90 protein-coding genes (1 of these 90 running past the window's edge) are annotated in these 115,343 nt (G+C 75.0%); 38 read left to right on the forward strand and 52 right to left on the reverse strand.

The features are described 5' to 3' along the window. Positions 1-211: 211 nt before the first annotated feature. The gene (locus ACWD4P_RS03760; RefSeq protein ID WP_449778445.1) at positions 212-1,525 is read right to left on the reverse strand and encodes an MFS transporter; all 1,314 of its coding nucleotides are present in this window, start codon (positions 1,523-1,525) and stop codon (positions 212-214) included. A 129-nt stretch (positions 1,526-1,654) separates the two neighbouring features. Here ACWD4P_RS03760 and ACWD4P_RS03765 point away from each other — a divergent pair, with 129 nt between their 5' ends. Both ACWD4P_RS03765 and ACWD4P_RS03770 read left to right on the forward strand, forming a co-directional pair. Then, positions 1,655-2,539 carry a winged helix-turn-helix transcriptional regulator gene (locus ACWD4P_RS03765; RefSeq protein WP_359827443.1) on the forward strand — a complete coding sequence of 295 codons (885 nt, stop codon included), beginning with the start codon at positions 1,655-1,657 and terminating at the stop codon, positions 2,537-2,539. A 318-nt stretch (positions 2,540-2,857) separates the two neighbouring features. Next, positions 2,858-3,514, forward strand: a complete 657-nt coding sequence (locus ACWD4P_RS03770) for a hypothetical protein (protein ID WP_449778446.1) — start codon at positions 2,858-2,860, stop codon at positions 3,512-3,514. Positions 3,515-3,576: 62 nt separating this feature from the next. Here the strand turns inward: ACWD4P_RS03770 and ACWD4P_RS03775 are convergent, their stop codons facing one another. From ACWD4P_RS03775 to ACWD4P_RS03785, 3 genes are all read right to left on the reverse strand, one after another. After that, complete coding sequence (locus ACWD4P_RS03775) at positions 3,577-4,446, reverse strand: NAD-dependent protein deacetylase (RefSeq protein ID WP_359827446.1); 870 nt, start codon at positions 4,444-4,446, stop codon at positions 3,577-3,579. A gap of 10 nt (positions 4,447-4,456) precedes the next feature. Next, complete coding sequence (locus ACWD4P_RS03780; protein WP_449778447.1) at positions 4,457-5,152, reverse strand: AAA family ATPase; 696 nt, start codon at positions 5,150-5,152, stop codon at positions 4,457-4,459. Between the two features lie 316 nt (positions 5,153-5,468). After that, positions 5,469-6,272, reverse strand: coding sequence for a class I SAM-dependent methyltransferase (locus ACWD4P_RS03785; RefSeq protein ID WP_449778448.1), 804 nt, complete (start codon positions 6,270-6,272; stop codon positions 5,469-5,471). 234 nt (positions 6,273-6,506) lie between these two features. On the opposite strand from ACWD4P_RS03785, the gene ACWD4P_RS03790 reads away from it, so the two are divergent. The 6 genes from ACWD4P_RS03790 to ACWD4P_RS03815 all read left to right on the forward strand — a co-directional run bounded on the left by ACWD4P_RS03790 (position 6,507) and on the right by ACWD4P_RS03815 (position 15,752). Continuing rightward, positions 6,507-7,196, forward strand: a complete 690-nt coding sequence (locus ACWD4P_RS03790) for a Tat pathway signal sequence domain protein (protein ID WP_449778449.1) — start codon at positions 6,507-6,509, stop codon at positions 7,194-7,196. 529 nt (positions 7,197-7,725) lie between these two features. After that, positions 7,726-9,747: a tetratricopeptide repeat protein gene (locus ACWD4P_RS03795; RefSeq protein WP_449778450.1), complete on the forward strand. Its 2,022-nt coding sequence runs from the start codon at positions 7,726-7,728 to the stop codon at positions 9,745-9,747. A 32-nt stretch (positions 9,748-9,779) separates the two neighbouring features. Beyond that, positions 9,780-11,006 (forward strand): glycosyltransferase, encoded by a 1,227-nt coding sequence (locus tag ACWD4P_RS03800; RefSeq protein ID WP_449778451.1) that lies wholly within the window; start codon positions 9,780-9,782, stop codon positions 11,004-11,006. A gap of 131 nt (positions 11,007-11,137) precedes the next feature. After that, positions 11,138-11,779 (forward strand): dihydrofolate reductase family protein, encoded by a 642-nt coding sequence (locus tag ACWD4P_RS03805; protein ID WP_359827455.1) that lies wholly within the window; start codon positions 11,138-11,140, stop codon positions 11,777-11,779. A 4-nt stretch (positions 11,780-11,783) separates the two neighbouring features. Then, a complete protein-coding gene (locus tag ACWD4P_RS03810; protein WP_449778452.1) occupies positions 11,784-12,626 on the forward strand; it encodes an alpha/beta fold hydrolase in 843 nt (280 codons plus the stop codon). 489 nt (positions 12,627-13,115) lie between these two features. After that, positions 13,116-15,752, forward strand: coding sequence for an ABC transporter permease (locus tag ACWD4P_RS03815; protein WP_449778453.1), 2,637 nt, complete (start codon positions 13,116-13,118; stop codon positions 15,750-15,752). Between the two features lie 166 nt (positions 15,753-15,918). Here the strand turns inward: ACWD4P_RS03815 and ACWD4P_RS03820 are convergent, their stop codons facing one another. Both ACWD4P_RS03820 and ACWD4P_RS03825 read right to left on the reverse strand, forming a co-directional pair. Further along, positions 15,919-16,257 (reverse strand): cyclic-phosphate processing receiver domain-containing protein, encoded by a 339-nt coding sequence (locus ACWD4P_RS03820; protein ID WP_359830251.1) that lies wholly within the window; start codon positions 16,255-16,257, stop codon positions 15,919-15,921. Between the two features lie 101 nt (positions 16,258-16,358). Next, on the reverse strand, positions 16,359-18,026 hold the full coding sequence (locus tag ACWD4P_RS03825) for an MFS transporter (RefSeq protein WP_449778454.1): 1,668 nt from the start codon (positions 18,024-18,026) through the stop codon (positions 16,359-16,361). A 155-nt stretch (positions 18,027-18,181) separates the two neighbouring features. Between ACWD4P_RS03825 and ACWD4P_RS03830 the strand changes: the two genes are divergently transcribed. Both ACWD4P_RS03830 and ACWD4P_RS03835 read left to right on the forward strand, forming a co-directional pair. Further along, positions 18,182-19,174 (forward strand): Lrp/AsnC family transcriptional regulator, encoded by a 993-nt coding sequence (locus ACWD4P_RS03830; RefSeq protein ID WP_449778455.1) that lies wholly within the window; start codon positions 18,182-18,184, stop codon positions 19,172-19,174. A 170-nt stretch (positions 19,175-19,344) separates the two neighbouring features. Further along, complete coding sequence (locus ACWD4P_RS03835; protein ID WP_449778456.1) at positions 19,345-20,136, forward strand: SpcZ; 792 nt, start codon at positions 19,345-19,347, stop codon at positions 20,134-20,136. Between the two features lie 42 nt (positions 20,137-20,178). Here the strand turns inward: ACWD4P_RS03835 and ACWD4P_RS03840 are convergent, their stop codons facing one another. From ACWD4P_RS03840 to ACWD4P_RS03905, 14 genes are all read right to left on the reverse strand, one after another. Next, complete coding sequence (locus ACWD4P_RS03840; protein WP_359830243.1) at positions 20,179-21,051, reverse strand: TauD/TfdA dioxygenase family protein; 873 nt, start codon at positions 21,049-21,051, stop codon at positions 20,179-20,181. 32 nt (positions 21,052-21,083) lie between these two features. Further along, the gene (locus ACWD4P_RS03845) at positions 21,084-21,779 is read right to left on the reverse strand and encodes a hypothetical protein (RefSeq protein ID WP_359830241.1); all 696 of its coding nucleotides are present in this window, start codon (positions 21,777-21,779) and stop codon (positions 21,084-21,086) included. Beyond that, on the reverse strand, positions 21,742-22,791 hold the full coding sequence (locus ACWD4P_RS03850) for a GSCFA domain-containing protein (RefSeq protein WP_449778457.1): 1,050 nt from the start codon (positions 22,789-22,791) through the stop codon (positions 21,742-21,744). Before ACWD4P_RS03850 ends, ACWD4P_RS03845 begins: the two co-directional genes overlap by 38 nt. Positions 22,792-22,933: 142 nt before the next feature. Next, positions 22,934-32,503 carry an amino acid adenylation domain-containing protein gene (locus tag ACWD4P_RS03855; RefSeq protein ID WP_449778458.1) on the reverse strand — a complete coding sequence of 3,190 codons (9,570 nt, stop codon included), beginning with the start codon at positions 32,501-32,503 and terminating at the stop codon, positions 22,934-22,936. Next, the gene (locus ACWD4P_RS03860) at positions 32,503-36,633 is read right to left on the reverse strand and encodes a non-ribosomal peptide synthetase (RefSeq protein WP_449778526.1); all 4,131 of its coding nucleotides are present in this window, start codon (positions 36,631-36,633) and stop codon (positions 32,503-32,505) included. The genes ACWD4P_RS03855 and ACWD4P_RS03860 overlap by 1 nt, the downstream gene beginning before the upstream one ends. A 407-nt stretch (positions 36,634-37,040) precedes the next feature. Beyond that, positions 37,041-37,838: a LuxR C-terminal-related transcriptional regulator gene (locus tag ACWD4P_RS03865; RefSeq protein ID WP_449778459.1), complete on the reverse strand. Its 798-nt coding sequence runs from the start codon at positions 37,836-37,838 to the stop codon at positions 37,041-37,043. A 173-nt stretch (positions 37,839-38,011) separates the two neighbouring features. Beyond that, positions 38,012-38,566: an EF-hand domain-containing protein gene (locus tag ACWD4P_RS03870; protein WP_359821711.1), complete on the reverse strand. Its 555-nt coding sequence runs from the start codon at positions 38,564-38,566 to the stop codon at positions 38,012-38,014. Between the two features lie 202 nt (positions 38,567-38,768). Then, positions 38,769-39,527, reverse strand: a complete 759-nt coding sequence (locus ACWD4P_RS03875) for a class I SAM-dependent methyltransferase (RefSeq protein WP_359821709.1) — start codon at positions 39,525-39,527, stop codon at positions 38,769-38,771. Between the two features lie 3 nt (positions 39,528-39,530). Further along, entirely contained in the window at positions 39,531-40,316 is a 786-nt protein-coding gene (locus tag ACWD4P_RS03880; RefSeq protein WP_359821706.1) for an SDR family oxidoreductase, read from the reverse strand. Continuing rightward, positions 40,313-41,176, reverse strand: coding sequence for a TauD/TfdA family dioxygenase (locus ACWD4P_RS03885; RefSeq protein WP_359821703.1), 864 nt, complete (start codon positions 41,174-41,176; stop codon positions 40,313-40,315). Before ACWD4P_RS03885 ends, ACWD4P_RS03880 begins: the two co-directional genes overlap by 4 nt. Positions 41,177-41,188: 12 nt before the next feature. Next, the gene (locus tag ACWD4P_RS03890; protein WP_449778527.1) at positions 41,189-42,445 is read right to left on the reverse strand and encodes an aspartate aminotransferase family protein; all 1,257 of its coding nucleotides are present in this window, start codon (positions 42,443-42,445) and stop codon (positions 41,189-41,191) included. A gap of 11 nt (positions 42,446-42,456) precedes the next feature. After that, the gene (locus tag ACWD4P_RS03895; RefSeq protein ID WP_449778460.1) at positions 42,457-46,929 is read right to left on the reverse strand and encodes an AMP-binding protein; all 4,473 of its coding nucleotides are present in this window, start codon (positions 46,927-46,929) and stop codon (positions 42,457-42,459) included. Beyond that, the gene (locus ACWD4P_RS03900) at positions 46,926-47,504 is read right to left on the reverse strand and encodes a DUF6309 family protein (protein WP_359821698.1); all 579 of its coding nucleotides are present in this window, start codon (positions 47,502-47,504) and stop codon (positions 46,926-46,928) included. Before ACWD4P_RS03900 ends, ACWD4P_RS03895 begins: the two co-directional genes overlap by 4 nt. A 10-nt stretch (positions 47,505-47,514) precedes the next feature. Further along, on the reverse strand, positions 47,515-48,477 hold the full coding sequence (locus tag ACWD4P_RS03905; protein ID WP_449778461.1) for a phytanoyl-CoA dioxygenase family protein: 963 nt from the start codon (positions 48,475-48,477) through the stop codon (positions 47,515-47,517). 376 nt (positions 48,478-48,853) lie between these two features. On the opposite strand from ACWD4P_RS03905, the gene ACWD4P_RS03910 reads away from it, so the two are divergent. The 3 genes from ACWD4P_RS03910 (at position 48,854) to ACWD4P_RS03920 (ending at position 50,570) form a co-directional block, all read left to right on the forward strand. Next, on the forward strand, positions 48,854-49,516 hold the full coding sequence (locus ACWD4P_RS03910; protein ID WP_449778462.1) for a TetR family transcriptional regulator: 663 nt from the start codon (positions 48,854-48,856) through the stop codon (positions 49,514-49,516). Positions 49,517-49,632: 116 nt separating this feature from the next. Further along, positions 49,633-49,827 (forward strand): DUF1918 domain-containing protein, encoded by a 195-nt coding sequence (locus ACWD4P_RS03915; RefSeq protein WP_359821690.1) that lies wholly within the window; start codon positions 49,633-49,635, stop codon positions 49,825-49,827. 44 nt (positions 49,828-49,871) lie between these two features. Further along, positions 49,872-50,570, forward strand: a complete 699-nt coding sequence (locus tag ACWD4P_RS03920) for a DedA family protein (protein ID WP_449778463.1) — start codon at positions 49,872-49,874, stop codon at positions 50,568-50,570. A gap of 5 nt (positions 50,571-50,575) precedes the next feature. On the opposite strand, the gene ACWD4P_RS03925 is transcribed toward ACWD4P_RS03920, so the two are convergent. Continuing rightward, complete coding sequence (locus ACWD4P_RS03925) at positions 50,576-51,316, reverse strand: PIG-L deacetylase family protein (protein ID WP_359821684.1); 741 nt, start codon at positions 51,314-51,316, stop codon at positions 50,576-50,578. 108 nt (positions 51,317-51,424) lie between these two features. On the opposite strand from ACWD4P_RS03925, the gene ACWD4P_RS03930 reads away from it, so the two are divergent. Beyond that, positions 51,425-51,829 (forward strand): hypothetical protein, encoded by a 405-nt coding sequence (locus ACWD4P_RS03930; RefSeq protein ID WP_449778464.1) that lies wholly within the window; start codon positions 51,425-51,427, stop codon positions 51,827-51,829. Positions 51,830-51,918: 89 nt separating this feature from the next. After that, the gene (locus ACWD4P_RS03935; RefSeq protein ID WP_449778465.1) at positions 51,919-52,044 is read left to right on the forward strand and encodes a hypothetical protein; all 126 of its coding nucleotides are present in this window, start codon (positions 51,919-51,921) and stop codon (positions 52,042-52,044) included. A 72-nt stretch (positions 52,045-52,116) separates the two neighbouring features. On the opposite strand, the gene ACWD4P_RS03940 is transcribed toward ACWD4P_RS03935, so the two are convergent. The 5 genes from ACWD4P_RS03940 to ACWD4P_RS03960 form a co-directional block, all read right to left on the reverse strand. Next, positions 52,117-53,358, reverse strand: a complete 1,242-nt coding sequence (locus tag ACWD4P_RS03940) for an MFS transporter (RefSeq protein WP_449778466.1) — start codon at positions 53,356-53,358, stop codon at positions 52,117-52,119. A gap of 5 nt (positions 53,359-53,363) precedes the next feature. Then, on the reverse strand, positions 53,364-53,939 hold the full coding sequence (locus ACWD4P_RS03945; RefSeq protein ID WP_359821676.1) for a GNAT family N-acetyltransferase: 576 nt from the start codon (positions 53,937-53,939) through the stop codon (positions 53,364-53,366). Beyond that, the gene (locus ACWD4P_RS03950; protein ID WP_449778528.1) at positions 53,936-55,153 is read right to left on the reverse strand and encodes a type III PLP-dependent enzyme; all 1,218 of its coding nucleotides are present in this window, start codon (positions 55,151-55,153) and stop codon (positions 53,936-53,938) included. The genes ACWD4P_RS03945 and ACWD4P_RS03950 overlap by 4 nt, the downstream gene beginning before the upstream one ends. Positions 55,154-55,287: 134 nt before the next feature. After that, positions 55,288-56,631: a DUF6271 family protein gene (locus ACWD4P_RS03955; protein ID WP_359821674.1), complete on the reverse strand. Its 1,344-nt coding sequence runs from the start codon at positions 56,629-56,631 to the stop codon at positions 55,288-55,290. After that, positions 56,613-57,767, reverse strand: coding sequence for a phytanoyl-CoA dioxygenase family protein (locus ACWD4P_RS03960; protein ID WP_359821671.1), 1,155 nt, complete (start codon positions 57,765-57,767; stop codon positions 56,613-56,615). The genes ACWD4P_RS03955 and ACWD4P_RS03960 overlap by 19 nt, the downstream gene beginning before the upstream one ends. Before the next feature lie 453 nt (positions 57,768-58,220). Here ACWD4P_RS03960 and ACWD4P_RS03965 point away from each other — a divergent pair, with 453 nt between their 5' ends. Then, the gene (locus tag ACWD4P_RS03965) at positions 58,221-60,164 is read left to right on the forward strand and encodes an FUSC family protein (protein WP_449778467.1); all 1,944 of its coding nucleotides are present in this window, start codon (positions 58,221-58,223) and stop codon (positions 60,162-60,164) included. 63 nt (positions 60,165-60,227) lie between these two features. Here the strand turns inward: ACWD4P_RS03965 and ACWD4P_RS03970 are convergent, their stop codons facing one another. After that, the gene (locus tag ACWD4P_RS03970) at positions 60,228-61,631 is read right to left on the reverse strand and encodes an amidase (RefSeq protein ID WP_359829355.1); all 1,404 of its coding nucleotides are present in this window, start codon (positions 61,629-61,631) and stop codon (positions 60,228-60,230) included. 331 nt (positions 61,632-61,962) lie between these two features. Here ACWD4P_RS03970 and ACWD4P_RS03975 point away from each other — a divergent pair, with 331 nt between their 5' ends. After that, positions 61,963-63,312: a cytochrome P450 gene (locus ACWD4P_RS03975; protein ID WP_359829354.1), complete on the forward strand. Its 1,350-nt coding sequence runs from the start codon at positions 61,963-61,965 to the stop codon at positions 63,310-63,312. A gap of 94 nt (positions 63,313-63,406) precedes the next feature. Continuing rightward, complete coding sequence (locus ACWD4P_RS03980; protein WP_449778468.1) at positions 63,407-64,135, forward strand: rhomboid-like protein; 729 nt, start codon at positions 63,407-63,409, stop codon at positions 64,133-64,135. Between the two features lie 62 nt (positions 64,136-64,197). Here the strand turns inward: ACWD4P_RS03980 and ACWD4P_RS03985 are convergent, their stop codons facing one another. Then, positions 64,198-64,779: a DUF421 domain-containing protein gene (locus ACWD4P_RS03985; RefSeq protein ID WP_449778469.1), complete on the reverse strand. Its 582-nt coding sequence runs from the start codon at positions 64,777-64,779 to the stop codon at positions 64,198-64,200. A 54-nt stretch (positions 64,780-64,833) separates the two neighbouring features. Continuing rightward, on the reverse strand, positions 64,834-65,664 hold the full coding sequence (locus ACWD4P_RS03990) for a LysR family transcriptional regulator substrate-binding protein (RefSeq protein WP_449778470.1): 831 nt from the start codon (positions 65,662-65,664) through the stop codon (positions 64,834-64,836). Between the two features lie 58 nt (positions 65,665-65,722). On the opposite strand from ACWD4P_RS03990, the gene ACWD4P_RS03995 reads away from it, so the two are divergent. Both ACWD4P_RS03995 and ACWD4P_RS04000 read left to right on the forward strand, forming a co-directional pair. Next, a complete protein-coding gene (locus ACWD4P_RS03995) occupies positions 65,723-66,151 on the forward strand; it encodes a DUF5997 family protein (RefSeq protein WP_359829351.1) in 429 nt (142 codons plus the stop codon). Positions 66,152-66,329: 178 nt separating this feature from the next. Then, positions 66,330-68,003 carry a DUF885 domain-containing protein gene (locus ACWD4P_RS04000; protein ID WP_449778471.1) on the forward strand — a complete coding sequence of 558 codons (1,674 nt, stop codon included), beginning with the start codon at positions 66,330-66,332 and terminating at the stop codon, positions 68,001-68,003. A 114-nt stretch (positions 68,004-68,117) separates the two neighbouring features. On the opposite strand, the gene ACWD4P_RS04005 is transcribed toward ACWD4P_RS04000, so the two are convergent. Then, positions 68,118-69,260, reverse strand: a complete 1,143-nt coding sequence (locus ACWD4P_RS04005) for a YncE family protein (RefSeq protein WP_449778472.1) — start codon at positions 69,258-69,260, stop codon at positions 68,118-68,120. Between the two features lie 320 nt (positions 69,261-69,580). Between ACWD4P_RS04005 and ACWD4P_RS04010 the strand changes: the two genes are divergently transcribed. Next, complete coding sequence (locus ACWD4P_RS04010; RefSeq protein ID WP_449778473.1) at positions 69,581-70,294, forward strand: hypothetical protein; 714 nt, start codon at positions 69,581-69,583, stop codon at positions 70,292-70,294. 299 nt (positions 70,295-70,593) lie between these two features. Here the strand turns inward: ACWD4P_RS04010 and ACWD4P_RS04015 are convergent, their stop codons facing one another. From ACWD4P_RS04015 to ftsH, 3 genes are all read right to left on the reverse strand, one after another. Next, positions 70,594-71,559, reverse strand: coding sequence for an ADP-ribosylglycohydrolase family protein (locus tag ACWD4P_RS04015; RefSeq protein ID WP_449778474.1), 966 nt, complete (start codon positions 71,557-71,559; stop codon positions 70,594-70,596). Beyond that, complete coding sequence (nadE, locus tag ACWD4P_RS04020; protein WP_359817579.1) at positions 71,556-72,395, reverse strand: ammonia-dependent NAD(+) synthetase; 840 nt, start codon at positions 72,393-72,395, stop codon at positions 71,556-71,558. The genes ACWD4P_RS04015 and nadE overlap by 4 nt, the downstream gene beginning before the upstream one ends. Positions 72,396-72,460: 65 nt before the next feature. Beyond that, positions 72,461-74,623, reverse strand: coding sequence for an ATP-dependent zinc metalloprotease FtsH (ftsH, locus tag ACWD4P_RS04025; RefSeq protein WP_449778475.1), 2,163 nt, complete (start codon positions 74,621-74,623; stop codon positions 72,461-72,463). A 266-nt stretch (positions 74,624-74,889) separates the two neighbouring features. Between ftsH and ACWD4P_RS04030 the strand changes: the two genes are divergently transcribed. Next, on the forward strand, positions 74,890-75,483 hold the full coding sequence (locus tag ACWD4P_RS04030; protein WP_449778476.1) for a DUF1707 SHOCT-like domain-containing protein: 594 nt from the start codon (positions 74,890-74,892) through the stop codon (positions 75,481-75,483). Positions 75,484-75,588: 105 nt separating this feature from the next. On the opposite strand, the gene ACWD4P_RS04035 is transcribed toward ACWD4P_RS04030, so the two are convergent. The 5 genes from ACWD4P_RS04035 to ACWD4P_RS04055 all read right to left on the reverse strand — a co-directional run bounded on the left by ACWD4P_RS04035 (position 75,589) and on the right by ACWD4P_RS04055 (position 82,503). After that, a complete protein-coding gene (locus ACWD4P_RS04035) occupies positions 75,589-76,233 on the reverse strand; it encodes a mycothiol-dependent nitroreductase Rv2466c family protein (RefSeq protein ID WP_449778529.1) in 645 nt (214 codons plus the stop codon). A 209-nt stretch (positions 76,234-76,442) separates the two neighbouring features. Beyond that, complete coding sequence (locus ACWD4P_RS04040; protein ID WP_449778477.1) at positions 76,443-78,023, reverse strand: alpha/beta hydrolase; 1,581 nt, start codon at positions 78,021-78,023, stop codon at positions 76,443-76,445. A gap of 603 nt (positions 78,024-78,626) precedes the next feature. Further along, complete coding sequence (locus ACWD4P_RS04045; RefSeq protein WP_449778478.1) at positions 78,627-79,367, reverse strand: DUF6461 domain-containing protein; 741 nt, start codon at positions 79,365-79,367, stop codon at positions 78,627-78,629. 230 nt (positions 79,368-79,597) lie between these two features. Beyond that, complete coding sequence (locus tag ACWD4P_RS04050; RefSeq protein ID WP_449778479.1) at positions 79,598-80,833, reverse strand: glycosyltransferase; 1,236 nt, start codon at positions 80,831-80,833, stop codon at positions 79,598-79,600. Between the two features lie 443 nt (positions 80,834-81,276). Next, positions 81,277-82,503, reverse strand: coding sequence for an amidohydrolase (locus tag ACWD4P_RS04055; protein WP_449778480.1), 1,227 nt, complete (start codon positions 82,501-82,503; stop codon positions 81,277-81,279). A 142-nt stretch (positions 82,504-82,645) separates the two neighbouring features. Here ACWD4P_RS04055 and ACWD4P_RS04060 point away from each other — a divergent pair, with 142 nt between their 5' ends. Together ACWD4P_RS04060 and ACWD4P_RS04065 are read left to right on the forward strand one after the other, a co-directional pair. After that, positions 82,646-83,137 carry an HPP family protein gene (locus ACWD4P_RS04060; protein ID WP_449778481.1) on the forward strand — a complete coding sequence of 164 codons (492 nt, stop codon included), beginning with the start codon at positions 82,646-82,648 and terminating at the stop codon, positions 83,135-83,137. Positions 83,138-83,433: 296 nt separating this feature from the next. Beyond that, on the forward strand, positions 83,434-84,159 hold the full coding sequence (locus ACWD4P_RS04065) for an ankyrin repeat domain-containing protein (RefSeq protein ID WP_449778482.1): 726 nt from the start codon (positions 83,434-83,436) through the stop codon (positions 84,157-84,159). A 54-nt stretch (positions 84,160-84,213) separates the two neighbouring features. On the opposite strand, the gene ACWD4P_RS04070 is transcribed toward ACWD4P_RS04065, so the two are convergent. Together ACWD4P_RS04070 and ACWD4P_RS04075 are read right to left on the reverse strand one after the other, a co-directional pair. Continuing rightward, positions 84,214-84,807, reverse strand: coding sequence for a DoxX family protein (locus tag ACWD4P_RS04070; protein WP_449778483.1), 594 nt, complete (start codon positions 84,805-84,807; stop codon positions 84,214-84,216). A 206-nt stretch (positions 84,808-85,013) separates the two neighbouring features. Continuing rightward, positions 85,014-85,934, reverse strand: coding sequence for a hypothetical protein (locus tag ACWD4P_RS04075; protein ID WP_449778484.1), 921 nt, complete (start codon positions 85,932-85,934; stop codon positions 85,014-85,016). 447 nt (positions 85,935-86,381) lie between these two features. On the opposite strand from ACWD4P_RS04075, the gene ACWD4P_RS04080 reads away from it, so the two are divergent. Beyond that, complete coding sequence (locus ACWD4P_RS04080) at positions 86,382-87,749, forward strand: NUDIX domain-containing protein (protein WP_449778485.1); 1,368 nt, start codon at positions 86,382-86,384, stop codon at positions 87,747-87,749. A 35-nt stretch (positions 87,750-87,784) separates the two neighbouring features. Further along, the gene (locus ACWD4P_RS04085) at positions 87,785-88,030 is read left to right on the forward strand and encodes a hypothetical protein (RefSeq protein WP_449778486.1); all 246 of its coding nucleotides are present in this window, start codon (positions 87,785-87,787) and stop codon (positions 88,028-88,030) included. Positions 88,031-88,114: 84 nt separating this feature from the next. On the opposite strand, the gene ACWD4P_RS04090 is transcribed toward ACWD4P_RS04085, so the two are convergent. The 3 genes from ACWD4P_RS04090 to ACWD4P_RS04100 form a co-directional block, all read right to left on the reverse strand. Then, positions 88,115-88,528: a hypothetical protein gene (locus ACWD4P_RS04090; RefSeq protein WP_359817605.1), complete on the reverse strand. Its 414-nt coding sequence runs from the start codon at positions 88,526-88,528 to the stop codon at positions 88,115-88,117. Between the two features lie 302 nt (positions 88,529-88,830). Then, a complete protein-coding gene (locus ACWD4P_RS04095) occupies positions 88,831-89,094 on the reverse strand; it encodes a hypothetical protein (protein WP_359817607.1) in 264 nt (87 codons plus the stop codon). Then, on the reverse strand, positions 89,091-90,251 hold the full coding sequence (locus ACWD4P_RS04100; RefSeq protein ID WP_359817609.1) for an inorganic phosphate transporter: 1,161 nt from the start codon (positions 90,249-90,251) through the stop codon (positions 89,091-89,093). Before ACWD4P_RS04100 ends, ACWD4P_RS04095 begins: the two co-directional genes overlap by 4 nt. Positions 90,252-90,486: 235 nt before the next feature. Here ACWD4P_RS04100 and ACWD4P_RS04105 point away from each other — a divergent pair, with 235 nt between their 5' ends. Beyond that, positions 90,487-91,218 carry a DUF7873 family protein gene (locus ACWD4P_RS04105; RefSeq protein WP_359817611.1) on the forward strand — a complete coding sequence of 244 codons (732 nt, stop codon included), beginning with the start codon at positions 90,487-90,489 and terminating at the stop codon, positions 91,216-91,218. 474 nt (positions 91,219-91,692) lie between these two features. Here ACWD4P_RS04105 and ACWD4P_RS04110 read toward each other — a convergent pair whose 3' ends face one another. Next, positions 91,693-92,250, reverse strand: coding sequence for an SRPBCC family protein (locus tag ACWD4P_RS04110; RefSeq protein WP_449778487.1), 558 nt, complete (start codon positions 92,248-92,250; stop codon positions 91,693-91,695). A 216-nt stretch (positions 92,251-92,466) separates the two neighbouring features. On the opposite strand from ACWD4P_RS04110, the gene ACWD4P_RS04115 reads away from it, so the two are divergent. Further along, positions 92,467-93,387: a LysR family transcriptional regulator gene (locus ACWD4P_RS04115; protein WP_449778488.1), complete on the forward strand. Its 921-nt coding sequence runs from the start codon at positions 92,467-92,469 to the stop codon at positions 93,385-93,387. 263 nt (positions 93,388-93,650) lie between these two features. On the opposite strand, the gene ACWD4P_RS04120 is transcribed toward ACWD4P_RS04115, so the two are convergent. Next, positions 93,651-94,421, reverse strand: coding sequence for a crotonase/enoyl-CoA hydratase family protein (locus ACWD4P_RS04120; protein ID WP_359817616.1), 771 nt, complete (start codon positions 94,419-94,421; stop codon positions 93,651-93,653). A 168-nt stretch (positions 94,422-94,589) separates the two neighbouring features. On the opposite strand from ACWD4P_RS04120, the gene ACWD4P_RS04125 reads away from it, so the two are divergent. Next, complete coding sequence (locus tag ACWD4P_RS04125; protein ID WP_449778489.1) at positions 94,590-95,924, forward strand: aminotransferase-like domain-containing protein; 1,335 nt, start codon at positions 94,590-94,592, stop codon at positions 95,922-95,924. A 49-nt stretch (positions 95,925-95,973) separates the two neighbouring features. Here ACWD4P_RS04125 and ACWD4P_RS04130 read toward each other — a convergent pair whose 3' ends face one another. After that, positions 95,974-96,936 carry a helix-turn-helix transcriptional regulator gene (locus ACWD4P_RS04130; RefSeq protein WP_449778490.1) on the reverse strand — a complete coding sequence of 321 codons (963 nt, stop codon included), beginning with the start codon at positions 96,934-96,936 and terminating at the stop codon, positions 95,974-95,976. 94 nt (positions 96,937-97,030) lie between these two features. On the opposite strand from ACWD4P_RS04130, the gene ACWD4P_RS04135 reads away from it, so the two are divergent. Next, the gene (locus tag ACWD4P_RS04135) at positions 97,031-97,573 is read left to right on the forward strand and encodes a DinB family protein (RefSeq protein ID WP_449778491.1); all 543 of its coding nucleotides are present in this window, start codon (positions 97,031-97,033) and stop codon (positions 97,571-97,573) included. 90 nt (positions 97,574-97,663) lie between these two features. On the opposite strand, the gene ACWD4P_RS04140 is transcribed toward ACWD4P_RS04135, so the two are convergent. Further along, entirely contained in the window at positions 97,664-97,879 is a 216-nt protein-coding gene (locus ACWD4P_RS04140; protein ID WP_359817622.1) for a heavy-metal-associated domain-containing protein, read from the reverse strand. Positions 97,880-98,279: 400 nt separating this feature from the next. Here ACWD4P_RS04140 and ACWD4P_RS04145 point away from each other — a divergent pair, with 400 nt between their 5' ends. Next, a complete protein-coding gene (locus ACWD4P_RS04145) occupies positions 98,280-98,981 on the forward strand; it encodes a DUF3152 domain-containing protein (RefSeq protein ID WP_449778492.1) in 702 nt (233 codons plus the stop codon). 174 nt (positions 98,982-99,155) lie between these two features. Continuing rightward, complete coding sequence (locus ACWD4P_RS04150; RefSeq protein WP_449778530.1) at positions 99,156-100,067, forward strand: glutaminase; 912 nt, start codon at positions 99,156-99,158, stop codon at positions 100,065-100,067. Between the two features lie 98 nt (positions 100,068-100,165). Here ACWD4P_RS04150 and glmS read toward each other — a convergent pair whose 3' ends face one another. Both glmS and ACWD4P_RS04160 read right to left on the reverse strand, forming a co-directional pair. After that, positions 100,166-101,992 (reverse strand): glutamine--fructose-6-phosphate transaminase (isomerizing), encoded by a 1,827-nt coding sequence (gene glmS, locus ACWD4P_RS04155; protein ID WP_359817624.1) that lies wholly within the window; start codon positions 101,990-101,992, stop codon positions 100,166-100,168. A gap of 96 nt (positions 101,993-102,088) precedes the next feature. Then, the gene (locus ACWD4P_RS04160) at positions 102,089-102,364 is read right to left on the reverse strand and encodes a hypothetical protein (protein ID WP_359817625.1); all 276 of its coding nucleotides are present in this window, start codon (positions 102,362-102,364) and stop codon (positions 102,089-102,091) included. A 216-nt stretch (positions 102,365-102,580) separates the two neighbouring features. Here ACWD4P_RS04160 and asnB point away from each other — a divergent pair, with 216 nt between their 5' ends. From asnB to ACWD4P_RS04175, 3 genes are all read left to right on the forward strand, one after another. Then, on the forward strand, positions 102,581-104,431 hold the full coding sequence (gene asnB / locus ACWD4P_RS04165; protein WP_359817627.1) for an asparagine synthase (glutamine-hydrolyzing): 1,851 nt from the start codon (positions 102,581-102,583) through the stop codon (positions 104,429-104,431). A 300-nt stretch (positions 104,432-104,731) separates the two neighbouring features. Next, positions 104,732-105,859 (forward strand): hypothetical protein, encoded by a 1,128-nt coding sequence (locus ACWD4P_RS04170; RefSeq protein ID WP_449778493.1) that lies wholly within the window; start codon positions 104,732-104,734, stop codon positions 105,857-105,859. Positions 105,860-106,024: 165 nt separating this feature from the next. After that, on the forward strand, positions 106,025-107,464 hold the full coding sequence (locus ACWD4P_RS04175; RefSeq protein WP_449778494.1) for a pyridoxal phosphate-dependent decarboxylase family protein: 1,440 nt from the start codon (positions 106,025-106,027) through the stop codon (positions 107,462-107,464). An 87-nt stretch (positions 107,465-107,551) separates the two neighbouring features. Here ACWD4P_RS04175 and ACWD4P_RS04180 read toward each other — a convergent pair whose 3' ends face one another. The 3 genes from ACWD4P_RS04180 to ACWD4P_RS04190 all read right to left on the reverse strand — a co-directional run bounded on the left by ACWD4P_RS04180 (position 107,552) and on the right by ACWD4P_RS04190 (position 112,776). Next, positions 107,552-108,223, reverse strand: a complete 672-nt coding sequence (locus tag ACWD4P_RS04180; protein ID WP_449778495.1) for a hypothetical protein — start codon at positions 108,221-108,223, stop codon at positions 107,552-107,554. A 181-nt stretch (positions 108,224-108,404) separates the two neighbouring features. Next, positions 108,405-108,641 (reverse strand): hypothetical protein, encoded by a 237-nt coding sequence (locus tag ACWD4P_RS04185; protein ID WP_449778496.1) that lies wholly within the window; start codon positions 108,639-108,641, stop codon positions 108,405-108,407. A gap of 115 nt (positions 108,642-108,756) precedes the next feature. Continuing rightward, positions 108,757-112,776, reverse strand: coding sequence for an amino acid adenylation domain-containing protein (locus ACWD4P_RS04190; RefSeq protein WP_449778497.1), 4,020 nt, complete (start codon positions 112,774-112,776; stop codon positions 108,757-108,759). A 263-nt stretch (positions 112,777-113,039) separates the two neighbouring features. Here ACWD4P_RS04190 and ACWD4P_RS04195 point away from each other — a divergent pair, with 263 nt between their 5' ends. The 3 genes from ACWD4P_RS04195 to ACWD4P_RS04205 form a co-directional block, all read left to right on the forward strand. Beyond that, complete coding sequence (locus ACWD4P_RS04195; RefSeq protein ID WP_449778498.1) at positions 113,040-113,738, forward strand: GNAT family N-acetyltransferase; 699 nt, start codon at positions 113,040-113,042, stop codon at positions 113,736-113,738. Between the two features lie 262 nt (positions 113,739-114,000). Next, positions 114,001-115,263, forward strand: coding sequence for a MurT ligase domain-containing protein (locus tag ACWD4P_RS04200; protein WP_224281748.1), 1,263 nt, complete (start codon positions 114,001-114,003; stop codon positions 115,261-115,263). A 46-nt stretch (positions 115,264-115,309) separates the two neighbouring features. After that, a protein-coding gene (locus tag ACWD4P_RS04205; protein ID WP_359817641.1) for a type 1 glutamine amidotransferase crosses the window boundary here: on the forward strand, positions 115,310-115,343 show its start. 695 nt of this gene lie beyond the right edge of the window; 34 of the gene's 729 nt are visible here — the first part of the coding sequence; it begins with the start codon at positions 115,310-115,312; the stop codon falls past the right edge of the window.

The raw sequence follows: 115,343 nt of genomic DNA on the forward strand, positions 1-115,343 counted from the left end.
ACGCCGGGGCACGCACCTCGCCGCGTTGTCGTCGGTCGCCAATGCTCCGCAGTGGCTCCCTCCTCCGCCTTGCGATGCACGCACCCCAACGCCGCGCCCTGATCCGACAAGATCCACAAGACGCGCCCTGGCCGCCGCTCCGCCGGCGCGCAGCCGGATTCGCGCGCCGCCCGCCGTCACCCGACGCCGTCCGCCGCCGCCTGCCGCCGGGTCAGGCCAGGTCGCGCAGGCGGCGGATCGATCCGACCAGGAGGATCGCCGGACTGGCCAGGCTGCACACCGCCAGCAGGAGCAGGGCCGTACGCGGCCCCCAGGCCGTGGAGGCGGCGCCGGCCAGGAGCGCGCCGATCGGGATGGCGCCCCAGGAGACGAACCGGACGGTGGCCATCACTCTGGGCAGCAGCTCCGGCGGGGTGTGGGTCTGCCGGTGGGTGCGGGTGACGATGCTGGTGACCACGACGCCCGCCGAGAAGCCCGCGTTGCCGACCGCGAAGACCAGCACCGCCCAGCCGGAACCGGCCAACGGGAGCAGGAAGGTGAAGAGCGCCGCGATCAGGGCACCCCACCGCAGGGCGCCGCCGCTGCCGATCCGGGAGACCACCCGGGGCGTGAGGGCGGCGCCGACCAGGCTGCCCAGGCCGCCGGTGGCCATCAGGGCGCCGACGGCGGCGGCGGGCGCGTCGAGGGTGTCGACCAGGAAGACCGGGGTGAGCGTCATCAGCCCGCCGGCGACGAAGTTGACCGCGGTGGCGTCGGCGGCGCACGGCCCGATCACCGGGTGCCGGGTGACGAAGTGCCAGCCCTCGCGGATCTGCTCCCGCATCCCCGCGTCGGCCGGCCGCCCGGTGGGCCGCTCGGCGCGCGGCAGGCTGCGCAGCAGCGCCGCCGAGACCAGGTAGCTGACCGCGTCCAGGACCATCGCGGCCGCGCCGCCGACGAGTTGGACCAGCACCCCGCCGAGCGAGGGGCCGGCCAGCTCGGTGGCGGCGCTGCTGCCGGACAGCAGGCTGTTGCGGGCGGTCAGCTCCTCCTTCGCGACGATCGAGGGCAGGAAGGTGGAGTTGCCGACGTCGAAGACCACGCTCGCCAGGCCGACGAGCAGGGCGACCGCCACCAGGTGCGGCAGGCCGAGCACCCCCAGGGCGGCCGCCACCGGCACCGAGGCCACCGCCAGGCCCCGCAGCAGGTCCATCACCACCTGGGTGCCGCGCAGCGGGAGCCGGTGGACCAGGACTCCGGCCGGCAGTCCGACCAGCAGCCAGGCCAGGTACCCGGCGCCGGTGATCATGCCGACCTGCCAGGCGGTCGCGTGCAGGGTGAGCACGGCGATCAACGGCAGGGCCACGACGGTCACCTGGTCCCCGAGCCGGCTGACCAGCGATCCGGTCCAGTAGCGCCAGAAGACCCCGGCCGATGCCCCGGGCCGGGCCTCGCGCCCTCCCCCGTGATCCGCCCCCTGCCCGGCTCCCCGCTCCGTTCCGCGGTCCGTTCCGTGGTCCGTCACGCCCGCCGTTCGCGTCGTCACATCCACCTTCGGGCCCACCCCTTCTGTCGCAACCGGCCCACCCGCCCGTCCGGACGGTCACGGCGCTCCGCCGCGGCCGCCCTCCACGGCGAGTGAGTTTCATTTTGGAACTCACTATAATCAGCACTCATGCGGCACACCGAAGCGGCGGACCCCGACTGCGCGATCTCCCAGGCCCTGGCCGTGGTCGGCGACACCTGGACCCTGCTCCTGATCAGGGACGTCGCCGGCGGCACCCACCAGTTCGACGCGCTGTGCGCCGGACTGGGCATCAGCCGGCGCGTCCTCACCGAACGCCTCAAGGCGCTCGTCGCCGACGGGGTGCTGGAGAAGCGGCTCTACCACCCCCACCCGCCGCGCTACGAGTACCACCTGACCCCGGCCGGGCGGGGCCTGCTGCCGCTCCTGGTCGCCCTCCAGGACTGGGGCGGCCGGTACGTCCTGGGCGACGGCTCGCTCACCGGGACCAGCACCGCCGACTCCGCCGAGACCCGCCGGGTGCACGCCCTGACCGGCCACCGGCTGCCCGAGCTGGAACTCGCCGACGCCACCGGCGGGTCGGTCGATCCCGTGGTGCCCGGCTCCGCCTGGACGGTGCTCTACTGCTACCCCGGCGCCTACGCCCCCGGCGGCCTGGACTACCCGCCCGGGTGGGGGGAGATCCCCGGCGCGGCCGGCTGCACCCTGGAGTCCGGCACCTACCGCGACCGGATGGCCGAGTTCACCGACCGGGGCGCCCGGGTCCACGGCATCAGCACCCAACGCCCGGACCAGCTGGCCGCGTTCGCGGAGCACGCCCGCATCCCCTTCCCGTTGCTCTCCGACGCCGATCTCCGGCTCGCCGCGGCGCTGCGCCTGCCCACGTTCCGCGCGGCGGGCGTCGACCGGCTCAAGCGGCTCACCCTCGTGCTGGACGCCACCCGCACCGTCCGCGGCGTCCTGTATCCGGTGATCGATCCGGCGGGATCGGTGGAGGACGCGCTCGCCCTGATCGACGGGCTCCTCGCACACTGACGGCAGGCCGACATCGACCCCGCCCCGACGCACCGGGCGTCCGCACAGCCGCCCGGGTCCTGACGCGTCCCTGCCCAACTCACCCGACGCCCACACCCCGGGAACCAAACGCGCCACGGCCGCCCCACGGCGACCGGGCCGGGCGGCACGACCGCTCGCACACCTGGCCGGATCGCGTCGTCCCCGAACCGCCCCCGCCGCGGTTCGGTCCGGAGGGCCCGGTTCCAGATTGTGACGTGACCCTGTCTAGTTCGTTCCCGTCCTGGTGTGGTGGGATGAGGCCTCACGGGGATGAACCGCTGACGGGGGTGTGTACTGGTGCGGAGCGAATGGCTGCGGGAGCTGGACGGGGACGCGGCGAGCCTGGCGGCCGTGGGACTGGTCCGGCTGGGGGCGCAGGACTGGATGAGCACGGAGGCCGGGATGCCGGCCTGGATGGGCGGACTGCGGGCCGCCTCGTTCGCCGACGCCTGGCTGGCCTTCGGCGACGGGCCCGGGTCCGGGCTGCGGGTGCCCGCGCCGGCGGCACTGCGGGCCGTGGTCACCCGGGCCGCCGAGCTGGTGCTGCGCACCTGCCGGGAGGACGGGCCGGCGGCACTGGAGTGGCTCGGACGGCGCTCGGCGGAGGCCCGCGAGCAGGCGCAGCGGGAGGGCGCGTCCCACCCGGCCGAGCCCTGCGCGCTGACCCTGGTGTGGCACGGCGTCCAGGCGATCACCACCGAGGACGGGGCGGGCCACGCCCACCGGATCGAGGAGCGCGCCGAGGCGTACGTACGGGAGCGGCACCACCGCCAGGACACCCTGGCACTGGTGCTCTGCTGCACCCGGATCGCGGCGGCCGCGCTGGTGGAACTGTGCGAGGGCGACCCCAGGCGGGTGGCCGGCAGTCTGGAGCAGGACGCGGCGCGCTGCATGCCGCGCGGCGGCCGGGTGCCCCTGTGGGTGCCGGGCCGGCCCGCCCTGCCGGCCGGCTGAGCGGACCGGAGCGGGCCGGGCCGGGCTCGGTTGGGCTCGGCCGGGCTCGGTGGCCCGGACGCTCACCCGCCGTCGAGCAACCGGGCGACCTCCGCCATGGTCCGCCCCAGCGGCAGGTCGAGCCGGAGCTCGGCCAGCTCGTCCCCACGCGTCGGCCCCTGGTTGACGATCGCGACCGGCAGCCCCGACCGGGCCGCCCGGCGCACGAACCGCAGCCCGGACAGGACCGCCAGCGAGGAGCCCAGGACGACCAACGAGCTCGCCGCGTCCACCAGTTCGTAGCAGTGCTCGACCCGGGGCGGCGGGACGTTCTCCCCGAAGAAGACCACGTCGGGCTTGAGCACCCCGCCGCAGTCCGCACAGGCGGCGACCCGGAAGGCGTCCACCGCGGGCTGCGGCAGCCGCGCGTCGCCGTCGGGGCGCAGCTCCGCCGCCCCGGCCCGCCGGAAGCCCCGGTTGAGCTCGTCCAGCCGCAGGTCCAGCTCGGCCCGGCCGCTGGTGCGACGGCAGCCGAGGCAGACCACCCGGCGCAGGCCGCCGTGCAGCTCGACCGCCTCCCGGGTGCCGGCCGCGTGGTGGAGGCCGTCCACGTTCTGGGTGATCACCGCCGTGACGCGCCCCGCCCGGCGCAGCCGTTCCACCGCGTGGTGCCCGGCGTTCGGCCGGGCACCGGCGATCGCGGGCCAGCCGGTGTGGCTGCGCGCCCAGTAGCGGCGCCGCGCGTCCGCGCTGCCGGTGAACTCCTGGTACGTCATCGGGGTGCCGCTGCGGCGCCGGCCGGTGGCGCCGCGGTAGTCGGGGATGCCGGACTCGGTGGACAGCCCCGCCCCGCTCAGCACCACCGCACCGCGCCGGTCCAGCAGCCGGACCAGGGCCTCCAGCCCCTCTCCCGGCGGGCCGGCCTGCCCGTCCGGGTGTTCGAACGCGTCCATGCCGTCGAGGTTAGACCTCCGGCCGGTGGTTCCCGGTCCGGCCGGACGGCTCCCCGCCGGCTCCGATGTCATCGGCCACACCGCCGGCGAAGGCCGTGATCCGCTCCAGGGACGGGGCCCAGCCCCTCGTGGTGTCCACGGCCAGGCAGGGGGCGTCCAGCGCGATCGGCACCCAGGACTCGATCGGCCGCTCGCCCCGTGCGATGCGGAGCAGCAGCTCGCCGTCCGCATGGACGGCACGCGAGGGCGTCTCGGCGGCCCGGCGGGCGATCCGCGCGCGGGCGGTCCCGGGGTCGACGGCACAGCGCACGATGCGCAGGTCGGCGAGGTCGGCGAGCGGCTCCAGACCGGGCCGCCACAGCCGGTCCTGGAAGGCCGCCTCGGCCACCAGGTCCGTTCCCGCGCGCAGGTGGCCCTCGACGGTGCGGAAGAACTCCGTCAGCGTCCGCCGGTCCAGCTCCTCGACCGGCGCCTCACCGGCGGCGGCCATCCGCTCCTTGATCTCGTCCCGGCAGACCAGCGGCCGGCCGAGCGCACCGGCCAGGGCGTGCGCCAGGGTGGTCTTGCCGGCGCCGGGCGGCCCGCTCACGACGAGCAGTCGCGGGCGCCGGTTCGGGGTCGGGAGTCCGGTCGGGGCCGGGAGTCCGGTCGCGGTCGGGAGTCCGGTCGGGGTCGGGTGCCGGTCCAGGGCGGGGAGTCGCGTCATGTCGGGTGAGTCTGCTCCGAGCGGCCGCCGCCCGCCACCTCCCCTGCGGGTGGCGGACGACGGACGGCGGGACCGCGCCGCCGGAACCCGTCGGAGCCGCCCTACCAGTTGACCTTCCTCCCGGGAAACCCGGCCGACGCGGAGGTGAACGACGCCGAACCGCCGGTACAGGAGCAGGTGTCGAAGCCCTCGGCCCGTCCCGCCGCCGGCGCGTTCCGCACCGCCCCCTTCGGCGGCCCCGCCACCGCCCGCGGACGGATCCCGGCGGGCACCGTGCCGGCCCCGGCGGCGCCTCCGCCGGGGCCGTTCCGGGAGGTCACGGGCGGCGTGCCCACGCGGAGATCATCGGGGCGGTGGCGAGGTCCAGCCGACCGGTGGCGACATTGGCCAGGTGGCGGTCGATCTCCTCGTCCGTCGCGAGGCCCTCCCGCACCAGCAGCCCGCGGATCTGCCGGACCGTCGCGTCCTCCAGGACCGTGCAGGCCGGCGAGGTGATCGGGAAGTACGCGTCGGCCCGGACGTCGACCAGCCCCGCCTCGCGCAGCGCCCGGGGCAGCGTGCGTCCGTACGCGAGGTCGGCGCCGCGCCCCGCCATCAGGGTGCGGAAGCCGGACCGCAGCCGGTTGGCGAGGCGTTCCTCGGGGCCGGACTCGTCGGGGCAGAGCAGCGGCTGCAGGGCCGGGTCGGCGTCCTCCAGGAGCAGTCGGCCGCCCGGGCGCAGGGCCCGCACCATCCGGCGCAGGGCCTCGGCGCGGTCGGCGACGTGCACCAGGACCAGCCGGGCGTGCACCAGGTCGAAGCCGCCGGGCGGCGGCGGGTCGGTGGCCACGTCGTGGCGCAGCACCTCGATCACGCCGCCGGCGGCGGGGGCGGTCCAGGAGACGTCGATGTCGGTGGCGACGACCCTGCCGGTCGGGCCGACGCGCTCGGCGAGCCCGAGCGCCACCGAGGGGCCGCCCGCGCCGACCTCCCAGCAGCGCATGCCGGGGCCGATCCCGAGGGCGTCGACGTGCCGGAAGGTCACCGGGTCGAACAGTTCGGCGAGGGCGCCGAACCGGATGCCCGCCTCCGTCTGCCGGTTGTCCAGGAGGTACCCGTGGTCCTTGCCGTGCTCAGCCATGCCGGAATTCTCGCAGCCGCCCGGACATCCGGGCGTGCGGGCCCGGGGAGGGCCCGGGCCGGAGCCGCCCCGCCCTTGTTGACGAAAAGTCAGCAAGTTCGGCGCACCGCCTTGACGGCATGCGGTCACGGTTGGAACGTATGAGCCCGGAAACGCCGCGCGCTCCCCGGTCCCCACCGCTCGGGAGCCGCGAGAGGACGTCTTCTCGCCCCTCACCGAGGAAGAGGTTTTCCCATGCGCTTCAGCCGCCACCTCGTCGCCACCGCCGCCGTCTGCGCGGCCGCCGCGCTCACGTCGGCCGCCGTACCCGCCGCCGCTTCGCCCGGGCCCCTGGCCGCCGGCCCGGTGCTTACCGCCGGCAGCGCGGGCGGCACCGCCGTCGCCGTCGGCGACGCCCTCGCCGCGCCGCTCGCCGCGGGCAGCAAGGCCACCTTCTACTCGACCGCGACCAGCACCACCGGGGTCACCTGCGCCACCTCCCAGCTCTCGGCCTCGGTGCTGGACAACCCGGCGGCGCCGGGCAGCGCGACCGCGTCGCTGACCGGGCTGACCTTCGGCTCCTGTACCGCCAACGTCACCGGGGTCACCTCGGTGCGCAGCCTGACGGTCGGCAACCTGCCCTACGGCGTCACCGTCTCCGACGCGGCCGGCCTGCCGGTCACCCTCAGCGGCGGGTCCGCGGGGACGATCCAGGCCACCGCCGTACTGGACACCTGGTTCGGCACCATCACCTGCTCCTACCAGCTGAGCGGCGCGTTCACCGGAAACGCCGACAACACCGCGCACAGCCTGGCCTTCCGCACCGAGCACTTCGCCAAGAGCGGCGGCTCGACGCTCTGCCCGGCCGACGGCTACTTCTCCGCGACGTACGGCCCGGTCGCCGACACCAGCCGGCCGGGCGGCCCGGCGGTCTTCGTCAACTGACCTCCCCCGTACGGCCGGCGGGACGGGCGCGGCGACCTCGCCGCGCCCGTCCACGCTTCCGTCCACGCTTCCGTCCACGCGCCGCCCACATTTCCGTCCACGTTTCCGTCCACGCGCGCGCCGCCGCCGGAACGCGCCCGGTCTCCGCCCGACCCGGTCGGCACTCGGTGCCAACCGGTAGCGGAGCCTCCAATTCCTTGACAGCTCATACGAATTATCACCACCATGGGCGGTGGTCGCCGCGGGCCCCGGCCGACCGCCCCCCACCACCCACCGAAGGAGACAGACATGCGGAAGATGACGACCCGTAAGTCCGGCACCGTCGCGCTGACCGGCAACTCCCGCCGGCTCTGGATCGAGTGGTGCTGGTAACCCCGGCGCACCACTGACACCGGTGGCGCGCCGGGGCATCCCGTGTGCTCCGGCACGCCACCGCACAGCCGGGGCCCCGGTGCGCCACCGGGCGGCCGCGGTCCCGGAACGACGGCCCGCGGCGGGCCCGTCGACACGAGGAGGGGATGGGTCGAGCATGCGACACGTCTGGCTGGAGGCGGCACTGCCCCGGGACCGGAACGCGGCGGCCGCCGGAGCCGAAGGGCTCCTGGGCTCCTTCGACTGCCGGGTCTGGCGGCGCGGGCCCTACGGCGGGGTCGGCGAGTTCGTCCGCCACCTCGTCCTCGACCAGGGCCGCTCCCCGCTGGTGGACCGCCACCAGGTCGAACTCCTCAGCGCGGTAAGGGACTTGGAGCCCTCGATGCCGTGGGCCGCCGAGGCCGTCGCGGCCCTGGACGTCGCCGACGTCCAGATCAGGTTCCACCCGGCCCGACGCACCCGCCACCTCGCCTACGGGATAGGCGAGTTCGTCGCCGCCTGGTCGGCGGGCCGACGGACACCGACCGCCGTCGTGCTCGACCGGGTGGACGAGGCGGACGCCACCACCGTCGAACTCGTCGACACCCTGCTGCGGCGCGTCGACCCGTCCCGGCTGAGGCTGTACGTCGGCGGCGCCTCGCTGCCCGACGCGCTCGCCGCGACCGTCGCCGAGTACGCCCGGCCGCTCCCCGTCACCCCGTCCCGGCCGGCCCCCGAGGACACCGCCCCTGCCCACGGCCCCGCCTGGCACGACGAGCGCGCCGACGCCCTGGCCGCGACCGGCGAGTGGTCCTGGCGACTCGGCGCGATCCCCTACCACCGCGAACGCGGCACCCGCCCGGCCACCGACGGCGTCGACGCACTGCGCACCGCGCTCGCACTGGCCCTGCGCAGCGGCTTCTACGAGCACGCCGTCCGGCTCGCCGAACGCGGCCTGCCGCTGGTCACCCCGGCGGGCGACACCCGGAACTGGTGGGCCCTCACCACCATGCTCGCCACCGCGCTGACCGCTCTGGACCGCCCGGCCGAGGCGCTCGCGCTCTACGACCGGGCCCGGCAGCTCACCGACGAGCCGAGGATCCACCTGTCCGCGGCCTACTCCACCGCCATGCTCCACGCCCGCCACCTGCCCGAGCCCGCCCGGGACCTCACCGCCGCCCGCACCTGGCTGGACCGCGCCATCGCCCTCACCGGGCAGATCGACGACCCCCGCGAACGCACCGTCACCACCGTCTTCCACCGCCAGGGCCTCGCCCTGCTGGACAGCCGGGCCGGCGACCACACGGCGGCGCTGCGCACGGTCGAGGACGGCCTCGCGCGGCTCGCCGAGACCCTGGCCCCCGGCGAACGCCCCCAGGACCGCGCCCGGTTGGTCCACAACCGGGCCCAACTGCACCTCGCGCTGGGCGATCCGGCCCGCGCACTCGCCGACCTCGACACGGTGATCGCCCAGGACCCGCAGAACGCCGAGTACTACGTCGACCGGGCCGCCCTCCACCGGGCCACCGGCCGGCCGGACGACGCGATCGCCGACTACGGCACCGCGATCCGCCTCGGCCCGCACCTGCCCGAGGCGTACTACAACCGCGCCGAGACCCACACCGACCTGGGCCGGCCGGAGGCGGCACTGGCCGACCTCGACCGGACCCTGCGGATCGACCCCGACCACCTCGACGCCCTGGTCAACCGGGCCGGCCTGTACCTGGACGAGGGCGAACTCGACCTCGCCGAACGCGACGCCCACGCGGGCCTGGAGCTGTCCCCCGGCCAACCGCACCTGCTCTGCGTGCTCGGCCTGGTCGCGTCCGAACGCGGCCGCCTCCCCGAGGCCGAGGCGCTGCTCACCCGGGCCGTCGAACACTCCCCCGCCCTGCCGACCGCCTGGGCCAACCGCGCGACGATCCGCTTCGAACGCGGCGACGTCCCCGGTGCCGTCGCCGACCTGGACCGCGCCATCGCACTGGACCCCGACCCCGTCGCCCTCTTCAACCGGGGACTCGCCCACCGCCGACTCGGCGACCCGGCCGCCGCCGTCCGGGACTTCACCCGCGCCCTCGCCACCGACCCCGGGCCCGACCCGGAACTGCGCGCCGAACTGCTCCGCGAACGGGCCGCCTGCGCCCCGGCGTCCGCGCCGCCGCAAGGCCCGCCGCTGCAAGGCCCGCCGCCCGGCCCCTGACGGGCGCCGGGCGCGCGGTGGAGAATCGCCCCATGCGCATCCTGATCGTCACCACCGGCTCCCGCGGCGACGTCGCCCCGTTCACCGGCCTGGGCCGCCGCCTGGAGGACGCCGGGCACCGGGTCGCCGTGCTCGCCCATCCGGCCTTCGCGCCGCTGGTCGAGTCCTGCGGACTGGAACACCGCCCCCTGCCGGGGGACCCGGAGGAGCTCATCCGCGCCAGGGCCCGCGCGACGTCCCCGGCGGAGACCCGCGCGCTGATGACCGCGTACGTGGACGGGCTCGCCGACGGCGTGGCGGACGCCGTCGGCGGGGGCGGAACCGACCTGCTGCTCACCGCCTTCGCCCCGTCCCCGCTGGCCCTGACGGCCGGTGACGCCCACGGCGTTCCCGTCCTCGGCACCTACCTCACGCCCGCCTTCGCCACCACGGAGTTCCCGCTGCCCGGCCCCGGCGCCGACCGGGACCTGGGGCCGGCGGGCAACCTCGCCGCCGGCCGCGAGCGGCTCCGCGGCGCGGAGCGGCTGTTCTCCGGCGCCGTGGCCCGGCTGCGCGAGCGCCTCGGCCTGCCCGGCGCGGCGGCGCCGGAACCGCTCGGCCGCATCCGTCCCGTCGTCCACGGCTACAGTCCCCTGCTCCTGCCGCGCCCGGCCGACTGGCCGGCCCCGGTCGACGTGGCGGGCTTCTGGTGGCCCGCCCGGCCGCAGGGCTGGCAGCCCCCGGCCGAACTCGTCGACTTCCTCCAGGCCGGTCCGGCACCGGTGTTCATCGGGTTCGGCAGCATGGCCCCGGGCGAGGGCGCGCGGCTCGGCGAACTGGTGACGGCGGCCGTACGGCGGGCCGGTGTGCGCGCGGTCGTCCAGGCCGGCTGGGCCGGGCCCGCGGCGACGGGCGACGACGTCCTCTCCATCGGCGACCTCCCCCACGACTGGCTGTTCCCCCGCACGGGCGCCGTCGTCCACCACGCCGGGGCGGGCACCACCGGCGCCGCACTGCGCGCCGGGGTCCCCGCCGTGACGGTGCCCGTCATGGCCGACCAGCCGTTCTGGGCGGCACGGCTGCACCGGCTGGGCGTCGCCCCGCCGCCCGTGCCGTTCGAGGAGCTCACCGCCGAACGCCTCGCCGACGCGATCACGGCCGCCCTGGCCGAACCGCTCCGCCGCCGCGCGGCCGCCGTGGCCGGGCTCATGACGGGCGAGGACGGCGCCGCCGCCGTCCTCGCCCGCATCGCCCGGATCGACGCCACGCCCGCCCGCTGAGGCCACCGCCCGCTGAGGCCCGACGGCTCCGACGGCTCCGGAGAAACCGGGTACCGGCGTGGCGATGAGTCTTCCGGCCCCCGCCGGTCTACACCTCGACGGAAACGACCGCACTCACCGGGAGCACAGCCATGGGCCTCATCCACATCGAACTGTTCGCGACCCTCGACCTCGTCGGGCAGGCGCCCGGCGGCCCCGACGAGGACCCGGTGGGGTTCCCGTTCGGCGGCTGGCAGGCACCCCTGATGAGCGAGGTCACCGGGGCGCAGATCAGCGCCGCGTACGAGGGCACGGACGCCCTCCTGCTCGGCCGCCGGACGTACGAGATCTTCGCCGCCTACTGGCCGCACCAGAAGGACGGCGAGATCGCCGAGCTCTTCAACCGCGTCCCGAAGTACGTGGCCTCCCGCGGCGAGCCCGACCTCCCGTGGGCCGGATCCACGCGGCTCGGCCCCGACCTGGCCGCCGAGGTGCGCGCGATCCGCGACCGGCACCGCGACGTGAAGGTCGTCGGAAGCCTGGACCTGGTGCAGAGCCTCCTGCGGGAGAAGCTCTTCGACCGCCTCGACCTGTGGGTGCACCCGATCATGCTCGGCGTCGGCAAGAAGGTGTTCGACGGCGGCACGGTCCCCACGAACCTCACGCTCCTCGAACCGCCGGCGGCCGCCCCGCAGGGCACCGTCCACCTCCGCTACGGGCTCGCCGACGGCACCCCCGCGACGGGCGACATGAGCGCACCCGACCGCGGCCTCGGCCACGGCGGATCCCGGTGATCCGGTGACCACCGTCCACGCCAACGGGGTCGCCCTGGGCATCGAGTCCTTCGGTGACCGCGGCGCGCCCCTGGTCCTGCTCGCCGGCGGGCCGACGATGCTCTCCTGGCCCGACGCGCTGTGCGAACGCCTCGCCGCCGGCGGGCGCCGCGCGGTGCGCTACGACCTGCGCGACAGCGGGGAGTCCACCACGGCGGACCCCCGGGCCCCCGCCTACACCCTGCGCGACCTCGCCGAGGACGCGGCGGCCCTCGCCGACGCCCTCGGCGGGGCACCCGCCCACCTCGCCGGGACCGGCGTCAGCGGGATGGTCGCCCAGGTGGCCGCGCTCGACCACCCGGGCACCTTCTCGGCCCTCACCCTGGCCGGCACCCGCCCGGTCGCCCCGGGCCCGCCCGACGACGACCTCCCCGACCACGACCGGGCGACCATGAGCCGCCTGTTCGCCCGCCCCACGCCCGACTGGGCCGACCGCGGGGCCGTCGCCGAGTTCGCCGCCACCAGCGCGGAGATCCTCGGCGACGACCCCGCCACCGCCCGCACGACCGCCGCACGCGTCTGGGACCGCACCCCCGGCACCGCGCCCCCGGTCCAGACGGCCAACCAGCTCGGCACGGTGTTCGCCGCGCTCGACTGCACACCCCGCTGGCGCGAACGCCTGCCCGACATCGAGGTCCCCACCCTCGTCGTCCACGGCCGCCACAACCGCTTCTTCCCCCTCGGCAACGCCGAGGCACTCGCCCGCGAAATCCCCGGGGCGCGGCTGCTCGTCCTCGACCACGCCGCCACCACGATCCCCACCACGGCACTCGCCGAGGTCACCGACGCGATGCTCGCCCTCGGCTGACCCACACCGGGCGGGGGCGGCACTCCCCACCCCCGCCCGCCCGCTCGGGCCAAGACACGGTGCCCGCGCGCCCGCCCCTTCGGTGGCACAGGTGGTCCGTCCGCTCGCTCCTCGGCCGATGTGCGGCTGCCCCCCTGGGCCGCGAGGGCGTTGGCCGCACGGAAGGACTCCGGAAATCCCGCGGCGCGGGAACCCGAGGGCCGAAACGGCGCATGCCGGCGTTCGGCCCGAGGCGGGGGTGGGGATAACCCCACCGCTGCTCCGCCGGGAGCCTCCATGGTCCGCCGCAGCCGCCGTTCCTAGCCTGGGTCGGGTCGATGACCAGCGACGATCCGCGAGGGAAGGCACCGCCATGGCACGCCGCCACGACCGTTCCGCGTACGGGCCGAACGGGCCCGTCGACCCGGGTCCGGCCGCGATCGGGTTACGGGCGGCGCGACCCGGTCCGGTGGCCGCCCCGTTCGCCACGCGCCGGGTGGGGGCGGCGGCGTGAGCAACGGACTCGCGCGGGCCTCGGTGCGCTTCCGGCCCGCCTCCTTCGCGGGGACGTTCATCGCCCTGCTCTTCGGCGCGGCGGTCATCATGGCCTGCGGCACCATGCTGCAGACCGGTATCACCGCCACCGTGCCGCCGGTGCGGTACGCGAACGCGCCGGTCGTCGTGGCGGCCGAGCCGGACGTCGAGATCGTCCGCAGGGTCAACAAGAAGGTGAAGACCGTCGACCGGCCGGTCTCCGACCGGGCCCGGGTGGACGCCGCCCTGGCCCGGCGGATCGCCGCGCAGCCGGGGGTGGCGGCGGCCCGCGCGGACTCCGCCTTCCCGGTCCAGCCGGGCCCGGCGACCCCGGCGCTGACGGGGCGCGGGTACGCGGCGCTCGGCATCGCGGGCGGCGCGGACACCCTGGTCGAGGGCCGTGCGCCCGGCGAAGGCGAGGTCGTCCTCGACGCCGCCACCGCGCGCGCCGCCCGCCTCGTCCCGGGCGCGAGCCTGGACCTGGTCGCGCCCGGCGGCGGTGGCACCTACCGGATCTCCGGCCTGGCCGCGCCGCAGAACGCCGGCCCCACAGCCTGGTTCGCCGACGACGCGGCCGGCCGGCTCTCCGGCCACCCCGGCCGCGTCGACGCCATCGCCGTCCAGCCCCGCGAAGGCGTCGGGGCCGAGGACCTCGCCCGGCAACTGCGCGACGCGCTGCGCGACACCGCCGGCCGGGCGGACGCCGGGGAGTCCCGGCCCGCGGCCTCCCCCACCGGGGTCAGGGTGGTCACCGGCGAAGCCCGGGGTTCCGTCGAGAAGCCGTCCCTCGGGGACGGCCGTACCCTGCTCATCGCGATCGGCGGTTCCTTCGGCGGCACCGCGACCATGACGGCGGTCTTCGTCGTGGTGTCCACGATCGCACTGGCCGTCGGCCAACGGGCCCGGGAGTTCGCCCTGTTGCGCGCGGTCGGCGCGACGCCCCGCCAGATCCGGCGCACCATCGCGACGGAGGCGGTGCTGGTGGCTCCCCTCGCCGGGGTGCTGGGCCTCGTCCCGGGTGTGGCGCTGGCCCGCTGGTGGTTCGACGGCCTGACCGAGCGCGGCGCCGTCCCCGCGGGCGTCGAGCTGGACGTCGGCCCGCTTCCCGCGCTCGTGGCCGTCGCCACCTGTCTGCTCGCCGCGCTGGCCGCCGGTCATCTCGCCGCGCGTCGGCCCTCGAACCTGCGGCCCGGCCAGGCGCTCGGCGAGGCGTCGGTGCCGCCGGGGCGCGTGGGCGTGGTGCGCACCCTGCTCGGCCTGGTGGCCGTCGTCGGCGGCGTGGTGCTGGCCGTGGTGGCGGCCGGGATGAGCGGCGAGAACGCCGCGAACACCGCGCTGGGGGTGGTCATGTGCTTCCTGGCGGCGATCGCCCTGCTCGGCCCGTGGGTGGCCCGGGTCGCCGCCGGGGTGCTCGGGCTGCCGCTGCGGGCGGGTGCGGGCGGCGCCGCCGGTGCGCTGGCCGCCGACAACGCCCGCGCCAACGCCCGCCGGCTGACCTCCGCGTTCACGCCCATCGCGATGGTGACCGCGTTCTGCGGCACGATGCTGTTCATCCAGAGCAGCGTCCAGCACGCCACCGGCGCCCAGGTGCGCGACGGGATCACCGCCGACCACGTGCTCGGCTCCACCGGCCCCGGTCTGCCCGCCGCCACCGCCGAGCAGGCCGCCCGGGTGCCCGGTGTCGACGCCGCGGTGGGGGTGCTGCGCACCGGCGCCGTCTACCGTTCCGACGGCAAGCTCCGCTCCGCCGGCGTGCTCGGTGTCTCCGGTGACCCGGCGAAGCTGTCCAGGGTCCTCGACCTGGGGGTGCGGTCCGGTTCGCTCGCCGACCTCGCACGGGGTGCCGACACCGTCGCCCTCGACACGGCGCTCGCCGGCAAGCTCGGCCTCAAGGCCGGTGACCGCGCTTCCTTCTGGCTCGGCGACGGCACCCAGGCGCAGTTGACGGTCGTCGCCACGTACGAGCGCGGCCTCGGCTTCGGCCAGTTGGTCGTGCCCCGGGCGGCCGTCGCCGCGCACGCCGCCGTGGCCTTCGACAGCCAGGTCCTGGTCGCGGACGCCCCCGGCGCGGACCGGGCCGACGTCGCCGCCCGGCTGGCGGCGCTCCCCGTCGGCACCTCCGGCACCGGAACCACCGCGCCCGGCACGACCGGCACGGTTGCCACCGCCGGCGGGCTCACGGTGGCCGACCGCGCCGGATACGTCGCGCAGACCGACCGCAGGCGTGCCGCCGGTGACTGGGCGAACTCCGTGATGGCGGGCGTGCTCGGCGGCTTCGCGGCGATCACCGCCGCCAACACCCTGGTGATGACCGTCCTGGACCGCCGCCGCGAAGTCGCCCTGCTGCGCCTCGCGGGCGCCACCCGCCGTCAGGTGCGCGGCATGATGCGCTGGGAGGCCCTGCTGGTGGCCGCGGCCGGGCTGCTGCTGGGCAGCGCGATCGCCTGGATCACCCTGGTGCCGATCGCCCGCGGCCTGGCCGGAACGGCCCCGTACGTCCCGCCGGGCACCGCCCTCTCGCTGGCCGGCGCCGCCGTGCTGCTCTGCCTCGCCGCGACGGCCCTGCCGGCCCGGGTCCTGCTGCGCACCCGACCGCTCGCGGCGGACGGCTGAGCCGCCGTCGGGGCCGCGGCGGCGGCAGGGCGGCGGCCGCCCCGGCGGGGGCTACGGGATCCTCCACCGGTGCGGATGCTCCGGCCCGGTGGGGGCGGGCGAAGACGTTCAGCTGCCCGTGGCTGCCGAGGACGGGTTCGGACACGCCGCCCCGGCGCCGGCTTCGCTAGGCCGTGGCCCGCCGGACCCGGTAGTTCCAGCGCGTGAGCGACCGGACGACGGTGGCGGCGCCGGCGGGGTTGGCGCTGTGGACGTGGACCGTGCCGATCCGGAAGGGCCGTCCGCGGAAGGCCGCCTCCTCCAGGAGGGTCACCACCGGCATGATGCTGTCGTCGCCGCCGAGGTCGTGGTCGAGCCAGAGCTCGTCGATGTACCCGTCGCGGTGTTCCCGCAGGAGCTCGACGCCCTCGCGGCTGGTGCGGGCGATCCGGGTGGCCCGGGGCAGCGGCCGGAGGTCGTCGATGCCGAGGACGACGGGCGTCGGCGCGGTCGGGGTCTCTGTCACCTGGTCATCGTCCCAGGAGCGCGGCCGCGCGTTCGGTGATTTTTCGATCGACCGTACGGCTCGGCGCGGCCGGCGTCCTGGGCGGGCGGTGGTGCCCGGTGTCACGGTGTGCGCTGCAGTCCCTGGGCGGAGGCACCGTCGGCGGCGGCGGGGACGGCGGTGGCAGAGGCGGCGGTGCGCGCCATCGGGGCCGTGGCCCCCACCGGGGCACCGCTGGCGGGACGGCCGGCGGCGGGCCGGCCGGCGGGCGCGGCCGGGCGCAGCAGGACGGCGCAGGTGAGGGCGGCCAGCAGGGCGAGCGAGGCGGACACGATCAGGCAGAGCCGGAGGCCGTCGAGGAAGGAGCCGCCGAGCGCGCTCAGGGCCGGTCCGGTGGCGGCCCCCAGGTCGAGCCCGGCCACGGCGCCGAGCCCCTGCTCCCGGGCGACTTCGAGGACGTGGCCGCCGGTCTCGGCGGGCACTCCGGCGTCGGCGAGGCGGTCGGGCAGGGCGCCGAGGGCGCGGGTGGTCAGCAGGGCGCCGAGCACGGCCGGGCCGAGGGCGCCGCCGAGCTGGCGGAAGGCGTTGTTGCCCGCGGCGGCCATGCCGGCCAGGTGGTGCGGGACGGAGGAGACGGCGGAGGCCGTCATCGGGGTGAGGACGGCGCCGATGCCCAGGCCGAGCAGGACCAGGCGCCAGGCGAGCGACCCGTAGGAGGTGCCGGCGTCGATGCCGCTCAGCGACAGCAGCGAGCCGGCCATCACCACCAGGCCGGTGGTGATCATGACCCGGGGGGACACCCGGTGCATCAGCCGGCCGACGGGGATGCCCGCGACCAGGGACGTCCCGGACACCAGGACCATCCGCAGTCCGGCCTCCAGCGTGGTCAGGTGCTGCACCAGGCCGAAGTACAGGCTCAGGACGAAGAAGAAGCCGATCAGCCCCAGGAAGCTGACCATGGCGACCAGGGAGGTGGCGGCGAAGGCGGGGCTGCGGAACAGGGCCGGGTCGAGCATCGGGCTGCCGCTGCGGCGCTCCACGAGGACGAACGCGACGGCGCTGACGGCGCCGAGCACCAGGGCCGACACCACGTGGGGCGTGCCGAAGCCGTCGGCGCCGCCCTCGATCACGCCGTAGACGACGGCGGTGACGGCGACGGCCGCGGTGATCTGCCCGGGCCAGTCGAGCCGCCGGCCGTGCGGCGCCCGCGAGTCGGGGAGCAGGAAGGCCGCGACGACCAGCACGACCAGGGACACCGGGACGGGCAGGAGGAAGATCCAGCGCACCCCGACGTGCTCCAGCAGTACCCCGGCGATCAGCGGTCCCATGGCCAGCGAGGCCAGCATGGACATCGCCCACAGGCCGATGAACCTGCCGCGCTCGCGGTGGTCGGGGACCGCGTGGCTGATCAGGGCCAGCGTGGTGGGCAGCAGCGCCGCCGCGCCCAGGCCGGAGGCCGCCTGCCCGACCCACAGCGACTGCACCGAGTCCGAGCCCAGCGAGACGGCCGCGCCCAGTGCGCAGAAGGCCATGCCCACCTGGAACACCCGCTTGCGGCCGTGGACGTCGCCCCACACCCCGGTGGTGAGGATCAGCGCGGCCATCGGCAGCACGAACGCGTCCGACACCCAGGACAGTTGGGAGGTCGAGGCGCCCAGCGTCCGCTGGATCGCCGGCAGGCTCACCGACACGGTCGTCACGGGAAGGTAGGCGACGAAGACGCCCAGGCAGGCCATGACGAGCGTGACGCCTCGTCCGGCCCCGGGGCGCTGCACCGTTGCGGAGTTCATGGGGGGTGGTTCCTTCGACTGCGGGATGCCGCGCGGGCACCGGATGCTGTGTGGGCGCGGACCAGCTTCGCCTCGGAGGACGAGAAATCCACAAGCGATCCGAGCCGGTGCGGAACAACCTCCACCAGGGCGCGCCTCCGTGCGAGGATTCTTCCGTGTATGACGACCTGGACGGCAAAATCATCCACGGGCTCCACTGCGCCCCCCGCACCTCGTTCCGCCACCTCGGCGAGATCGTCGGAGTGTCCGAACAGACCGTGGCCCGCCGCTACAACGCGCTGCGCCGCGACGGGGTCATGCGCGTCGTCGGGCTGAGCAACCCGGCCGCCCACGGGCGGGCGGAGTGGATCGCGCGGCTGCGGTGCCGCCCGGACGCCGCGGGGCCCGTCGCCGACTCCCTCGCCCGCAGGCCCGAGGTCGGCTACGCCAGCATCGCCTCCGGCGGGTCGGAGATCATCTGCACCATCCGCTCGGCGGCCCGCACCGGGCGCGACGACGTCCTGCTGCGGCAGCTTCCGAAGGCCGCCTCGATCCTCGACATGAGCGTGGACCTCCTCATCCACCCGTTCGGTCCCCCGGGCCCGGGCGGCTGGGCCGGCGGCCGGCAGTCCCTCACCGACGATCAGGTGCGGCGGCTGACGGCGGAGCGCCCCGTGCCCGCCGGGCCGGTGCTCGCCCCGACCGACGAGGACCGCCCCCTCTTCGAGGCCCTGGCGGAGGACGGCCGGGCCTCCCACACCCGCCTCGCGGAGGCCACCGGCTGGTCGGCGGCCCGGGTCGCCCGCCGGCTGGAGGCGCTGGAGGCCGCCGGTTCCCTCCTGTTCGGCATCGACATCCTGCCCGAACGCCTCGGCTACGAGCTCAACGCCATCCTGTGGCTCCAGGTCGACCTGCCCGCACTCCACCGGATCGGCGAGGAACTCGGCCGGCACGACGAGTGCGCCTTCGTCGCCGCCACCAGCGGCCGGCACAACCTCATGGCCGTCGTCATCTGCCGGGACACCCCCGCCTTCTACCGCTACCTCAGCGGCCCCCTGGCCGGCGTCGAGGGCATCCGGGGCTACGAGATCAGCGTCCGCGCCCGCCGCCTCAAGCAGTCCGTCTCCCTCATCCACCACGGACGGCTGGTCCACCCCACGCTGGGCTGACGCGAGCGGGCGCGGACCGTCTTGCCGACGCCGTCGCCGACGCGTCAGCATGGGCTGCCGGTACCCCGCGGCCGTACGGCCCGGAACGACACGGCCCGGAACGACACGGCGGCACCGCACGGCACGGCTCGGCACGAAGCAAGCGGACAGTCCACCCAGGAGCGGAGCAGATGACCTCATCCGAGACCTTCCCGGCCTTCCACTCGACCCCCGGCGCCGCCACCCGGGCCCCCGACGGAGCGCCGGTAGCGGCCGAAGGGCGGGTTGAGGAGCCGGCCGGGGGACCGGCCGTGCCGCCCTGGCTGGCCCAGGTCGCGGAGGCGCTGTCCGACGGCATGGACGCCGATGCGGCGAGGGCCTGGGCGCGCCGGGTGCACCGGGAGGTGGAGCGGCTGGACGGCAGGGTGCCGTTCAGCGTGGTCCACGACTGGTACTGCTCCGCCGTCGGCCCGCTGCTGGCCGAGGCGAGTGCGCGGCTCGGCGGGTCCACCGCCCCGCACCGGGCCGTCCTGGCCCTGCACGAGAAGGCCGTGGACGGCGGCCCGGTCGACGAGGGCACGTGGCGCGCGGCGCTCGAACCGGGGCTGCGGGAGCTCTACCGCCACGCGTACCCCAGCGCCGAGGCCCACGCGGCGGCGGCCGCGGCGGCCGGCGCCTACGCGCTGGCGAACGGCTACGACGAGGCCGAGGCCGCCCGCTTCGGCGAGACCTACGCGGAGCTCAACACCACGGCCAACGTGCGCTCCCACACCGACGCGAACGCCCTGGCCAACGCCGCCGCGATGGCGGCCGCCTACGCGGCGGCGGACCCGGCCGCCTACGCCGCGACCTGGCCGGCCGCCCGGGTGCGCGCGGTGGTGCGGTTCCACGCCGACCGGAACGACGATCGGGGCGAGCGCGCCGCCTGGGCTCGGCTGGCCGAAGGACTCGCCGACGGCCTGGCCCGCGCGGACGCCGCCTGAGCCCGGCCGGCCGGTACCCGCTCGGGTGCCGGCCGGTCCGGCTCAGCCCTTGAGCGGCCCGCCGTTGATGGCGACCCGGCGGCCGTAGCGGGTGTGCGGGTAGTAGTCGTACGTGGCATGGTGCTGGACGCAGCGGTTGTCCCAGAACACCAGCGTGTTCGGGGTCCAGCGGATCCGGCAGGTCAGCATCGGCCGCTGGGCGGGCAGCGCGCAGAGCAGGTCGAGCAGGGCCCGGCTCTCGTCTGCCGACAGCTGGGGGATGCGCGCGGTGTAGGCCTTGTTGACGTAGAGGATCCTGCGGTCGGTCTCGGGGTGGCGCACCACCAGCGGGTGCTCGTTCTTGGGGATCACGTATCCCGGCGGCGGGGTGTAGCCCTGGAAGGCGACGAGGCCGTCGTGCACCGCGGTGAGGCCGTCGAGCAGTCCGCGCATCGTCGGGGAGAGCATCTCGTACGCCAGGTGCATGTTGGCGAACATGGTGTCGCCGCCGCTGCCCGGTTCCGGCACCCTGGTGATGTAGAGCATCGACCCGAGGGAGGGTTCGGCGTCGGCGGTGCCGTCGGCGTGCCAGCCGTTGCCGGCGACGTTCTCGGCCTCGGCGCCGGTGCTGATCTCCAGGACGTACGGATCGGCGTCCACCGGCGGCGGGTTGACGGGGCGCAGTTCGCCGAAGTGGCCGGCGAAGCGCTTGTGGTCCTCGTCCGTCAGGTGCTGGTCGCGGAGGACGAGGACGTGGTGGTCGAGGAACGCCCGCTTCAGCTCGGCCAGTTGCTCACCCGACAGCTCCTGGGAGAGGTCGACGCCGGAGACCTCGGCGCCGATCACCGGGGTGACCGGGTCGACCGTGATGGTCCGGTACTCCGGGGCGGGCCTGGTGGTGACGGCCCTGACGGCGTCCAGTTCGTACTGCTCCATGACGTGCTCCTGTGATGGGGGACTCGGTGTCGTCACAGCCCGCGGGCCAGCAGGTCCGCGAGGACCAGCCGGCCGAAGGCCAGGTTGCCGTGGATGGCGTCGTCGGCCTCGCAGAACTCGGGGCGCTGGAAGCCGTCCGGTCCGGTGGTGCGGGCGCGGAGGTCGACGAGTTCGACGCCGAGATCGTCGAGCGCGCGGCGGACCGTCTCCTGCGCGGCCGTGAACACCACCGGGTCGGACTGCTCCGGCACCCGCTGCGGCGGCAGCACCGCCAGCACCCGCAGGCCGAGGGCGAGGGCGTGGCGGTAGAAGGCCAGGGCGTCGCGCACGCTCGCGCGGACGACGGCGTCGAACAGCGGGCCGCCGAGGAAGCCCGGGGGGAAGCCGCCGTCGCGGCGGCGGTGGAGGTGCCAGTTCTCCCGGGTGGCGACGAAGTGCGAGCTGAGGCCGAAGGTGCACACCAGCGGGACGGCGAGGCGGCCGAGCCCGTCCACGTCCAGCTCGGCCAGGAAGCCCCGGTAGTACGCGTCGGCCTCGGCCTTGCGGAACACCACGTCGTGCCCGCGCGGTTCGAAGAAGTCGTCGGTGAACTCGCGCCCGGCGCCGATCGGACCGCCCTGGAAGGGGATCCGGGCGGCCTTCGCGGCCCGTCCGATCGGGCCCGCGTGCGAGTCGCCGAGCAGCAGGAACCTAGCGGGGGCGGTAGTAGTCGAGGACGGCGTCGTCACAGGTGTCCACCTCCTTCGGCTCCGCCACCGGCGCACCGGTGCGGACCGGCCGTGGACCGGCCTCGGTCCGCGTCAGCCCGGCCATGAAGTGCCGCATGACGAACTCGACGCCCTCGGGCGTCACTTCGCGCAGGTTCGACGCGTAGAACCTGCTCCGGAACGGGAGTCCGGTGATGAGCTCGTACGACGGGAAGTAGTCGACGTCGTCGAGGTCCTGGGTCAGCTGGCCGGCCACCGTCCGCAGCAGCGACTTGGCGTAGGTGTTGACGGTGAGCGCGTGGCCGCCGGTCGCGGTCGCGGTCAGCGGATGCGGCGAGACGGTCAGCAGGACCCGCAGCCGCGGGTTGGCCTCGCGGGCCAGTGCCACGGCGTCCGTCAGGTCGCGGCGGACCTCGTCGAAGGTGAAGTGGTGGAGGACGTGGCGGTCCGGGTCGAAGGTGCCGCGCACGGTGCCGGGGCAGGACGGGAGGACGGTGCCGTCGGCGCGGTCCAGCCACGCCTCGGCCAGCCCCATGGTGAACACCAGGCAGCCGGCCTCGGTGACGGCCTCCCGGATGGCGGCGAGGGTCGTCTCCCGGGCCGCCAGCACCTCCTCCACGGAGGCGTGGCCGCCGGGTTCCACGGACGGGCGGCAGGGGTCGTGGTACCGGCCCTCCTCCGGCCACGCCCAGGCGGGCGGCGTCGAACGGCCGAAGGCCCAGGAGAGCCACTGCCGCAGCACGGCGGGGGTGTAGATGTTCCCGGTGCGGAACGAGAACACCCCGTAGTGGCGCGCCCGGCGCTCCTCCTCGGTCAGCCCCGGCGGGGCCGGCTCCGCGTCGTACCAGTTCATGCCCCGCTCCAGCAGGGCACGGCCGATGTGCGCGGCGAAGCAGGAGCCCGCGGTGAGGATCGGGTCGTCCTGCCCGATCGCGAACGCGGGCGTCCACAGGTCGTCGATGGCGAGCGGGTCCGGCTCGGCCACGGCGGTGCGCCAGAACGAGCGCGCCGGTAGGGACTGGTAGGGGTTCACGAGGGGTGGTCTCCGATGGTCGGGCGGGGGCGGAGGTCGGACGTGGTGGTGACGCCGGTGGTGGTAGCGACGGTGGTGGTGACGCCGGTGGTGGCGGCACCGGAGGACGGGGCGTCCGGTGCGGGCCGGGGCCGCGCCGGGGTCACGCCCCGGGGCGGCCGCCGCGGCCCCTGGCCGTGTCGTCCGACGCCGGGTCCGTGACCGCCGGGTCGGTCACTGCCGCGTCGGTCACCGCCGCGTCGGTCACCGCCGCGTTGATCGCGGCCGCCACCGCGTGCGCGTGGGGCGGGCGGACGATGCCGTAGTGCGTCGTGTCGAGCCGGTGCCAGGTGCTGGGTTCCGGGAGGTGCGGGCGCCACAGCTCCCGCTGCCGCTCCGGTGGCACCGGTGCCGGCAGCCCTTCCACCGGCCGTTCGGCCAGCCAGATTCGACTGGGCGTGGCGCTGAGCAGCGGCATCCGGTACCCGGCCATGCTCCGCAGGTTGGCCCGGCAGCACCGGACCAGGCGTTCGGCGTAGCCCTGCGCCTCGGGACCGGCGGCCGCCGCTCCGCCCTGCCCGAGCTCGTGCGCGAACACCGCCTGGAGCCGGGCGTCGTCGTGGTCCCGGTAGAGCTCGCCGGCCCCGGGCGGCGGCGGATCGATCAGGTGGACGCCGTGGACCGGCCGCCCGATCGCCTCCGCCTGCGCGGCCATCCCCATCACCGCCCAGGCCCCGAAGGACCAGCCGGCCAGGTGCAGCCGCCGGGTGTCGTCCGGGAAGCGGGCGCGCAGGGCGGCGGCGTAGCGGTGTGCCCGCTCGGCCAGCGTCCAGTCGGCGGTCCCGGGCCGTTCCAGCGCGGGGTCGGCGATCAGGCAGACGGTCAGCCGGGGGTCCAGCGCCGACACCAGGGACCGGTAGGCCTGGATGTCGCCGCCGACCGGGTGCACCAGGCAGAGCACGTCGTCCCCGGTGCCGTGCTGCCAGGTCTCCGGGACGACGCCCTCGGTGACGACGGCCCGGCCGGGTGCCGCCTCGGACAGGCGGGCCAGGATCTCGGTGAGGCAGACCCGGTGGCTGAGCCGTGACAGCTCCAGCTCGACGTCGAAGTGACGTTTCACCACGCCGATCAGGTCGAGCAGGGTCAGCGAGTCGACGCCCAGGTCGTAGAGCGGGGCGTCGGGGTCGAGGTGGTCGAGGTCCAGCCAGTCGCACAGCCAGTCGCGGAGCAGGACGGCCGCGTCCCCGCCCACCGCGTCGGCCGCCGTCGGGTCTCCGGCGGACACCGAGGCGGTGGACACCGAGGCGGTGGGCACCGACACGGTGGGCACCGACGCGACGGGCGCCGTGGACGCGGGAGGAGCGGCAGGAGCGGTCGGCACCAGGGCCGGGGCCTCGGGCGCCGCGTAGAACGCGCGGGACTCCCGGAGGTCGGTGGTGGAGACCAGCACCTGCGGCAGCCGCAGTCCCATCGCCCGCGCGAACACCCGCGTGCCCTCGGCCACCGTCAGCCCGACCGACAGGTGCGCCCGGTGACGGGAGTCGGCCAGCGGCGCGCGCAGCGCCATCCCGGCCTCGCTCCACACGTCCCAGTTCACACCGAGCCGGACCGTGGTCTCGGCGTCGTCGGCCCGGTACTGGGCGAACCCGTCGAGCAGGCTGTTGGCGGCCGCGTAGTCCAGCTGGCCGACCCCGCCGAGCTCCGCGGCCATCGACGAGCAGTAGACCGCCACCGACGGCCGGTGGCGCTCGATCAGCCGCTCGACCAGCAGGGCGCCCCGCAGCTTGGCGGCGGACGCGCGCGCCATCGCCCCGGCGTCCCGCCGGGCGATCAGGCCGCCGCTCGCCACCCCGGCGGCGTGGATCACCCCGTCGACACGGTCGGTGAGACGGTCGATCCGGGCCAGGACCTCCTCGGGCGCCGTCTCGGCGAGATCGGCCTCGACCAGCTCGACCCGGTCGGCCCAGGCCGTCAACTCCTCCGGCAGCCGGGGGTTCCTGGCCAGCAGCAGGACCCGGGCGCAGCCGTTCTCCAGCAGCCAGGCGGCGATGCTGCGGCCGATCCCGCCGGTGCCGCCCAGGACCAGGTGCACGCCGCCGTCCGGCAGCCCGACCGGGGACGGACCGGCCGGGGCCACCGGCAGCGCGACCTGTTCCCACCAGTGGCCCCGCCGGAGGGCCAGCCGGCGCGGAAGTGCGGCCCGGTCCGGCGCGGTGGCGGCCTCGGCCAGCAGCGCCGCCAGCGGTACGGCCCAGTGGGCGGGGTCCGCGTCGGGGAGGTCGACCCAGTGGCCCGCGGCGGCGCCCTCCTGGGGTGCCACCTCGACCGGGCCGGCCAGCAGGCCCGCCTCCGGCCGCCCCACCGGGCCGTCCACCGGCCGTGCCCGGTACGAGAGCCACCACGGCGTCAGACGGAGCGACCCGGCGGGCTCGGCCTCGGCCACGGCCCGCAGCAGTGCGGCCGGCGTGTCCAGGCAGGCCCAGCGGGCCCGGTCCAGGCTGTCCCGGCCGACCGGGCCGTCGATCCCCAGCGGCAGCGCGTGCAACCAGTCGATGCCGTCCTCGCCCGCGCCCGTACCCGCCAGGGCGTCGAGGAGCCGGCCGAGCGAGGAAGGGTCGGCCGGGTCGACCTCGTAGAGGTCCTCGCCCCGCCGGGCGAACGCCTCGGCGGCGCGGACCCGCACCACCCGGGCGTACGCGGCCTCGACGGCGCGGACCACCTCCGGGTGCGCCGGTCCGTCCGTGAGCAGCACCAGCAGCCGGGAGCCGCGCACGCCGACCGCCGAGCCGGCGCGGCGCAGCCGTGCCCAGTGCGGCTGGTGCAGCCAGGCGTCCTCCGGAAGGCGCCGCGGGACGTCGGCGGCAACCGGCCCGGCCGGGGCCTGGGCCTGGGCCTGGGCAGGAACGTGAACCGCGGTCTGAGCCGGGGCCGGGGCCGCCGTGGCGCGGGGGAAGTCGAACTCCGCCAACGCGAAGGCGGGCGGCGGGAAGTCCCACGGTGCCTGGGCCGGACCGGCGGGCCAGTCGATCCGCTCGCCGGACAGCCAGGCCGCGGCCGTCTCCTCGGCCGTACGGCCGTTGCCCGGGACCGGTGCCCCGGTGCGGGCCTCCTCCGCTCCCGCGTCCGTGACCGGCCCCACCGCCCGCAGCCGGGCCACGGCGGCGGCCGCGTCGGGGCAGACCGCTGCCAGCCGGTACCGCCGGGCGGGACGGCCCGCCTGGAGGTGGCGCAGCACCTGCGGATAGGCGGTGGGCCGGGCCTCCAGGTAGTCGGCGATCCGGGCGGCGTCGGCGCGCAGGCCCGCCTCGCTGCTGCTGGAGAGCAGCAGGCAGGGCGGCACGGAGGGGTCCGGCGTCGCGTCGGCCGCCGTCGGGGCCGCTCCGCCCGGCGCCGCCGGGGCCGGGCGGTCGGCCTCCAGCACCGCGTGGGCGTTGGTGCCGCCGATCCCGAAGCTGCTCACCGCCGCGATCCTGGCCCGGTCCGCGGGCCAGGGCCGGGCCTCGGTGGGGATGTAGAACGGCGCGGGGTCGGGGCCGAGCCGCGGATTGAGGGCGCGGAAGCCGACGTTGGGCGGGATCACGCCGTGGTGGACCGCGAGCGCGGCCCGGACCAGCCCGACCACGCCGGCCGCCGCGCCCAGGTGTCCGATCTGGCTCTTGACCGAGGTCAGCGCGCAGTGGCCGGAGCGGTCCAGGTCGAAGGCCTGGCGCAGGGCGCCGACCTCGACCGGGTCGCCGAGCCGGGTGCCGGTGCCGTGGGCCTCGACGTAGCCGAGGTCGGCGCCGCCGCGACCGCTGCGGCGCAGGGCGGCGCGGATCACCTCGCGCTGCCCGGCGAGCGAGGGAGCGCTGTAACTCAGCTTGTCGGAGCCGTCGTTGTTCAGCGCCGAACCGGTGATCAGGGCGTACACGGTGTCGCCGTCGCGGCGGGCCAGCCGCAGCGGCTTGAGCACCACCGTGCCGACGCCGCTCGCGCCGATAGTGCCGCTCGCGTCGTCGCTGAAGGGGCGGCAGAGGCCGTCCACGGAGAAGATGTGCTGCGGCTGGTAGCGGTACCCGCCGGTCAGCGTCGGGTCGACCAGGACGCCGCCGGCCAGCATCACCTCGGCGTCGCCCTGGCGCAGCAGCCCGGCGGCGACGTGGACGGCCACCAGCGAACTGGCGCAGGCCGCCTGGGTGGTGAAGGCGGGGCCGGTCAGCCCGAGGTGGTAGGCCGCCTTGGTGGCGAGGAAGTCCTTGTCGTGGTGCAGGGCCAGCTGGAAGCCGTCGGGCAGGCGCTCGGGGTCGGCCTCGCGGAGCATGGACTGGAAGTAGGTGTTCTCACCGGCTCCGGCGACCAGGCCGACGCGCGCACCCGACGGGTCGGCGATCCCGGCGTGTGCCAGCGCCTCGACACAGCTCATCAGCAGGTGCCGCTGCTGGGGGTCCATCAGCCGGGCCTCCTGCCGGCTGATGCCGAAGTGGTCCGGGTCGAAGTCCAGCGGGCCGTCCAGCTGGCTGCGTGCCCCGACCAGGCCGTCGGCGGCGTCGAAGTGCTCGATCCCGGTGCCGCCCGCGGTGACCATCCGCCAGAACGCGGAGAGGTCGGAGGCGCCGGGGAGCCGGACCGCCATGCCGACGACCGCGATCGGCTCGTCGACCGCGATCGGGCCGTCCCCGGCGGTCGGCACCGCACCGACGGACGGCGCACCGACCGCCGGCGCACCGACGGCCGACGGTGCGCCCGCCCGGTCCAGGAAGGCAGCCAGCGCCCGTACGGTGACGTGCTCGAACAGGTCGGCGACGGTGAAGCGCAGGCCCGGTTCGGCGGAGCAGCGGAGCTGGAAGCGCATCAGGCCCAGGCTGGAGGCGCCGGCCTGGAAGAAGGTCTGCGCCGGGTCGATCGCCAGGCCGGTGACGGCCTCGAACACCTCGGTCAGCCGGGCCTCGCGCGCCGACAGGGCGGTGCCCCGGGCCGTGGGCCGGCGCAGTTCCCGCCCGGCGGAGCGCAGCGCGCCCCGGCGGTCCAGCTTGCCGCTGGGCATCCTGGGCAGCTCCCCCACCACCCGGAACCGGGCGATCCGGACGTGGCCCGGCAGCATCGGCGCCAGGTGCGCGGTGAGGTCCTCGACCGTGGGCGCCTCCTCGCGGCACTGCAGGCAGGCCACCAGTTCCTCGCCGTCGCGGACCACCACGGCGTTGACGACGTCCGGGTGGCGCAGCAGGGCCGCCTCGACCTGCCCCAGCTCCAACCGGTGTCCGCTCAGCTTGATCTGGTCGTCGTCCCGGCCGAGGTAGTGCAGCAGGCCCTGCCGGTCGAACCGGGCCCGGTCGCCGCTGCGGTAGCACAGGCCGAGGCCGGGCAGTTCGACGAAGCGCGCCTCGTCGAGCGCAGGGTCCCCCAGGTAGCAGCGCGCCGCCATCGCGCCGCCGATCAGCAGGGCGCCGGCGCGGCCGGGGGGTACGGGCTGGTCGGCCTCGTCGACCACGGTGAGCACCGCGTTGTCCACCGGCCGGCCGATGGCGGGGCGTTCGGGCCAGCGGGCCGGGTCGCCGTCCAGGCGGAGGCTGCTCACCACGTGCGTCTCGGTCGGGCCGTAGTGGTTGTACAGCCGTGCGCCCGGCAGGCCCGCGAACCAGCGGCGGATCGCCTCGGTGCACACCAGTTGCTCACCGGCGGTGACCACCTCGCGCAGCCGCGAGGGGTAGCGGCCCAGCTGGACACCGTGCTCGGCGAGGAGCTGGAGTGCCACGTAGGGCATGAAGACGCGCTCCACCCCGGCCGTCTCCAGCTGCTCCAGCAGCGCGGGGGCGTCCTGCCGCCAGTCGGGCCGGACCAGGTGCAGGCGGCCGCCGCCGCACAGCGTCCCGAAGACCTCCTGGAAGGACACGTCGAAGGAGAGCATGGAGAACTGCTGGGTGGCCGCGGGGGCCGCCAGTCCGCCCGAATCCGCCTGCCACTGCAGCAGGTTGCACAGGGTGCGGTCGGACACCTGCACGCCCTTGGGGACGCCGGTGGAGCCGGAGGTGAACAGGGTGTAGAGCGGCCGGGCGCCGCCGTGCGCCGGGGCGGGGGGCGCGGCGGGCACGACGAGTGCGGCGGGCGCGGCCACCGGGGCCCCGGGTGCCAGCACCACCGGGTGGCGTGCGACGCGGCCCGGGTCGACGGCGTCGAACTCCGGGTCTCCGCCCGGCGGGAGCAGCACGCACAGCGGCTCCGCCTGGTCCAGCACCTGCCGGCGCAGGGCCGGCGGGTAGGACGGGTCCAGCGGCACGGCGGTCACGTTGAGCCGGGCCAGCGCCAGCAGCGCCACCACGTGCTCGACCGACGGCCGCAGGTGCAGTGCGACGCGGCACGGGCTGTCGGCCCGCTCCGGCAGCGGATGGGCGGCCCGCAGCTCGGCCGCGAACGCCGCCGCGTGGGCGTCGAGTTCGGCGTAGCTCACGGTCCGGCCGTCGGACACCAGGGCGGGAGCGTCGGGGGTGCGCGCGACCTGCCGGGCGAAGCCCTCGGCCACCGTCGTCCAGGCCGGCGCCGTCGAGGCGCCCCGGCCGGGTTCCGGCAGTCCGCGGCGGTACGGTGCCACGAGCTCGGCCGGGGTCGCCGTCCCGCCCTCGGCGAGCAGGTCCAGTCCCCGCCGGAACAGGCCCGCCGCGGCCGTCACCTCGGCGGCGTCGAAGCGGTCCTCGGCGTACTCCCACAGGCAGTCGAGGCCGCCGCCGTGCTCGACCACGGACAGCGTCATCGGGCACTTGGCCTCGGCCGGGGCCCACCAGAGCGGACGGGAGGCGCAGCCGGGCAGGGCCAGCGCGCCGAAGTCGGTGTTCTCCAGGACGAACAGGTAGTCGAACGGGGTCTCGCCGCCGGCGGTGTCCCGGTCGGCCAGGACATCGGCCAGCGCGACATCCTGACGTTCCATCACCTGACGGGCGTCGGCGACCAGCCGCAGCAGCTGGCCGCGCAGCGCCTCGCGGGGCGCGACGGCCTGCGGCAGCAGCACGGTGTTGGCGAACATGCCGACGCTGCGCTCGAACTCCTGGACCGGCCGGTTGGCCACCGGGGCGGCGATCCGCGGCCTGGTTCCGCCGGTCACCCCGTAGAGGCTCCAGGTGAAGACGCCGAGCAGCAACTCGAAGCGGGTCATGCCCAGTTCGGCGCAGAGCCGGTCGACGGCGGCACGCCGCACAACGTCCAGCGAGGTGGCCAGCAGGTGGGCCCGGGGGCCGGGCCGCGCCTCGGCCCGGGCCGCCGGGTCGTGGTCCTGCGCCTCGTCCGTCCGGGCGTAGTGGGCCCGCAGTTCGGAGCGCTGGGCCAGGTAGGCGGGGTCGGCGAACCAGTCGCTCTGCCAGGCGGCGAAGTCCAGCGGGGTGGGCGCCGGGGCGGTGTCCGTGTGCGGCGAGGGCTCGGCGGTGCCGTCGTGCGCGTGCCGGTAGCCGGTGGACAGGTCGTCCAGCAGGACGTTGAGGGACCACCCGTCCACCGCGATGTGGTGGAGGTGGAGCAGCAGCACCCCGCCGCCGTCCTGCGGCAGCCAGCGGGCGCGCAGCATCCGGGGGCTGGACAGGTCGAACGGTACGGCGAAGAAACGGTTCGCCTTGGCGCGCGCGTCGTCCTCGGCGCCGCCCGCGCCCCCCTCGGAGTCGACGGGCTGCGGGGCGTCCCCGGCCGCCGGGCCGGGCTCGACCCACGGGTCGTACGGGTCCCCGACCAGCTGGCGCAGCCCCTCGGGCGCGGCCTCGAAGGCGGTGCGCAGGGCCGCGTGCCGCCGCACCAGCGCCCGCAGCGAGCCGCGCAGCGCCTCGGCGTCGACCGTGCCGTCCAGCCGGAAGGCCAGCTCCACCGCGTAGGACCGGGAGCGCGGCGCCCGCTGCTGCAGCAGCCACAGGCGCTGCTGCTCGCTGGTGGCGGCCGCCGAGCGCGCCCGGGTGGGAGCGGCCGGCACCGGGTAGGGCGACTCGGCGGCGGACCCACCCTCCGCCACGGCCCGGGCGATCCCGGCCAGGTCCCCGGCCAGCACGGACGCCTGGGACAGTTCGCGGCCCCAGCGCCGGCGCACCTCGAAGCGCAGCCGCAGGGCCTTGAGCGAGTCGCCGCCGACGGCGATCCAGCGGTCCTCCAGCCGCGGGTCCGCCACCCCGAGCACCTCGGCCGCCAGGTCCAGCACCTCGCGCTGGCGGGCGGTGGTGGCCGTGGCGGCTGGGCGGCCGCCGTCCGCACCGCGCCAGGGCCGGTGCTCCCGGCGCAGCAGGGCGTCCCGGTCGACCTTGCCGTTGGCGTTCAGCGGGAGCTCGTCCACGAGGTGGATGTGGTGCGGCCTCATGTAGCCGGGCAGCCGGGCCGCCAGATGGCGGTCGAACTCCTCGAACGGGACCTCCTCGCCGAGCACCACGTACGCCAGCAGCTCGTTCGGGCCGTGCTCCCCGGCCCGGCGGGTGCAGACGTACGCCTGCCGCACCGCCGGATGCGCGAGGATCTGCCGCTCCAGCTCGCCGGGTTCGATCCGGAAGCCCCGGACCTTCACCTGGCGGTCGGCGCGCCCGACGTACTCGATCGGGCCGTCGGCGTCGGCGCGCACCAGGTCGCCGGTGCGGTAGTGGATCGTGCGGCCGCCGTCGTACCAGGGCAGCCTGACGAAGCGGCGCCGGGTCTCCTCGGGCAGGTTGCGGTACCCGGCCGCGAGGGCGGCACCGGCCAGGTGGAGTTCGGCCACCTCGCCGGGCGCCGCGGCCCGGTCGCCGTCCGGGGCGACCAGGACGGCCCCGGTCCGCGGCAGCGCCCGTCCGATCGGGACCAGGTCGCCGTCGAAGTCACGCGGGATGGGGTGGCACAGCGCGAAGGTGGTGGCCTCGGTGGGGCCGTACACGTTGTGCAGCAGGGTGGGGGCCGCCGCGTTGTGCCGGTACCAGCGGCGGATCGCCCGCGCGTTGAGCTGCTCGCCGCCGACGAGCAGCTGTCCGACCCCGGCGAAGCAGGACGGCTCCGTGTCCACCACCGCGTTGAACAGGGCCACCGTGACGAAGGTCGTGTCGATGCGCTCCCGCAGCAGGGCGGCGGCCAGCCGGTGCGGTGTCTGGACGGCCTCGTCGCCGAGGACGACGCAGCAGCCGCCGGTCAGCAGCGGCACCCAGACCTCGAAGCTGAGGGCGTCGAACGCCGGATTGGACAGGCAGGAGTAGCGGGCCCCCTCCTCGATCCGGATGTACCCCGGCTCCGCCAGCCGCAGGATGCCGGCGTCCCGCACCTCGACGCCCTTGGGGCGGCCCGTCGTGCCCGAGGTGTAGAAGACGAAGGAGACCGGTGCCCCGGTGGGGACGGCCTCCCGGTCGCCCGGTCCGGCCGCGAGCAGCTCCGCCGCCTCCAGCGGGCGCACCCGGTCCGGCAGGCCGTCGGGCGCCGTCCCGCCGTGGACCAGCGCCACGCTGCCCGAGTCGGCCAGGATGTGGTCCCGGCGCCGCGCCGGGCTCTGCGCGTCCAGCGGGACGACCTGGGCGCCGAGCCGCAGGACGCCGAGCATCACGCAGACCAGCTGCCAGGAGCGCGGCAGGCAGACCGCCACCGCCTGGCCGGGCCGCACGCCGGCCAGGCGCAGCCCGTGGGCCACCGCGGCGGCGGCGTCGACCAGGCCGGTGTAGTCCAGCCGGACGTCGCCGTCGACCAGCGCGTCGGCACGGGGGGTGCGCAGGGCCTGCTCGTGCACGGCCCGGGCCAGGCCGGTGGACGAGGGCGTGAGGGGCGCGGCGCTCTCGGCACGCATCAGGCCTCCACGGCGGGAGCGGCGGACGCGGCGGACGACTGTCCGGGTACGGGCGCGGGCGCGGGCGGCGGCACGGACGGGGTCGTGGCCGGGGACGACGGCGGAACCGGGAACCGGTCCAGCTCCGCCTCGATCAGCTCGGCGATCCGGGGCACCGCCCCGCTCTCCAGCAGGTCCCAGTGGCCGCCCGCGACCGGCTCGGCCAGGAAGCCCCCGCCGGCCCGCCGTTGCCAGAACGCGCGCACCTCCCGCGCCTGCCGCGCCTCCTGCTCCCGCTGCTGCCGTTGTTCCCCGGACGCCTCCGCGGCACCGTCCGCGGCGCCGTTCCCGGGGCCGTCCGCGGTGCCGTCCGCGGTTACGTCCCCGGCGGCCTCGACCAGGACCAGCCGGGCCGGCGAGGACGGCGCCCGGTAGTCGCGGGCGGTCATCCGGTTGTGGTTGTAGATCCGGAAGTACCGTTCGATCTGCTCGTCCTCGATCCCCGGGTACATCCCGTTGAACCTGACGAGCTTGTCGCGGAACTCGGCCATCTCCACCGGCCCGATCGACGCGAGCTGCTCCGCGTCCTCGGTTCCGTGGGTGTCGAGCAGCACCACGCTGAACCGGGTGTGCCCGGCCCGGGCCAGTCGGAGCCCCATCTCGTGGGCGACCAGGCCGCCGTAGGAGAGCCCGCACAGCACCAGCGTCTCCTCCGGCCGGGGGTCGACCAGGGACAGGTAGTGCTCGGCCATGGCCTCGACGGTGGGCAGCGGTGTCTGCCCGGGGCCGATCCCGGGCGACTGCACTCCGAGGACGCCGACCCGGTCGGGCAGTGCCGAGGCCAGCGGCAGGTAGCAGAACGCCGTGCCGCCGGCCGGGTGGACGCAGACCACCCGCTGCCGCCCGTCCCCCGCGCGGAACTCGACCAGGTCGCCGTCCGGCGCGTCCGACGCCCCCGCCCGGAGCCGTCCGGCCAGGGCCTCGATGGTCGGGTTCTGCACGATGTCGCGGATCGGCAGGCTCTCGCCGAACTCCTCGCGGACGGCCCGGGCCACCTTGATGGCGGATATCGAGGTCCCGCCCAGGTCGAAGAAGTTGTCGGATATCCCGATGCCGGGGTGGAGCAGCACCCGCCGCCAGATGGTGTGCAGGGCCATCTCCACGTGGTCGCGCGGGCTCGCCGTGTTGACCTGGTCGCGGGTCGCGGCGCGGGCGGCCTCCAGCAGCGCGGCGCGGTCGAGCTTGCCGCTGCGGTTGAGCGGCAGCCGCGGCAGCTCGACGAAGACCGCGGGGATCATGTAGTCCGGCAGCCGCCGCGCCAGCGCGGCGCGCCACTCGTGCCCCTGGAGCGGCTCCGTGTCGCCCCGGCCGAGGCCCGCCACCAGGCGCAGCTCGCCCGCGGCGTCGCGGTCGGCGAGCACCGCCGCCTCCCGCACGCCGGGCAGGTCCAGCAGCGCGGCCTCGACCTCCCCCGGCTCGATCCGGAACCCGCGCAGTTTGACCTGGTCGTCGCCGCGGCCGAGGTACTGGGCGTTGCCGTCCGGGAGCCAGCGGGCCAGGTCGCCGGTGCGGTACAGGCGTTCGCCGGGCACGAAGGGGTCGTCGACGAACCGCTCGGCGGTCAGGTCCGGACGGTGCAGATAGCCCCGGGCCAGGCTCGCCCCGCCGAGGTAGACCTCGCCGGTCACCCCGGTCGGCACCGGTCGCAGCCGCCGGTCGAGCAGGTAGAGGCGGGTGTTGTCCAGGGGGCGGCCGATCGGGCAGGGCCGGTCCAGCGGCTGCGGGTCGGTGTAGGCGGTGCTGTAGAGGGTCGCCTCGGTGGGCCCGTAGCCGTAGCAGACGCGCAGGCCGGGCAGCGCCCGCTCGATGCGGTGGAGCGCCGTCTCCGGGAGGGGCTCCACCCCGGTCAGCAGCCGGCGCAGCGCCAGTCCGTCCAGGCGCGCCCCCGGGTCCTCGTCGATCCACTTGACGTAGGACGGCGGCAGGAAGGCCTGCACGACGCGGTGGGCGCGCATCCAGTCCAGCAGTTCCCCGGGGTCGCCGCGCAGCTCGTCGGGGACCAGGTGCAGCACGGCGCCGGTGGTGAGCGGCATCAGCAACTCGTGCACCGAGGCGTCGAATCCGATGCTCGACCAGGCGGAGGCCGCCTCGCCGGGGAAGGCGCCGAACCGTGCCAGCCAGGTGTCGAGGAGGTTGGTGACGCTGCCGTGGGTCACCGCCACGCCCTTGGGGCGGCCGGTGGAGCCCGAGGTGTAGATGACGTAGGCCAGGTGCGACGGTCCGACGGTGATCCCCGGCGCGTCGTCGCGCTCCGCCTCGGCCTCGACCGCGTTCAGGCGCTGCCAGCCCCCGGGCGGGACGTCGGCGTCGCTGAGCACCAGGGCCGGGACGGCGTCCTCGACCATCGCGGCCAGCCGCTCGACGGGCTGCCCCGGATCGAGCGGCAGATAGGCGGCGCCCGCCTTGAGGATGCCGAGGACACCCACCACCAGGGCGGTCGAGCGCCCGGAGTGCAGGCCGACCACCTGGTCCGGGCCGACACCGCGGGCGATCAGCGAGTGTGCCAGCCGGTTGGCGCGGCGTTCCAGCGCGGCGTAGTCGAGCCGCTCCCCCTCGCAGACCAGGGCCGGCTCGGCGGGGCGGGTCCGGACCTGGGCCTGGAAGCGCTCGACCAGCCTGGCGGGGGCACCGGCGGGAGCGGGCGCCGCGGCCCGGTCGGCGCCGCTCCAGTCGGACACCACCCGGTGGCGCTCCCGCTCGTCCATCAGCTCCAGCTCGTCCACGCCCAGGTCGGGCCGGTCGACGAACTGGGCCAGCACCCGGCGCAGATAGCCCGCGTAGCGCTCGGCCGTCGGGTGGTCGAACAGCGCCTCGGCGTAGTCCAGGTACCCGAGCACCCCGCCGTCGTCCTCCTCGGCCAGCGACAGCGCCAGGTCGAACTTGGCCCCGGCGTAGGGGATGCCGAACGGCTCGACGTCGATCCCGGGCAGCGCCAGCGCGCCCTTCCGGGAGGGCTGCCAGGCGACCATGGTCTGGAACAGCGGCGTGTGGGCGGTGCTGCGCGGCGGGTTGACCGCCTCCACCACCTGCTCGAACGGCAGGTCCTGGTGCTCCAGGGCGGTGCGCACCGCGGCGCGCACCTGCTTCAGCAGGGACGAGCCGGTCGGCGAGTTCGACAGGTCCACCCGTACGGCCACGGAGTTGACGAAGAACCCGATCAGTTCGGAGAAGGAGCCGAGGCCGCGGTTCGCGACCGGGACGCCGACGACGATGTCGGTCCGGCCGGTCAGCCGCGACAGCACCACGGACCAGCCCGCCAGTACGGCGCCGAACAGGGTTCCGCCCTGCTCCCGCGCCGCCGTCTTGAGGGCGGTGCCGAACTCCCCGTCGAGGCGGACCGGCACCCGGCCGCCCCGGTAGTCCTGCTCCGGCGGGCGGGGCCGGTCGGTGGGGAGTTCGAGCAGTGCGGGCGCACCGGCGAGGACCTCCCGCCAGTGGGCGGCCTGCGCCGCCGGTCCGTCCCCGGCCGCCCACTCCCGGTGCCGCAGCGCGTAGTCGGCGTACTGCAGGGACAGCGGCGGCAGCGGGGAGCCCGTCCCCTCCCGGAAGGCCGCGTACAGCGTTCCGATCTCGCCCAGCAGCACGTTCATCGAGAAGCCGTCGAAGACCGAGTGGTGCAGCGTCAGCAGCAGTACGTGGTGCTGCTCGGCCAGGGCGATCAGCCGGCAGCGCGCCAGCGGGCCGCGCCCCAGGTCGAAGGGGGTGTCGCACTCCGCACGCTGGATCTCGGCGACCCGGGCCGCGGCGTCCGGGGCCCCGGTCAGGTCGTCCGTCGTGAGGGCGAAGCCGGGCCCGGGCGGACTGATCAGCTGCCGGACCCCGTCCCCGGCGGCGACCAGCCGGGTGCGCAGGATCTCGTGCCGGGAGACCAGTTCGTCCAGCGCGCGGGCGAGCACCGCGCGGTCAAGCGGGCCCCGCAGGGTGTAGGCCAGGGTCTCGTTGTACGCCTCACTGGCGCCGTCCAGCTGGGACAGCACCCAGAGCCGCTGCTGTCCCGGTGCCGGCTCCGCGAGCCGCTCCCCGGCGTCCGCCGGGGTGTCGGACCGGCCGGTGGTGGTGCTGTGGGCGTGGTGCGTCTCCGACAAAGCCAGACCTTTTCCTGAGGGAGGGCCATTGCGGGGATCAACGGCCCGGTGGCGGTGCGCTGGCGGTGCGTGGCAGTGCGTGGCGGTGCGTGGCCGGGGCCGGCCGGTGACCCCGGTGGTGCGGACCGGATCGCCTCGACCGGCGCGCCGCAGCGAGGTGGCGGTCAGTCATGTCCTGCCGGTGGCAGGCGAACCGGGGCGGAGCATGGCGGTGCTGTCGAGGTCGGCGGCGACGAAGCCCGGCGGGTTCGTGACCATGGATGCCTAGTTAAGATGACTGACTCGACCTGAGCAAGAGGGAGCCTCTTCCCCTGTTCGCCTTCATACGCGAGTCCGCGCCGAGCGGCCGGCCTCCGCCCGAGGGCACCGGCCCTGCGGCACGGGCTCGTTGGGCGGGCCCCGCCCGGGCGGGGTCAGCGCGGGAGGAGCCCGCTGACCCGGGCCCGGTTGACGGTGGCGACCCGGTCGCGGGTACCGAGCTTCCGGTAGAGGTGCTCGATGTGCTTGTTGACGGTGCGGGTGGCGATGCCGAGGCGGCGGCCGATCGCGGCGGCGGTGAGGGCGTCCGCGAGGAGGAGCAGCACGGCCTGCTCGCGTGGCGTGAGCCCCGCCTCGGCGCACGCCGCCCGGCCCCCGGCCGCCTCCCCGCCGGCCGACGGCTCCCGCCGCATGGCGTGCCACTGGGACAGCAGCTCCCACTGCCGGTCGACGGCGTGGAGCAGCGGCTGGATCTGCGCGCCGTAGGTGCGGTCCGCGGCGGTGAACGCGCCGTCCGGGCGGAGCAGCACGTACCCGCGGACGGGAGAGTACGTGTCCGGCAGGGGGATGCCGAAGGCGAAGCGGCGACCGGGGGCGAAGTCGCGGACGTCCCGCAGGTCCAGCGCGCGGCCGATCTCCTGGGCGGTGAGCGGCGTGGTGTCGCAGGTCGTCGCGTAGTAGTCGGAGAAGGGGCGGCCCGTCCTGATCTGACGGCGTGCCCGCTCGTCGGTGAGCGCGGCGTCCGCGCCGCCGGCGGTGGCGATGGTCATGGGCCCCGCGTCTGTCCGCCAGGTCCCTTCCTTGAACACCACGACCTCGGCGTCGCACGCGCTCAGCAGTTCGGCCAGGACGAGCCGGTGAAGCCTGGAAGGGTCCCGCTCGTGCAGGGCCGCCACGGCCAGGTCCCGCATCCGCCGGCAGAGCCGCGCGGTGTGCCGGGTGTCCTCGGGCACTTGTCCCTCCCGCTGTCGGCGTGCCCTTCGCTCCCCCGCAGGCGCTACGAGAACCTCGGGGCGGACACCGCCGGCGCGTGGCGGGGCGCCTGCCGGAGAGCGGGCGCCCCGCCTCGGCCCGGGCGAGCGGGCCGAGGCGCCGAGGGGCCGTGGTGGCGAGGGGCGCGCGGAGTTCAGGCGCTCTGCTCGATGGGGCCGATCAGCCAGTTCCCCGGCGCGTTCTCGTCGGTGCTCAAATAGAACTCGGTGATGGCCAGCCTGAATTCCTCGTGGCTGATCACGCCGTTGCCGTCCCGGTCCAGCCGCCGGAACGCGTCGCCCGAGTGCTCCGGCGGAATTCCCAGAGCGCTGTACATCCGCACGTACTCGTCCTTGCTCAGCACCCCGTCGTGATTGGTGTCCAGCGCGCGCATCAGGGCGTCCGCGATCGCCAGCACCGCCTTTTCGAAGTGCTCCGGGGCCGTGATGTCGGCCTCCATGACGTCGAGGAACTCCGTACGGCTGATCCGCCCGTCCCCGTCGGCGTCCCCGTGCGCGAGCAGCACGCGCCACCACTCCTCGAACGCCTTCCGCATCGCCGAGGCGTTCTCCCGGTCATCCTCCGCGGCCAGCGCGCCGAAGAGCTCGCCCATCGCCTGGAAGTCGTCGTGGGTGAGCATGCCGTCGCCGCCCTGGTCGAACCAGTCGAAGAGCATGCTGAACTTCTGCTTCTTCACCTTGGCCGGCATTCCGTCCGCCTCTCGCTCGCGCCCGGTGACGGAGCCCGGTACCCCGTCGGGACTTTCGACGCACGGTAGATCGGGGATGAGCGGCGGGGCAATTGACCGGAGGGAGAATCACACCTTCGATGGAACAGCTCGCCGTGAAGGCATGATCCGTATGCGAAAGGAGTGTGGTGCGACGATGTTCCGGCTCCCCTGGAGCGCTCGATCATCCGGGCGTCCGGGTTCCGTTCTCCCGGTGCCGCCACCGCACCGGGTCCACGGTCTCCGCCGTGCCCGGTGCGGTCCGGGCCGGCGCCCGGTAGCCGGCCGTGGAGAGCACCAGCATCTCGTCGGCGCCCGGCTGGAACTCGTAGGCCACCCGTTCCACCCGGCTGGGGACACCGAGCTCCGCCAGCTCCTCGCGCAGCGCCCCCAGCCCCTCGTAGCGCGCTCCGGTGTCGTACACCACGAGCGGGAAGATCCGCACCTCCCGGCGCGCGACCCGGGCGAGCTCGCGCAGCCCCGCCCGGTGGAAGTCCTCGCCGAGCCGGTTGCCGTACGAGAACAGCAGGTGCGAGCTGAGCACCAGGTCGAAGGAGTCGTCGGCGAACGGGAGCCGGGGCAGCGAGCCGGCCAGGTAGCGCTCCGGGCGGGCGACGATGTCGGCGCGGAAGGCGCGGGCACTGGCCTTCCACCGGCGGATCATGTCGTCCGGGTCGGTGTACCAGGACCACACGTTGCCGGCCGTCTCCTTCACCAGCAGCTCGCGCTTGAACTCCGTCTCCCGTTCCACCAGCCGGCCGAGCTCCTCGCGGTGCTCGGCGTACTGGAGGTCGACGGCGACGGCGTCGACGCCGCGCTGCCCGGCCTCCGCCACGAAGCTCGCCGCGCCGGCCGGGCAGTCCAGGACGCGCTGTGCCAGGTCCCGGTCGTCCAGCGCGAACATCGCGCGGTACTCCGCGAAGGAGCGCGCACTGACCAGCACGGCTCAGCCCCTTCCCACGAACGGCATGGTGGTCGGCAGCACCACCAGCGACTGGATGGTGGTGTCCGGCGGCTGCGAGGCCATCAGCACCAGGGCCTCGGTGAAGCGGTCCACCGGGATGGTCGCCTCGACGGCCATGGTCCGGTCGGCCTGCATCGCGGCCGGCTGCGGGCCGCCGTCCACCGGGGTCACGTTGCCGACGTCGATCTGCCCGCAGGAGATGCCGTACGGACGGCCGTCCAGGGCCAGCACCTTGGTGAGGCCGAGGACGGCGTGCTTGGCCGCGGTGTACGCGATCGAGTTGGGGCGCGGGACGTAGGCGGAGGGCGCGCCGTTGTTGATGATCCGCCCGCCCTGCGGGGACTGGGTGCTCATCACCCGGAAGGCCTCCCGGGCGCAGAGGAAGCCGCCGGTGACGATGGTGTCCAGCACCCGGTTCCAGTCCTCGAACGGAGTCTCGGTGATCGGCCGGCGGGGTGCGGCGGCGCCCGCGTTGTTGAACAGCAGGTCCAGCCGGCCGTGGTGGTCGAGGACGGTGCCGAAGAGCCGGGCGACCTCCTCCGGGCTGCGGATGTCGGTCGGCACGGGCAGCACCCGGTCGGCCGCGGGGCCGGCCAGGGCCGCGGTCTCCTCCAGCGCGTCCTTGCGGCGCCCGGCGACGACCACGGTCCAGCCGGCCGCCAGCAGGGCCAGCGCCGACGCCCGGCCGAGGCCGCTGCCGCCGCCGGTGACGATCGCCACCCGTCCGTGCGGGGCGGTCGTACCGCCCGTCTCTCCTCCGGTGGTCACGGCGCCCACTCCTCCCCCTCGTTCACCCAGATCCTCAGCATCCGCCGGGAGTACGGCCCGGGCTCGTCGACGAACGGCGAACGCCCGTGCAGCACCCTGCTGTTGCGGATGATCAGCAGGTCCCCGGCGGCCATCGGCAGCCCGAAGGCGATCTCCGGCCGGTAGAGCACCTCGTCCAGCACGCCGAGCGCCTCCCACTGACGGTCCGTCAGCTCGGGGCCGCCGCGGTCGGGGGACGACCGGACGGTGCGGGTCTGGTAGTAGCAGCCGATCGTCCCGTCCTTACGGTCGTACAGGATCGGGGTGACCACCACCTGCGGGCCGGCCCGGCCGCTGCGGTCGAAGGTCCAGTCCTCGCGCAGCGTGGCCAGCGCGTCCGGGCGCTCCCGCTGGATCAGGTCGTGCACGTGCCGGGCGCTCGCCAGCTTGGTCAGCCCGCCGCCGTCGAAGGCGGGTCGCACGCAGAGCAGCACCAGCAGGTCGCAGGTGTCGCAGTGGAAGCCGAGTTCGGTGTTGCCGTCGCCGTCCTGGTCGTGCAGCACCGAGGTGAGGTCACCGCGCCCGTTCTGCGGGACGATCCGGCCGAAGTCCCGCAGCAGGAAGGAGAGCACCTCGGTGATCTCCTGCTCCGGACGGGACGGATCCACCAGCCCGCCCACATGGGTGATGCCGACCGAGTCGGCGGCGTTGCGGACGAACTCCCGCAGCCGGGAGCGCACTTCCTCGGCGGCACCCCACTGCCCGGCCCGCGCGTCGGCCCACAGCAGCCGCCGCTCCCGCTCCCCCAGCGGGAGCGACCAGAGCTCCCGCCGGGCGTCCAACTCCAGGCTGCTCCAGCCGATTTCGGTCACCGCATCCATGTCCTCTCCTCCCTACCGGCCGCCGGCCGCAACGGCCTTCGCCCACAACTCCAGGCCCTCGTCGATCTGTTCGGCCGTGACGACCAGCGCCGGGATCATCCGGACCGCGTTCAGGTGGATCCCGCACAGCAACAGCAGCAGGCCGTGCTCGGCCGCGGCCTGCTGGGCGCGCCGGGCCGCCTCCGGGTCCGGGGCGCCGTCCGGGCGGCAGAACTCGCTGGCCGCCATCAGTCCGAGCCCGCGGACGTCGGCGATCCCGGGCGTCCCGGCGGCGACCGCCCGCAGCCCGGCCAGCAGCCTGGCGCCCTGCACGGCCGCGTTCTCGACCAGCCGCTCCTCGCGCAGCACGTCCAGGGTGGCCAGGGCGGCGGCGCAGGCCACCGGGTTGCCGCCGTACGTGCCGCCCTGCGAGCCGGGCCAGGCCCGCCCCATCAGCTCGGCGGGCGCGGCGATCGCGGACAGCGGGAAGCCGCTGGCCAGGCCCTTGGCGGTGATCAGGACGTCGGGACGCACCCCGTCCTCGTACTGGTGGGCCCAGAACCGCCCGGTGCGGCCGAAGCCGGTCTGCACCTCGTCCACCACCAGCAGGATGCCGTGCCGGTCCGCCCGCTCGCGCAGCCCGGCCAGGAAGCCGGCCGGCGCCGGGACGTAGCCGCCCTCGCCGAGCACCGGCTCGACGAACATCGCGGCGGTGTCGGCGGGCGCGGAGACGGTGGCGAGCACCTCGTCGAGGCCGCGCAGCGCGTGCGCCACCGCCTCGTCCTCGGACAGTCCGAGCCGGAAGGCGGCCGGGAAGGGCGCCACCGCGACCCCCGGCATCATCGGGCCGATGCCGGCCCGGAACCGGGTGCCGCCCGTGGTCAGCGAGGCCGCGCCCATGGTGCGGCCGTGGAAGGAGCCCTCGAAGACGACCACGTTCTGCCGTCCGGTGGCGTGCCGGGCGAGCCGCAGCGCGGCCTCCACCGCCTCGGTGCCGGCGGTGGCGAAGAACAGCGAGTCCAGGCCGGACGGCAGGACATCGCCCAACCGCTCGGTGAGGGTGAGGAGTTGGTCGTGCAGCACAGTGGTGTACTGCCCGTGGATCAGCCGGCCGGCCTGTTCCCGGACGGCCTCGACCACCCTCGGGTGACAGTGGCCGGTGCTGGTCACCCCCACCCCGGAGGTGAAGTCGAGGTGGCGGCGGCCGTCGGCGTCGTAGAGGTGGAGTCCTTCGCCGCGTACGGCGACGACCGGGGTGGCCTGCTTGAGCGCCGGGGAGAGCTGGGACACGGGGCCTGCCTTCACGGATTGGTCCTGCCTTCACGGATGTCGTCGTGCTTGTCGACGTGCTTGTCGTCGCGGATGCCGTCACGGGCATCGTCACGGAGGTGTTCAGGGGGGCCGCCCCGGGCGGGTGGTGGCGGGTCGACGGGCGGGAGATAGCCGGCCCCGGCGGCCCAGCCGAGCGCGGCCGACCACCACTGCGGGGTCGGCGCGGCGAAGCGCACGCCCAGCCGGTCGAGCACCGCGGTGGTGTACGCGCTGTCCACCAGGACGCGGCGCTCCTCCTGCGCCGCCCAGGCGGCGGCCACCCGGGCGGCCGTCGGGTGGCGGCGCTCGGCCCGGGCGAGGGCGGCCGCGAAGGCCTCCTCGTCGGTCAGCCGGACCGGGTGGCCGTGCCCGGCCAGCCACCGCACCAGCTCGTCGTGCGGGACGGCGTGCGGCGACTCCACGTGGTACGCGCCGGGCGCGGTGTACGGGTCGAGGGCGATCGCGGCGATCCCGGCGGCCACCGTGTCCACGTACGAGAACGCGAAGGCGGTGTCCGGCCGGCTCGGCGCGGCGCCCGCCAGCAGGTAGCCGCGGATCAGCTGGTAGATCCGGTTGTCCCCGGCGTTGGCCTGGAACGCGCCGGTCCGGCTGTGCGCCGCGATGTGGCCGCTGCGGTGCAGGTAGGCGGCGTGCCCGCCGGCGGCCCAGGCCCGGACGGCCCGCTCGGCCCGGTACTTGGTGCGCTCGTACGGGGTGCGGAAGTGCTGGCCGATCTCCAGGTCCGCCTCGCTGAAGCGGCGCGGCGGGCCGTCGACGCCGCCCGAGACGGCGAGCGTGGAGACGTGGTGGACCCGGGCGTCCGGGGCGTTCTCCCCGACCCAGTCGAGCAGCCGGCGCACCGCCGTGTGGTTGGTGCGCTCCAGCTCGTCGGGCGAGGCCACCAGCCGGACGTCCGCCGCCGCGTGCACCACCAGGTGGGCGCCCCGGGCGAGTTCACTCCCCGCCGGGGAGAGGCCCAGGCCCTCCCGGTCGACGTCCCCGGCGAGCGCCCGGACCGCGCCGCCGCCCCCGCCCCCGCCCCCGGCGCCGAGCCGCTCCAGCGCGGCGGCGTCGTCCGCGGCCCGCACCAGGCAGGTGACCTCGGCGCCGCGCCGCAGGAAGGCCTCCAGCAGGTGCCGCCCGAGGTAGCCGGTGGCGCCGGTGAGCAGCACCCGGGCGGGTTCGCGCACCGTCGCCCGGGTGGCCGGTGCGACGCCGGGGTGCAGTAGCTGGCCTGAGGTGGACAGCGCCGCCCGGACCGGCGGTGCGGCCTGCGGCGCCCCCGCCTCGGCCGCCACGGACCGGGCAAACCGCGCGGTGATCCGCTCGGCGGCCGGGTGCGTCGGACCGGGCCGGCCGTACACCAGGTCGGCGACCAGCCGCTGTTCCACCACCCGCGCGGTGAGGCGCAGTTCGTACAACGGATCGCCCCCGGCGCAGCGGGCCGTCCCGGCCTGTTCGGCGGCGACGGTCCAGTCCAGCGCGGGTTCCTCGGGCAGCCGGAAGGTGCCGAGGAAGTTGAAGCCGACGGCGGGCCGTTCGCCCGGCGCGTCCATCGCCCGGACGGGTGCCTCGCGCAGCCGCCGGGCGACCGTCTCCGGGGTGGCCCCGGCCTCCAGCCCGATGTGCTTGACGGCGGTGAACCAGCCGACGGTGTCCAGGAATTCGCCCGGGTCGCCGACCGCGTCCCGGCCGTGGGTCTCGACCTCCACGGCGAGCCGGGGGCGGCCTCCCGCGGCCGTCGCGGACTCGGCCGTGACGGGCTCGGCGGCGCCGGCCTCGGCCGTCACGGCCTCGGCGAAGGCGGCCAGCAGCACGGCCTCCAGTCCGGCCCCGGCGCCGTGCCGGGCGATCAACCGGGCGGTGGCGTCCGGGTCGAGCGCCCAGCTGAGCGCGGCGGGCTCCGCAACGTCGGAGACCTCCGCGACCTCCGCGACTCCCCCGGCGGCCGCGGCCTCCCCGGCTTCCGCGGCGGGCGCGGCGGGCGCGGCCAGCGCCGCCCAGGCGTAGAAGTCCGCCGTCGGCGGCAGGTCGACCGGCTTCCGGTCGAGCACCGCACGGTACGCGTGCGCCAGGTCGTCCAGCAGGATCCGCCAGGACAGCCCGTCGACCACCAGGTGGTGCGCGATCAGCGCGAGCCGGTCGTCGGTGCCGGCCGGGCCGGTGAACAGGTGGGCGCGCAGCAGGCGGCCGGCCGACGGGTCGAGGCTGCGGTGGAGCTCGGTGCAGACCCCCGCGACGGTGTCGGCGATCTCCCCGGCCGAGCGCGGGATCCGGGAGAACGAGATCGGGTCGAGGTCGGCCACCGCCCGGAGCCCGCCGCAGCCGTCGGGGGTGAGCGGCCGGCGCAGCGCCGGGTGCCGTTCCAGGACGGCCGCGACGGCCGCCGAGAGCGCCTCCGGGTCGACGGCGGTGCGGCAGCGCAGCAGCACGGACTGGTTCCAGTGCCGCGGGTCCCGCAGTGTCCGCTGCCGGTACAACCACCGCTGGGCCGGGGCGAGTCGGAGTCCGCCGGTCTCGCCGCGCGGGGCCGGGACGGACGGCGCGGCCGGGACGGCGACGGCCGCCAGCCCCTCCGCCGTCGGGTACTGGTAGAAGTCCTCGTAGGCGACCCGCAGGCCGGAGCGCCGCAGGAAGGCGATGGTGCGCATGGCGAGGATGGAGTCCCCGCCGATGCCGAGCACGTCGGCGCGCGGCCCGACGGCGGGCAGGCCGAGGGCGCCCGCCCAGAACCGGGCGATCTCGCCGGCCAGGCCGTCCGCGTCCACGGTGCCGCCCGGCTCGGGGGCGTCCTGCCCTGGTCCGCCCGGCGGCTCGGCGCCGCTCGACCCGGCCCGGGCCTCGATCAGTTCGGCCGCCAGCTCGGCGATCCGCTGCCGGTCGAGCTTGCCGTTCGGGCCGACCGGGAACCGCGGCAGCACCAGGATCGGCTGCGGCACGGAGTAGCCGGGCAGCCGGTCGCGCAGGTACGCCCGCAGCCCGTCCGGCGCCTCCGCCTCGTCGGCGCCGCCGGACAGCCGTACCACGCCGATCAGTTGGTTGCCGAGCGCGGTCTCCCGCAGCAGCACCGCCGAGCGGGCGACGCCGGGGTGGCCGTCCATGGCCCGTTCGATCTCGGCGAGGTCCACCCGGTAGCCGCGGACCTTCACCTGGCGGTCCACCCGGCCGAGGAAGACGAGGCTGCCGTCGGCCCGCCGACGGCACAGGTCGCCGGTGCGGTAGACCAGCCGGCCGTCGTGCCGGACGAAGCCGCGGGCGGTCTCGTCCGGCCGCCCGTAGTACCCGGCGGTCACCCCCCGGCCGCCGATGAGCAGTTCGCCCACCGCGCCGTCCGGCACCGTCCGGCCCGTTCCGTCCACCACGGCCAGCAGCACCTCGCCGATCCCGGTGCCGATCGGTACGGTCGGTTCCTCGGCGGGAAGTTGGCGGGCCGAGGTGACGAGCAGGCAGGTGGCGCCGACGGTGGTCTCGGTCGGGCCGTAGTGGTTGGCCAGCCGCGCGGTGGTGCCGCCGTCGAGCAGGGCGGCGGCGAGCGGGCGGGGCAGCGGCTCGCCACCGAGCAGCACGGTGTGCAGCGGCGGGGAGTCGGCCGGGCGGCCCTCCAGCAGGGCGGTCAGGTGGGAGGGGGTGGTCTTGAGCACGTCCACCCGGGCCCGCCGCAGCGAGGCCCAGAAGGCCTCCGGGTCGCGCACCTCGCGGTCCGGCACGAGGTGCACCGAGCCGGCGGTGGCCAGGGCGAGCAGCCAGGCGGTGTGGCCGAGGTCGGCGGCCAGGGTGGTGACGTGGGCGGCGCGGGGGGCGTCGTCCTCGGAGAGGTCGAGCCGTCCGGCCAGTGCCCGGGCGTAGTGCACGGCGTTGGCGTGGGTGACGGCCACCGCCTTGGGCTCGCCGCTCGACCCGGAGGTGAAGGAGAGGTACGCGAGGTCCTCGCCGCGGACCTCGGTGGCCACCGGCGGCAGCTCCGGGAGCGCCTCGACGTCCACCACCTCTCCGCCGAGTCCGCCCTCGGTGGCCAGCACCCGGGCGGCCCGGACGGACGCCAGCCGTCGGGCGAGGTCGGCCGCCGACCAGTCCGGGTCGGCCAGCACGGCCGCCGCGCCGGAGCGCAGCACCCCGTGCAGGAGGACCAGCATCCGGGCATCCCGGGGCCCGACCAGGGCGACCCGGTCGCCCCGGCCGGTGCCGGCGGCGGCCAGCCGGGCGGCGATCCGGTCGGCCGCGGTGTCGAGCGTGCGGTAGTCGAAGGAGCGGACGCCGTCTCCCAGGGCGGGCCGTTCGGGGTGGGCCCGGGCCGCGTGGGCGAGCAGCTCGGGCAGCGAACCGGCGCAGTCGCAACAGCCGGCGCCACCGGCGGAGTCGGCCGGCTCGGCGCTGCCCGCGGAGTCCGCGCGGTCGGAGCAACGGGCGGGGCCGGCCGAGCGGCCGGAGTCCACGGACCGGACGTGCTGTGTCGCGGGGGTCACGCCGACTCTTCCCCCGTCCCGCTCGTTCGGCTCGTTCGGCCGGGCCCGGCGGCCACCGTCGGGTCGCCCACCAGGTAGCCGTCCAGCAGCGCCCGCTCGGGCAGCCGTCCGGCCAACTCCCAGGCCAGCATGCGGTGCAGGCCGTCGAGGTGGATCAGCCCCGACCGGACCGCGAGGTCCCCGTAGTCGGAGTGGTCGACCGGGGCGGTGCTGAGGAAGACGAGCGTGAACGGGGCCTCCCGCAGCAGCCGCAGCTTCGCCGCGCAGACCGGGTTGGCGGCGGTCCACGCGGCTCCGCCGGCCCGGACCCGCTCGGCCGCCTCGGCCACCGTGAGCCCGGAGCGGGGCACCAGTTCGAGCTCCCCGCCCTCGCTGAGGTGCCAGGGCAGCACGACGCCCAGGACGTCCGCCCGGGACAGCCGGATCCGCCACCAGCCGCCGCGGATGCGGTCGGCGCGGTCGAGGTTCTCCTCGCCGTACATGTTGCTGTTCGCCTCGTGGGCCCGCTCCACCGGGTGGTCCCGCAGGTAGGCGTCGTGGACCTCGGGGTAGGCGACGGCGGTGACGATCTCCACGCAGTGCTCCTCAGACGGTTCCGGTGTACTCGGGGCCGGCGTGCTCGGTGGCCGCGTACTCTGTGCCGGCGCGCTCGGCTGCCGCGCGCCCGGCTCCGGCGCGCTCGGCTGCCGCGCGACCGGTCCCGGTGTGCTCGGCTTCCGGGTACCCGGTGGCCGCGTATCCGGCGCCGGTGCGGTCCCCTCCGGTGTACTCGGTGAAGTGCCGCTCCGCGAACAGCTCGGGCCACTGGCCGTCGGCCAGGTCCAGTTCGCGGGCCCGGGCGAGCATCTGCCGCCAGTACGGCTTGACCGGGCGCCAGCGCGCCCCCACCTGGCAGTACGAGGCGTCGACGAAGTACCGGGGGTGGCCCGGTCCTTCGGGCGCCGGCCTGCGGGTGTGGAACAGCGCCGAGTTGAGCAGCACCGTGGAGCCGGGCGGCAGCCGGTCGATCAGCACCTCGCCGGGCAGTTCGCCGGTGCCGTGGTGGGCGAAGGCGGTCTTTCCGGTGGTGCGCAGGTGCGAGCCGGGCAGGACGGCCAGGCCGCCGACCTTCTCGTCCAGTCCGCCGAGGTAGTGCAGCGCGTGGACCATCAGCAGCGACGGGTCGGAGCGGTCGTTGGGCTCGCAGTCGTGGTGCCAGGCCTTGCCCGGGATCCCCGGGTCCTGGCGGTCGCTGTGCAGGTGGTGGAAGACGAAGTCCGGCCCGAGCAGACGGGTCAGGGCGAGCAGCAGCGGCGGGTGGGTGAGGAGTTCGCCGTGGGCGGGCAGTTCCAGTTCGAGCAGCGGGGGCGGCCCGTACTGTAAGGGGTCGGTGCACGCGGCGATCGACCGGGCCCGCAGGCCCTCGTCGACCCAGCGGTCGACCTCGGCGGCGAGCCGCTCGCGCAGCGCTTCCGGCAACAGGCCGGGCAGGACGAGGTATCCGGCCTCCAGGAACTGTCGGCGGTGCTCGGTGTCGAGGGCCTCGCGCCCTCCGGAGGACAGGGTCACCGAACCGATCCCCTCCTTCCGTTCGGCTGGGCACACACAGGGGCGTGACGCCACGGGACGTGGCGCGGGCAGTGGGGGCACACGGCGTCATCCAGACCTCGGGTGGCGGCGGAGCGTCCGTCACAGGCGCCTCGGCCGCCACAGCTGAATCGTGATCACCACGAAGAGGCATGCGTTGATCACGCAAGGTAGTCCGCCCCAGGAGTATGAACCTGTCCTCGCGTCCACGACAAGGCCAATGCCAACCCGTGGACACCTTCCCGCCACCGTGCCGTTCAGCTCCGGCCACCACTCGACTCCTGCCCCACGGGACACTCCGGGCCGCACACGCCCCGGTGATTCGCCGCCGCAACAGCGGATGCGGCACAGTGAGGTCATGAGCGACAGGAGCCACCCCTCCCCCGGACCGGTCCGACGCCGCCCGGTCCAGCAGCGCAGCCTGGAGCGGTACGGGCGGATCCTGGACGCCTGCGCCAGGCTGCTGGACGAGGTCGGGGCGACCGCGCTCACCACCAAGGAGGTCGCCCAGCGCGCCCAGGTGCCGATCGGCACCCTGTACCAGTTCTTCGCCGGCAAGGAGGACCTGCTGGCCGCGCTCGCCACCCGCAACCTGGACCGCTACCTCCAGCGCCTGGACGCCAGGCTGGCCGCCGCGGCACCGGTCGGCCCCGCCGTGTTCACCGACCTCGCGGTGGAGGAGTTCGTGGCGATGAAGCGCGCCGTTCCGGGCTTCGGACAGCTGGACTTCGGGCTGGCCGTGCCGGCCGTGCCCACCGACGTCCGGGACGACCGGCACCTGCTGGACGCGGGCGTGGACAACAACACCGCCGTCGCGCTGCGGCTCCAGGCGCTCGGCGGCGAACTGTTCCGGGCGGGCGACCCGACGGCCGTCACGCTGACCCTGCGGGTGGCCCTGGAGGCCGCCGACGCGGTGCTCAAACTGGCCTTCCGGGAGGCCCCGGACGGCGATCCGACGCTGATCGCCGAGTGCAAGCGGTTGGTCCGCGGCTACCTCGCGCAACAGCCGACCGCCCACTGACCTCCGTCCCCCGGCCCCGCCGGCCCGAGGCGTTGCGCGCCCGCCGCGCCCGCAGCACAGTGGATAGCGGGAACGGCCGCGCGGGCGGCCGGGCACTCGACCCGAGGGAGCAGACCATGCACGCGGCGGTAGGTGACCAGCTCCACATCCACAGCAGGTCGGTGGGCATGGTGGACCAGAAGGGCGAGATCGTCGAGGTGCGCGGCACCAACGGCGAGCCGCCCTACGTGGTCCGTTTCGAGGACGGCCACGAGGGCCTGATCTACCCCGGCCCCGACTGCAACATCGAACAGCGCCAGGCGAACCTCTGACCGACACCCCCGCCGCCCCGCCCCGCGCGAGGTGGTGAGGAGCGGTGTCAGCCCCCACGACCCCGCTGCCCGGGGCGCTCGCCGGGCTCACGCCACTGCTGGACCACTACGGGTACCTCGCGGTGGCGGTGCTCGTCCTGCTGGACAACTGCGGCATCCCGGTGCCCGGGCAGACCATCCTGGTGCTGGCCTCGGTGTACGCCGGCACCGGGCACCTCGACTTCGCCGCCGTCCTGGTGATCGCGGCCGTCGCCGCCGCGCTCGGCAACAGCCTCGGCTACCTGATCGGCCACACCGGCGGACGCGCCTTCGTCCACCGCTGGGGCCGCTACGTGCTGCTCACCCCGGCCCGGATGGAGCGCGCGGACGGCTTCTTCGCCCGGCACGGCGGCAAGGTCGTCACGGTCGCCCGTTTCGTGGACGGGCTGCGCCAGTACAACGGGATCATCGCCGGGACGACCGAGATGCCCTGGCGCCGGTTCCTGCCGTTCAACCTGCTCGGCGCGGTGCTGTGGACGGCGGTCTGGGGCACCTTCGGCTTCGTCGCCGGGGAGAACATCGGCACGGTCTACCACACGGCGCTGCGCTACCAGGTCTGGTTCGCGGTCGGGCTGGGCGCGCTGGTCGCCGGCTTCCTACTCCGGCAGGTGCTGCGCTACCGGCGCCGGCGTCGCACGGACACCGGCGACGGCGGCAGCGACGGCGACGACGACGACGACGGCAGCGGCAGCAACGCGCCCTGAAGGCGTCAGCGCAGCGGGAACACCTCGAACGGCACCGCGAAGCGCGTCCCCAGCCGGGTTCCGGCGCCCCGGCCGAAGCCCTCCAGGAACTCCCGCGGCTCCGCCATCTCCCCGCCCAGTCCGGCCAGGTACGCCCGGTGCTCCTCCAGCGAGGCGACGCCCCGGTCGAAGGTGTCGGTGGTGTCCACCGCGTGCTTCGCCTCCGGCGAGGCCGCCGCCCAGATCTGCCGCACGCCGTTCCACGGTTCGTGGCCCTCCGCCAGCAGCTCGCGGAACACCCAGCGGTTCCCGGCGTCCCGGACGCCGTCCAAGGTGGCCCGGCCGACCGCGATGTGGTCGGCCTGGTTGAGGAACACCCCGCCGTAGGTGTCCCGGAAGTTGCTGGTGATCACGATGTCCGGCCGGTGTCTGCGCACCAGCCGGGCGATGTCCCGGCGCAGCGGCAGCCCGTACTCCACCACGCCGTCCGGGTGGCCGAGGAACTCCACGGTGTCGACGCCGACGACGCGCGCCGAGGCGAGCTGCTCGGCCTCGCGCAGCGGGCCGCACTCGGCCGGGTCCAGCGAGTCGATGCCCGCCTCGCCGCTGGTGACCATCGCGTAGACGACGGTCTTGCCCTGCGCCGTCCAGCGGGCGACGGCCGCGGCCCCGCCGTACTCCATGTCGTCGGGGTGGGCGACGATCGCCAACGCGGTCTGCCAGTCCTCGTCGACGGGCTCGAAGGGCTCGGGGGCCTGCTCGCTCATGCTGTTCGTTCCTCTCGGTGCGGCGCGCGGTCGTACGGCGGTGTCCGGCCGGCCAGGATCGGCCGTCCGACCGGGAACCTATCCCGTGTCAGGCCGCGTCGAAGGGGCATGACCCGCCGCCACCTCGTCCTCGTCCACGCCGCGCTCGTCCTGCTCATCCTGGAGACCGTCGCCGCGGTCATGCTGTTCCTCGTCGCCTCCCCGATGATCGGCGGCATCTCGGACGACGACGCGTCGAACGTCCCGTTGGGCGTGACGGTCGCGTCCGTGGTGGGCGTGTCCGCCGTGCTCAACATGCTGGCGGTCAAGGCGGTGTCCCGGATGGGCATGGCGGGCGAGCGGACCGGGCGCCGCAGGCTGGCCCTGGCCGGCGGGGCGCTGGTCCAGCTCGGCGTGCTCGCCCTGGGCCTGCGCCACGAGTTCACGCCGGTGGTCCTCTACCCGGTCGTGGTCCTGCTCCTCCTTGCGGGTCTGTCCGGCAGGCTTGCCTCCGACGCGGGGGCCAGGGGTTAGCCTGCCGGACAGACCCGCGGCGGTGCCTGCCCGGCCGGGACCCGCCGGTCCGCTGCTCCGGCTCCCCCGGCGCGAACACCTTCGCCCCCGTGGTCCACGCCCGACTCACCGCCCCGGGCACCGAGATCGCCCGGCTCGGCGCGCTGCGCGCCGGGCTCGCCCACCGCATCGCGGCCGGCGGCTCGGACGTGCCGGACGGAACCCGGACGTCATGACGGACCCGCCCGGCACCTCGCGACGGGGGTGCGCGAGGTGCCGGGCGGGAGTGCGGCGGGGCGTCCTGCCGATCAGCTCGGGTCGGCGGCGAGCCGGGCCTCGGCCTCGGCCGGGGCCGCCGGGGTGTCCCGGCCGGGCCAGCTGATCCGGGTCGCGCAGAGCGAGACGACGGCCGCCGAGGCGGCGACGGCGGCCATGCCCCAGAGCAGGCTGGTGGCACCGGCGATGAAGCCGATCACGGCGGGGCCGGCCAGCAGGCCGGTGGTGCCCATGGCGGCGACCAGGGAGAGCGCGTCGGCGCCCTGCCGGGCGGCGGCGACGTAGACGCACGGGGTCACCGCGGCCACGCCGAGGCCGACGCAGGCGAAGCCGATCAGGGTCGGGACCACGCCGCCGGCCGCCAGGGCGAGGGCGAGTCCGAGGCCGGCGAGCAGGCTGCCGGTGGTCACGATCCGGCCGTCGCCGAAGCGGGTGCGCCAGCCGTCCGCGAAGATCCGGGCGCAGACCATCATCACCGAGACCACCGCGATGCCCATCGGGGCGAGTCCGGCGTCGGCGTGCACGTAGTCCTTGAGGTAGAGCGCCGACCAGTCGTTCATGGCGCCCTCGGTGACGGTGCCGAAGACCATCGCCAGGCCCATCCAGAGGGTCGCGACGGTCGGCAGCGCGAAGCCGCGGCGCTGCTTCCGCTCCGCCGGTTCGGCGGCGTCGACCGAGGAGTCGGCCGAGGCGTCGGCCGCCGCCGGGCCCTCCGCCAGCAGCCCCGGCCGGGCGGCCACGACCAGCGCCGCGAGCAGTGCGGCCGCGAGCCCGAAGTGCACCGCCAGGGTGTCGGTGACGGCGGTGACGCCCGAGGCCAGCAGCGCGGCGAGCAGCGAGCCGGCGCTGAAGGTGGCGTGCAGCCGGGACATCGTGGTCCGTTCGAAGCGGGCCTCCAGCGCGGCGCCCTGGGCGTTCATCGCGACGTTCAGGCCCCCGACCGCGACGCCGTCGAAGAACAGCACCAGCAGGGTCAGCGGGTAGTTCGGCACCACCGAGAGCGCGAGCAGGATCACGCCGAGCACGAGCGCGGACAGCACCGAGAGCAGGCGGGAGCCGAGCCGCCGCATCAGCACCGCCACCAGGGGGAAGGACACCGCCGCGCCGATTCCGCAGGTCATCAGCAGCAGGCCGATCTGGGCCTCGCCCAGGTCGAGCCTGGCCTTGAGCGCGGGCACCCGGGAGACCCAGGTGGCGTACTGGAATCCGAGGACGAAGAACAGTGCGCCGATGGCCACTTGGGACCGGCGGAAGTCGTCGCGAACGGGGGACATCGGTATCAGCCCACTTCGGCTCTGGGGTGCGGCCCGGGGAGCGGGCCGGTGGAGTGCGGCAGCGGCCGGACCGGGACGGGGTCCAGCGGCATCGCCATGTAGACCGCCCGGGTGCCGTAGCTCTCGGGCAGGTCGATCTCGGGCCGGGCGCGGTAGCCCAGCGGGGTCCACAGCACGTGCGAGCCGCGGACGGCCACCAGCGAGGAGGTCCGGTAGCCGGCTGCCCGGGCGGCCTCCTCCAGGTGCCGCAGCATCCGCAGGGACAGGCCCCGGCCGCGCAGGTCCTCGGCGATCACCACGTCGTGCGCGTGCATGTTGGTCGGCCGCTCGCCGGTGCCGTCCGCGTCCTCGTGGCGGCTGAGGTCGGGGCAGCGGAACAGCGGGTACGGCAGGGCGAGCAGGTAGCCGCCGAGGCGGCCGGCGTGTTCCAGCACGAAGCAGGTGTCCGGCGAGGCGCGGTGCCGGGAGCGCAGCGCCTCGCGGCCCTCGGACAGGCCGCTGGCGGCGTAGGCGCGCTCCTCCAGTGCGACGACGGCGTCCCAGTCGTCCTCCCCGAGCAGCCGGATGCGGTACTCGCTCATGCGCTTCCCTCCTCGCGGTTCCCGCCGACGCAGGTGTACGGCAGCGGCGCGAAGCCGTTGAAGCCCTGGGTGGCGTAGGCCGTGGCGTAGGCGCCGCAGGAGTGGATCCAGACCGGGTCTCCGGAGGCGACGGCGCGCGGGACGCGCACCAGGCCGCCGTCCTGCGCGTACGCGTCGTCACTGTCGCAGGTCGGGCCGGCCACGACGGCGTTGACGAACTGCCCGCCGGGGTGGGTGGGGAACTCCAGCCGGTACTGCAACTGGTCCATCTCGTACAGGCCGTTGAACTTGCCGCAGCTCAGGTACAGCCAGTCCTCCCGGGCGCCGTCGAGGCGGCGGCGGGAGGTGAGCCGGGAGACGTGGGCGCGGATCGCGCCGTGGTCGGCGACCAGGTGGCGCCCGGGCTCCAGCAGGAACTCCAGCGGCCCGGCGTTGACGGCGCTCAGCCGTTCCATGCCCTCGCGGATCACCGCGAACATCTTGTCCAGCGGCGGGTCCAGGGGCCGCCCGCCGCGGTCGAGGACGCCGAGCGCGGGCAGACCGCCGCCGAGGTTGATCCGGGTCGGCACGATGCCGCGCCAGTTGAGGGCCTCCAGCACGGCGGCCAGCGAGTCGACGGCCGCGCTCCAGGCCTCGGCGGTCATCTGCTGGGAGCCGACGTGCACCGACAGGCCGGAGGGCACCAGCCCGGCGGTGCGGGCCTCGTCGAGCACCCGCAGCGCGTCCTCGGGCGAGCAGCCGAACTTGTGGCTCAGGCCCCACAGCGCGCCCTCGCCGGTGGTCGCGATCCGGCAGAACACCCGTGAACCGGGGGCGTGTTCGGCGATCGCGGCGACGTCCTCCGGGCTGTCGGTGGCGAAGTCCCGCACGCCCAGCCGGTAGGCCTCGGCGATGTTGCGGTCCGACTTGACGGTGTTGCCGTAGTGGACCAGCCCGGGGGCGACGCCGGTGCGCAGCGCCTGGGCGATCTCCTGCGGGCTCGCCGCGTCGAAGCCGGAGCCGAGGGCGGCGAGGTGGTCCAGCACCTCGCCGACCGGGCAGGCCTTCATCGCGAACCGGACGGCCACGCCCGGCAGTTCGGCGCACAGTGCGGCGTACTGGCGGCCGATGCCGTCGAGGTCGTAGATGATCCGGTCGTCGGTGGCGGCGGCGAGCGCGGCGCGCAGTACGGCGTGGTCGTGCTCGTCGGTGCGGGGCGGTTCGGTGTGCGCCACGGAGACGGACGGGGCGCGGTGGGCGGGCGGGTGGCCGGGGCCGCGGCCCGTCCCGGGGCCGGCGGTACGGCCGACGGCACGGCCGGTCGCATGGCCGGTCGCATGGCCGGTGGTCTGACTGCTGGTCTGACGTGTCACGTGGGGTTCCCGTCCGGCTGGCGCGGCAGCCGGTCGGCGGCGGTGGCCTTGCTCGCCCGCACCAGCGGGCCCCACGCGTCGATCAGCGCCGCGAAGTCCTCGATGTCCGCCTGCGCCTCGTCGAGCAGGCGCGCCCGCTGGGGCGCCAGGTGGTCCGCGAACTCGGCGTACTTCCCGCCGAGCCGCCGGTAGCAGCGGTCGAGCTCGGCGAGCCTGCGGTGGTTCTCCGCACGGTCCGTCGCGGCGCTGCGACGGGCGGAGTCGGCGACCGCCTCGGGGCGGACGTGGTGCAGTTCGTCCAGCAGGGCGTCGCCGGCGGCCTCCATCTCGGCGTACACCGGGTAGAGGTAGAGCATGGAGAGCAGGAACTTGGCGTAGCGCAGCTGGTAGGCGGTGAAGCCGGGGCCGGTGCGCCGTTCCGGGGTGTGGTAGTTGACGATGTGGCGGTTGTGGGTGACGCCCGGCAGGGTCGCGTCACGCACCAGGTGGTGCAGGAAGTAGTCGCTGCCGATGGTGTCGGTGGCGGGCGGCAGCGGCACCCGTTCGTACACCTCGTGGTGGAGGCCGATGTTGCACATGTCGATGCGCCAGATATCGGGCAGGTCCAGCACCGCGCGGTCGGTGGTGAACGGCTCGGTGCCGCCGCCGGTGAAGGAGTCGGCGACGAGGTCGCGCTTCTCCTCCTCGCTCGCCCCGGTGGGCGCCCAGAGCGCGACCACGTCGTGGTGGACCTCGGGGTCGAGCTCGCGGATCTCGCCGACATCGACGGAGAGTTCGCCGATGAAGGAGGCGCCGACCAGGACGACCGGCTTGTCCGCGTGGGCCGGGTCGAGGCTGTTCCCGGTGACGGCGGCGGCCGCGTCGGCGGCCTTCAGCCCGAGCGTGGCCAGCTCATGCTCGATCGGGAACACCGGTTCGCCGTCGAGCAGTTGGTAACGGCTGTCGGAGTCGCGGCGGTGCACCGACTCGCAGCCGAGGGCGGCGGCGAGCAGGAACGCCCGGTTGGTGCAGGCACCGTAGGAGACGGCGTCCGGCAGCATGAGCTCCAGCAGTCGGTCCGGTCCGGCCCCGCCGGCCGCTCCGGAGCGCTCGACCACCTCGCGCAGGAAGGCGCGCTGGGCATCCTCGTCCAGGTGGTGGACGACCACGCCCTCGACTGCCGGCAGAGCGGCGAGGGCCCCGGCGTGCCGCTTCCGGCTCGCGGGGTCGGCGGAGTCCAGCACGAGCAGGTGCACCCGGACTCCGAACCGCCGTGCGGCGTAAGCGGCTTCGGCCCCGACCGCGGTGATGGTGCCCGCGCACTCGCGGTTGGTGGGCAGAGTCAGGCAGACGTCGCGCATTCCCGCTCCCCCGTGGCGGCCGACCGGTCTTCCCCGCGTTCCGGGCGCCCCCCGTGTTCCGGGTGCCCTCCGTGTTCCGGGTGCTCGTCGAAGGGCTTGCCGCTCCAGGAGCGCAGCCCGAGCAACTTCTCTCCCAGTTCGGTGAGTTCGGCGGTTCCGTAGCGCTGCGCCTCGGGCCGGTCGGCGTCGCCGACCAGGGTGCGGTTCCAGTCCGGGGTGGCGAGCGTGCGCCAGGACTCCACCCGGGAGCGGCGCAGCTTCTCGGACTCCTCCAGCGCGGGCATCATCGACAGGTACTGCACCGCGCGCACGCCGTTCGCGGAGGTGTTGCGCTCGACGCCGTGGGCGAGCAGGCCGTTCCAGATCAGCAGGTCGCCGGCGCTCAACTCGGGCCGCACGACGGGGAACTCGGCGCGGTCGACGTCCGGGCGGATCGGGTCACGGTCGGCCGGCTGGGCGGCCTGCCACTCGTTGAAGCGGCGGAACAGCTCCGGGTCGCACTGGAATCCGCCGTGGTCGGGGGCGGTGTCGTTGAGCGCGATGATGCCCTGGACGCGCTGCGGCAGCATGCTCCGGGTGGTGTCGACGTCCCAGTGCAGCTCGATGTCGAAGCCCCGGTCGGTGGGCTCGATCAGCGCGCGGTCGCGGTTGCGGATGTTGGGCGGGTTGAGGTTGAGCCGGTCGAGGGTGACCCAGAGCTCCTCGCAGTCCCACACGTCCACGAAGGCGTCGTAGACGCGCTGCGCCTGGCGGCTGTCCCAGATGAGCTGGTGGTGGTAGGCCTCGACGAAGCCGTAGATGTGCAGGTGCCGGTCGAGTTCGTCGCGGTGGTCGCGCTCGCGGTACCACTCCTCGGGGCGGTCCGGCGACAGTCCCTGGAACTCCCAGGCGAAGTCCAGCAGGCGGCGCGCGGCCTCGGCCGGGACGGCCTGCTTCACCACCACGTAGCCGTAGGTCTGCCAGAACGCGTAGTCCTCCTCGGAGAGCACCCGCAGCGGGCGCTCCTTGCGGATCTCGCGCAGCGCCGTCGGGGCGAGGTAGCTCTCGGTGTCGGCACTGAAGTAGGGGCGCTCCGAGGCGGCCCGGTAGAGGTATTCGCCGGTGGGTCCGCCGGTGTGCGGGGCAGGTCTCGGCATGGGCAGTCACTCCATGGTTCGTAGTCGGCGCAGCGCTTCGTCGCGCGCCCGGCGCGGGCACGGCGCGGGCACGGCGCGGGCACGGCGAGTCGACGGCCGGTCACCGGCCGCAACGGGAATTCGGGTGCGGAACGGAGGGCCGTCCGCACACGACCCTTCCCGATTCGGTCCGCGAGCGCGGAACAGTGCCACGTCAGGCGGCCAACTCTCCCGCCCGGCAAGGCCCCTCACCCCGCATCAGCCTTTGCCGAACCGCACTCCCCATACGTTGGACTAGACCAACTAATGGTGTCAACCCTTTCCTGCGGGTTACCGATTGGGAAATCAACGCAGTTCACGGCGCTTCGCGGGGTTCGCTTTATGTTTCGGCGGCTGACATAAGCGGGGGTATGTTTCCTGAATTGACATAACCGCGAAACGGTGAACTCACCGGGCTCGCCGTACGTTGGGCACATGGCACGCGTGCTGACGGCTCCCCCGTGGCTGACCGAGAGCCTGCGGCCCCGGGCCGCACCGATCCCCTGGGCGGCGGTCGCCCGCGCCTCCGTCGCCCTCTCCGCCCCGCTCGCCGTCGGCACCGCCACCGGCCGGCCCGGCTACGGCGCGCTGGTGTCGATGGGCGCGCTGTCCGGAGTCATCGGGGACACCGCCGACGCCTACCGCATGCGGGTGTTCAACATCGCCGTGCCCCAGCTGTTCGGCGCCCTCGGGATGCTGTTCGGCACCCTGGTGTTCGGCACCGGCTGGACGGCCGTCGCGACGGTGACCGCCGTCGCCCTGGTCTCCGGCATGATCTCCTCGATCGGCGCGGTCGCCTCCGTCTCCGGACTGCTCCTGCTGCTCAACGCGGTGGTCGGGGCCGGCCTGCCGCTGCCCTCCCCCTGGTGGCTGCCGCCCGCCCTGCTCCTGCTCGGCGGCCTGCTGGTGCTCGCCCTGACCCTGCTCGCCTGGCCGCTGCGCGTCGGCGTCCCCGAGCGGGCGGTGGTGGCGGACACCTACCGGGCCGCCGCCGACCTGCTGGCCGCCGCCGGCACCCCCGCGTACGACGTCCGCCGCCGCGAGCTCACCCGCTCACTCAACCAGTCCTACGACCTGCTGCTCGCCCGCCGGGCCCGCCGGCACGGCCGCTCCCCCACCCTGGTGCGGCTGCTCGCCCAGCTCAACGCGGTGATCCCGGTGGTCGAGGCCGCCCCGGCGGCGCAGCTGCGCCCGCCCGGGTCCGGCCCGCTGCCCGACGGCTACCCGGCCGCCGTGCGCGGGCTGGCCGACGCCGTCGAACAGGGCCGCGGCGGCCCCGCCCCGCCGCTCGGCCTCCCCGTCCCGGCCGGCCCGTCCACCCGCGCGCTGGTCGAGGCGATCGGGCACGCCGCCGCCGTGGTGCACGAGGACGCGCCCGACCCGTACGCCGCCGACGACCGGCTCGGCCGGCCCGCGCGCCTCGCGGTCCGGGCCCGGCGGGCGGCCAGGGCGCTGCTGCTGTCCGGCGCGTCCTGGCGGTACGGGCTGCGGCTGGCCCTGTGCATCGGGCTGGCGCAGGTGTTGGTCTCGGTGATCGCGGTGCCCCGTTCCTACTGGGTGGCACTGACCGTGACCTTCGTGATGAAGCCCGACTTCGGCTCGGTGTTCTCCCGCGCGGTGCTGCGCGCGCTCGGCACCGCGGCCGGGCTGCTGATCGCGATCCCGGTGCTCGCCGAGGTGCCGCACGGCTGGTGGGACGTCCCGGTGATGGCGGTGCTGGCCACCCTGATCCCGGCGCTGTCCGCCAAGGGCTACGCCTTCCAGACCGCCGCCATCACCCCGGTCATCCTGCTGCTCTCCGACCTGCTCAACCACCAGGGCTTCCACCTGGTGCTGCCCCGCCTCTACGACTCGCTGATCGGCTGCGGCATCGCCCTGCTGGTCGGCTACCTGCTGTGGCCGGAGTCCTGGCACACCCGGATCGGCGACCGCCTCGCCGACGCCGTCCAGGACACCGCCGCGTACGTGTCGCTGGCCCTCACCGCCGCGCCCGGGCGGGACGAGCCGGCCCGCGCCCGCTACCGGCGGCGGCTCTACCGGGACCTGTCCACGGTGCGCAGCGAGTTCCAGCGGGCGCTCACCGAGCCGCCGCCGGTCGGCGCCCGGGCGGAGTCGTGGTGGCCGGTGGTGATCGCGGTCGAGCGGATCGTGGACGCCACCACCGCCACCCGGGTGCGGATCGAACACGGCGCTCCGGTGCCCACCCCCGCCGAGGTCGCCGCCGTCGCCGGGGAGCTGGCCGGCCTGGCCGAGGCGCTGCGCACCGGCGAGCCGCTGCCGGCGGCGGAGCCGGACGTGCTGTCGCCGCACTGCGCGCTCGCCCGGCTGCACCACGAGGTGCACGCGGCGCGGGCGGTGGTGGTGGCGCCGTCGCCGTGAGGGCCGGGTCCGCTCACCGGTCCGCCCGGCCTGGGTCGGGTCGGGTCCCTGGTTCCGCCCGGCTCAGTCCTGGATCCGGCGCCAGGGCCGGTCCGCCTCCAGCGCGAAGGCCAGCTCCAGCAGCAGCCGCTCCTGCCCGTGCGCCGCCGACAGGTGCACCCCGATCGGCAGTCCGCCGGACGTGGCGCCGGCCGGCAGTGCGATGCCCGGGCCGCCGGTCACGTTGTTGACCGGGGTGAAGGCGACGTAGCGCATCAGCCGTTCGATCAGCTCGTCGAAGTCCACGTTCGGGCTCAGGTGCCCGATCGGCGGGGCGCTGTGGGCGAGCACCGGGGAGAGGATCACGTCGTGGCCGCGGAAGATCCCCGCGTACACGTCCTCGGCCCGGCGCAGCCGCCGCAGCAGGCCGGGGGTGCGCGGGAACTGCGCCTGGAACCGGCGGCGCAGCCCGGTGGTCAGGCCGTCCAGCTTCCCGGCCCGGAAGCTCGGGTCGATCAGCAGCCGGCCGGTGGCCGCGATGGCCCACGCGATGCAGCCCCAGTAGCCGACGAAGTCCTGGGAGAACTCCTCCCCGAAGGGCAGCGTGGTCGGCTCGACCAGGTGGCCCATCGCCTCCAGCCGGGCGGCGGTCTCCTCGACCACCTGCCGGGTCGGGCCGTCGGTCTCGGCGATCGGCGAGTCCACCACCAGGCCGATCCGCAGCCGCTGCCGGCCCGGCCCCTCGACCAGCCCGAGCGGGGGCAGCGCGGGGTTGGCGCGGTGCCGCTCGGCGGCGGCGAGGAAGGCGGCGGTGTCGCGCACCGAGCGGGTCAGCACGCCGTCGGTGACGAGGTCGATCGGCAGTCCGGCGCTCTGGGCGTTGGCGACCAGCCGGCCCCGGGTGGGCTTGAGTCCGACCAGCCCGCAGCAGGCGGCCGGGATGCGGATCGAGCCGCCGCCGTCGTTGGCGTGGGCGATCGGCACCACCCCGGAGGCGACCAGGGCCGCCGCGCCGCCGGAGGAGGCGCCGGCCGAGTGCGAGGGCTTCCAGGGGTTGCGCACCGGCTGGGCGGTGGCGAACTCGGTGGAGGCGTTGAGGCCGAATTCGGGCAGCCTGGTCTTGCCGATGACGGCCAGCCCGGTGGAGAGGAACTGGTCGGTGAAGCGCGCGTTGCGGCGGGCCGGGCGGGCGCGGAAGGCCTCGCTGCCCATCCCGGTGGGCAGGCCGCGCAGGTCCACGTTGTCCTTGAGGTAGGTCGGTACGCCCCACAGCGGAGCGCCGATGCCCTCCCGGCTGATCCGCGGGCTGTCGTACGAGGCGTGGGCGACGGGCAGCAGTGTGCCGTCCACCCGGGCGGCCCGTTCGACGGCCGCGGCGACCAGCTCCCGGGGGTTGACCGCACCGGCCCGGACCAGCGAGGCGAGCGCCACCGCGTCGTGGGCTCCCAGGGCGTCGTCGGCGAACGCGTGGACCCGCTCGTCGGTCATCCGAACTCCCCACTCCCTGCCGGACGTCGCACCGTCCGGCGATCGCACCCGCCCGGCCGCACCCGCCCGGCCCCGGTCGCGTCCAGCCAACCCTACTGACCGGTAGTCTCGCAAGGCTTCGAGTGTAGGCACGACCGGCGGCCGCCACCAGGCCGGGCTCCGGAGCGCCGGTTCCTGGCGGACCCTCAGGTCGCGAAGGGCGCACGACCGTTCGGCCCGCGCCCCCGCGTTCACCCCGTCCGCCGGTCCACGATCGTTTCGCCGCACGCCGTCGGGAAAGATCACGTTCGCTGTTCGTCCCGGTCCTCCCGCCCGAACCAAGGTGCCGCCCGTGCCCACCCCGTTCTTCCCCACCACCCGGTTCACCGCGGCCACCGCCCCCGGCGGCCTCCCCCTGCTCGGCCACGCCCCCGCCCTCCTCCGCCGCCCGCACGAGTTCGTCGCCGGCCTGCCCGCCCACGGCGACCTCGTCCGGCTGCGGCTCGGCCCGTTCCCCGCGTACGTGGTCTGCCACCCCGAGCTGGTCCACCGGCTGCTCACCGACGACCGCACCTTCGACAAGGGCGGCCCCCTCCTCGACAAGGCCCGGGAGGTCTTCGGCAACGGCCTCGCCACCTGCCCCGCCGCCGCCCACCGGCGCCAACGGCGCATGCTGCAGCCCGCGTTCCACCGCGACCGGTCGCCGGCGTACACCGCGCTCATGGCCGAGGAGATCGCCGGCGCCACCGCCCACTGGCGCGACGGCGACGTGATCGACGTCCCCGACGCCATGTACCGCCTCTCCACCGCCGTCACCGCCCGCTGCCTGTTCGCCGCCCACGAGCGGGCCGGCTCGCTGCCGGTGCACCGCAGCATGGATGTGGTCGCCCGCGGCGTCGGCCGGTGGGTGATGCTGCCGCTGCCCGGCACCGACCGCCTCCCCACCCCCGCCAACCGCCGCTTCCGCCGGGCCCGGCAGGACCTGCGGGAGATCACCCGGCGGCTGATCGCCGACCACCGCGCCGTCGGCACCGACCGGCACGACCTGCTCTCCACCCTGCTCGCCGCCAGGGACGAGGACGGCCGCGGCCTGTCCGACGCCGAGGTCCACGAGCAGGTGGTCACCTTCCTGCTGACCGGCACCGAGACCACCGGCGCCACCCTCTCCTGGGTCTGGACCCTGCTCGCCGCCAACCCGGCCGTCCGGACGCGTCTGCACGCCGAACTCGACACCGTCCTGGACGGCCGCCCCGCCCGCCACGAGGACCTGCCCGCCCTCCCGCTCACCGCCCGGATCGTCAGCGAGACCCTGCGGCTCTACCCGCCGCCGTGGATCCTCAGCCGCACCGCCACCACCGACACCGAGCTCGGCGGCCACCGCGTCCCGGCCGGCGCCACCCTGCTGTGGAGCCCCTACCTGCTGCACCGCCGGGCCGACCTGTTCCCCCGCCCCGACCGCTTCGACCCCGACCGCTGGCTCACCACCGCCCGTCCCGCCCCCGGCACCTACACGCCCTTCGGCCTCGGCGCCCGGCGCTGCATCGGCGACGCCTTCGCCACCACCGAGGCCGTCCTCGCCATCGCCACCATCGCCGCCCACTGGACCGTCACCCCCACCCCCGGCCGGCCCGTCCGCCCCGTCCGCGGCTCCTCCCTCGCGCCCCGGCCCTTCACCGCGCGGCTGACCCGCCGGGTCCGCTGACCGGGCCGCCACCGGGCTTCGGTACTGTCCCGGCGTGGCCGGCCGCACGGGCGCCGGCCGGAACCGAGCCGCTCGACCGGGACGCCACCACACCATGAACGCTCCGACCCCACGGGAACTCCTGCCCCGGCTGCTCCGCGCCGCCCGGACGTATCCACGCCGTTCCCCGCTGACCTCCGGCTACGTCCTCCTGCTCCTGGCCGGGCACGTCTGGGTGGAGGAGCTGCTCTCCCCGGACCGGGCGGACGCGCTGCGCGACCACATCAGCACCAACCTCGACAACCTGCACGACCACCCGGTCACCGCCCTGTTCGGCAGCGCGCTGCTCTTCGACGGCACCCTCACCGAGATCCTCTCCACCGGCTTCGGCAGCACCCTGATCACCCTGGGCCTCGGCGTCTGCTGCTGCCTCGCCTGGACCGAGCGCCGCTTCGGCAGCCTGCGCGCCGCCGCCGTCTTCCTCGGCGGGCACATCGGCGCCACCCTGGTCACCGCCGCGGTGATCCTGCTCGCCCTGCGCCACGGCTGGTACCCGGAGAGCGTGCGCCAGGCCTCGGACTATGGCATCAGCTACGGCGCCCAGACCGTCCTCGCCCTCGCCACCCTCGCCGTGCCGCGCCGGGCCCGGCTGCCCTGGGCCGCGTTCGTCGTCGCCTGGCCGCTCTCCGGTGACGGCGAATGGCCCGGCCCGCTCCCGGGCTTCACCACCGTCGGCCACCTCCTGGCCGCCGCCCTCGGCTTCGCGCTGGCCGCCGCGGTGGCCGTCGCCACCGCCCGCCGCCGTCGCGCCGAAGCCCCCGACCCGGTGCCGACACGCCGCTGACCGCGCCCGCACGAGCGGAGGCGGCGGGGGCGCCCGCGGCGGGAACGCGGGACGCGAGCCTGTCAGCGGGGCGGGCGGCGGTCCGCGGCGATCGCGGCGAGCAGCCGCTCGATCTCCGCCAGCCGGCGCCGCAGGTCCTCGACGTCGCCGCGGGTCGCGTTCTGCTCGTCCGCCTTGAGCTCGACCAGCAGCTGCCCGTCCGGCTCCAGCCGGGCCCGGGCCACCTCGTCGAGGTCGTCGCCGTTCTGGACCCGGACGGCGTGCTCCAGCTCGGACGGGCGCAGCGCCAGGTCGTGCAGCGCGCCGGGCACCAGCCTGCCGTCCTCCACCACGGTGGTGGCGGTGCCCTCCAGGATGCGGGCGGCCCTCGGGTCACGGGCGAGCCAGCGGGTGACGCCGGCGTTCACCGCGACCAGGGTGACCGCCCCGATCGCGCCGCCGAGCAGGCTGTTGTCGTTGCCGATGACGGCGTTCTGCACCACGTTGGAGAGCAGGAAGACGACCACCATGTCGAAGGTGTTCAGCCCCGCGAGCCCGCGTTTGCCCGCGATCCGGAACAGCACCAGGATCAGCGCGTAGACGGCGATCGTGCGGAGGACCTTCTCGACGATCGGGATCTGGACGGCCACCAGGTCGTGCCACACTGCCCCGCTCCTCCCACCTCGGCTGAAGGGAACGGGGCAGACGCTACGCCACGGTCAGCGCTTCGGCTTGCCGCGCCGGGCCGCCGCGCCCCGGCCGCCGGCCTTCGGCGCCCCGCCCCTGGCGCCCTTCTGCACCCCGGCCCGCTGGCCGCCCGCCTTCTGCCCGCCGGTCCGCTGGCCGCCGGCCTTCTGCTGCTGCGGCTTGCCCCGGCCGGCCGCCGCCTTCTTCGGCTGCGCCTCGGGCGCCGCCTGCCCGGCGCCGCGCCCGCGCGAGCTGTTGACCGTACGGCCGCGGACGATCCCGATGAACTCCTCCACCAGGTCCGTCGTCCGCTCCTGCGGCCAGGCCAGCGCCACCTGGGACTGCGGCGCCTCCGCCACCGGCCGGTAGGTGAGGTCCCGGCGGTGGTGCAGCCGGGCCAGCGACTGCGGCACCAGGAGCACACCGACGTTCGCCGCGACCAGCTCGATCGCGTCCTCCGTGGTGTCCGGGCGCGCGATGGCGGGGCGCCCCGGCAGGGTCTCGGCGGTGAGGCCGAGGGTGTCGTCGAGCGGGTGGAAGACCACCTCCTCGGCCAGGTCGGCCAGGTCCGCCGGGGTGGCCTCCTCCGCGGCGGCCAGCCAGTGGTCCTTGGGGAAGACCACGACGGTGGTCTCGGTGTAGAGCGGGATCGCGCTCAGCACGTCCTTGTCGACCGGCAGCCGGACCAGCCCGGCGTCCGCGCCGCCCTCGCGCAGCGTGCGCTCGGCCTCGCCGAACGGGGCCGCGAGGAGGTCCAGCGGCACGTCCGGGAGCCGCTCGCCCCAGACCCGGACCCATTTGCCGGGGGTCACGCCCGGGACGTACACGAGCCGGAAGGACGGGTTCACCTGCATGTCTGTCACAGGGCAAGGCTACCGACCGTGACCGGAAGCGCCCGCGCACTCCCTTACCCTTGTCACCATGACATCGCTCAAGCAGAAGACCAGCCAGACCATGAAGCCGGCCACGGCGGCCAAGAAGCTGGGGATCTACCTCGACGCCGCGCCGACCGACTTCCAGGAGGGCGTGGTCTCCCGCGAGGAGCTGAACGCGCTGCAGGCCGAGCCGCCGCAGTGGCTCCAGGACCTGCGCAAGAACGGCCCGCACCCGCGCCCGGTGATCGCCACCCGGCTCGGCATCTCGATCTCCGGCCTGGCCCGCGGCGGGGTGACGGAGGCCCTCACCACCGAGCAGATCGACGCGATCCGGGCCGAGAACCCGCTCTGGCTCCAGCACGAGCGCGCCAACCAGGTGGACGTCCGCAAGGAGACCGCCCGGATCAAGGAGAAGCACGAGAAGGAGGCCGCCGCCAAGGCCGCCAAGGAGGCGAAGGCCGCCCAGGCCGGCTGACCCGCTCCTCCCCCTCCCCCGGCACCGTCGTCGCACCGTCGGCGAACGGTGCCGGAGGGGCGCGGAACTCCCTTCCCATCAGGGCGTATTGACCGGGCCACCGGTCGCTCCGAATAATCGGCCGGGTCGGGTGCGGCAGGACGCCGCGCCGCGGTACACCGCATCGGGGGAGCGACCAGTGATCGAGCAGCCTCAGCACGCCGCAATCGCCGCACTCGCGGACGAGTTCTTCGCCGCCGAGAACGCCCACGACCCGTTCGACGCGACGCTCGGCGGGGTCGAGGGCTACGCCCACCTGGCGCCCGACCCGTCCCGGGAGGCCGCGCACCGCCACCGCGAAACGCTGAGCGGCTTCGCCGAGCGGCTGGCCGCGATCCCGCTCACCGCACTGGCCGGCGAGGACCGGACCACCCACCGGGTGCTCACCCGGCTGATCGACGACGGCATCGGCCGGATCACCCACGGACTGGACGAGTTCAGCGTCTCGGCGACCATCGTCGCCCCGCAGAACGAGGCCTTCAACGCGCTCGCCATGACCTCGGTCGACCAGGAGGGCGCCGACTCCTACCTGGAGCGCCTCGCCGCCCTGCCCGACTACTTCGACGCCGTCCTCGCCCGCACCCTGGACGCCGCGGCCGAGGGCCGCCGCCCGCTGCGCAGCGGGGTCGACGCCGCCGTCGCCCAGCTCGACGCCCACCTGGCCACCGCCCCGGCCGAGGACAGGCTGCTGCGGCCGCTGGCCGGCCGCCCGGAGTTCGAACGCGCCCGGACCATCGTGCGCGACGCCGTCCGCCCGGCCGTGGCCCGCTTCCGCGCCGGACTGGCCCGGCAGCTGGCCCCGGGCGCCCGGCCGGACGACAAGGCCGGCGTCTGCCACGTGCCGGGCGGTGCCGAGGGCTACGCCGACGCCGTCGCCCGCTTCACCCGGCCCGGGCTCACCCCCGAGGAGGTGCACCGGACCGGCCTGGAGGCCCTCGCCGGGCTGCGCGAGGAGTTCGCCGAGCTGGGCGGCAAGGTGCTGGGCACCACCGACCCGGCGGCCGTGCTGACCGCGCTGCGCGAGGACCGCTCGCTGCGCTTCGGCAGCGCGGCCGAGATCGTCGCCCTGGTGGACGCCGCCCTGGACCGGGCCCGCCGCGCCGCCCCGGACTGGTTCCGGCCGTACCCGATCGCCGACTGCGTGACCAGGGAGATCGACCCGATCGAGGCGGAGACCGCACCACTGGCCTACTACCAGCCGCCGGGTCCGGGCGGCCTCCCCGGCACCCACTGGATCAACACCCTGCGCCCGGAGACCCGGTTCACCTACGAGTACGAGGCGATCGCCTTCCACGAGAGCGTGCCCGGCCACCACCTCCAGATCGCCGTCGCGCAGACCCTGGACCACCTGCCGCGGTTCCGGCGCAACCCGAGCGGCCGGCTGACCGCCCACGTCGAGGGCTGGGGCCTGTACACCGAGCGGCTCGCCGACGAGATGGGGCTGTACGGCTCGGAGCTGTCCCGGTTCGGCATGCTCTCCCTGGACGCGCTGCGGGCGGTCCGGCTGGTGGTGGACACCGGGATGCACCACTACGGGTGGTCCCGGCAGCGGGCGATGGCCTTCGTGCGCTCCAACACCGCGACCCCCGAGGCCAACATCCGCAACGAGATCGACCGTTACATCGCCTGGCCCGGCCAGGCCACCGCCTACCTGATCGGCCGCCAGGAGATCGTGCGGCACCGCGAACGGGCCCAGGCGGTGCTCGGCGCCCGCTTCGACGTCCGGGAGTTCCACCACGCGCTGATCGGGCACGGCAGCCTGCCGCTGGGGGTGCTGGAGGAACTGGTGACGGACTGGATCCTGGAGCACTGACCCGCGGCGCGCCCCGGGCGGCCGGACGCCGTTCCGCGTCCGGTCACCGTTCCGCGTCCGGCCACCGTTCCGCCTCCGACCGACGGGGGGTGCGGCCGCCCGGGGTCACGGCCGTCAGAACCGGACGGTCCGCAGGACGGAGTCGGTGCCGCTGAGACCGGCCAGGTGGAGGGTGCGCCCGTCCGCGCCGAGCTGGGCCTGCACGACGGAGTCCAGCCCGAAGCCGGTGACGGTCTCACCGGGAACGGCCGCGCCGGTCGCGGGGTCGTACGACAGCAGCGCGGACCGCGCCGTCCGCGCGCCGGTGAACACGTAGAGCCGACGGAAGTCCGGGCTCGCACCCAGCAGTTGGGGGCCGCTGTCGGAGGCGCCGAGCGAGAAGCCGGGCCGGAAGGTGTTCGTCTCCGGGTCGAGGGTGTCGAGGGAGACGGCGCCCCACTCGCGGTACCCGCTCGCGTAGACGGTACGGCCGTCGGGGGCGGGCAGGACCGCCTCGGCGGAGCCGAAGTCCGCCACCCGGTCGATGACCTCCGGGACGGCACCCTCGACGTCCAGGTGGTAGAGGTTGTCCGCGGTGCCGACCCAGGCGTCGGTGCCGCCGGGGCCGAGCACCACCCGGTCGACGGTGTAGCCGGTGAGGGTCACGCTGCCGGTGAAGGCCCGCCCGGCGGGGTCGTAGGCGAGCACCCGGCCGGCCCGGCTGCCCAGGCGCACGCCCCAGGGGCCGTACTGGGACAGGTAGACCCGGGTGCCGTCCGGGCTGACGGTGACGGCGTTCAGCGCACCCTTGCTCATCGCCCCGGGGCGGGGCTGGTCGGGCGTGGCCACCCGGGCGAGCAGCCGGCCGGTGGCGGCGTCGAAGGTCAGCAGGTCCCAGCCGTGGGTCAGGTAGACCCGGCTGCCGTCCGGGCTGACCGTCGGACGGCCGACCGTGTCGAAGGACGAGACGGTGAGCAGGTCGGTGCTCGCCCCGGTCCGCAGGTCGAGGGCGCGCACCACGCGGGCCCCGTGGCCCGGGTCGATGTCGTAACTCGCCACCACGAACGCGCGGGTGCCGTCCGGACTCACGGCGAACGACTCGCCCCTGGCACCCAGCGCGACGGTGTCCGAGGCCGGTCCGGCCGGCACCACGCCCTGCCGGACCGTCGCAGCCGGGCCGGCCGGCCCGGCTGCCGCCGCCTCCGTCCCGGCCACCAGCAGCGCCCCCGCCGCCACCACCGCGCCAAGCCAACGCGCCTTCCGCACAAGCCCGTTCATGCTTCCCCTCCCGCCGGTCTGATCGCGGCCCCGCCGCGTCCGCGTCAGGCTACGACACGGCCACCGAGCCCCGGAACGGTTCGGCCGGACTCGGACCCGCTCCGTCCGAACACAGCTCCTTCACGCCGTCGACAGAACCGGAACCGGCCACGGCGGCGGCCGGATCCGGCCGCGTCGCGGAAACGGTTCCGCGCGCCCGGCAAAGGCTTCACCCGCCCGGACGTGGCGTCATCCCCCGAGCCCCACCGGCACGGTAGTGTCCGCACGCGCGGCCCCGGCACGCCCGCTGACCGCCGCCCGCCCACCCCTCGGAGGACCCCGTGCCGACTTCCGTCCGCCGCACCCTGGCCATAGCCGCCGCCGTCCTGGTCGCCGCCGCGGCCGCCGGCTGCTCCCCCGGTGCCGACCACGCCGCCAAGGGGTCCGCGCACGGATCCGCCCCCGGCAACGCGGCGGCCGCCCCGCCCGCCGCCGCGATCCCCACCGGCCCCGGCCCGAAGAGCGGCTACGACGTCCAGCCGCAACCCGCGCCGGGCAGCTGCCACTACCGCTACACCGCGGACAAGCAGCCGCTGCCCGACCCGGCCTGCACCCCGGGCGCGATCAGCCCGGCGGTCACCCAGGACAACCTCAAGGACACCATCTGCAAGCCGGGCGGCTACACCTCCACCATCCGGCCCCCGGCGAACATCACCGGCAAGGAGAAGGCCGAGAACGCCAGGTCCTACGGCTACACCGGCCCGATGGGCGACGCCGAGTACGACCACCTGATCAGCCTCCAGCTCGGCGGCGACCCCAACGACCCGCGCAACCTGTGGGTCGAGCCGCCCTCCCCCGGCCACGTCCCGGGCAAGGGCCCGAACAACCCCAAGGACTCGGTGGAGACCCACCTGCACACCGCGCTCTGCAAGGGCCAGGTCACCCTCGCGGCCGTCCAGCAGGCGATCGCCACCGACTGGACCACCGCCGAGACCAGGCTCGCCGTCCGCTCGGGCTCCGCCCCGACCGCGGAGGCCGACGCCGACGGGGACTGACAGGCCCGCCGCTCGACCGCTTCGAACCGGCCGCAGCGGCATCCGCCGGCGCCGGGCGATGCCCGGCCCGGCGCGTCGCAGGCCGCCTCCCGGCCCCGCCCGCCTCCCGGTCGGCCGCGACGGCAGCCCCCGGCAGGCCCTACCGGACCACCCAGTCCCCCAACCGGCGCGCCAGGCCCAGCAGTTCAGGCTGCCGCAGGACCCGCCCGCTCAAGCTCCGCCCCGACCGCGGAGGCCGACACCGACGGAGACCGGCCGGCCCACCGCTCGACCGCTTCGAACCGGCCGCAACGGCATCCCTACCGGACCACCCAGTCCCCCAACCGGCGGGCCAGGTCCAGCAGTTCAGGCTGCCGCAGGACCCGCCCGCCGAACCCGGGCAGCCTGACGTGCAGCGGCCCGGTCCAGCGTTCCGGGATCGCCGCCAGGCCGTACCGGGCCCCGGCCAGGCCCCCGGTGACGGCCGCCACGGTGTCGGTGTCCCCGCCGAGGTCGATCACGGCGCGCAGCGCCTGCTCGAAGCCCCCGGCGGTGCGCAGCGCCCAGACCGCCGATCCGAGGCAGGGCCAGACCGCGCCGTTGGCCTCGGTGGCGCGGTCCGGGTGCCAGTCGGGGGCGAGGACGGTGGCGTAGCGCTCGCGGTGCTCCGGGTCGACGTGGGCCAGGACGGCGGGGAGTTCCGCCAGTGGGTCGGCGCCGTCGAGCGCGATCCTGACGAGCTCGTGGAAGATCGCCGTGCCCTCCCAGGCGGCCGGGTCGCCGTGGGTCAGCGCCGCGATGCGCCGGCCGGCGTCCATGGTGGCCCTCCGCCCGGCGCGGGCGAAGGCGACGGCAGGGGTCGAGGCCCGCATCAGGGCGCCGTTGCCGGCCGCGTGCAGGGTGTCGGCGAAGTGGGCGGCGGCGGCCGTGTCCCAGGGCAGGCCGCTGCCGAGGACCGTCTCGGTCTGGATGCCGATGTCGCTGGGCCCGGCATCGGCCCAGCGGCGGAACCGGTCGAAGACGTCCGGGAGGTCCAGTTCGCCCCGCTCGACCAGGGACTCGGCGACCAGGACGGCCATCTGGGTGTCGTCGGTGGCCTCGCCGCGCGCCCAGCCGCCGCCCGCCACCAGGTCACCGGGGGTGTCCGGGAAGCGGGCGGAGAAGGCGTCGGCGGGGCCGAACTCGTACGGCGCCCCGAGGGCGTCGCCCACGGCGGCCCCGAGGACGGCCCCGGCCTCACGGTCGGCACGGTCGGTGCGGTCAGCGCGGTCGACCGGGCCGGTCATGCCACCGGCGGGGTGACGGGCAGGTTGCGCTTGTGCTCGGTGCGGCGGTAGTGGCCGAGGACGGTGCGGAAGACCTCCTCGCTGACCGGCATGCCCTCCAGGAAATCGTCCAGGGCGTCGTAGCTGACGCCGAGGGCGTCCTCGTCGGGGCGGCCCGGGGCGAGGTTCTCCAGGTCGGCGGTCGGGACCTTCTTGACCAGTTCGGCCGGCGCACCCAGCGCCTCGGCGACCGCCCGCACCTGGCGCTTGGTCAGGCCGGAGAGCGGCATCACGTCGGCCGCGCCGTCGCCGAACTTGGTGAAGAAGCCGACGGCGGCCTCGGCCGCGTGGTCGGTGCCGACGACCAGTCCGCCCTTGGCGCCGGCCGCCGCGTACTGGACCACCATGCGCTGGCGGGCCTTGACGTTGCCGCCGACGAAGTCCTCGTGGCCGTGGTCGGAGTAGGTGAGGCCGGCGGCCTTCAGCGCGGCCAGCGCGCCGTCGGTGGCGGGCTTGACGTCGACGGTCAGCACCTCGTCGGCGCGGATGAAGCCGAGCGCGAGCTGGGCGTCCGCCTCGTCCGCCTGGACGCCGTACGGCAGCCGCATCGCGGTGAAGGTCACCTCGCGGCCCTCGGCCCGCAGCTGCTCGACGGCGAGCTGGCAGAGCCGCCCGGCGGTGGTGGAGTCGACGCCGCCGCTGATGCCCAGCACCAGGCTGCGCGCGCCCGTGGTCCGCAGCTGCTCGGCCAGGAACTCCACCCGGCGCTCGGCCTCCTTCGCGGGGTCCGGGACGGGCACGACTCCGAGGGCACGGGCGATCTCCCGCTGGACGTCGGCGGGCAGGGGCTCGGTCATTCCGACTCCTCGGGACGGTGGCACAGGACGCGGTCACGAGGATACGACCATCACCCGGGCGGCCGTCACGGGCGGGGGGCCTCCCCGGGTTCCGCCGGCCCCTCGGGCCCTCGGGGGCCGCCCGTTCCCCCCGCCTCTTCCGCCTCTTCCGGCTCCTCCAGCGTCTCCGGCTCCTCCGGTTCCTCCTCCGGTTCCTCCGGCTTCCGCAGGGAGACCGGCCCGTCGGGGCCCGGCGCCGGGTGCGCCAGGATGTCGAGCACCACCCGCCCGTCCACCGTCTCCTGGGCCACCAGCAGCGCCGCCAGCTCGTCCAGGTGGTGCCGGTGTTCGGCGAGCAGGTCGAGGGCCCGCCGCTCGGCCCGGCGCAGCAGGCCCGCGACCGCTTCGTCCACGGCGTGCTGGGTCTGCTCGGAGTACGGGCGGCGCAGCAGGTCCTCGGGGCTGTCGCCGAGGTAGTGGGGGGTGCCGCTGGAGTAGCCGACGGGGCCGAGTTCCGGGGAGAGGCCGAACTCGCGGACCATCCGGGTGGCGACGGAGGTGGCGTTGGCGAGGTCGTTCGCGGCGCCGGTGGAGCCCTCGCCGAAGACCACCAGCTCGGCCGCCCGGCCGCCGAGCTGGACGGTGATCAGGTCGGTCAGGTAGCCCTCGCTGTACAGGTGCCGTTCGGCCTCGGGCAGTTGCTCGGTGGCCCCGAGCGCGACGCCGGCCGGGAGGATGGTCACCTTGGCGACCGGGTCGGCGTGCTCGCACAGCGCGGCGACCAGCGCGTGCCCGGACTCGTGCACCGCGACGGCGTGCCGTTCCTCGGGGAGCAGGGCGTTGGAGGACTCGCGGCGGCCGAGCAGCACCCGGTCGCGGGCGGCGTCGAGGTCGTCGGCGGTGAGGGTGGCCCGGTCGGCGCGCACGGCGTTGATGGCGGCCTCGTTGACCAGGTTGGCGAGGTCGGCGCCGGAGAAGCCGGGGGTGCCGCGGGCGAGCCGTCCGAGGTCGACGTCCGGGCCCAGGCGTTTGCCCTTGGCGTGCACGGCGAGGATGGCGGCCCGCTCGGCCTGGTTGGGCAGCGGGACGGTGACCTGCCGGTCGAAGCGGCCGGGGCGCAGGAGGGCGGGGTCGAGGGCGTCGGGGCGGTTGGTGGCGGCGATGACGACGATGCCGGTGCTCTGGTCGAAGCCGTCCATCTCGGCGAGCAGCTGGTTCAGGGTCTGTTCGCGTTCGTCGTTGCCGCCGAGCCGGGTGCCGCCCGCGCGGCGGCCGCCGACGGCGTCGATCTCGTCGATGAAGATGATCGACGGCGCGCGTTTGCGGGCGTCCTCGAAGAGGTCGCGGACCCGCGAGGCGCCGACGCCGACGAACATCTCGACGAAGCCGGAGCCGGTCACCGAGAGGAACGGCACCGAGGCCTCGCCGGCGACCGCCCGGGCGAGCAGCGTCTTGCCGGTGCCGGGCGGCCCGACCATGATCACACCGCGTGGCCCCTTGGCCCCGGCGGCGGCGTACCGCTCCGGGCTGCGCAGGAAGTCGACCACCTCGCTGACCTCCTGTTTCACCCCCTCGTACCCGGCGACATCGGCGAAGCCGGTGTTCGGCCGCTCGGCCTCGATGATCTTGGCCCGGGACCGCCCGATGGCGCTCAGGCCGCCGCCCAGCGAGCGGGCGGCCATCCGTCCGGACCAGAGGAAGAGCGCGCCGAAGACGAGCAGCGGCAGGAACAGCAGCAGGGTGGACCAGATCGAGCCGCCGCTGCTGCTCCGGCTGCCGGTGACGGTCACGTGGTGGTCGGAGAGCGCGCTGCTGAGCCGGGAGGTGTCCAGGGCGGTGGGGATCTGGCTGGTGAAGTGGGTGCCGTCCTTGAGGGTGCCGCTCACCCCGCCGGTGTCGCTGACGTCCACGGTCTGCACCTGGCCGGCGTCGACCCGGTTGACGAAGTCGGTGTAGCCGAAGCGGGTGCCGGGCTTGCCGGGGTTGGAGAAGAGCACCACCAGGAGCAGCGTCGCCAGTACGGCGAGGGGCAGCAGCCAGCGGCGCCACGACGGCGGCGGGGGCTTGGCCGGACCGCCGGGGCCCCCGGGGCCGCCCTGGCCCTGGTTCCGTCCCTGGCCGGGTCCCCGTGGCTGGCCCCAGCCCTGGCGGGGGCCCGGACCGGAGCCGGAGCTGCGGCCGGAGCCGGGGCCGGGGCCGGGTGGGGTCGCGGGTTGACGGGCAGCGCGCAGCCGGATTCGTACGATCATCCACGCTCACCGCCTCTCGCGGGGCCCGACGGCCTCCGCCCCTCCATGGTCGGTCGGTCGGCGCCCGGACGGGAGCCCGGAGGGGGTGACTGCGGTCCACTCGGGGGAGTACGGCCCGCTCCTACGGCCCGCTCGACACCGGGCCGGGGGCGGGTAGGGGGCCCGGCAGTCGCTCCGGCCGCCCCTCCCGCCGCAAGGAGCAACGGGGCCCGGTGAGTTGATGATCAAGCTGTCGGCCCGAGCGGTCCGTGACCTAGAGTAGCCACATGGTCAACGAGGAATTGCCCGCGATACCCGGGCCGGCCGAGGCCCCCGTGGAACCCCGGGCCGGGGACAGCGACCGGGAGGCGGTGGCCGAACAGTTGCGGATCGCCGCCGGCGAGGGCCGCATCGACCTCGGGGAGCTGGAGGAGCGGCTCGACCGGGCCTACGCCGCCCGCACGTACCGCGAACTCGACGCCCTGGTGGCGGACCTCGGCGGCCGTGCCGGGGCGGATGCCGAGTCCGCGACGAAGGACGTCCTCGTGCTCCGGCCCCGGATGAACAACCTGACGCAGGGCGGCCGGTGGTCCGTGCCCCGCCGGATCGTCGCGGAGACCAGGATCTCCCTGCTCACCATCGACTTCACCGAGGCCGTGTGCGCCCACCGGGAGATCGCGGTCACGGCGTCGACCGGCATGGGCCACATCCGGCTGATCGTCCCGCGCGGCTGGGGCGTTCGGATCGACCCGTCGAGCACCAACACCGGGAACATCGTCAACAAGGCCGCCGAACTCGCGGAGCCCGGCTGCCCGACGCTGACCGTGACCGGCCACCCGCGGTCGGGACCGATCAAGATCAAGCAGCGCCGCCGGAACTGACGACCCGGCGGGCGGCGACCGCTGGCCGGTCGCCGACCGCCGGCCGCCGGGCGGGGTCGCCGGTCCGGTTCGGGCGGTTCGGGCGGTTCAGGCGGTTCAGGCGGTTCAGGCGAAGTCGAGCCCGCCCGTCCGGGTCCGCTTGAGCTCGAAGAACTTCGGGTACCCGGCCAGCAGCCGCACCCCCTCGAAGACCCGCACGGCGTCCTCGCCGCGCGGCACGGCGCTCAGCACCGGACCGAAGAACGCGACGCCGTCCACGTGGATGGTCGGCGTGCCGACCTCCTCGCCGACGGGGTCCATCCCCTCGTGGTGGCTCTTGCGCAGGGCCTCGTCGTACGCGGTGCTGTCGGCCGCCCCGGCCAGTTCCTCGGGCAGGCCCGCCGCCGCCAGCGCCTCCCGGAGGAGGGCGTCGTCGGCGGCCCGGTCCTGGTCGTGCAGCCGGGTGCCGAGCTCCGTGTACAGCGCGCGCAGGACCTGCGGACCGTGCTGCTCGGCGGCGGCGATGCAGACCCGCACCGGGCCCCAGCCGGTGGTCATCAGGCGCTGGTACCGCTCGGGCAGGTCGGTGCGGCCCTCGTTGAGCACGGACAGGCTCATCACCCGGAAGTTCAGGTCGAGTTCGCGCTGTCGCTCGACCTCCAGGATCCACCGGGAGGTGATCCAGGCGAACGGGCAGACGGGATCGAAGTAGAAGTCGACCTTGACGGTGTCGTTGTCGGTCGTGCGGCCGTTGCCGGGGCGCTGGTCCAGGTCGGGCGCGGTGGCCGTCACGTCGCTCGCCACATCATTCGTCATATTTATCGTCACACCGGAGAGGCTAGCGCCGGACTGGCCCACTCTCCAGAGCCAATCAACGGATGATCCAGTGGGCCACTTTCCCGCCCGGCCTACCATCCGGCCGCACCTCACCCCGGTCTCCCTGCCTCCCCGCCTCCCCGCCTCCCCGGCCGCTCAACCGCTCAACCGCACGTCGTCCCGTCCGCCGGCACCGTGCCGTCCAACAGGTAGGCGTCCACGGTCTGCTTCAGGCACGCGTTGCCCGTGTTGTAGCCCCCGTGCCCCTCGCCCTGCAGGGTGACGGTGACGCCGACGCCCGCGCCGAGCTGCTGCGCCATCGTCCGGGCGCCCTCCACCGGGGTGGCCGGGTCTCCGGTGGTACCGACCACCAGGACCGGGGCGGCCCCCGGCGCGGAGACCTCGGGGTGCGCGGTCCGGCCGGGAACGGGCCAGCCGGTGCAACCGGTCAGGCCCCACGCCGTGTACGCCCCGAAGACCGGGGAGGCGGCGCGGAACTGCGGCAGCTGCTGCTGCACGTCCTGGTCCGAGTAGCGCTGCCGGGCGTCCACGCAACTGATCGCCCGGTTCGCGGCGTTCAGGTTGCTGTAGTGGCCCTGCGCGTCGCGCCCGTTCAGCGCGTCGGCGAGCTTCAGCAGCGTGTCGCCGGTCCCCTGCTCCATCGCCTCGGTGAGCCCGGCGGCCAGCGCGGGCCAGGACTCCTGGCTGTACAGCGCGGCCGCGATCCCGGTGACCGCCAGGCTCTCGGTGAGCTGCCGCCCCTGCGCGGTCGGCAGCGGCGACTGCTCCAGCTTCTGCACCAGCGCGGCGACCTTCGCGGTGCCCTCGTCCCCGCCCGTGCCGGTCGGGCAGGTGGCTCCGGCCTGGGCGGCGCACGCCTTCATGAAGTCGGCGAGGGCGAGCTGGAAGCCCTGGGCCTGGCCGAGCGCCGACTGCTGCGGGTCCTTGGTCGGGTCGACCACCGAGTCCAGCACCATCCGGCCGACCTGCTGCGGGAACAGATGGGCGTAGACGCCGCCGAGCTGGGTGCCGTAGCTGATGCCGAAGTAGGACAGCTTCTCGTCGCCCAGCGCCTGCCGCATCAGGTCCATGTCGCGCGCGGCGCTCTCGGTGTCCACGTACGGCAGCACCGGGCCGGAGTTGCGCTCGCAGGCGGCGGCGAACTGGGCGTTGCTGTCGTCCAGCGCCTTCACCTCGCCGGGGGTCTCGGGGGTGCTGTCGGCGGCGGTCGCGGCGTCCATCGCCCGGTCGTCCAGGCACGTCACCCCGGCGCTGGCACCCACTCCGCGCGGGTCGAAACTCACCAGGTCGTAGCGGGAGTTGAGGGAGGAGTAGGTCGCGGCGAGGGCCGGCAGGGTGGCCACGCCCGAGGCGCCGGGGCCGCCGAAGTTGAACAGCAGCGAGCCGATCCGCTGCTGCTCGTCCCTGGCCCGGCTGCGGATCAGCGCGAGGTCGATCATGGTGCCGTTCGGCTTGGTGTGGTCCAGCGGGGCCTTGAGCGTCGCGCACTGCCAGTCGACGGCGGGCGCGGTGCCCTCGCCCTGCGCGCTGGTGGGGGCGGCGCAGGCGTGCCAGTCCAGTGGCTGGGCGGCCGATCCGGTGGCGGCGGCGCCCGCTCCTGCCGCCGCGCCGGTGGCCGGGGCGGGCTCGGCGGCGGAGGAAGCGTCGCCCTGGCAACCGGTGGCGGCGGTGAGCAGCAGGACGGTCAGGCCGAGCGCTCCGGCACCACGGACGACGGTGTGCATGGGGTCGGGTCCACCTCTCGGTCGGCCGGGTACCCCGGCGCGGTCTCGGGCCCGCCGGACGCTCCGGCCCGCTGCGGGGCGGCGTGCGCCCGGCGCTCGGTTCGTCGACGCACCACAGACCCTAGGGGCCCGGACCCGGCGATGCTCTGCGGAGACCTCCGGACGGGGGGCGTGCGCCGAACCGACTGCCACCGGCCGACCGGGTGACGGCCAGTCCGGCCGGGCGAGGAGGGCGCGCCTCCGCCCTGCCCCGCCTCCCTGCGAGCCCGTCTCCGGGCCGGCCGCCCGCTCCGGCTCTCCACCCTGCCGATCGGCAGGGTGGAGAGCATGGTCACGCCCGGGGAACCTCCCGATCGGCACATGTGCGACGGCCTTGCACCGCGCAAGGATGAACGCCATCGGGGCCCCGTCCGGGGCCCCGGAAGGAGCCCTGTCGTGACCGTTCTCTTCCCGCCCCCCGCGCTGTCGCTGTCGCTGCCCCTGTCTCCGTCTCTGTTTCCGTCTCTGTTTCCGGTCCTGCGCCTCGCACTGTTCGCTGTCTTCCGCGCAGGCCTCCGCAGCGGTCCCCGTACCCTCGGCCTCGTCGGTCGTCGGCGCACGCCCTCAGCGCAGCGCCATGCCCGGGGTTCCCCGCACCGCGTACGCCGGCAGCCGCAGCCCGCCGAGGGCTCCCCGGGGCAGGCTCAGCCCGAAGCGCCGCTCGACGGCGCCGAGGGTGCGGCGGCGGGCGGCCCCGTCGGGCTGCCGCCCGGGAGCGCAGGAGGTCACGCCGTCGGCCTCCAGCACTCCGGCGGCGACGAGGTCCGGCACCAGCAGGTCCGGCTCCTGGCCCCAGCGCCAGCGCTCCTCGCCGAGGCCGAAGCCGCACAGCACGGCGCCGTCCCGGGCGTAGTCGAGCAGGGCCGGCCGCTGCTCCGGCATCGGGCGGAAGTGCACCACCTCGGCTCCGTCGCGCGCTATCTCGGTGAGCAGTTCGCCTCCGGTGGAGTCGCCGTACTCGATCGCGAACGTCCAGCCGGCGCACGCGCCGACCCGAATCACGCCGTCCCCGTCGTCACCGGGGCGGTAGACCTCGATGTCCAGGTCCCGGATCTCGGTGTCACTGATCGGCTCGGTCGCGGTGGCCGGATCGGCGCCCATCCGGCGGGCGAGTTCCTCGGGCGTGATCCCCCGGGCGAAGACGACGCCGCCGACCTCACCGTCCGTACCGCTCCCACCCGTTGACGACCGGCCGGTGCTCGGCCGACCGGTGCTCGGCCGACCGGTGCTCGACCGGCCGATCTCCGCGAGCCACTGGATGCCGTCGCCGTCCTGCTCGGCTCCCCCGTGCGTGCCCTCGGTCATGCCGCCCTCCCCTCGCGCACGGCCTGCGGTGACCGGGCGCGCCGGTGGGCACCCTAACCGACCGGGCCGACACCCGGCGGCCGCTCGCGTGATCGCCGCCGGAACCGGCCGCGCGCAGACCGACATCCGCCCCTGATCGATCGGAAGGAGACCGATTCGGAGCCTGACTCACCCGGCCCCAGCCGCCGTTCACAGATCACGGGCACCGGCACCGGCACCGGGGCCGGACCTCACCCGGCCACGGCCGGCACCTTCTGGCCCACGGCTTCGAACAGCAGCTTCGCGGCCACCGTCGCCCCGTCGGTGCGGATGCCGCCCGCGACGGCCTCCGCCCGCACCCGAGTCTCCGGCGCCAGGGCCGTGGCGAACGCGGCGGAGAGCGAGTCGACGGTCGGCGCGCGGTCGAGGTGGGCCACACCGATGCCCAACTCGGCCACCCGGCCCGCCCAGTAGGGCTGGTCGGCGATCCGGGGGACGATCACCTGCGGCACGCCCGCCACGGCCGCGGTCGTCGTGGTGCCCGCACCGCCGTGGTGGACGACGGCGGCCACCCGGCGGAACAGGGCCTGCTGGTTCACCTCCCCGACGACATGGCAGTCCTCGCGGTCGTCGATCGGGGCGAGTCCGGCCCAGCCGCGAGCGAGGAGCACGCGGCGGCCGTGCGCGCGGCCCGCCTCGACGGCCACCTTCGCGATGCCCTCCGGGGCGTAGGCGGCCATGCTGCCGAAGCCGACGTACACGGGTGGTTCACCGGCGTCCAGGAACGCCTCCAGGTCGGCCGGGAGCGGGCGGTCGTCGGGCAGGATCCACGCCCCGGTCTGCAGGACGTCGAGTTCCGTCATGCCCGCAGACGGGCACAGCGTCGGGTCCGCCGCCAACCACGGTTGCGAGGTGAACACATGGTCGCGGACGTTCTCCACCGGCGGCAGGCCGAGCTCCGCCCGGAGGCTGTTGAGCGCCTCCCCGTACAGCCCGTTCACCCTCTGGGCGTCCTGCTCCCACAGCTTCCGGTAGTCCGTCTCGCCCGCCGGGGACGGCGTGCCCGGCCGCTGACCGGGCCGGAAGTGCCGCGAGGGCAGTCCGAGGGTGTGGAAGCAGGCCAACACGTAGTGGAGGCCGTACTTCTCCGCGACGTCCCGCGCACCGGCCGGCATCAGCCCGGTCGCCAGCAGCACGTCACAGCCCTCGGCCGCGGCCGTCAGCGTCTCGAACCGGGCGGCCACCAGCTCGCGGGCGAGCCGGAACGCGTCCTCCGCGGTCGGCGGCTTCGGGCCGGCGACCACCGAGTGGACGGACGGGCCGAGCGGCACCAGCGGCACTCCCGCCCGCGCCAGCACCGCCGCGAACTCCTCGTCCGGCGGCGCACACACCCGGACCTCCGCGCCGAGCCCCCGCAATGCCGCCGCCAGCCCGGCCAGCGGCTCGACGTCCCCCCGCGATCCCCACGTCGTCATCAACACACGCATTTCACGACTCCCGTTCCCGCAGGTCATGGCCTTACGGCCGGGATTCTGCGACATGACGGGGGCCTTGCCGCAAGCCCCGGGGCACGGTATAGCTTGATAGTGGCAGGGGGATTGGTTCTGCTCGCCCTTCCTTTTGGCCGCCCGGTCCGACCCGCTCCCCCGAACCAGCCGCAACGGCCGCCCCGGAGCAACCCACCCCTTCGTGGCTGCCCGGCTGCCCGCCGGACGCTTCCCGGGTGGCGGGTCCGCCACGTTCGCGGACCCCACCCCGAGCCTCGCACCGAACCTCACGCCGACAGCTCGGCGCGTCCTCCGGCTCCCCCCAGTCGCCCTGTTCGGCACGACCTTCCGCGCACCGGCCTGCCCGACACCGGCCTTCCGTGCACTGGCCCGCCCGGCACTTGCCCGCCCGGCGCCGGGCAGGTCCCGTCGGCCCGCGCCCGTCAGGCCGTGAGCCGCCCGTCCCGCGCCACCACCCGGCCCGCACGGACCACCAGTTCGCGCGCCGGCAGGTCGATCACCACCTGCGGCAGGCACTCGCCCGTCACCAGCAGGAAGTCGGCGGGCGAGCCCGGCGTCAGGTCGGCGGCCGGCAGGTCCAGCAGTTCGGCGCCGCCGTCGGCCGCCAGTGCGAAGCAGTCGGCCAGTTGCTCGTCGGTGCGGGCGTCGGTGGTCCAGCCGAGCAGGTGGGCGCGGTGCAGCATGTCGGCGTTGCCGTACGGGCTCCACGAGTCGCGCACCCCGTCCGAGCCCAGCCCGACCCGCACCCCGTGCGCCCGCAGCTCGCGGAACGGCAGCACCTGGTGGGCCGAGGGCGCCACGGTGGTGAGGCCGACGCCGGATTCGGCCAGCTCGGCGGCGAGGTCGGCGAGCGGGGCGCCGGTCAGCTCGGGGACGCAGAAGGCGTGGCTGACGACCACCTTGCCGGCCAGTCCGGCCGCCCTGGTCAGTGCGGCGATGTCGCGCAGCGGGCCGAGGCCGCGCTCGCCCCGGTCGTGCAGGTGGATGTCGAGGCGCAGTCCGTGCTGCACGGCCAGGCCGAACAGCAGCTCCAGCTGGGCGGGCCCCTCACCGTCCGAGCCGGCCGCGCCCTCGGCCGGGGTGCCGTCGAAGCCCGCCGGGTCGATGCCGCCGATGGCGTCGATGAGCCCGCTCGCCGCCGCCTCGGCGAGCAGCGCACCGGCGCCGGGCATCCGCCGCACCCCGTGCTGGGGGAAGGCGACCAGCTGGACGTCCAGTACGCCGGCCAGCCGTTCGCGGGCCTCGGCGAGCCCGGTCACGCCGGCCAGTCCGTACGCGGGCGCGACGTCCACGTGCGCCCGCACCGCGCGGGTGCCGCGGGTCACGGCGTGGCCGAGCAGCCGGTGGGCCCGGTCGGCGATCGGGGTGCGCTGGTTCCGGTGGAGGTCGACGTCGCCCTGCACGTACTCGGGCAGCGAGCCGGCCGGGCGGCGGCTGTACCAGGGCTCGCCCCAGGCGGTCTTGTCGGGGTGGATGTGCGCGTCCACCAGGGTGGGCAGGGCGATCCGGCCACCGCCCTCGACCACCTCCGGCACCGCTCCGTCCGGCACCCGCTCGGCGAGCCGGCCGTCCACGGAGACCAGGTCGACGGCCCGCTCGGCGCCGTACGGGCGGACGTTCCGGAAGAGTGTGACGGACGGCGTGGTCATGGGGTGCTCGCTCTCGCTCCGGTTCCCGGGGTGGTCCGACTTCGTGGACGGAATCTGTCCGACAGGCAAAACGTCCAACCTTTCCTTCAACATTCTGTTTATCATCTCCGGGTCCCCGTCCCCCGTCCGGAGTCGCTCACGCATGCCCACACCACCGCCCGCCGCCACGCCCGGACCGCACCCGCTGCACGCGCTGCGGGCCACCGTCTTCGCCATCGGCGCCCTGCTCCTCCTGGTCGGGGTGGGCGTACTGCTCGACCAACCGCTGCTGATCCCGCCGTTGGTCGCCAGCGCCGCGCTGGTGCACGGCGCGCCCGGACTGCCGATCTCGCAGCCGCGCAACCTGCTCGGCGGTCAGCTGATATCGGCCCTGATCGGCTTCGCCACCCTGGCCGTCACCGGCAGCACCGCCTGGGGCGCGGCCGTCGCCGCCGGGCTCTCGCTGGGCGCGATGATGCTCACCCACCTCTCGCACTCCCCGGCCGTCGCCACCGCCGTGATCGTGGTCCTGCAGGCGCCGCACCCCGTGCCCTTCCTCCCGCTGCTCGCGCTGGCCGCCGGTCTGCTGGTCCTCATCGGCCTGCTGCCCCACCGGATCGGCCGGCACCCGGTCCGCTACCCGGTGTCCTGGTGACGGCGACGCCCGAGCACCCGGCGCCGCCAGAGCTCCCAGCGCCGCCGGAGTTCCCGGCGCCGCCATGGCTCCTGGCCGGGCCGTAGCTCCGGGCCACGCCGCGGCCACCGCCTCCCGTGCGCTTCCGCCCCCTCCACTCTCCCGCCGAACGCCGACGGCCGGGTCATCCGATCGGATGACCCGGCCGTCCTCCGTTCCGCCCGACAATGGCGACCGCCCCTCCGGCGCCCCCGAGCACCCGGGACGGCAGGCTGGGGCCGTCGTACGTCCGCCCACCCCGCCGAGGAGCACCCGCCATGACCGCCCTCCCGCTCTCCCCCGCCGACCGGGCCCTGCTGGACGCCGCCGACCGCGGCGACCTCGACGCCGTCCGCGCGGCCCTGACGGCGGGTGCGGCCGTCGAGGCCCGTGACGCCGAGGGCCGCACGCCGCTGCTGCGGGCCGCCTTCGCCGACCGGGTCGCCGTCGCCCGGCTACTGGTCGAGGCCGGCGCGGACGTCAACGCGCAGGACGCCCAGCTGAACAGCCCCTGGCTGGTCACCGGCATCACCGGCAGCGTCCCGATGCTGCGCGCCCTGCTTCCCGGCGGCCCCGACCTCGGCCTGCGCAACCGCTACGGCGGGGTGTCGGTCATCCCCGCCGCCGAGCGCGGTCACGTCGCCTACGTCCGCGCGGTCCTCGGCGAGACCGCCATCGACGCCGACCACGTCAACGACCTCGGCTGGACGGCCCTGCTCGAAGCCGTCCTCCTCGGTGACGGCGGCCCGGCCCACCAGGAGATCGTCGGCCTCCTGCTCGCCCACGGCGCCGACCCGCACCTCCCCGACGCCGACGGCGTCACCGCCCGCGGCCACGCCGAGCGCCGCGGCTTCCACGGCATCGCCGAGGCGCTGCGCGCGGCCGAGGCCAAGACCACGGCCGAGGCCAAGACCGAGGCCGGGACCAGGACCGGGACCAGGACCGGGACGGAGGACACGACCAAGCGCGCGGAGCACGGGAAGGGCCCGGGCGCCGCCGCCTGAAACCCCGGCGGACGGGTGTCCCCGTACCACTCCCCGGACGGTGCCGTGGCGGAGTCAGCCCGCCGACGGCCGCTGCGCGGGCTCGGGGGCCCCGCCGGCCGCGAGCGCGACGACGGCGATTTGGCCGCCACCCGGGGCCGGCTCGGGCGCCTCGCCCGGAACCGGGCCGGGCTCGGCCCGTTCCTCACCCCGGGCGGCGACGGCCAGGCAGGCCGCGATCAGCACGACGTTCTTGAGGATGTACTGCCCCTCCAGCGTCGGGACGGGCGGCACTCCGTGCAGCCAGACCTCGTCCGGCAGCAGGACGAGCGTCGCGAACACCCCGGTCATGTGCACCAGGAACACGGCCAGGACGACACGGAACAGCACCCCGGTGACCAGGCCGGCCCCGATGGCGACCTCCATCAGCGCCAGCAGCGGCCGCGAGACGCCGGGCGGCACCAGGTCGAAGGTCATCAGGCTCATGCAGCGGGTGGCGAGGTCCTCCGCAGGGCTGCCCCCGGGAACGAACTTGAGCACCCCGAACCAGAGGTACACCACCCCGACGCTGACCCGCAGGGCCACCGGGGCCACCCGCCGGTAGCCGCGGGAAAAACCGTCGGCCCGGCGTCTGCCCGACCTCACCACCCGCGCGAGATACGACTCCATCCGCCCCTCCTTCAGATCCCTTCGGAGTCCCCGGCACCGAAGAGGACGGAATGCACCACGGCAGGCGGGATCCGGGTGAGGGGCGGCCCGAAGCACCGACCGGGGCACGGCCCGTCAGGTGCCGGCTCGGAAGCCCGCAGCCTAGCGCCCCGTTCCCCCGATGGATAGAGATCGACAAAACGGTCGCGGCAGTCGGCAGTCGGCGGTCAGCGGACCGCGGGCGGCAGGACGGGCTGGCCGAGGACGTAGCAGCGCAGGTCCACGTCCTCGGTCAGGGCCGGCGCGTGGCCGGGAAGCGCGACGGCACCGACCACGACGACGAAGGTCCTGGTCACGGCGTCGCTCCCCTTCTTGGCCTGCGGGGCCTGGAAGAGCAGGTAGCGGGCCAGCAGGTAGTCCTCCGTGGTGAGGCGGGGGCGGGCCAGGAGGTCGAGGGCGGCGGCGTGCAGGGCGGCGCTGTCCCGGGGGGTGGGGGTGGCGGTGTAGATCGGTCTGCCGCCGCCCTCCACCCAGGAGGCGTCCAGGCCCCGAGCCGCGTACCGGGCGGTGAGTTCGGCGTCGATGCGGCGGGCGGCGTCGCCCCGCAGGATGCGGTTGCCGGCGATCCGCCGTCCGTCCGGCAGCAGTGCCCAGTTCTGGAGGGTGTCGCCCTCGACGCCCTCGGCGGCGAAGCGCTCCTCGGCGAGACGGCCGTAGCGGAGCATGGCGTCCCAGGCCGGGGTCGCGCGGCCTCCGGTGTAGGTGCGCGTGGCCCGGTCCCACGCCGCGCCCTCGCGCAGTCTTCGGACCTCGCCGAGGCGGTCGTAGTTGGTGTCGCCGTCCCGGATCGGGGTGCGGAAGCGCTCCGGGTCGAAGGCGGTCCCGGCGCCGGGCGGCGGTCCCATCGTGACGGCGAGGCGGTAGCGCCAGTCGACCAGTCGCGCGTGGACGGTGGCCAGCGCGGCCACCCGGGCCGGACGGTCCGGGGCGCTCTCCCATGCCCGGGCCAGCAGGCCGGCCGCTTCGACGGCGGCGCTCGCCTGCTCGGCGGCGAAGGCGCGGGCCTTGACCTGTCGGCCGGGGTCGGCGGAGCGCAGTGCGAGCGGGCTGGTGGGGAAGTCACCGGAGGTGATCGGGGCAGTGGGCATGACTCTCTCCTGGTCGGTCGAGCAGGCTGGTCCGGCCAACGCCGTCCGCTTCGAGCGGCGGCCGCCATGTGCCCATCCTCCCGGGCGGGTTGCGGCCGCCGGTAGCGCTTGCGGCGATTCACGTCCCTCGTTCCTCCGGCCGGACGCCGCACGCGCGTCGGCTCCCCGTGGTTCGTCCCTGCCCACCTTGCCCCCCTCCGCGCCCCTCCGTGCCCCTCCGTGCCGTGGGCTCCCGCCGACTCGGCGGAGGGCTCCCGACACCCGAAACCTGCTCCAACACCCGACCATCCGAACGAGTGAAGCCGCTTGAATGCCGCATTCGAACAGCACCATCATCAGGCGCCATCGACCCGTCGAACCGTCCCGAACTCGCGGCCAGCGTCGACCACTTGGCCAAGCGGACGGCCGGACCAGCAGCCCCACCCACCCGAACGAGGAGTCCTCCCGGTGATCGACTTCGACGTGCTGACCGACCTGGCCCTGCACGAGGGCATCGAGCGGATCGACGTCGGCGTGGTGGTCCGCGACCCGGCAGGACGGATCCTGATGGTCCGCCGGACCGCGCACGACGACCTGCCCGGCCGATGGGAGTACCCCCACGGCGCCTGGGACGGCGACGAGGACCCTGCGGCCGGCGCCGCCCGGGAACTCGCCGAGCAGACCGGGCTCACCGGCCCGACACCGGAGTACGCGCGGCACCTCGACCTCACCGACCGACACGGAAGGCGGGTACGGCAGTTCGTCTTCACCACCGTCGCTCCGGCCGGCTCCCCGATCGCCCTCTCCCCCGATCACGACGACCACCGCTGGGCCACCGTGGACGGGCTGCCGCCGACCGGCGACGGGGAGCGCACCGCGATCGAGTGGCTGATCGGCCGGCTGGCCGTTCCCGGCTGGCGTCCGGCCGGCGGCTACCTCGCCACCATCGCCCGGCCCAGCTCCTACGGCTGCTTCCTGGTCACCGACCCGCAGGGCCGCGTCCTCGGAATGCGCTCCGCCCTGGACCCGGGCACCTGGAACTTCCCCGGCGGCAACGTCGAACGCGGCGAGACCCCGTTCGCCACCGCCCTGCGCGAGGCCCGGGAGGAACTCGGCCTCGACCTCGCCGCCGAGAACCCCGAGGTCGTCGCCCGCAGGCGGCTGGTCGCCGCCATCCACGAGCAGGCGGGCACCGGACACCACCCCGTCCCGGCGTGCGGCTACGTCTTCGACGGCGGCACCCTCACCGCCGAACAGCAGGCCCGGATCCGCCTCGATCCCACCGAGCACACCGAGTGGCGGTTCGAGAGCGCCCACGACTGGCGCACCCTCATGGACCCGGACCGCTACCGGCGGCTGCGGCAGATCCTGCGCGCCCACCGCTCGGGCGTTCCGCTCTACCTGGAGCACCCCACCCCGGACGGCGACGACTTCGAGGGCGTCCTGGTCTTCGTCACCGACCGCTCCGGCCGCCTGCTGATGCACCAGCGCGAGGACCGGCCGGGCATGCCCTGGCCCGGCCACTGGACGCCGATCGGCGGTTGGCGGGAGGCCGACGAGAGCGCCCCGGAGAGCGCTGTGCGCGAGGTCCGCGAGGAGGCCGGCATCGAGATCACCGGGCTGCGGCCCCTGCCCGACCCGCACCAGGACCTCGGCCTCCCGCTCACCCGCGTCCTGCACGCCGTCTGGGACGGCCCCGACGCCGCCCTGCGGCTCGGCGACGAGGGGTTGGCCGTCCGCATGGTCCCCTTCGACGAGGTTCTCGACCTGCCCGTCCCGCCCTATCTGCGGCACTACCTGCCCCTGCTCACCGAAGCCGCCCCGAGCACCCCGTGAACCCCACCCCACTCCCCACCCGGTCACCTTCTGACATGCCCGGCCGCCACCGCCGCCCACCGCCACCGGAGCAGGAAGGCCTGCCCCCCGACGTCGATCTGCGGCTGCGCGCCATCACCCTGGGCCGCACCGTCGTCGACGAGGGCGTGGTCACGCTCCCCAGCGCGGCGCACCCGTACGCCTACCGCACCCTCTACCGGCCCGACGGGAGAGTGGACCACATCCTCGAACGCCTGGATCCCGGCCCACCGCATCCGCGCGGCTCCCGCCCCACCGAGTAGTCGGCCCCCTGACGTGCCGAACTCGTGCGGCCCGGCACCTCCCTTCGGTGCCGGGCCGCACGAGCGGTGGCCGTGCGGATCGGGTCAGAGCACGGTGACGGTGAACACGGGCGAGGCGGTGCTCCCGCTGACGATGCGCAGCTCGTTCAGGCCCTTGATGCCGAGCTTCACGCCGAGCGAGTAGGACCCGTCGCGGGTCGTGGTGACGGAGGCGGGCAGGGTGACCCACGCGCCGTTCTGCTTCTGCTGCAGCGTCACCGTGCTGCCCGGCGCGAGGCCGGTGGTCGTACCGGTGACGCGGAACAGCTGCCACGCCTGGACGGAGGAGACCGACGGCTTCGCGGTGATCCCGGCCTGCGCGGCGGGCACGGGCTGGGTGACGGGGGCGGGCTGGGAGACGGGGGCGTCCGCCATGGCGGTGCCCGCCACGGCGAGGGAGAGCGCGCTGAGGGTGGTCACGGCGGCCAGGCGCAGGGAGTTCCGCTTGGAGACGATCACAGGTGCACCCCTTTACGAGGAGGGTTCGGCCCGAAGGCACGAGCGGTGCGACTCGGGCTCTGTCACTCTGCAGGACGCACCGCCCCGCACACGGGTTGTGGACGGAATGTCACCGCTCTGTAACAGTAGGCGATGGACCGGCGAGCCGTCACCTGCGCACCTCCGGGCGATGCCCGGCCCGGCGCGGCCCGGGCGGCCGCTACCTGGGGGACATGACCTCTCCGCCCTCCCCCGCCCGGCGCCCCGCCGGCCCCGGCGAAGAGCAGGCCCAGGAAGACCAGGAGGCACCGCTCGGGCCGCGCTCAGCGGTGGTTGACGATCACGAAGATGCCCAGGCCGATCGCGGCGAGGACCACCGCGAAGCACACCGCGGCAACGGCGTAGCCGAGCGCCCCGCCGGTGGGGCGGGAGCCCGCGGCCCGGCCGCCTCCCGCCTCCTGAGCGCCTCCCACCGACGGGTAGAGGGCGCGCACGCCGACGGCGAACAGCGCGGGAAGGCCGGCGCCGGCGAGGATCCCGACCACGACGATCTTCCAGAGCGCGTCGACATTGACCCAGGAGTTCACAGGCGCACCTTGTCGGGGGGAGTCTCGGGCTCCGGCACGACCGAGCCGGTCCACGCGGCGTTGACGTTCTCCGGGGTGACGGCCGGGTAGCGGGAGGCGACGAAGAAGGCGATCGACGCCGCCACCAGAACGGCGAAGACGGTCACGACGCCGCCGGTGCCGCCGATGCCGAGGGCGGCCCAGTAGGCCAGTGCCCCGACCAGTCCTGAGGCGGGGAGGGTGAGCAGCCAGGCCGCCACCATGCGGCCGGCGATGTTCCACCGCACGACCGCGCCCTTCTTGCCGACCCCCGATCCGAGGATCGACCCGGTGGCGACGTGAGTGGTGGAGAGCGAGTAGCCGAAGTCGGCGGAGCAGAGGATGACGGCGGCCGAGGCCGACTCGCTGGCCATCCCCTGCGGCGGTTCGATCTCCACCAGTCCCTTGCCCAGCGCCCGGATGACCCGCCAGCCCCCGACGTAGGTGCCCAGGGCGATGGCCATGGCGCAGGAGGCGATCACCCACACCGGGGCCTTCGCGTCGGCGCTCAGCGTCCCGTTGGCGATCAGGGCCAGGGTGATGACGCCCATGGTCTTCTGCGCGTCGTTGGTGCCGTGGGCGAGCGAGACCATGCAGGCCGAACCGACCTGGCCGCCGCGGAAGCCGCGCGTGCGGGCGCCTTCGTCGACCCCGCGGGTGAGGCGGTAGACGAGGTAGGTGCCGAGGGCGGCGACCGAGCCCGCGATGAACGGCGACAGGGCGGCCGGCACGATCACCTTGGCGACGAGGCCCTGCCATTTGACGGCGGAGGCGCCGGCCGCCGCCATGGTCGCCCCGACCACGCCGCCGATCAGCGCGTGCGAGGAGCTCGACGGGATCCCGACGTACCAGGTCGCCAGGTTCCACAGGATGCTGCCCGTCAGGCCCGCCACGACCACGGTCAGCGTCACGTCGTGGCTCTGCACCAGGCCGCTGGCGATCGTCGCGGCGACCGCGGTCGACAGGAAGGCGCCCACCAGGTTCAGGACCGCCGAGACGCCGACCGCGACCCGCGGCGGGAGCGCGCCGGTGACGATCGAGGTCGCCATGGCGTTGCCGGTGTCGTGGAACCCGTTGGTGAAGTCGAACCCCAGCGCGGTGAGCACCACCAGCGCCAGAACCACGTCATTGCCGATCACGGGGACGAACCTAGCCCGCCGACCGCCGTCGAACCGGCCTCCCACGACCTGGACGGGCCGGGATGGCCCGGGGCATCACCCGATCGGACCAGTACGCCGCGACCGGGCGCGCGGCCTGGCGCACGCACGGCTCTCCTCGCCCGCCCCGCCCCGCCCGATCGGCCAGCCGATCGGTCAGCCGATCGGTCAATAATTCAGTGTTGCCGATCAGTTCACGACTGATAGCGTCCCCGGCGTGGCAAAGCTGAACCAGATCATCGCCGTTGAAAAGGGCGTCAAGTCCAAGTCCTTCCAGGAGCTGACGCAGGCCCACCAGGACCTGCAGAAGCCCGCGCTGCTGGCCGGGATCTCCCGCGCCTACCAGCCCAAGGACGAGGAGGGCGAGCAGCTCCCGCCGGAGTCGACCCGGGTGCAGCTGAAGGCCGAGGACATCCTGCGGTCGACGGCGAACACCCTCACCCGGCTCTTCGACGTGACGGCCACCAAGGACTGGGCGAACATCGACGCCCGCGCCGACGTGGTGGTGGACGGCCAGGTGCTGCTCCCCCGGGTGCCGGTGCCGTACCTGCTCTTCCTGGAGAAGCAGCTCACCGACCTGTTCACCTTCGTGAAGAAGCTCCCGGTGCTGGACGCCTCCGAGTCCTGGAACCTCGACCCGTCCACCGACTCCTGGAAGACCGAGCCGGTGCGCACCATCCGGACCAAGAAGGTGCCGCGCAACCACGTGAAGGCCGAGGCCACCGAGAAGCACCCGGCCCAGGTCGAGGTCTACTACGAGGACGTCGCGGTCGGCTACTGGACCACGGTCAAGTTCTCCGGCGCGCTGCCGGCCCGCCGGGTGAACGAGCTCGCCGAGCGGGTGGAGAAGCTCCAGCAGGCGGTGAAGTTCGCCCGCGAGGAGGCCAACGCGGTCGAGGTCACCGACCAGCGGGTGGGCGACGCCGTCTTCGGCTACCTGTTCCGGTAGCCCCATGATCGCCCGCCCGGGGAGCCGGGCGGGTGCACCGGGCGCGACGCGGACCCGACCGGGGAGCCGGACGGGTGCGTGCGCTGCGCGGTGCGAAAAGCTGAAACTGACGTTGAAGCTGACGAGGGGTCACAGTGGAGGTTCGAATCCTCCTCCCGGCGCCACCGGCCGGGGTAGCCCAAGGCAGGCAGAGGCAGGCCCCCTGAATCTCAGACTCTCGCTCCAGTCTCAGCATTCGCCGCCGAACACCGGATCGACCGGGTGCGGACGAATATCGACGAATGCGGGTTCAAGTCCCGTCTGTGCCGCTCCGTGGCACGGTAGTTCAAAGGTAGAACGCGTCGATTTCAATCTGATCCGCGGCCCTTAAACGTGCCGGTGTGCGCAATTGGGCGGCAATCAGGGGCCCGGGAGCAGGCTACGCTCCCGGGTCCTCTCAGCTTTCCCGCCACCCGGTTCCGCGGGTGGCCGGCCTCAGGAGGGCTGCTCGGCCAGCGACTTGATGCCGTCGAGGGTCGCCGTCATGCCGGTGCGCAGCTCGTTCAGCCGGAAGTCGACGATCCGCTCCTCCAGCTCCGGCTCGGCGTCGATGTACAGGCTGGCACCGCTGCGGCCCGGGCCCACCACCACCGACTGGCACAGCCGGGTGCCGCCGTCCTCGGAGGTCAGCTCGAAGCGCCACCGGGCGAGCGCTCCGGCGAGGTCCGACACCGGCTCGCCGTAGCGGCCGTCCGCGTCCATCACGCCCCAGGCGAAGACGTGCCGGCCGTGCGGACCGGCCGGTTCCGTCACCCCGGTCAGCTCGGTGACCTCGGAGACCGTCCGCCAGTCGGGCATGTCCTTGCGGCTGTTGTGCCCCTCGAAGCGGGCGCCGACCGCGGGGCCGTCCGCGCCGTCCAGCCAGGCGACGCGTCGCAGCTCCGGGCTGAGCCGGGCCGGCAGGGCGATGTCCGTCACCAGTTCCCACACCCGTTCCACCGGCGCCGCGACGAACACCTCGCACCGCGCACCCGGACCGTCGGCGTACCGCATCCCCGTTCCCCCTGTCCCTCGTCACGGCGCTCGCACGCCGCTCTCGTCCGTCGTCGCGGGTCGACACCCGCCCGCGCCCCGCCATCGCGTCCGGAACGCCGGCGGGGCTGCGGGCGGGTTGCCGCCCTGGGCCCTGCTTCGATGATCGATCCCCCGGAACACCCAAGTCAATCCGCCGATGTGCTGGGACACCCCCAAGGGATACCTTGGGTCTCCGTGACCATTGACGACCTCCGCGTCTTCGCCGCGGTCTGCCGGGCCGGCTCGCTCAGCGCCGTCGCCCGCGACCTGAACCGCACCCAGTCCGCCGTCAGCCAGCACGTGAAGCGGCTCGAACGGGAGGTCGGCCTCGCCCTGATCGAGCGCCACCCCCGCGGAGTCGTCCCCACCAGGGCGGGGAACCTGCTGCGCACGGCGGTCGCCGCCGGCCTCGGCAGCATCGACCACTCGCTGCACCGGATCGCCGAACTCGCCCGCGGCGAAGGCGGATCCGTGCGGATCACCACCGGGGCCACCAGCATCCGGCACTTCATGTCCGCGGCCGTGGTCGACTTCCGGCGGCGCTTCCCCCAGGTCAGCCTGGAGTTCCAGACCGAGGTCTCCAGCCGCAGCTGCCTGGAGTCGCTCACCGCCGGCCGGGTCGACCTCGCCTGGATCACCCTCGGCGTCCCGGCCCGGGGCATCGACCAGCGGCCGGTGGTCGAGCTGCCCTGGGTGCTCGCGGTCGCGGCGGGCGACCCGCTCGCCGCCCGGGCCCGGCTCTCGCCCGCCGACCTCCAGGACGCCCGGCTGATCGGGCTCCCGCAGAACTCCGTCTCCCGTTCCCAGGTCGAGGCCTGGCTGGGGAAGGCGGGCATCCGGCCGGTCTTCGACACCAGCGTCGCGGACTGGGACACCGCGATCCTGCTCGCCGAACTCGGCCTCGGCCACGCCGTCGTCCCCGCGCTCCCGCAGTGGCAGGGCCCCGGCCATCCCGGCCTGCGGCTGCTCCCGCTGCCCGACCTGCCCGCCCTCACCGCGGGCTGGGCCGTCCGGGACTGGGAGAACCTCGGCCCGCTCGCCCGCGCCTTCGCCGACACCGTGGCCGCCCACTGCGGCCGCGGGACTCCCCCCGCCGCCGCACCGCAGGCCGACTGACCGGGCCGGGTCCGGCGTCCGCCGCCGGGTCGGCGCCCGGCCCCTCGACGATCAGCTGGCTGTGCTCCTCGGAGCGGCTGAACCCGGCCTCCCGGACGGCGAACACCCCGGGGAATTCAGGAAGTTCGAGGAGGTCGGCCGCCTGGCGGCGGGCGAGGCGGCGCGGAGGGCGGTCGCGCGCGAGCAGATCCGCCATCCCGCCGTGATCAGGCTCGCAGTCGCCCGCGGACAACGGCTCCGGTTCCCCCCGCCCGGGCCCGGCCTCAGGAGGACGAGCGGTCCAGGAAGCGCCGGATCCCCTCCCGTACGCCCTCGGTCGGCACCGTCGCGGCGAAGGCCGCCGCCTCGACCGCGAGCCCCTCGTCGATCGGCAGGTTGACGCCCCGGGTCACGGCACGCAGGCAGGCGGCCACGGCCGTCGGTGCGTGCCGGATGATCCGGTCGGCCAGGTCCCGGGCCGTGTCCAGCAGTTCGTCCGCCGGGACGACCGAGTTGACCAGGCCGATCCCGGCGGCGCGGGCGGCCGGGATCGGGTCGCCGGTGAGGATCATCTCCAGGCCGCGCTTGCGGCCGACGTGCCGGGGCAGTCGCTGGGAGCCGCCGAAGGGCGGCGGGAAGCCGAGTGAGATCTCCGGCTTGGCGAAGGTCGCGTGCTCGGCAGCGACGGCCAGCGGGGCGGCTTCGGTGATCTCGCAACCCCCGCCGTAGGCCAGGCCGTTGACGGCCACGATGACCGGCTTGGGGAACTCCTCGATCCGCCGGGTGAGGGTGTGCCCGCGCCGGACGAACTCGCGCAGCGCCCGCTCCGGCCCGCCCGCGACGCTGGCCGCCAGCGACGGGATGTCGGCGCCCGCGCTGAACGCCCGCCCGCCGGCGCCGGTGAGGATGACGGCGCGGACGGTGTCGTCGGCGTCGATGCCGTCGAGCTCGGCGAGCAGTGCGTCGATCGTCGGGTAGTCGAGGGCGTTGAGCTTCTTTTCCCGGTCGATGGTGAGGGTGACGACGTGCCGGTCCCGCTCGCTGCGGATGGTCATGGGGGTGGGCTCCGTTCCTGGCCTCGCTGCTGGGTGGTTCGAGGCTAGGAACACCCGCCCAGGACAATCCACTTATTGTCCTGGATACACCCGGGTACACTCCCCCACGCGCTCCCCCGCCCGCGCCCGCACGCCCGCGCCCCCACTCCCAGGAACGGCAGGTGACCGGTGCGACCGCCCTCCTACAAGGCCGTCGTCGACGAGTACGCGACCGCCATCCGCTCCGGCGCGCTCCCGGCCGGCACCCGCCTGCCGACCCACCGCGCGCTCGCCCGCGAGCGGCGGATCGCCCTCGCCACCGCCACCCGGGTGTACGCCGAACTGGCCGCCGCCGGACTGGTGGTGGGCGAGCAGGGCCGCGGCACCTTCGTCCGGCTGCGCTCCGGCTTCGACGGCCTCGAACCCTCGCGCGCGCTCCCGGTGCCCCGGGTGGCCGACCTCTCCTTCAACCAGCCGCTCGCCCCCGGGCAGGGCGACCAGCTGCGGCAGGCCCTGCGCGCGCTCGCCTCCTCCGGCGACGCCGAGGCCCTGCTGCGCCAGCACCCGCCGGGCGGCCACCGGCACGACCGGGCGGTGGTGGCCACCCATCTGCTGGACCGCGGGATCGACACCGCACCCGAGAACGTCCTGCTGACCAGCGGGGCGCAGCAGGCCCTGGACTGCGTCCTGCGCACGCTCACCCGCCCCGGGGACGTGCTCGCAGCGGACGCGCTCGGCTACCCGGGCATCAAGCTGCTCGCCACCGCCCACGGGCTGGACCTGGCCCCCGTCCCGGTCACCGCGGCGGGCCCGGACCTCGACGCGCTCGACCGGCTCTGCCGAGCCCGGCCGGTGCGGGCGGTGTACACCCAGCCGACCGTCCACAACCCGCTCGGCTGGGTGCTCGACCGGGCGCGGCGCGAACGGCTCGTCCGGCTCGCCGCCGAGCACGGCTTCACGCTGGTCGAGGACGGCACGTACGCCTTCCTGGAGGCCGCGCCGCCGCCACCGCTGCACGCCCTCGCACCCGGGCGCACCTGCTACCTGGCCGGCCTCTCCAAGAGCGTGGCGCCGGGCCTGCGGTTCGGCTTCGCCGTCCTGCCGGACCACCTGCTCCGGGCCGCCACCACCCACCTGCGCACCGCGGCCTGGGGCGCGCCCGGCCTGGTCACCGCTCTCGCCACCGGCTGGCTCGCCGACGGCACGGTGGCCCGGCTGGAGCGGGAGCGCCGCACGGACGCCGCGGCCCGCCAGGCCGTCGCCGGTGCCGCCCTGGCCGGTCTGACCAGCACCGCGCACCCCACCTCCTACATCCGCTGGCTCACCCTCGAACCCCACCAGCGCCCCGACCACGCGGCCGCCGCCCTGGCCGCCGAGGGCATCCTGATCTCCACCGCCGACGCCTTCGCCACCACCCCCTACCACCCGGGCGCCCTCCGTCTGGCCCTCGCCACGCCCCCGCTCTCCGACCTCCCGGCCGTCCTCGCCCGTCTCCGCGCCACCCTCGACGCCATCGCCCCCTGACCAGGCCCCTGACGGCGCGTCCTGACGGCGCGCCCCGACGTCCCGCCCCCTACTCCCCCGCCGCGCGGGCGAAGCGGGTGCTCCAGTCGGCGAGCAGGGTCCGCAGGGCGTCCGGGGCGACCACCCGGAAGTCGGCGCCGAGGGAGCCGAGGGCCATCGCGGGCCAGTCGAGCGAGTCGGCGGTCATCCGCAGGCGGCAGCGGTGCGGGGTGACGGGCTCCACGGTGGCCCAGCGGCCGACGTGGGCGCGGACCCGCTCCGCCGGTGCCTCGATCAGGGCCTCCACGCGGTGCGGCCGGGAGATGCCGTCGACGCTCGCCCGGACGAACTCCGCGGCGTCGGCCGCCGGGAGGACACGCGGGGCGAAGCGGGCGCCGGTGCCGGAGGGGGCACTGAGGCGGTCGAGGCGGAAGGTGCGCCAGTCGGCCCGGTCGAGGTCGTACGCGACCAGGTACCAGCGGCGCTTCAGGCAGACCAGCCGGTGCGGTTCGACGTGCCGTTCCGTGCCCTGCCCGGCGGCAGCCGTGTAGGAGAACCGCACCCGTTCGCCGTCCCGGCAGGCGAGCGCCACCACCGTCAGGACGTCCGGGTCGACGCCCGCGCCCGCCTGCTGCCCCCAGTCCACCGGGACGGTCATCGCGCGCAGTGCCTCCACCCGCCGCCGCAGCCGGGCCGGCATCACCTGGACCACCTTCGCCAGCACCCGCACCGAGGCCTCGGCGACGCCCTCCACCGGGCTCTCGGCGGCCGCCTGCAGGCCCACCGCGAGGGCCACCGCCTCCTCGTCGTCGATCACCAGCGGCGGCAGCGCGGCGCCCGCGGCCAGCTGGTAGCCGCCGTCGACGCCGCGCTGGGCCTCGACGGGGTAGCCGAGTTCGCGCAGCCGGTCGATGTCGCGCCGCAGGGTGCGGACGGAGACGCCGAGCCGGTCGGCCAGTTCCTCGCCCGGCCAGTACCGGTGGGTCTGGAGCAGGGAGAGCAGTCGCAGCGTCCGGGTGCTGGTGTTCGCCATGCCTCCGATTCTCCCCGGGATTCAGGACGGAAAGTGGCCGCAATGGTCCGTAGCGTTGTTCTTGTCCGAGGGAGCAGGAACCGAACGGAAGGCCATGACGATGACCACGAACACCACCGCCCGACAGCTGACCGGCGAGCGCGCCGACCTCCTGACGGCCCTGGAGAAGCAGCGGCACTTCCTGCGCTTCACCACCCGCGACCTCACCGACGAGCAGGCCGGCCTGCGGACCTGTGCGAGCGAGCTGTGTCTGGGAGGCCTGATCAAGCACGTGACCGACGTCGAGCGGCTCTGGGCCGAGTTCATCGTGCGGGGTCCGGCCGCGATGCCCGACTTCACCAGCTGGACCGAGGAGGACTTCGCCCGCCGCTCGGACCAGTTCCGCATGCTGCCCGGCGAGACGCTGGCCGGTGTCCTCGCGGCGTACGCCGAGGTGGCGGCCCGTACCGACGAGCTGGTGGCCGCCCTGCCCGACCTGGACGCGGCCCAGCCGCTGCCGAAGGCCCCCTGGTTCGAGGCGGACGCCGAGTGGTCGGCCCGCCGGGTGCTGCTGCACATCGCCAACGAGACCGCCCAGCACGCCGGTCACGCCGACATCATCCGGGAGTCCCTGGACGGCGCGAAGAGCATGGGCTGACGCGGAACCCACGGGTCCCACCGGGACCGGAACCGCGGAGGGGTCCGTCGGCAGCCGCCGGCGGACCCCTCCGCGCCTCCCGCACCGCCCTCAGGCCCGCCCGACGAAGGTGAACCCCGCCCCGTCGACCACACCGCGGACCAGGGCGTCGTCCAGCGGCTGCGCGGAGGCCACGGTGACCCGGCCGCTCGGCGCGTCGGCGCTGACGTCGGTGACGCCCGGCAGGACGGCGAGGCCGGCGCTGACCGTCCGCTCGCAGTGGCCGCAGCTCATGCCGTCGACGGTGAAAACAGCGGTGGTGGACATGACGGCGCCTCCGATGGCAGGCCGGACGGGACGTGGTCGCCCCAGACGGACGGAACCGGGGCGGGTCGACCCAGGACGGGATCGCCCCCCTACGACACCCGAATCCGGCGCCGCCGCCCAGGGACACGCCGCCCGGGTGACACCATCGAGCGGTTCCGGGAACCGGCCGGGCCGCCCGTCCGACAGGGCCCGCACCGCATGACGTGCGTCACACCCCTTGAACCGCCGCCCCGTTTCATGCGTTCCTCCAGGTGAGACCGTTTCTTCGCACAACCGGGCGACGGCCGGAGCCACCGCCCGTCCGCCCGACGATCCCGTCCTGGAGCACTGCCCCGATGTCCACCCCGGCCCCGGCCCACGTCCGACCGGACACCACCGCCCTCCCGCCCGGAGCGGGCCGTTGAGGCCGCTCGCGCGGCTCCGCCGCCCGAAGCCCCGGCACGGCGTGCTCGCCCTCGCCCTGGTCGCGGCGCTGACCGCCGGGCTGCTCTGGTGGCAGCCGTGGCGCGGCGGGAGCGACCCCGGCCGGCTGGCGTTCACCACCGCGCCCGGCGGTTCCGCCCGCTTCGGCACCGGCGAGCACCTGTACCGCTACAAGGTGCGGGTGGAGGACGGGATCGCGGAGAGCCCGGCGCATTTCGCCGCCGAGGTGGACGCGGTCCTCGGCGACGTCCGGCAGGGCTGGGCGGCGGGCGGCACCGCCTCGTTCCAGCGGATGCCGGCCGACCCGGTGGACTTCACCGTCTACCTGGCCACGCCGAAGTCCACCGACCGGATCTGCGGCCAGTACGGCCTGGACACCGGCGGCTGGGTGAACTGCGGCGTCACCCACCAGGTGGTCATCAACCTGAAGCGCTGGACCGAGCTGTCCGAGTTCTACCAGGGCAAGCCCGAGCTGTACCACGCGCTCGCCGTCAACCACGAGGTCGGCCACATCCTCGGCAACGGCCACGTCGACTGCCCCGGCCCGGGCGCCCCGGCCCCGGTGATGATGCAGCAGATCAAGGGGCTGCACGGCTGCGTCCCCAACGGGTGGCCGTACTCGGAGGCCGGCGCCCTGCTCACCGGTCCGCCCGTCCAGGCGCCCACGAACGCCCCCTGACCCTCCCCGGTCCACCCCCCGTACCGGATCCCCTCCCCGAACACGGATAATCCTGGTCGGACCGGACGCACCCGCACCGCGCGCCCGGTCCCGGTCGTGCCCCACCGGTCCCGGTCGTACCCAGTCGGTGCCGGTGGAGGAGAAGCGTTGAACGGTGTGCCCGGCGGGGAGATCCTGGACTGGCCGGTGCTGCTGGAGGCCGCCGCGGCGGCCGCCCGGGCGACCGAGGGCCGGGGCCGGGTCGCCGACTACATCCCGGCCCTCGCCACCGCCGACCCGGAGGCCTTCGGCATGGCCGTCGCCACCGTCGACGGGGAGCTGCACGGCGTCGGCGAGTGGGAGCGGCCGTTCTCCGTCCAGAGCGTCTCGAAGCTGTTCTCGCTCGCCCTCGCGGTGGCCCACGGCGGCGACACGCTCTGGCGGGGCGTCGGCCGCGAGCCGTCCGGCAACCCGTTCAACTCCCTGGTGCAGCTGGAGACCGAGCACGGCATCCCGCGCAACCCGTTCATCAACGCGGGCGCCCTGGTGGTCACCGACCGCCTCCAGACCATGACCGGCGACGCCTCCGGCGCGGTGCGGGAGTTCCTGCGCCGCGAGTCCGGCAACCCGCTGCTCGACACCGATCCGGTCGTCGCCGCCTCGGAGGCCGAACACGGCCACCGCAACGCCGCGCTGGCCCACTTCATCGCGAGCCACGGCAACCTGGAGAACCCGGTCGAGACGGTCCTGGAGCACTACTACGCCCACTGCGCCGTCGCCACCAGCTGCCGCGACCTGGTGCTGGCCGGCTCCTTCCTCGCCCGCTACGGCGTGCGCGCCGACGGCACCCGGCTGCTGTCCCGCAGCGAGACCAAGCGGATCAACGCCGTCCTGCTCACCTGCGGCACCTACGACGCGGCCGGCGAGTTCGCCTTCCGGGTGGGCCTGCCCGGCAAGAGCGGTGTCGGCGGCGGCATCCTCGCGATACTCCCCGGCCGCGCCGCCGTCTGCGCCTGGGGGCCGCGCCTGGACCAGGCGGGCAACTCCGTCGCCGCGGTCGCCGCCCTGGACACCCTGACCACCCTCTCCGGGTGCTCGGTGTTCTGACCCCGGGACGGGCGCGCGGGCCCCGGCCGTCCGCACAGCGACCGGGACCCGCGGGTCCGTGGTGAGCGCCCGGCTCCGCGGGCGCTCCGTGACGGCGGCTACTCCACCGTCACGCTCTTCGCCAGGTTGCGCGGCTTGTCCACGTCGCGGCCGAGGGCGACGGCGGCGTGGTAGGCCAGCAGCTGGAGCGGGATGTTGAGCAGCAGCGGGTCCAGCTCGGGCTCGCTCTTGGGCACCAGGATGCAGTGGTCCGCGAGCTTCTCCTCCGGCCGCCGGTGGGCGACGGCGATGATCCGCCCGGAGCGGGCCTTGATCTCGCCCAGCGTGGTCAGGTTCTTGTCCAGCAGCTCGTCGTCCGGAACCAGTGCCACGGTGGGCAGTTCGGGGCTGATCAGCGCCAGCGGGCCGTGCTTGAGCTCGCTCGCCGGGTAGGCCTCGGCGTGCACGTAGGAGATCTCCTTGAGCTTCTGCGCGCCCTCGCGGGCCACCGGGAAGCCGCGCACCCGGCCGATGAACATCATGCCCGCGGAGTCGGCGTACTCGGCGGCGAGCCCGGCGATGGCCTCGCTCTGCTCCAGCACCTCGCGGATCTGGTCCGGCAGCGCCTGGAGCGCCGAGACGATCCGGCGGCCGTCGGCGGGCGACAGGTCGTGGATCCGCCCGAAGTGCAGGGCGAGCAGCGCGAAGGCGACCACGGTGGAGGTGAACGCCTTGGTGGAGGCGACCGAGACCTCCGGACCGGCGTGCAGGTAGATACCGCCGTCACACTCTCGGGCGATAGCACTGCCCACCGTGTTGACGACGCCGAGCACCCGGCCGCCCTTGCGCTTGACCTCCTGGACGGCGGCCAGCGTGTCGTAGGTCTCCCCGGACTGGCTGACCGCCACGTACAGGGTGTCCGCCTCGATCACCGGGTTGCGGTAGCGGAACTCGGAGGCCGGCTCGCTGTGCGCGGGGATCCGGGCCAGCTCCTCGATCAGCTGCGCGCCCATCTCGCCCGCGTAGTAGGCCGATCCGCAGCCGAGGATCTTCACCCGGCGGATCTCGCGCAGCTCCCGGGCGTCCAGGTTGAGGCCGCCGAGGTGCGCGGTGGCGAAGCGCTCGTCGAGCCGGCCGCTCAGGGTGCGCTCGACCGAGCCGGGCTGCTCGTGGATCTCCTTGAGCAGGAAGTGCTCGAAGCCGCCGGTGTCGTAGGAGTCGACCTCCCAGTCCACGGTGGACGGCTGGCGGTGGGTGGTGCGGGCGTCCGCGGTGAAGGTGCGGAAGCCGTCGGCCCGGACGGTGGCCAGCTCGCCGTCCTCCAGGTGGACGACCTGGCGGGTGTAGCGGACCAGCGCGGAGACGTCCGAGGCTGCGAACATCTCCTTCTCGCCGATGCCCAGCACGATCGGGCTGCCGTTGCGGGCGACGACGATCCGGTCCGGCCGCTCGGCGTCGAGCACCGCGATGCCGTAGGTGCCGACCACCCGGCCGAGCGCGGCCCGCACCGCGTCCTCCAGCTCGACGCCCTCGGCGACGTTCGCGGCGATCAGGTGGGCGAGCACCTCGGTGTCGGTCTCGGAGCGGAACACCGCGCCGTCGGCCGTGAGCTTGGCGCGCAGCTCGTCGGCGTTCTCGATGATGCCGTTGTGGACGACGGCGATCCGCTCGGCGTTGTCGAGGTGCGGGTGCGCGTTGGCGTCGCTGGGGACGCCGTGGGTGGCCCAGCGGGTGTGGCCGATGCCGGTGGTGCCCTTGAACCGGGCCGGCACGGCGGCGGCCAGGTCGGCGACCCGGCCCTTCACCTTGCGGAGCCTGATCCCGCCGCTGCGCCCGGTGACGGCGACGCCGGCCGAGTCGTAGCCGCGGTACTCCAGTCGCGCCAGGCCCTCCAGCAGGAAGGGGGTCGCGTCCTTGGGGCCGATGTAGGCCACGATTCCGCACATGCGTGGTCTCCTCTTCGAAGTCTTCGGTGGGTCGGGGAGGGCGGTCCTCCGGGGTGGGGCCGCGGGCCTCCCGGTCCGGCCGGGAACGGCTGCGGCTCAGCCGTAGACGATCCGCCGCAGCTGGCGGGCCGAGAGCTCCGGCGCCGAGACCCGGCGCTGCGGCAGTTCCTCGGCGAGCCGGGCGAAGATCCGTTCGTTGGTCAGACCGCGTGCCTGGAGCTCGGTGTGGCGGCGGCGCACGTACTCCTCGGTGCTCTCGGAGAAGTACGCCAGCACCTCCGCCACGACCCGCGCCGCCTCCCGGGGCCCGAGCGGGCTGGTCCGGGTGAGGTGGGCGAGGAGGTCTTCGTGAGGGTGGGATGAGCTCGGCACGAGTGAGGAGCCTAGGTCGGGCGACCCGCCGAAGCCAAGGTTTCTGCCCGAAATCGGGCAGACATTACGACTTTCAGACCACGTACACGCTTCCTTCACATTCGGCCGTCGAACGACCACCCGTTCGCCCCCGTTCCCGAAAGCCCCTTGAAGCGGCGCCAACTCCGCACGTAGCGTGACCCCCTGAACACGAAGCGGAAGACCGGAGGCTTGCTGATGTGCGGGATCACCGGATGGGTCGCGTTCGAGCGCGACCTCACCGCCGAACGGGGTGTGCTCGAGGCGATGACGGCCACCCAGGTCCGGCGCGGGCCGGACGCCGGCGGCGTGCACCTGGAGCCGCACGCCGCGCTCGGCCACCGCCGGCTCGCGGTGATCGACCTCGAGGGCGGCGTCCAGCCGATGACGGTCGAGCACGACGGGCGGACGCTGGCCGTGCTCACCTACAGCGGCGAGGTCTACAACCACCGCGAACTGCGCGCGGAACTGGAGGCGGCCGGGCACCGCTTCCGCACCCGCAGCGACACCGAGGTCGTGCTGCGCGCCTACCTGCAGTGGGGCGAGCACCTGGCCGAACGGCTCAACGGCATGTTCGCCCTCGCGATCTGGGACGTCCGGAGCGAGGAGCTGCTGCTGGTCCGCGACCGGATGGGCGTCAAACCGCTGCACTACCACCGCACACCGGACGGCGTGGTCTTCGGCTCCGAGGTCAAGGCCCTGCTCGCCCACCCCGCCGTCCGCCCCGTGGTGGACCTCGACGGCCTGCGCGAACTGCTCGGCTACACCCGCACCCCGGGGCTCACCCCATACCGGGACATCCACGAGGTCCGCCCGGGGCACGTGGTGCGGGTGCGCCGCGAGGGCCTCACGATCCGCCGCTACTGGGCGCTGGAGGCGCGCGAGCACCGCGACAGCCTGGAGGCCACCGTCGCCACCGTCCGGGCGCTGCTGGACGACATCGTGCACCGCCAGCTGGAGGCGGACGTCCCGCTCTGCTCGCTGCTCTCCGGCGGCCTGGACTCCAGCGCCGTCACCGCCCTGGCCGCCCGGACCCTGGGCGCCACCGGGTCCGGCCCGGTGCGCTCCTTCTCGGTCGGCTTCGCCGGCCAGAGCGAGACCTTCCACGCCAACGACGTCCGGCAGACCCAGGACGGCCCGTTCGCCCGGCTGCTCGCCGAGCACGTCGGCGCCGACCACAGCGTCGTCGAGCTCGACGCGGCCGACCTGACGGACCCGTCCCGGCGCTCCGTCGTGCTGCGCGCCCGCGACCTGCCGAACGGCGTCGGCGACATGGACACCTCGCTGCTGCTGCTCTTCCGGGGCGTGCGCCGCCACTCCACCGTCGCGCTGTCCGGCGAGTCCGCGGACGAGCTGTTCGGCGGCTACCGCTGGTTCCACGACCCGGCGACCATCGCCGTCGAGGACTTCCCCTGGGCGCTCGGCCTCACCGGCATCGCCGGCGGCGGCGCCACCCCGCGCGAACACCTCCTGGACGCCGAGCTGCTCCGCAAGCTCGACCTGGACGGCTACCGCAGGGCCCGCTACCGCGAGGCGATCACCGAGGTTCCGCACCTGCCCGACGCCGATCCGACGGAACGGCGGATGCGCGAGATCTCGTACCTCAACCTGACGCGTTTCGTCTGCATCCTGCTCGACCGCAAGGACCGGATGAGCATGGCCAACGGCCTGGAGGTGCGGGTGCCGTTCTGCGACCACCGGCTGGTCCAGTACGTGTTCAACGCCCCGTGGGCGATGAAGTCCTTCGACGGACGGGAGAAGAGCCTGCTGCGCGCCGCCGTCCGGGACGTGCTGCCGCCCGCGGTCGCCGAGCGGGCCAAGAGCCCGTACCCGGTCACCACCGATCCGCACTACCCGGCGAAGCTGCGCGCCGAACTGGCCCGGCTGGCGGTCGAACGCACCTCCCCGGCCCTGGACCTGCTGGACCGGCGGCGCCTCGCCGACGCGCTCGCCCCGGACACCGACCCGCAGTCCGTCCGGCTCGCCGTGGACCTCGCGCTGGACTTCGACGCCTGGCTGACGGAGTACCGGGTGACGCTGGAGATCTGACCGCCCGGGCCGTGGGACACGGGAACCACGGGCACCGCAGGACCGGCCGCAGGCACCGGAGCACAGGAGTCGTGGGTGCCGGAACAGGGGCGCCGCCACCCGAACGGCGCACCGAACGGCGTCCGCGCCCCGATAATCCGTTTGGGTGATTGTGCGGAACAGGCCCGCCGGGCCCGGTGGTTCCACGGTGCGATAGCGTCGCCGACACCTCCCGAATGGCGGGTGAAAACGCGGATAACCGCTCACGTGCCGTCAGGATGGGAGAGAAACGTTCACCTCGATCCGCCGGGGGATCCCGTCATGCAGCCGCGAGTCTTCGCGATTCTCACCGCCATGCTCCTGGGCGTCCTGGGCCTGGGGTCGGTGGCCGTCACCGACTGGTCGCCCGCGGCGGCCGGCGCGGCCCGGGCCGCCGTCGCCCCCGGAGCCCCTGGCGCCCCCGTCGACGGCGCCAAGCCCGCCGCGGCCGGCACCGGCGCCGCCACCCCGACCGGCGACCCCGCGGTGTGGACCCGCTCCACGCTGCGCAACAAGCTGATGGCCGAGATGGACGCCAGCGACCCCGGCGTCGCCCTCGCCGACCTCGACAAGATCACCAAGGAGAAGCCGTACACCGTGCGCTTCTGCCACCCGATCGCGCACGAGCTCGGCCACGCGGCGGTCAAGCGCTTCAACGCCGACTTCCAGAAGGTCATCTCCTTCCCCCACGAGACCTGCGCGGCCGGCTACCTGCACGGCGCGGTCGAGGAGATGCTCAACGCCTCCGCCCAGCCCGAGACCGACCTGCTCAAGCTCTGCGCGCCCAAGAACAGCGGCCCCTGCATCCACGGCGTCGGCCACGGCACGATGTTCGTCGTCAAGCAGGACGTCGCCAAGGCCCGCGACCTGTGCAACAAGTTCCCCTCCGACCAGAACAGGATCCGCTGCTCCGAGGGCCTGTTCATGCAGCTCTTCGGCCCGGACGAGGAGGACGAGCAGGCCAAGGCGAACCTGCCGGCCGACAAGCTCGCCCAGGACCCGCTCTACCCGTGCAAGGACCAGCCGTCGCTGTTCCAGTCCGCCTGCTTCTTCTACGCCCCGACCTTCTTCCTGTCCTCGCACGACTACCCGAACCACCCCGAGGTCTACGCCGAGGCCCTCAAGTGGTGCCTGAACGGCAAGGCCAGTGGCGGGGCGGTGGACTGCAGCCGCGGTGTCGGCTCGCGCACCATGAAGTACAACCTGGACCGCGAGGACTGGGCGGCCGAGCAGTGCGCCACCTCCGCCGACGGCTGGCAGCGCAAGGCCTGCGCCGAGGGCCTGGTCAGCTACTACACGGTCAACTACACCGACGGGGGCGCGGCCGGGCGGCTCTGCGCCAAGATCACCAACAAGGAGATGCAGGGCTACTGCCGCTCGGCGAGCGGCCTGTCCAGCTCACTGGACTGACACCCCGGTCTCCCGACCGGAACCCCCGGTCTCAGCATGAGGGCCCGCGCCGCACGGCGCGGGCCCTTTGCGTAGGATCGCCCGATCATCGCCTGATCAGGGTGCGCCGAGGACGCCGCGCCTGCCCGGCGCTTCGTCCAGCCCCCGGCCTCCCTGGAGCACGCCATGACCACCGAGGACTTCCCCGGCACCGAGTTCCGCGGTGCCGCCCACGCCACCGCCGACCTGGTCTCCGACTACCTCGCCGGGCTGCCCGGGCGCCCGGTCTGGCAGCCCATGGACGAGACCGCCCGCCAGGCCCTGCTCGACGCCCCGCTACCCGCCGAGGGCCGCCCGCTCGACGAGCTGATCGACACCATCGGACGGGACGTCCTGCCGTACCCGATGGGCAACGGCCACCCGCGCTTCTTCGGCTGGGTCAACTCCGCGCCCGCGCCCGCCGGGGTGCTCGCCACCCTCGCCGCCTCCGCGATGAACCCCAGCTCGGCCGGCGGCGACCACGCCGACGTCCACCTGGAGCGCGCCGTGGTGCGCTGGATAGCCGAGCTGGTCGGCTTCCCCCACCCGGCCGGCGGCGGCCTGCTCACCTCCGGCACCTCGATGGCGACCATCGTCTGCCTCGCCGCCGCCCGCGACCGCGCCGCCCGGCGGGCCGGCCGGGACGTCCGCGAGGAGGGCTTGGCGGGCCTGCCGCCGCTGGTCGGCTACGTGACCGGCGAGACCCACTCCTGCGTCCGCAAGGCCGCCGAACTCCTCGGCCTCGGCAGCAGGCAGCTGCGCACCGTGGCCACCGGTCCCGACGGCCGGCTGGACACCGCCGACCTGCGCGCGGCCGTCGAGCGCGACCGCGCGGCCGGTCTGCTGCCCTTCCTGGTCGTCGCCTCGGCCGGCACCGTCGGCGCCGGCGCGGTGGACGAGTTCGACCCGATCGCCGACCTGTGCGGGGAACAGGGCCTCTGGCTGCACGTGGACGGCGCGTACGGCGCCTTCGGCCGGCTCGACCCGGCCATCGCCCACCGCTACGCCGGCCTGGAGCGCGCCGACTCGCTCGCCCTCGACCCCCACAAGTGGCTCGGTGTCCCGGTCGACTGCGGCTGCGCGCTGGTCCGCGACACCGAGGAGCTGCGCGGCACCTTCAGCCTCGTGCCCTCCTACCTGCGCGACGAGTCGGCCGGGGCGCTCGGCTGGTTCTCCGAGTACGGCACCGAGCAGACCCGCCCCTTCCGGGCCCTCAAGGTCTGGGCCACCATCGCCCACAAGGGCCGCGCCGGGCTCTCCCGGGACATCGCCCGGTGCACCGCACTGGCCCGCAGGCTCGGCGAACTCGTCACAGTCGACGAGGAGTTGGAGCTGCTCGCCGAGGTGCAGACCTCGATCGTGGCGTTCCGCCACCGCGCCCCGGGCCGGGACGCCACCGCCCGCGACGCCCTCAACCGCGACCTCCCCGTCGCCGTCCAGCGGCGCGGCGAGGTCTTCGTCACCGGCGCCCGCCTCGACGGCGCCGAGATGCTCCGCGCCTGCCTCCTCAACGCCGCCACGACGGAGGCCGACCTGCGCCTCCTGCTCGCCGAGGTCAAGGCCGCGGCCGCCGAGCTGCTGCGGTAGCGGCGCCCGGGAGGGCGGGCACCCGCGGACACCTTCGGACACCCGCGCGCGAGCGGAACGCCCGGTGTCCGCCCTCCCCGGCCGCGGTCAGTCCTTCGCCTCGACCTCGGCCGCCGCGCGGATCTCCAGGGTGTGCTGCGCCAGGTCCTCCGTCCGGCTCTCCCCCGTGCGGTCGACGACGATGCCGACGGTGTTGCCGTCCGCCCAGACGCAGGTGGTCTGGGTGGTGGACGGGTACACCAGCACCGCGCACATCAGCTGGCCGCCGAGCGGGCCGGTCGGGAAGTCCTCCACCTCGGTGACCGTCTCCTCCGTCATGTCACCGTTGCCCAGGCGCCCGAAGTACTTCAGCACCTCCCGCTGCAGATCCGGGAAGCTGCCGGTCAGCCCGACCACCGTCAGGGTGGCCTCGGAGGCCCCGGGGGCGCCGTAGCCGGCCACCGCCACCTCCCGGTACGGGCTCAGGGCGGTCAGTTTCCGCTGGTAGTCGCCGCGCACCGCCTGGACGTTCCCGTCGTCCGGCATCCGCAGCCGGTATCCGAGCTCCTCCGGCAGCAGGATCCGGTGCCGGGGCGGGGCGCCCGCCCCGGTCACGGCGGCCACGGTCAGTGCGGTCGCCAGGCCCACGACGACCACTCCCGCCGCCATCAGCTTCGGGGACACCCGGCGGTACCACGGCAGCGGAGCCACCGGCTCCAGGGTGTTCGCCCAGATGGCCCGGAGGCCGCCGGAATTCTCGGGGGACTGCTCGGCTCCCATACCGCCCGTCTCATCTCACTCATGCGATCACACGCTGAACAAATGAACGGATGGTATGCCAACGCATCAGGGCGGCGCACCGGCATTCCGGTGCCGGACCGGGTGACGGATCACGCCCCCGGGCCGGTGCGGGCCGACGGAAGCGGCGCGCACCGGCCCGAGGGCGTGCCGGGGGCGGTGCTCAGCCCTCGGCGGCGGGCCGGACGGCACAGGCCGAGTTCGCCAGCATCGCCCCGAAGCCGCCGAACAGGGTGCCGATCACCTGGTGGCAGGCGGCGGCCTGCTCGGGCGTCGTGGGGCCGTTGTCGGCGGCCGCCGGCTGGGCGAGGGCGAGCGGGACGACGAGCAGCAGGGCGCAACAGGCCGTGGCCAGTGCGGAGTTCTTCACGGATGTCGGAACGGAGGTGCCAGCGGACATCGGGGAGCCCCTTCGGAGGGAGTCGGGTTCGGCGGAGAGCCGAGCCATCCCTATCCGAAGGGTCTCCCCCGCTCACGGATCCTGGGCCGTCCGTGAGCGTGTCCCGATCATCCGATCAACGGTCAGAGAGCTCGGCGGGCTTCACCGATTCGGCGCCCTCCACCGCCCGGATCGCGGCGGCCAGCTCGACCACCCCGTCCCCCCGCAGCACCCCGTAGTGGTCGCCCGCCAGGTCGACCACGGTGGGCGGGGCGGCCGAGTAGCCGGTGCTGCCCTCGATGAAGGAGTAGTCGTCGCCCGTGGCCTTGAAGAGCGTCACCGGCGCCTCCAGCCGCCGTTCCGCGAGTTCACGGAAGCTGTACTCGAACTCGTAGGTCTCACCGACGATCCCGGTGATCCGCCGGATCAGCTCCTGGTCCAGGTCCGGGAACATCCGGTGCACGGAGGCGACGAAGGTCGGCTCGTCCACCGTCTCGGCCAGGCAGCGCTCCAGCTCCGGGCCGCTGATCCGACCGGTGAACACCCCGAACAGGATGGTCAGGTACGCCGGGTCGGCGTACGAGGCCTCGCGGCCCCGCCGCCCGCCGGCGGCCCCGCCCACCTTCGGGTTGCCGGGGCAGATGAGCAGCAGGCGCTCCACCCGCTGCCCGTCCTGCTCCAGCTGCCAGGCCGCCTCGAAGGCGACCCGGGCGCCGAAGGAGAAGCCCCACAGCGTGTACGGCCCCCGCGGCTGCACCCGGCGCAGCTCGGCGATGTCGGCGGCGGCCGTCTCCCGGATGGTCGGGTACGGCGTCTCGCCCGGATTGATGCCGTGCGCCTGGACGCCGTAGAAGGCCCGGCCCGCGCTCGCCTCCCGGCCGAGCGGCCGCAGGTTCATCGGGTAGCCGCCGAGGCCGGGCCAGCAGAACACCGCCCGGTCGGCGTCCCCCGGGTGCAGCCGGATCAGCCGCGAGGCCGCGAGGCCGTCGGCGCCGCCGCCGTCACCGCCCCGGCCGCACGCCCGCTCGACGCGCGCGGCCAGATCGCCCAGCCGGGGGCACTCGAACAGCACCTGGAGCGGCAGCGCGACGCCGTACTCGCGGTTGATCCGGTGCACCAGGGCGACGGCGATCAGCGAGTTCCCGCCGACGGCGAAGAAGTCGTCCGTCACCGACACCTCCTCGTAGTTCAGCGCCCGCCCCCAGGCCCCGGCCAGCCACCGCTCGTACCCGGTGGCGGGGGCGACGTACTCGCCGCGCACCCCGGCCGTGCGGACGGCCTCGGAGGCGGCCAGCGCCCTGAGGTCCACCTTGCCGTTCGCGGTGAGCGGCAGGGCGTCCATCACCAGCACCCGGTTGGGCAGCATGTAGTCGGGCAGCAGGGTGGCCAGTTCGTCCTTGATGATCTCGGCCGGGCCCTTCATGTGGACGGTGTCCTCGTACATGCCCTCGCTGCGGATCTGCTCCTCGCTCACCCTGCCGCCGAGGAAGAAGTACGAGGGGCCCGGGGAGATGCCGCGGCCCGCCAGGATCTCGTCGATGCGGCGCGAAGCGGGCAGCGGGTGGCCGGACTTGGAGCTGTAGCCGGAGGACATGAACCCCAGGGCCAGGCCGTTGCGCTGGAGGCGGTGCAGCACCGCGCCGAGCTCGATGTACTCCAGCCACTCCTGCTCGGCGCGGCCGACGGCCGTGATGCCGAACGCGGCCCGGGCGTAGACGGCCTGGTTGATCGCGATCACGTGCCGGGGCTCGACCACCTCGTCCGAGACGTGCGTCAACTCGCCGTCGGCGTACCGGTAGAGGCCTCCCGGCAGGCCGTCCACCCGGCCCTGGTGGGCCTGGACGTACAGCTCGGTGGTGTCGGGCCGCACCGGGCCGCCGCCCCGGACCACCGCGAAGGCGCCCAGGTAGTGGTCCTCCTCGGCGACGTCCAGCCGGCCCTTGACCGCCGGGTCGAGGCCGACCGGGCGCACGTCCAGCCCGTACGCGGGCAGCACCTCCGCCAGGACGCCCAGCATGTGGCCGGTCTCGAACTCCAGCACCTCGCGGATGTTGTTCCGGTAGACCGGTTCGATCGCGCCGTGCTTCCCGGAGAAGTGCAGCGTCAGGTGGGACCCGTGCCCCGCCGGGCCGGGCTCGGCGGGCCCGATCCGGACCAACGCGTGCTCGACCGGGTGGTAGTAGTACAGCCCGGCCGCGAGCCCGTCCAGGCCGCCGGTCTCCAGGTACAGCTGGGTCGCGTACAGCGCGCCGGGCGAGGCGTAGGCGTACTTGGGCAGCAGCCGCTCCTCGCTGTGGAACTGGCCGAACCACCGGAGGACGCGGCCGAGTTCCGCCAGGCCCAGCCGCTCCGGACCGCGGCCGTGCGGGACGGCCGGGCGCGCGGCGAGCAGGGCCGTGAGGTCGTCCCGGGTGACGGCTCCGCCGTCGTAGAACCGGTAGGTCTTGCGGGCGAAGACCGCCCGGCGCTGGTCCTCGGTCTCCTCCCGGCCGGGCAGCTCGATTCGCTCGCGGCCCGCCAGCCCTTCCCGGTCGCGCAGGCCCGGGTCGGACAGCTGGGCCTTGACCTGGAGCTTGCTGGCCTTGGACTGGTGGTGGCCGCCGTGGCTGCCCTGGTCCATCAGGGCGGCTTCGCGCGGGTTGAGTTCGACGCAGGCGACCAGGTCGGGGTGCCCGGTGCGGTCGTCCCCGGTGACGACCGCCGCCGAGCGGCGCACCCAGGTGTGCTCCTCGATCGCGCGGGCGATCTCGTCCAGCTCGATCCGGTACCCGCGCAGCTTGACCTGGTTGTCCACCCGGCCGGCGAACTGCAGGGTGCCGTCCGGGTTCCACTGCACGAGGTCGCCGGTGCGGTACAGCCGCTCGTCGGCGGCGAACGGGGAGCGGACGAACCGCTCCGCGGTCAGCTCCGGCCGGTTCAGGTAGCCGCGGGCCAGCTGGACACCGCCGATGTACAGCTCGCCCACGCCGTCGGCGGCGACCGGCGCCAGTTCCTCGTCGAGGACGTAGCACCGGGTGTCGGCCACCGGCCGGCCGATCGGCACCGAGCCGGCGCCGTCCGCCGGATCGGTCGGGTCGACCCGGTGGGAGGTGGCGTTGATGGTGCACTCGGTCGGGCCGTACAGGTTGACCAGCGCGGCCTGCGGCAGGGCCAGGAGCAGGTCGCGGGCGAGGCGCCGGGAGAGCGCCTCGCCGCCGGAGAACACGCTGGTCAGGCCGGTGCAGCCGGCGAGGCGCTCGGTGTCCAGCAGCGCCCGGAGCAGGGTGGGCACGCACTGGAGCGCGGTCACCCCGTGCCGGCGGACGGCGTCGACCAGCGCCTCCGGGTCTCGGTGGAGACCGGGCGTGCCGGCCGCCACCCGGGCCCCGACGGCCGGGGCGAGGATCTCCCACTGCGCGGCGTCGAAGCTCATCGGGGTCTTCTGGAGCACGGTGACCTCGGGGCCGAGGTGCCCGGCGGAGCGCATCCAGCGCAGCTGGGAGACCACCGAGCGGTGCTCGATCATCACGCCCTTGGGCCGGCCGGTGCTGCCCGAGGTGTAGATCACGTAGGCCAGCGACTCCGGCTCGGCGTCCTCGGCCTCCGCGGTGGCTTCGGCGACTTCGGCGGCCGCGGAAGTGTCGAAGGTGACGACCGCGGTCCCGGCCGGGACCAGCCCGGACAGCCGCTCGCGCAGGTGGGCCTGGGTGAGCACGATCCGGGTGCCGCTGTCCTCGATCATGTAGCGGAGCCGGTCCTCGGGGTACTCGGGGGACAGCGGCAGGTAACCGGCCCCGGCGTACAGCACGCCCCAGGCCCCGACGACCAGCTCGACGGACGGCTCGGCGTACAGGCCGACGCAGCCGTCCGGGCCGGCGCCCAGGCGGCGCAGCCGCGCGGCCAGCCCGCGGGCGGTGGCGGACAGCTCCCGGAAGGTGAGGCCGCCGCCCTCGCCGAGCACGGCGGGCGAGCCGGGCCGCAGGCCCACCTGCCGGTCGAGCAGCCCGGTGAGCGCCGTGCCGGCCGGAGCACGGCGGGCGTGCGGGACGGCGGGGGTGTCGGTGGTGGCGGTGGCGGCGGTGGCGGCGGTGGCGGCGGTGGTGTCGGTGGAGGGATCGGCGACGGGGGCGGCGGAGGTGTCGGTATCGGTGGCGCGGACGGACGGGGTGTTGCGCATGGGAACGGCTTTCGGTGCGTGGACGTACGGGCCCGGCCTCCTGCTCACCAGGAGCACCGGAACGCCACCCACCGTCGGCCGCCCGCCGTCCCACCCGCATGAGGCACCGGTCGGGACCTGCGCCGATGCCGTCCCGGTCGGCCGGACCACCGTCCCGGCCCCGGGGGCCGTTTTGTCCCACCCCGCCCGATCTCGTCCCGGGGCATTCGCCCGTTCACGATCACGTAACCGAGCGGAAGCGCACCGTCGGTAGCGTCGGCGGCATGAAGGCATCACGCACTCGCCCCGAACGGCTCTGGCACCGGCCCTTCCGCAGGTCCGACCGCAGGTGCGCGGCGCCCGAGGGCCAGGCCACCCGGCTGCCCGCGCTCACCGGCGGCCCGCACCGGACGGCGCGGCCGCACCCGCCGGCGAACGGTGCCGCCGGCCGGGCGCCGGACGCCCCGTCCCGGCTGTCCCTGCCGGACGGGACCGCGCTGCTGCTGCGCCCGGCCGGGCCGGAGGACCGGGCGGCGGCGCTGGCGATGCACGGCCGCTGCTCCCCCGCCGCGCTGCGGTTGCGCTACCACGGTCCGGTCCGCGACGCCGGCCGCTACCTGGAGCACCTGCTGGACGCGCGGCACGGCCGCAGCTACGCGGTGACCGCCCCGGACGGGCGGATCGTCGCGCTCGGGCACCTGATGTGGGACGAGGGCGAGGCCGAGCTGGCCGTCCTGGTCGAGGACGCCTGGCAGCGGCGGGGGCTGGGCCTGGCGCTGCTGCGGCGGCTTTCGGCGGCGGCCCTGGCGGCCGGCGTCCGGACGGTGTACGCGGTGACCCAGGGGAGCAACACCGGGCTGATCGCCGCGCTGCGGCGGCTGGGCGCACCGCTGGACTTCCGGGCCGAGGACGGCACCCTGGTGATCACCGCCACGTTGGCCGCCGGGGATCCGGCCGACTGCGTCCACCATCCGGGACGCTGATCATTTCTTCACCAGATCCTTACCCGGGCAGGTCGGGAACCCGGCGGTGGTCGTGGAGCGTCCTCAAGCAGTAAGGCGCTGCTCCGTACACCGTCCTCCCCGAGGCGCCGTCAGCCGTGCTCGCGGACGCGTCGCAGCAGGCGGCACGGGGTCCGGATCGTCCGGCCGGGCGACGGAGTCGGTAGGCTGACCCCCGTCCCCGCCGCCCGACGGCCCGTTATCCGGCCACGGGTGGTGCCGCAGCAAGGAGGAACCACTGAGCATGGCAGGCACCGAATCGGAGCCCACAGGCGCACGCGACGCCTCGCTGCCGGCCCGCGCCAAGATCGCGGTCACCGCCGGCCGGGTCGCCGCCGCCGTGTCGCGCAAGGCCGGGCGCGGGAGCGGCTCGGTGATCGGCGGCAAGGTCGCCCTCAAGCTCGACCCCGACCTGCTCGCCACCCTCGCCGACCACCTCGACGTCGTCCTGGTCAGCGCGACCAACGGCAAGACCACCACCACCCGCCTGATCGCCGAGGCGCTGCGCGCCGCCGGCCCGGTGGTCTCCAACGCCCTGGGCGCCAACATGCCGGCCGGCATCACCTCCGCCCTGGCCGGCGGCACGGACGCCCGCTTCGGCGTGATCGAGGTGGACGAGAAGTACCTGGCGACGGTCGCCCGCGACACCCGCCCCAAGGCGATCGCCCTGCTCAACCTCTCCCGCGACCAGCTCGACCGCGCCGCCGAGACCCGGATGATGGCCGAGAAGTGGCGCGAGGGCCTGCAGAACACCGAGGCCGTGGTCATCGCCAACGCCGACGACCCGCTGGTGACCTGGGCCGCCTCCTCCTGCAAGAAGGTGGTCTGGGTGGCCGCCGGACAGGCCTGGAAGGAGGACGCCTGGTCCTGCCCCGCCTGCGGCGGTGTGATGCAGCGCCCCGGAGACGACTGGTTCTGCCAGGACTGCGGCTTCCGCCGGCCCAACCCGCACTGGGCGCTCCAGGGCACCCACGTGATCGACCCGCAGCGCGGCGCCTGGCCGATCCAGCTCCAGCTGCCGGGCCGGGCCAACCTGGCCAACGCCACCAGCTCGGCCGCCGTGGCCGCCGTGTTCGGCGTCGCCCCGCAGGTCGCCCTGGAGCGGATGCGCTCGGTGGCCGCCGTGGCCGGCCGCTACGACGTGGTCCAGTACCAGGGCCGCGACATCCGCCTGCTGCTGGCCAAGAACCCGGCCGGCTGGCTGGAGACCTTCTCGCTGATCGACGGCCCGCCCGCCCCGGTGATCCTCTCCGTCAACGCCCTCGACGCCGACGGCACCGACACCTCCTGGCTGTGGGACGTCGACTACGAGCGCCTCGCCGGGCACCCGGTCTTCGTGATGGGCCAGCGCAAGCTGGACCTGGCCGTCCGCCTGGAGGTCGCCGGACTCCAGTTCCACGTGGTCGACACGCTGGAGCAGGCCGTGCGGATGGCCCCGCCCGGCCGGATCGAGGCCATCGCCAACTACACCGCCTTCCAGCAGCTGCGGAAGGTCGTGGCCGGCTGATGCCGCGCCCGCACACCAGTCTTTACGTGACGGAAGGCCTTCGAGGATGAGTGAGAGCAGCCTGCGCGTGGTCTGGGTCT

The organism is Kitasatospora sp. NPDC002543, from assembly GCF_053594915.1.

Bases quoted from the DNA above. Each gene is read 5' to 3' on its own strand.
- ACWD4P_RS03765 (WP_359827443.1), top strand. From the start codon at position 1,655: ATGCGGCACACCGAAGCGGCGGACCCCGACTGCGCGATCTCCCAGGCC.
- ACWD4P_RS03775 (WP_359827446.1), bottom strand. From the start codon at position 4,446: ATGGACGCGTTCGAACACCCGGACGGGCAGGCCGGCCCGCCGGGAGAG.
- ACWD4P_RS03780 (WP_449778447.1), bottom strand. From the start codon at position 5,152: ATGACGCGACTCCCCGCCCTGGACCGGCACCCGACCCCGACCGGACTC.
- ACWD4P_RS03785 (WP_449778448.1), bottom strand. From the start codon at position 6,272: ATGGCTGAGCACGGCAAGGACCACGGGTACCTCCTGGACAACCGGCAG.
- ACWD4P_RS03790 (WP_449778449.1), top strand. From the start codon at position 6,507: ATGCGCTTCAGCCGCCACCTCGTCGCCACCGCCGCCGTCTGCGCGGCC.
- ACWD4P_RS03795 (WP_449778450.1), top strand. From the start codon at position 7,726: ATGCGACACGTCTGGCTGGAGGCGGCACTGCCCCGGGACCGGAACGCG.
- ACWD4P_RS03800 (WP_449778451.1), top strand. From the start codon at position 9,780: ATGCGCATCCTGATCGTCACCACCGGCTCCCGCGGCGACGTCGCCCCG.
- ACWD4P_RS03805 (WP_359827455.1), top strand. From the start codon at position 11,138: ATGGGCCTCATCCACATCGAACTGTTCGCGACCCTCGACCTCGTCGGG.
- ACWD4P_RS03825 (WP_449778454.1), bottom strand. From the start codon at position 18,026: ATGAACTCCGCAACGGTGCAGCGCCCCGGGGCCGGACGAGGCGTCACG.
- ACWD4P_RS03835 (WP_449778456.1), top strand. From the start codon at position 19,345: ATGACCTCATCCGAGACCTTCCCGGCCTTCCACTCGACCCCCGGCGCC.
- ACWD4P_RS03840 (WP_359830243.1), bottom strand. From the start codon at position 21,051: ATGGAGCAGTACGAACTGGACGCCGTCAGGGCCGTCACCACCAGGCCC.
- ACWD4P_RS03855 (WP_449778458.1), bottom strand. From the start codon at position 32,503: ATGCGTGCCGAGAGCGCCGCGCCCCTCACGCCCTCGTCCACCGGCCTG.
- ACWD4P_RS03870 (WP_359821711.1), bottom strand. From the start codon at position 38,566: ATGCCGGCCAAGGTGAAGAAGCAGAAGTTCAGCATGCTCTTCGACTGG.
- ACWD4P_RS03885 (WP_359821703.1), bottom strand. From the start codon at position 41,176: ATGGATGCGGTGACCGAAATCGGCTGGAGCAGCCTGGAGTTGGACGCC.
- ACWD4P_RS03910 (WP_449778462.1), top strand. From the start codon at position 48,854: ATGAGCGACAGGAGCCACCCCTCCCCCGGACCGGTCCGACGCCGCCCG.
- ACWD4P_RS03915 (WP_359821690.1), top strand. From the start codon at position 49,633: ATGCACGCGGCGGTAGGTGACCAGCTCCACATCCACAGCAGGTCGGTG.
- ACWD4P_RS03925 (WP_359821684.1), bottom strand. From the start codon at position 51,316: ATGAGCGAGCAGGCCCCCGAGCCCTTCGAGCCCGTCGACGAGGACTGG.
- ACWD4P_RS03930 (WP_449778464.1), top strand. From the start codon at position 51,425: ATGACCCGCCGCCACCTCGTCCTCGTCCACGCCGCGCTCGTCCTGCTC.
- ACWD4P_RS03940 (WP_449778466.1), bottom strand. From the start codon at position 53,358: ATGTCCCCCGTTCGCGACGACTTCCGCCGGTCCCAAGTGGCCATCGGC.
- ACWD4P_RS03945 (WP_359821676.1), bottom strand. From the start codon at position 53,939: ATGAGCGAGTACCGCATCCGGCTGCTCGGGGAGGACGACTGGGACGCC.
- ACWD4P_RS03955 (WP_359821674.1), bottom strand. From the start codon at position 56,631: ATGCGCGACGTCTGCCTGACTCTGCCCACCAACCGCGAGTGCGCGGGC.
- ACWD4P_RS03960 (WP_359821671.1), bottom strand. From the start codon at position 57,767: ATGCCGAGACCTGCCCCGCACACCGGCGGACCCACCGGCGAATACCTC.
- ACWD4P_RS03965 (WP_449778467.1), top strand. From the start codon at position 58,221: ATGGCACGCGTGCTGACGGCTCCCCCGTGGCTGACCGAGAGCCTGCGG.
- ACWD4P_RS03970 (WP_359829355.1), bottom strand. From the start codon at position 61,631: ATGACCGACGAGCGGGTCCACGCGTTCGCCGACGACGCCCTGGGAGCC.
- ACWD4P_RS03980 (WP_449778468.1), top strand. From the start codon at position 63,407: ATGAACGCTCCGACCCCACGGGAACTCCTGCCCCGGCTGCTCCGCGCC.
- ACWD4P_RS03995 (WP_359829351.1), top strand. From the start codon at position 65,723: ATGACATCGCTCAAGCAGAAGACCAGCCAGACCATGAAGCCGGCCACG.
- ACWD4P_RS04005 (WP_449778472.1), bottom strand. From the start codon at position 69,260: ATGAACGGGCTTGTGCGGAAGGCGCGTTGGCTTGGCGCGGTGGTGGCG.
- ACWD4P_RS04015 (WP_449778474.1), bottom strand. From the start codon at position 71,559: ATGACCGGCCCGGTCGACCGCGCTGACCGCACCGACCGTGCCGACCGT.
- nadE (WP_359817579.1), bottom strand. From the start codon at position 72,395: ATGACCGAGCCCCTGCCCGCCGACGTCCAGCGGGAGATCGCCCGTGCC.
- ftsH (WP_449778475.1), bottom strand. From the start codon at position 74,623: ATGATCGTACGAATCCGGCTGCGCGCTGCCCGTCAACCCGCGACCCCA.
- ACWD4P_RS04030 (WP_449778476.1), top strand. From the start codon at position 74,890: ATGGTCAACGAGGAATTGCCCGCGATACCCGGGCCGGCCGAGGCCCCC.
- ACWD4P_RS04040 (WP_449778477.1), bottom strand. From the start codon at position 78,023: ATGCACACCGTCGTCCGTGGTGCCGGAGCGCTCGGCCTGACCGTCCTG.
- ACWD4P_RS04045 (WP_449778478.1), bottom strand. From the start codon at position 79,367: ATGACCGAGGGCACGCACGGGGGAGCCGAGCAGGACGGCGACGGCATC.
- ACWD4P_RS04050 (WP_449778479.1), bottom strand. From the start codon at position 80,833: ATGCGTGTGTTGATGACGACGTGGGGATCGCGGGGGGACGTCGAGCCG.
- ACWD4P_RS04055 (WP_449778480.1), bottom strand. From the start codon at position 82,503: ATGACCACGCCGTCCGTCACACTCTTCCGGAACGTCCGCCCGTACGGC.
- ACWD4P_RS04060 (WP_449778481.1), top strand. From the start codon at position 82,646: ATGCCCACACCACCGCCCGCCGCCACGCCCGGACCGCACCCGCTGCAC.
- ACWD4P_RS04065 (WP_449778482.1), top strand. From the start codon at position 83,434: ATGACCGCCCTCCCGCTCTCCCCCGCCGACCGGGCCCTGCTGGACGCC.
- ACWD4P_RS04070 (WP_449778483.1), bottom strand. From the start codon at position 84,807: ATGGAGTCGTATCTCGCGCGGGTGGTGAGGTCGGGCAGACGCCGGGCC.
- ACWD4P_RS04075 (WP_449778484.1), bottom strand. From the start codon at position 85,934: ATGCCCACTGCCCCGATCACCTCCGGTGACTTCCCCACCAGCCCGCTC.
- ACWD4P_RS04085 (WP_449778486.1), top strand. From the start codon at position 87,785: ATGCCCGGCCGCCACCGCCGCCCACCGCCACCGGAGCAGGAAGGCCTG.
- ACWD4P_RS04110 (WP_449778487.1), bottom strand. From the start codon at position 92,250: ATGCGGTACGCCGACGGTCCGGGTGCGCGGTGCGAGGTGTTCGTCGCG.
- ACWD4P_RS04120 (WP_359817616.1), bottom strand. From the start codon at position 94,421: ATGACCATCCGCAGCGAGCGGGACCGGCACGTCGTCACCCTCACCATC.
- ACWD4P_RS04130 (WP_449778490.1), bottom strand. From the start codon at position 96,936: ATGGCGAACACCAGCACCCGGACGCTGCGACTGCTCTCCCTGCTCCAG.
- ACWD4P_RS04135 (WP_449778491.1), top strand. From the start codon at position 97,031: ATGACGATGACCACGAACACCACCGCCCGACAGCTGACCGGCGAGCGC.
- ACWD4P_RS04140 (WP_359817622.1), bottom strand. From the start codon at position 97,879: ATGTCCACCACCGCTGTTTTCACCGTCGACGGCATGAGCTGCGGCCAC.
- glmS (WP_359817624.1), bottom strand. From the start codon at position 101,992: ATGTGCGGAATCGTGGCCTACATCGGCCCCAAGGACGCGACCCCCTTC.
- asnB (WP_359817627.1), top strand. From the start codon at position 102,581: ATGTGCGGGATCACCGGATGGGTCGCGTTCGAGCGCGACCTCACCGCC.
- ACWD4P_RS04170 (WP_449778493.1), top strand. From the start codon at position 104,732: ATGCAGCCGCGAGTCTTCGCGATTCTCACCGCCATGCTCCTGGGCGTC.
- ACWD4P_RS04175 (WP_449778494.1), top strand. From the start codon at position 106,025: ATGACCACCGAGGACTTCCCCGGCACCGAGTTCCGCGGTGCCGCCCAC.
- ACWD4P_RS04180 (WP_449778495.1), bottom strand. From the start codon at position 108,223: ATGGGAGCCGAGCAGTCCCCCGAGAATTCCGGCGGCCTCCGGGCCATC.
- ACWD4P_RS04185 (WP_449778496.1), bottom strand. From the start codon at position 108,641: ATGTCCGCTGGCACCTCCGTTCCGACATCCGTGAAGAACTCCGCACTG.
- ACWD4P_RS04190 (WP_449778497.1), bottom strand. From the start codon at position 112,776: ATGCGCAACACCCCGTCCGTCCGCGCCACCGATACCGACACCTCCGCC.
- ACWD4P_RS04195 (WP_449778498.1), top strand. From the start codon at position 113,040: ATGAAGGCATCACGCACTCGCCCCGAACGGCTCTGGCACCGGCCCTTC.
- ACWD4P_RS04200 (WP_224281748.1), top strand. From the start codon at position 114,001: ATGGCAGGCACCGAATCGGAGCCCACAGGCGCACGCGACGCCTCGCTG.